Source organism: Salipaludibacillus sp. HK11, from assembly GCF_047795645.1.
GTDB lineage: Bacteria > Bacillota > Bacilli > Bacillales > Salisediminibacteriaceae > Salipaludibacillus.
In genome coordinates this window covers 1,903,161-2,018,503 of record NZ_CP181045.1, presented here as the reverse complement: position 1 = coordinate 2,018,503, position 115,343 = coordinate 1,903,161, and the positions used below count along the sequence as shown (strand labels likewise).

Annotated in this window: 112 protein-coding genes, 2 pseudogenes, 1 riboswitch and 1 other annotated feature (1 of these 116 only partly in view); of the genes and pseudogenes, 83 read left to right on the top strand and 31 right to left on the bottom strand. The window is 36.1% G+C overall.

Annotated features, from left to right (window positions below):
• From ACM26V_RS10010 to ACM26V_RS09995, 4 genes are all read left to right on the top strand, one after another.
• Positions 1-50 carry the end of a Rieske 2Fe-2S domain-containing protein gene (locus tag ACM26V_RS10010; protein WP_416151277.1) on the top strand. 484 nt of this gene lie to the left of the window's left edge, so the window shows 50 of its 534 coding nt (coding positions 485-534); its start codon lies off the left edge, out of view; the stop codon is at positions 48-50.
• Positions 43-249 carry a hypothetical protein gene (locus ACM26V_RS10005; protein WP_416151276.1) on the top strand — a complete coding sequence of 69 codons (207 nt, stop codon included), beginning with the start codon at positions 43-45 and terminating at the stop codon, positions 247-249. Before ACM26V_RS10010 ends, ACM26V_RS10005 begins: the two co-directional genes overlap by 8 nt.
• Positions 250-318: 69 nt before the next feature.
• Entirely contained in the window at positions 319-1,611 is a 1,293-nt protein-coding gene (locus ACM26V_RS10000) for an MFS transporter (protein WP_416151839.1), read from the top strand.
• Between the two features lie 876 nt (positions 1,612-2,487).
• Positions 2,488-3,198 carry a Crp/Fnr family transcriptional regulator gene (locus ACM26V_RS09995; RefSeq protein ID WP_416151275.1) on the top strand — a complete coding sequence of 237 codons (711 nt, stop codon included), beginning with the start codon at positions 2,488-2,490 and terminating at the stop codon, positions 3,196-3,198.
• A 78-nt stretch (positions 3,199-3,276) separates the two neighbouring features.
• Here ACM26V_RS09995 and ACM26V_RS09990 read toward each other — a convergent pair whose 3' ends face one another.
• Positions 3,277-3,822, bottom strand: a complete 546-nt coding sequence (locus ACM26V_RS09990) for a hypothetical protein (protein ID WP_416151274.1) — start codon at positions 3,820-3,822, stop codon at positions 3,277-3,279.
• A 209-nt stretch (positions 3,823-4,031) separates the two neighbouring features.
• Here ACM26V_RS09990 and ACM26V_RS09985 point away from each other — a divergent pair, with 209 nt between their 5' ends.
• The 11 genes from ACM26V_RS09985 (at position 4,032) to ACM26V_RS09935 (ending at position 13,102) form a co-directional block, all read left to right on the top strand.
• A complete protein-coding gene (locus ACM26V_RS09985; protein ID WP_416151272.1) occupies positions 4,032-4,757 on the top strand; it encodes a YwiC-like family protein in 726 nt (241 codons plus the stop codon).
• A 58-nt stretch (positions 4,758-4,815) separates the two neighbouring features.
• On the top strand, positions 4,816-4,995 hold the full coding sequence (locus ACM26V_RS09980) for a YjzC family protein (RefSeq protein ID WP_416151271.1): 180 nt from the start codon (positions 4,816-4,818) through the stop codon (positions 4,993-4,995).
• Positions 4,996-5,186: 191 nt separating this feature from the next.
• The gene (locus ACM26V_RS09975) at positions 5,187-5,354 is read left to right on the top strand and encodes a hypothetical protein (protein ID WP_416151270.1); all 168 of its coding nucleotides are present in this window, start codon (positions 5,187-5,189) and stop codon (positions 5,352-5,354) included.
• A 227-nt stretch (positions 5,355-5,581) separates the two neighbouring features.
• Entirely contained in the window at positions 5,582-6,538 is a 957-nt protein-coding gene (locus ACM26V_RS09970; protein ID WP_416151269.1) for a BMP family ABC transporter substrate-binding protein, read from the top strand.
• Positions 6,539-6,559: 21 nt separating this feature from the next.
• Complete coding sequence (locus ACM26V_RS09965; protein ID WP_416151268.1) at positions 6,560-7,102, top strand: DinB family protein; 543 nt, start codon at positions 6,560-6,562, stop codon at positions 7,100-7,102.
• Positions 7,103-7,172: 70 nt separating this feature from the next.
• On the top strand, positions 7,173-7,514 hold the full coding sequence (locus tag ACM26V_RS09960) for a hypothetical protein (protein ID WP_416151267.1): 342 nt from the start codon (positions 7,173-7,175) through the stop codon (positions 7,512-7,514).
• 193 nt (positions 7,515-7,707) lie between these two features.
• Positions 7,708-8,640, top strand: coding sequence for a beta-ketoacyl-ACP synthase III (locus ACM26V_RS09955; RefSeq protein WP_416151266.1), 933 nt, complete (start codon positions 7,708-7,710; stop codon positions 8,638-8,640).
• A 36-nt stretch (positions 8,641-8,676) separates the two neighbouring features.
• Entirely contained in the window at positions 8,677-9,918 is a 1,242-nt protein-coding gene (fabF, locus tag ACM26V_RS09950; protein ID WP_416151265.1) for a beta-ketoacyl-ACP synthase II, read from the top strand.
• A gap of 542 nt (positions 9,919-10,460) precedes the next feature.
• Positions 10,461-11,333, top strand: coding sequence for a cell wall-active antibiotics response protein LiaF (gene liaF, locus ACM26V_RS09945; RefSeq protein WP_416151264.1), 873 nt, complete (start codon positions 10,461-10,463; stop codon positions 11,331-11,333).
• Complete coding sequence (locus ACM26V_RS09940; protein WP_416151263.1) at positions 11,326-12,486, top strand: histidine kinase; 1,161 nt, start codon at positions 11,326-11,328, stop codon at positions 12,484-12,486. The genes liaF and ACM26V_RS09940 overlap by 8 nt, the downstream gene beginning before the upstream one ends.
• A complete protein-coding gene (locus tag ACM26V_RS09935; protein ID WP_416151262.1) occupies positions 12,479-13,102 on the top strand; it encodes a response regulator transcription factor in 624 nt (207 codons plus the stop codon). The genes ACM26V_RS09940 and ACM26V_RS09935 overlap by 8 nt, the downstream gene beginning before the upstream one ends.
• A gap of 7 nt (positions 13,103-13,109) precedes the next feature.
• Here the strand turns inward: ACM26V_RS09935 and ACM26V_RS09930 are convergent, their stop codons facing one another.
• Positions 13,110-13,832, bottom strand: coding sequence for a Crp/Fnr family transcriptional regulator (locus ACM26V_RS09930; protein WP_416151261.1), 723 nt, complete (start codon positions 13,830-13,832; stop codon positions 13,110-13,112).
• Positions 13,833-13,943: 111 nt separating this feature from the next.
• Here ACM26V_RS09930 and ACM26V_RS09925 point away from each other — a divergent pair, with 111 nt between their 5' ends.
• From ACM26V_RS09925 to ACM26V_RS09915, 3 genes are all read left to right on the top strand, one after another.
• The gene (locus tag ACM26V_RS09925) at positions 13,944-14,765 is read left to right on the top strand and encodes a DUF2268 domain-containing protein (protein ID WP_416151260.1); all 822 of its coding nucleotides are present in this window, start codon (positions 13,944-13,946) and stop codon (positions 14,763-14,765) included.
• Positions 14,766-14,853: 88 nt separating this feature from the next.
• Complete coding sequence (locus ACM26V_RS09920; RefSeq protein ID WP_416151259.1) at positions 14,854-15,081, top strand: hypothetical protein; 228 nt, start codon at positions 14,854-14,856, stop codon at positions 15,079-15,081.
• A 69-nt stretch (positions 15,082-15,150) separates the two neighbouring features.
• A complete protein-coding gene (locus tag ACM26V_RS09915) occupies positions 15,151-15,909 on the top strand; it encodes a DUF3603 family protein (RefSeq protein WP_416151258.1) in 759 nt (252 codons plus the stop codon).
• Positions 15,910-15,977: 68 nt separating this feature from the next.
• On the opposite strand, the gene trpS is transcribed toward ACM26V_RS09915, so the two are convergent.
• On the bottom strand, positions 15,978-16,967 hold the full coding sequence (trpS, locus tag ACM26V_RS09910; RefSeq protein WP_416151257.1) for a tryptophan--tRNA ligase: 990 nt from the start codon (positions 16,965-16,967) through the stop codon (positions 15,978-15,980).
• A gap of 77 nt (positions 16,968-17,044) precedes the next feature.
• Positions 17,045-17,294 (bottom strand) — a binding site (T-box leader).
• 181 nt (positions 17,295-17,475) lie between these two features.
• On the opposite strand from trpS, the gene ACM26V_RS09905 reads away from it, so the two are divergent.
• Positions 17,476-18,624, top strand: coding sequence for a dicarboxylate/amino acid:cation symporter (locus ACM26V_RS09905; protein ID WP_416151256.1), 1,149 nt, complete (start codon positions 17,476-17,478; stop codon positions 18,622-18,624).
• A 62-nt stretch (positions 18,625-18,686) separates the two neighbouring features.
• Complete coding sequence (locus tag ACM26V_RS09900; protein WP_416151255.1) at positions 18,687-19,232, top strand: peroxiredoxin family protein; 546 nt, start codon at positions 18,687-18,689, stop codon at positions 19,230-19,232.
• An 88-nt stretch (positions 19,233-19,320) separates the two neighbouring features.
• Here ACM26V_RS09900 and ACM26V_RS09895 read toward each other — a convergent pair whose 3' ends face one another.
• Together ACM26V_RS09895 and ACM26V_RS09890 are read right to left on the bottom strand one after the other, a co-directional pair.
• Positions 19,321-20,319, bottom strand: coding sequence for a sodium:calcium antiporter (locus ACM26V_RS09895; protein WP_416151254.1), 999 nt, complete (start codon positions 20,317-20,319; stop codon positions 19,321-19,323).
• 266 nt (positions 20,320-20,585) lie between these two features.
• On the bottom strand, positions 20,586-21,128 hold the full coding sequence (locus tag ACM26V_RS09890; RefSeq protein ID WP_416151253.1) for an HD domain-containing protein: 543 nt from the start codon (positions 21,126-21,128) through the stop codon (positions 20,586-20,588).
• Between the two features lie 480 nt (positions 21,129-21,608).
• On the opposite strand from ACM26V_RS09890, the gene ACM26V_RS09885 reads away from it, so the two are divergent.
• The 4 genes from ACM26V_RS09885 (at position 21,609) to spxA (ending at position 24,823) form a co-directional block, all read left to right on the top strand.
• Positions 21,609-22,832 (top strand): putative glycoside hydrolase, encoded by a 1,224-nt coding sequence (locus tag ACM26V_RS09885; protein ID WP_416151252.1) that lies wholly within the window; start codon positions 21,609-21,611, stop codon positions 22,830-22,832.
• Between the two features lie 311 nt (positions 22,833-23,143).
• Complete coding sequence (locus tag ACM26V_RS09880) at positions 23,144-23,710, top strand: GNAT family N-acetyltransferase (RefSeq protein WP_416151251.1); 567 nt, start codon at positions 23,144-23,146, stop codon at positions 23,708-23,710.
• Positions 23,711-23,790: 80 nt separating this feature from the next.
• A complete protein-coding gene (locus tag ACM26V_RS09875; RefSeq protein ID WP_416151250.1) occupies positions 23,791-23,919 on the top strand; it encodes a hypothetical protein in 129 nt (42 codons plus the stop codon).
• Positions 23,920-24,421: 502 nt separating this feature from the next.
• Complete coding sequence (spxA, locus tag ACM26V_RS09870; protein WP_416151249.1) at positions 24,422-24,823, top strand: transcriptional regulator SpxA; 402 nt, start codon at positions 24,422-24,424, stop codon at positions 24,821-24,823.
• 36 nt (positions 24,824-24,859) lie between these two features.
• Here spxA and ACM26V_RS09865 read toward each other — a convergent pair whose 3' ends face one another.
• A complete protein-coding gene (locus tag ACM26V_RS09865; RefSeq protein WP_416151248.1) occupies positions 24,860-25,552 on the bottom strand; it encodes a TerC family protein in 693 nt (230 codons plus the stop codon).
• Positions 25,553-25,842: 290 nt separating this feature from the next.
• On the opposite strand from ACM26V_RS09865, the gene mecA reads away from it, so the two are divergent.
• The 3 genes from mecA (at position 25,843) to pepF (ending at position 29,871) form a co-directional block, all read left to right on the top strand.
• Complete coding sequence (mecA, locus tag ACM26V_RS09860) at positions 25,843-26,502, top strand: adaptor protein MecA (protein ID WP_416151247.1); 660 nt, start codon at positions 25,843-25,845, stop codon at positions 26,500-26,502.
• 133 nt (positions 26,503-26,635) lie between these two features.
• Positions 26,636-27,880, top strand: coding sequence for a competence protein CoiA (locus ACM26V_RS09855; RefSeq protein ID WP_416151246.1), 1,245 nt, complete (start codon positions 26,636-26,638; stop codon positions 27,878-27,880).
• Between the two features lie 182 nt (positions 27,881-28,062).
• Positions 28,063-29,871 carry an oligoendopeptidase F gene (gene pepF, locus ACM26V_RS09850; protein ID WP_416151245.1) on the top strand — a complete coding sequence of 603 codons (1,809 nt, stop codon included), beginning with the start codon at positions 28,063-28,065 and terminating at the stop codon, positions 29,869-29,871.
• A gap of 101 nt (positions 29,872-29,972) precedes the next feature.
• On the opposite strand, the gene ACM26V_RS09845 is transcribed toward pepF, so the two are convergent.
• Entirely contained in the window at positions 29,973-30,140 is a 168-nt protein-coding gene (locus ACM26V_RS09845; protein WP_416151244.1) for a hypothetical protein, read from the bottom strand.
• 496 nt (positions 30,141-30,636) lie between these two features.
• Here ACM26V_RS09845 and ACM26V_RS09840 point away from each other — a divergent pair, with 496 nt between their 5' ends.
• On the top strand, positions 30,637-30,798 hold the full coding sequence (locus ACM26V_RS09840; protein ID WP_416151243.1) for a hypothetical protein: 162 nt from the start codon (positions 30,637-30,639) through the stop codon (positions 30,796-30,798).
• A 282-nt stretch (positions 30,799-31,080) separates the two neighbouring features.
• Positions 31,081-31,305 (top strand): annotated as a pseudogene (locus ACM26V_RS09835) (IS3 family transposase); the annotation flags it as partial.
• A gap of 101 nt (positions 31,306-31,406) precedes the next feature.
• Here ACM26V_RS09835 and ACM26V_RS09830 read toward each other — a convergent pair.
• The 4 genes from ACM26V_RS09830 to ACM26V_RS09815 form a co-directional block, all read right to left on the bottom strand.
• Complete coding sequence (locus ACM26V_RS09830) at positions 31,407-32,330, bottom strand: ClpXP adapter SpxH family protein (protein ID WP_416151242.1); 924 nt, start codon at positions 32,328-32,330, stop codon at positions 31,407-31,409.
• Positions 32,327-32,752 (bottom strand): globin, encoded by a 426-nt coding sequence (locus ACM26V_RS09825; protein ID WP_416151241.1) that lies wholly within the window; start codon positions 32,750-32,752, stop codon positions 32,327-32,329. Before ACM26V_RS09825 ends, ACM26V_RS09830 begins: the two co-directional genes overlap by 4 nt.
• 347 nt (positions 32,753-33,099) lie before the next feature.
• Positions 33,100-33,747: a lytic transglycosylase domain-containing protein gene (locus ACM26V_RS09820; protein ID WP_416151240.1), complete on the bottom strand. Its 648-nt coding sequence runs from the start codon at positions 33,745-33,747 to the stop codon at positions 33,100-33,102.
• Between the two features lie 48 nt (positions 33,748-33,795).
• A complete protein-coding gene (locus ACM26V_RS09815) occupies positions 33,796-34,386 on the bottom strand; it encodes a CYTH domain-containing protein (protein ID WP_416151239.1) in 591 nt (196 codons plus the stop codon).
• A gap of 204 nt (positions 34,387-34,590) precedes the next feature.
• On the opposite strand from ACM26V_RS09815, the gene ACM26V_RS09810 reads away from it, so the two are divergent.
• The 4 genes from ACM26V_RS09810 to ACM26V_RS09795 all read left to right on the top strand — a co-directional run bounded on the left by ACM26V_RS09810 (position 34,591) and on the right by ACM26V_RS09795 (position 37,380).
• Positions 34,591-34,974: a hypothetical protein gene (locus ACM26V_RS09810; RefSeq protein ID WP_416151238.1), complete on the top strand. Its 384-nt coding sequence runs from the start codon at positions 34,591-34,593 to the stop codon at positions 34,972-34,974.
• Positions 34,975-35,043: 69 nt separating this feature from the next.
• Complete coding sequence (locus ACM26V_RS09805; RefSeq protein WP_416151237.1) at positions 35,044-35,679, top strand: GTP pyrophosphokinase; 636 nt, start codon at positions 35,044-35,046, stop codon at positions 35,677-35,679.
• A 16-nt stretch (positions 35,680-35,695) separates the two neighbouring features.
• A complete protein-coding gene (locus ACM26V_RS09800) occupies positions 35,696-36,487 on the top strand; it encodes an NAD kinase (RefSeq protein ID WP_416151236.1) in 792 nt (263 codons plus the stop codon).
• Positions 36,484-37,380, top strand: coding sequence for an RluA family pseudouridine synthase (locus tag ACM26V_RS09795; protein WP_416151235.1), 897 nt, complete (start codon positions 36,484-36,486; stop codon positions 37,378-37,380). The genes ACM26V_RS09800 and ACM26V_RS09795 overlap by 4 nt, the downstream gene beginning before the upstream one ends.
• Positions 37,381-37,389: 9 nt before the next feature.
• On the opposite strand, the gene prpE is transcribed toward ACM26V_RS09795, so the two are convergent.
• Positions 37,390-38,130 carry a bis(5'-nucleosyl)-tetraphosphatase PrpE gene (gene prpE / locus ACM26V_RS09790; protein ID WP_416151234.1) on the bottom strand — a complete coding sequence of 247 codons (741 nt, stop codon included), beginning with the start codon at positions 38,128-38,130 and terminating at the stop codon, positions 37,390-37,392.
• Positions 38,131-38,268: 138 nt separating this feature from the next.
• On the opposite strand from prpE, the gene ACM26V_RS09785 reads away from it, so the two are divergent.
• The 3 genes from ACM26V_RS09785 to ACM26V_RS09775 all read left to right on the top strand — a co-directional run bounded on the left by ACM26V_RS09785 (position 38,269) and on the right by ACM26V_RS09775 (position 41,969).
• Positions 38,269-40,101 (top strand): monovalent cation:proton antiporter family protein, encoded by a 1,833-nt coding sequence (locus tag ACM26V_RS09785; protein ID WP_416151233.1) that lies wholly within the window; start codon positions 38,269-38,271, stop codon positions 40,099-40,101.
• A 217-nt stretch (positions 40,102-40,318) separates the two neighbouring features.
• Complete coding sequence (fabI, locus tag ACM26V_RS09780) at positions 40,319-41,098, top strand: enoyl-ACP reductase FabI (RefSeq protein WP_416151232.1); 780 nt, start codon at positions 40,319-40,321, stop codon at positions 41,096-41,098.
• Between the two features lie 181 nt (positions 41,099-41,279).
• Positions 41,280-41,969: a glycosyltransferase gene (locus ACM26V_RS09775; protein WP_416151231.1), complete on the top strand. Its 690-nt coding sequence runs from the start codon at positions 41,280-41,282 to the stop codon at positions 41,967-41,969.
• A 108-nt stretch (positions 41,970-42,077) separates the two neighbouring features.
• Here the strand turns inward: ACM26V_RS09775 and ACM26V_RS09770 are convergent, their stop codons facing one another.
• Positions 42,078-42,749 carry a hypothetical protein gene (locus ACM26V_RS09770; protein ID WP_416151230.1) on the bottom strand — a complete coding sequence of 224 codons (672 nt, stop codon included), beginning with the start codon at positions 42,747-42,749 and terminating at the stop codon, positions 42,078-42,080.
• Between the two features lie 153 nt (positions 42,750-42,902).
• Positions 42,903-43,646: a hypothetical protein gene (locus tag ACM26V_RS09765; RefSeq protein WP_416151229.1), complete on the bottom strand. Its 744-nt coding sequence runs from the start codon at positions 43,644-43,646 to the stop codon at positions 42,903-42,905.
• A 261-nt stretch (positions 43,647-43,907) separates the two neighbouring features.
• Here ACM26V_RS09765 and ACM26V_RS09760 point away from each other — a divergent pair, with 261 nt between their 5' ends.
• The 5 genes from ACM26V_RS09760 to ACM26V_RS09740 all read left to right on the top strand — a co-directional run bounded on the left by ACM26V_RS09760 (position 43,908) and on the right by ACM26V_RS09740 (position 47,035).
• On the top strand, positions 43,908-44,258 hold the full coding sequence (locus ACM26V_RS09760; protein ID WP_416151228.1) for a DUF1360 domain-containing protein: 351 nt from the start codon (positions 43,908-43,910) through the stop codon (positions 44,256-44,258).
• A gap of 126 nt (positions 44,259-44,384) precedes the next feature.
• On the top strand, positions 44,385-44,984 hold the full coding sequence (locus ACM26V_RS09755) for a hypothetical protein (RefSeq protein WP_416151227.1): 600 nt from the start codon (positions 44,385-44,387) through the stop codon (positions 44,982-44,984).
• 300 nt (positions 44,985-45,284) lie between these two features.
• Positions 45,285-45,533, top strand: a complete 249-nt coding sequence (locus tag ACM26V_RS09750) for a hypothetical protein (protein WP_416151226.1) — start codon at positions 45,285-45,287, stop codon at positions 45,531-45,533.
• 194 nt (positions 45,534-45,727) lie between these two features.
• Positions 45,728-46,300 carry an NADPH-dependent FMN reductase gene (locus tag ACM26V_RS09745; protein WP_416151225.1) on the top strand — a complete coding sequence of 191 codons (573 nt, stop codon included), beginning with the start codon at positions 45,728-45,730 and terminating at the stop codon, positions 46,298-46,300.
• 228 nt (positions 46,301-46,528) lie between these two features.
• Positions 46,529-47,035 (top strand): DoxX family protein, encoded by a 507-nt coding sequence (locus tag ACM26V_RS09740; protein WP_416151224.1) that lies wholly within the window; start codon positions 46,529-46,531, stop codon positions 47,033-47,035.
• Positions 47,036-47,133: 98 nt separating this feature from the next.
• Here the strand turns inward: ACM26V_RS09740 and ACM26V_RS09735 are convergent, their stop codons facing one another.
• On the bottom strand, positions 47,134-48,252 hold the full coding sequence (locus ACM26V_RS09735) for a TIGR04053 family radical SAM/SPASM domain-containing protein (RefSeq protein WP_416151838.1): 1,119 nt from the start codon (positions 48,250-48,252) through the stop codon (positions 47,134-47,136).
• 258 nt (positions 48,253-48,510) lie between these two features.
• Between ACM26V_RS09735 and ACM26V_RS09730 the strand changes: the two genes are divergently transcribed.
• The 10 genes from ACM26V_RS09730 to ACM26V_RS09685 all read left to right on the top strand — a co-directional run bounded on the left by ACM26V_RS09730 (position 48,511) and on the right by ACM26V_RS09685 (position 56,959).
• The gene (locus ACM26V_RS09730) at positions 48,511-48,816 is read left to right on the top strand and encodes a hypothetical protein (protein WP_416151223.1); all 306 of its coding nucleotides are present in this window, start codon (positions 48,511-48,513) and stop codon (positions 48,814-48,816) included.
• Between the two features lie 201 nt (positions 48,817-49,017).
• Positions 49,018-49,929 carry a phosphate/phosphite/phosphonate ABC transporter substrate-binding protein gene (phnD, locus tag ACM26V_RS09725; RefSeq protein ID WP_416151222.1) on the top strand — a complete coding sequence of 304 codons (912 nt, stop codon included), beginning with the start codon at positions 49,018-49,020 and terminating at the stop codon, positions 49,927-49,929.
• A 14-nt stretch (positions 49,930-49,943) separates the two neighbouring features.
• Positions 49,944-50,705 carry a phosphonate ABC transporter, permease protein PhnE gene (phnE, locus tag ACM26V_RS09720; RefSeq protein WP_416151221.1) on the top strand — a complete coding sequence of 254 codons (762 nt, stop codon included), beginning with the start codon at positions 49,944-49,946 and terminating at the stop codon, positions 50,703-50,705.
• Positions 50,706-50,723: 18 nt separating this feature from the next.
• Entirely contained in the window at positions 50,724-51,455 is a 732-nt protein-coding gene (gene phnC, locus ACM26V_RS09715) for a phosphonate ABC transporter ATP-binding protein (RefSeq protein WP_416151220.1), read from the top strand.
• 288 nt (positions 51,456-51,743) lie between these two features.
• Positions 51,744-53,231 (top strand): HD domain-containing phosphohydrolase, encoded by a 1,488-nt coding sequence (locus ACM26V_RS09710; RefSeq protein WP_416151219.1) that lies wholly within the window; start codon positions 51,744-51,746, stop codon positions 53,229-53,231.
• A 307-nt stretch (positions 53,232-53,538) separates the two neighbouring features.
• Entirely contained in the window at positions 53,539-53,736 is a 198-nt protein-coding gene (locus ACM26V_RS09705; protein WP_416151218.1) for a cold-shock protein, read from the top strand.
• Positions 53,737-53,843: 107 nt separating this feature from the next.
• Entirely contained in the window at positions 53,844-54,041 is a 198-nt protein-coding gene (locus tag ACM26V_RS09700; protein WP_416151217.1) for a cold-shock protein, read from the top strand.
• A gap of 138 nt (positions 54,042-54,179) precedes the next feature.
• Positions 54,180-54,986: a L,D-transpeptidase family protein gene (locus ACM26V_RS09695; RefSeq protein ID WP_416151216.1), complete on the top strand. Its 807-nt coding sequence runs from the start codon at positions 54,180-54,182 to the stop codon at positions 54,984-54,986.
• Between the two features lie 286 nt (positions 54,987-55,272).
• Positions 55,273-55,695, top strand: a complete 423-nt coding sequence (locus tag ACM26V_RS09690; RefSeq protein ID WP_416151215.1) for a hypothetical protein — start codon at positions 55,273-55,275, stop codon at positions 55,693-55,695.
• A 142-nt stretch (positions 55,696-55,837) separates the two neighbouring features.
• Positions 55,838-56,959 carry a TIGR04053 family radical SAM/SPASM domain-containing protein gene (locus ACM26V_RS09685; protein ID WP_416151214.1) on the top strand — a complete coding sequence of 374 codons (1,122 nt, stop codon included), beginning with the start codon at positions 55,838-55,840 and terminating at the stop codon, positions 56,957-56,959.
• Between the two features lie 55 nt (positions 56,960-57,014).
• On the opposite strand, the gene ACM26V_RS09680 is transcribed toward ACM26V_RS09685, so the two are convergent.
• On the bottom strand, positions 57,015-57,803 hold the full coding sequence (locus ACM26V_RS09680; RefSeq protein WP_416151213.1) for an alpha/beta hydrolase: 789 nt from the start codon (positions 57,801-57,803) through the stop codon (positions 57,015-57,017).
• A gap of 247 nt (positions 57,804-58,050) precedes the next feature.
• On the opposite strand from ACM26V_RS09680, the gene ACM26V_RS09675 reads away from it, so the two are divergent.
• Positions 58,051-60,411 (top strand): EAL domain-containing protein, encoded by a 2,361-nt coding sequence (locus tag ACM26V_RS09675; protein WP_416151212.1) that lies wholly within the window; start codon positions 58,051-58,053, stop codon positions 60,409-60,411.
• A gap of 78 nt (positions 60,412-60,489) precedes the next feature.
• On the opposite strand, the gene ACM26V_RS09670 is transcribed toward ACM26V_RS09675, so the two are convergent.
• From ACM26V_RS09670 to rarD, 3 genes are all read right to left on the bottom strand, one after another.
• Positions 60,490-61,212: an amino acid ABC transporter ATP-binding protein gene (locus ACM26V_RS09670; protein ID WP_416151211.1), complete on the bottom strand. Its 723-nt coding sequence runs from the start codon at positions 61,210-61,212 to the stop codon at positions 60,490-60,492.
• 590 nt (positions 61,213-61,802) lie between these two features.
• Positions 61,803-62,132, bottom strand: coding sequence for a hypothetical protein (locus ACM26V_RS09665; RefSeq protein WP_416151210.1), 330 nt, complete (start codon positions 62,130-62,132; stop codon positions 61,803-61,805).
• A 97-nt stretch (positions 62,133-62,229) separates the two neighbouring features.
• Positions 62,230-63,144: an EamA family transporter RarD gene (rarD, locus tag ACM26V_RS09660; protein WP_416151209.1), complete on the bottom strand. Its 915-nt coding sequence runs from the start codon at positions 63,142-63,144 to the stop codon at positions 62,230-62,232.
• Positions 63,145-63,484: 340 nt separating this feature from the next.
• On the opposite strand from rarD, the gene ACM26V_RS09655 reads away from it, so the two are divergent.
• The 4 genes and pseudogenes from ACM26V_RS09655 (at position 63,485) to ltrA (ending at position 68,645) form a co-directional block, all read left to right on the top strand.
• Positions 63,485-63,856: a YisL family protein gene (locus ACM26V_RS09655; RefSeq protein WP_416151208.1), complete on the top strand. Its 372-nt coding sequence runs from the start codon at positions 63,485-63,487 to the stop codon at positions 63,854-63,856.
• 266 nt (positions 63,857-64,122) lie between these two features.
• A complete protein-coding gene (locus ACM26V_RS09650) occupies positions 64,123-65,097 on the top strand; it encodes a rhodanese-related sulfurtransferase (protein WP_416151207.1) in 975 nt (324 codons plus the stop codon).
• A 389-nt stretch (positions 65,098-65,486) separates the two neighbouring features.
• Entirely contained in the window at positions 65,487-66,776 is a 1,290-nt protein-coding gene (locus tag ACM26V_RS09645; protein WP_416151206.1) for a coiled-coil domain-containing protein, read from the top strand.
• Positions 66,777-67,255: 479 nt separating this feature from the next.
• Positions 67,256-68,645, top strand: a pseudogene (gene ltrA, locus ACM26V_RS09640) (group II intron reverse transcriptase/maturase).
• Here ltrA and ACM26V_RS09635 read toward each other — a convergent pair.
• Together ACM26V_RS09635 and ACM26V_RS09630 are read right to left on the bottom strand one after the other, a co-directional pair.
• Complete coding sequence (locus ACM26V_RS09635; protein WP_416150301.1) at positions 68,634-70,178, bottom strand: IS1182 family transposase; 1,545 nt, start codon at positions 70,176-70,178, stop codon at positions 68,634-68,636. The pseudogene ltrA and the gene ACM26V_RS09635 overlap by 12 nt on opposite strands.
• Positions 70,179-70,423: 245 nt before the next feature.
• Positions 70,424-71,521, bottom strand: coding sequence for a polysaccharide deacetylase family protein (locus tag ACM26V_RS09630; protein ID WP_416151205.1), 1,098 nt, complete (start codon positions 71,519-71,521; stop codon positions 70,424-70,426).
• 212 nt (positions 71,522-71,733) lie between these two features.
• On the opposite strand from ACM26V_RS09630, the gene ACM26V_RS09625 reads away from it, so the two are divergent.
• Entirely contained in the window at positions 71,734-73,023 is a 1,290-nt protein-coding gene (locus ACM26V_RS09625) for a glycosyl hydrolase family 18 protein (RefSeq protein WP_416151204.1), read from the top strand.
• A gap of 448 nt (positions 73,024-73,471) precedes the next feature.
• The gene (locus ACM26V_RS09620) at positions 73,472-75,724 is read left to right on the top strand and encodes a chlorophyllase/cutinase-like alpha/beta fold protein (RefSeq protein WP_416151203.1); all 2,253 of its coding nucleotides are present in this window, start codon (positions 73,472-73,474) and stop codon (positions 75,722-75,724) included.
• Positions 75,725-75,815: 91 nt separating this feature from the next.
• On the opposite strand, the gene ACM26V_RS09615 is transcribed toward ACM26V_RS09620, so the two are convergent.
• Positions 75,816-76,268 (bottom strand): hypothetical protein, encoded by a 453-nt coding sequence (locus tag ACM26V_RS09615; RefSeq protein WP_416151202.1) that lies wholly within the window; start codon positions 76,266-76,268, stop codon positions 75,816-75,818.
• An 87-nt stretch (positions 76,269-76,355) separates the two neighbouring features.
• Positions 76,356-76,844, bottom strand: a complete 489-nt coding sequence (locus tag ACM26V_RS09610) for a DUF456 domain-containing protein (protein WP_416151201.1) — start codon at positions 76,842-76,844, stop codon at positions 76,356-76,358.
• A 338-nt stretch (positions 76,845-77,182) separates the two neighbouring features.
• On the opposite strand from ACM26V_RS09610, the gene gltB reads away from it, so the two are divergent.
• Both gltB and ACM26V_RS09600 read left to right on the top strand, forming a co-directional pair.
• On the top strand, positions 77,183-81,784 hold the full coding sequence (gene gltB / locus ACM26V_RS09605; RefSeq protein WP_416151200.1) for a glutamate synthase large subunit: 4,602 nt from the start codon (positions 77,183-77,185) through the stop codon (positions 81,782-81,784).
• 13 nt (positions 81,785-81,797) lie between these two features.
• A complete protein-coding gene (locus tag ACM26V_RS09600; RefSeq protein ID WP_416151199.1) occupies positions 81,798-83,285 on the top strand; it encodes a glutamate synthase subunit beta in 1,488 nt (495 codons plus the stop codon).
• Positions 83,286-83,406: 121 nt separating this feature from the next.
• On the opposite strand, the gene ACM26V_RS09595 is transcribed toward ACM26V_RS09600, so the two are convergent.
• The 3 genes from ACM26V_RS09595 to ACM26V_RS09585 all read right to left on the bottom strand — a co-directional run bounded on the left by ACM26V_RS09595 (position 83,407) and on the right by ACM26V_RS09585 (position 84,994).
• The gene (locus tag ACM26V_RS09595) at positions 83,407-84,162 is read right to left on the bottom strand and encodes a sulfite exporter TauE/SafE family protein (protein ID WP_416151198.1); all 756 of its coding nucleotides are present in this window, start codon (positions 84,160-84,162) and stop codon (positions 83,407-83,409) included.
• Between the two features lie 150 nt (positions 84,163-84,312).
• A complete protein-coding gene (locus ACM26V_RS09590; RefSeq protein WP_416151197.1) occupies positions 84,313-84,606 on the bottom strand; it encodes an MTH1187 family thiamine-binding protein in 294 nt (97 codons plus the stop codon).
• A 100-nt stretch (positions 84,607-84,706) separates the two neighbouring features.
• The gene (locus ACM26V_RS09585) at positions 84,707-84,994 is read right to left on the bottom strand and encodes a hypothetical protein (protein WP_416151196.1); all 288 of its coding nucleotides are present in this window, start codon (positions 84,992-84,994) and stop codon (positions 84,707-84,709) included.
• A gap of 113 nt (positions 84,995-85,107) precedes the next feature.
• Between ACM26V_RS09585 and ACM26V_RS09580 the strand changes: the two genes are divergently transcribed.
• Complete coding sequence (locus ACM26V_RS09580) at positions 85,108-86,103, top strand: zinc-binding dehydrogenase (RefSeq protein WP_416151195.1); 996 nt, start codon at positions 85,108-85,110, stop codon at positions 86,101-86,103.
• A gap of 57 nt (positions 86,104-86,160) precedes the next feature.
• On the opposite strand, the gene ACM26V_RS09575 is transcribed toward ACM26V_RS09580, so the two are convergent.
• Both ACM26V_RS09575 and ACM26V_RS09570 read right to left on the bottom strand, forming a co-directional pair.
• Positions 86,161-86,589 (bottom strand): hypothetical protein, encoded by a 429-nt coding sequence (locus ACM26V_RS09575; protein WP_416151193.1) that lies wholly within the window; start codon positions 86,587-86,589, stop codon positions 86,161-86,163.
• Between the two features lie 160 nt (positions 86,590-86,749).
• Entirely contained in the window at positions 86,750-88,144 is a 1,395-nt protein-coding gene (locus tag ACM26V_RS09570) for an MATE family efflux transporter (protein ID WP_416151192.1), read from the bottom strand.
• Between the two features lie 559 nt (positions 88,145-88,703).
• Here ACM26V_RS09570 and ACM26V_RS09565 point away from each other — a divergent pair.
• The 8 genes from ACM26V_RS09565 to ACM26V_RS09530 all read left to right on the top strand — a co-directional run bounded on the left by ACM26V_RS09565 (position 88,704) and on the right by ACM26V_RS09530 (position 95,314).
• A complete protein-coding gene (locus ACM26V_RS09565; RefSeq protein ID WP_416151191.1) occupies positions 88,704-88,907 on the top strand; it encodes a methionine aminopeptidase in 204 nt (67 codons plus the stop codon).
• A gap of 202 nt (positions 88,908-89,109) precedes the next feature.
• Positions 89,110-89,652 (top strand): sigma-70 family RNA polymerase sigma factor, encoded by a 543-nt coding sequence (locus ACM26V_RS09560; RefSeq protein WP_416151190.1) that lies wholly within the window; start codon positions 89,110-89,112, stop codon positions 89,650-89,652.
• A complete protein-coding gene (locus tag ACM26V_RS09555; RefSeq protein WP_416151189.1) occupies positions 89,645-90,406 on the top strand; it encodes a hypothetical protein in 762 nt (253 codons plus the stop codon). The genes ACM26V_RS09560 and ACM26V_RS09555 overlap by 8 nt, the downstream gene beginning before the upstream one ends.
• 118 nt (positions 90,407-90,524) lie before the next feature.
• Positions 90,525-90,625, top strand: a riboswitch (TPP riboswitch).
• A gap of 188 nt (positions 90,626-90,813) precedes the next feature.
• Positions 90,814-92,112, top strand: a complete 1,299-nt coding sequence (locus ACM26V_RS09550; RefSeq protein ID WP_416151188.1) for an acetylornithine deacetylase — start codon at positions 90,814-90,816, stop codon at positions 92,110-92,112.
• Positions 92,102-92,770: a thiaminase II gene (gene tenA / locus ACM26V_RS09545; protein WP_416151187.1), complete on the top strand. Its 669-nt coding sequence runs from the start codon at positions 92,102-92,104 to the stop codon at positions 92,768-92,770. Before ACM26V_RS09550 ends, tenA begins: the two co-directional genes overlap by 11 nt.
• Positions 92,755-93,567 (top strand): ABC transporter ATP-binding protein, encoded by an 813-nt coding sequence (locus ACM26V_RS09540; protein WP_416151186.1) that lies wholly within the window; start codon positions 92,755-92,757, stop codon positions 93,565-93,567. Before tenA ends, ACM26V_RS09540 begins: the two co-directional genes overlap by 16 nt.
• Positions 93,564-94,325, top strand: a complete 762-nt coding sequence (locus ACM26V_RS09535) for an ABC transporter permease (protein WP_416151185.1) — start codon at positions 93,564-93,566, stop codon at positions 94,323-94,325. Before ACM26V_RS09540 ends, ACM26V_RS09535 begins: the two co-directional genes overlap by 4 nt.
• On the top strand, positions 94,325-95,314 hold the full coding sequence (locus ACM26V_RS09530) for an ABC transporter substrate-binding protein (RefSeq protein WP_416151184.1): 990 nt from the start codon (positions 94,325-94,327) through the stop codon (positions 95,312-95,314). The genes ACM26V_RS09535 and ACM26V_RS09530 overlap by 1 nt, the downstream gene beginning before the upstream one ends.
• Positions 95,315-95,699: 385 nt before the next feature.
• Here the strand turns inward: ACM26V_RS09530 and ACM26V_RS09525 are convergent, their stop codons facing one another.
• Positions 95,700-96,491: an HAD family hydrolase gene (locus tag ACM26V_RS09525; protein ID WP_416151183.1), complete on the bottom strand. Its 792-nt coding sequence runs from the start codon at positions 96,489-96,491 to the stop codon at positions 95,700-95,702.
• 206 nt (positions 96,492-96,697) lie between these two features.
• Here ACM26V_RS09525 and ACM26V_RS09520 point away from each other — a divergent pair, with 206 nt between their 5' ends.
• From ACM26V_RS09520 to ACM26V_RS09495, 6 genes are all read left to right on the top strand, one after another.
• On the top strand, positions 96,698-97,873 hold the full coding sequence (locus tag ACM26V_RS09520; RefSeq protein WP_416151182.1) for a hypothetical protein: 1,176 nt from the start codon (positions 96,698-96,700) through the stop codon (positions 97,871-97,873).
• 286 nt (positions 97,874-98,159) lie between these two features.
• Entirely contained in the window at positions 98,160-98,600 is a 441-nt protein-coding gene (locus ACM26V_RS09515) for an RNA polymerase sigma factor (RefSeq protein WP_416151181.1), read from the top strand.
• Positions 98,597-99,040 carry an anti-sigma factor family protein gene (locus tag ACM26V_RS09510; protein WP_416151180.1) on the top strand — a complete coding sequence of 148 codons (444 nt, stop codon included), beginning with the start codon at positions 98,597-98,599 and terminating at the stop codon, positions 99,038-99,040. The genes ACM26V_RS09515 and ACM26V_RS09510 overlap by 4 nt, the downstream gene beginning before the upstream one ends.
• 13 nt (positions 99,041-99,053) lie before the next feature.
• Positions 99,054-100,148 (top strand): hypothetical protein, encoded by a 1,095-nt coding sequence (locus tag ACM26V_RS09505; RefSeq protein ID WP_416151179.1) that lies wholly within the window; start codon positions 99,054-99,056, stop codon positions 100,146-100,148.
• Complete coding sequence (locus ACM26V_RS09500) at positions 100,145-101,062, top strand: hypothetical protein (protein ID WP_416151178.1); 918 nt, start codon at positions 100,145-100,147, stop codon at positions 101,060-101,062. The genes ACM26V_RS09505 and ACM26V_RS09500 overlap by 4 nt, the downstream gene beginning before the upstream one ends.
• An 84-nt stretch (positions 101,063-101,146) precedes the next feature.
• A complete protein-coding gene (locus tag ACM26V_RS09495; RefSeq protein ID WP_416151177.1) occupies positions 101,147-101,563 on the top strand; it encodes a DUF1499 domain-containing protein in 417 nt (138 codons plus the stop codon).
• 52 nt (positions 101,564-101,615) lie between these two features.
• On the opposite strand, the gene yidC is transcribed toward ACM26V_RS09495, so the two are convergent.
• Positions 101,616-102,695 carry a membrane protein insertase YidC gene (yidC, locus tag ACM26V_RS09490; protein WP_416151176.1) on the bottom strand — a complete coding sequence of 360 codons (1,080 nt, stop codon included), beginning with the start codon at positions 102,693-102,695 and terminating at the stop codon, positions 101,616-101,618.
• A gap of 278 nt (positions 102,696-102,973) precedes the next feature.
• Between yidC and ACM26V_RS09485 the strand changes: the two genes are divergently transcribed.
• The 7 genes from ACM26V_RS09485 to ACM26V_RS09455 all read left to right on the top strand — a co-directional run bounded on the left by ACM26V_RS09485 (position 102,974) and on the right by ACM26V_RS09455 (position 111,515).
• Positions 102,974-103,606, top strand: coding sequence for a bifunctional 4-hydroxy-2-oxoglutarate aldolase/2-dehydro-3-deoxy-phosphogluconate aldolase (locus tag ACM26V_RS09485; protein ID WP_416151175.1), 633 nt, complete (start codon positions 102,974-102,976; stop codon positions 103,604-103,606).
• A gap of 2 nt (positions 103,607-103,608) precedes the next feature.
• A complete protein-coding gene (locus tag ACM26V_RS09480; protein ID WP_416151174.1) occupies positions 103,609-104,607 on the top strand; it encodes a sugar kinase in 999 nt (332 codons plus the stop codon).
• 125 nt (positions 104,608-104,732) lie between these two features.
• Complete coding sequence (gene uxaC / locus ACM26V_RS09475) at positions 104,733-106,148, top strand: glucuronate isomerase (protein ID WP_416151173.1); 1,416 nt, start codon at positions 104,733-104,735, stop codon at positions 106,146-106,148.
• 72 nt (positions 106,149-106,220) lie between these two features.
• Positions 106,221-106,910 (top strand): rhamnogalacturonan acetylesterase, encoded by a 690-nt coding sequence (locus ACM26V_RS09470; RefSeq protein ID WP_416151172.1) that lies wholly within the window; start codon positions 106,221-106,223, stop codon positions 106,908-106,910.
• 21 nt (positions 106,911-106,931) lie between these two features.
• A complete protein-coding gene (locus ACM26V_RS09465) occupies positions 106,932-108,368 on the top strand; it encodes a glycoside hydrolase family 28 protein (RefSeq protein WP_416151171.1) in 1,437 nt (478 codons plus the stop codon).
• Positions 108,369-108,457: 89 nt separating this feature from the next.
• Positions 108,458-109,957 carry a UxaA family hydrolase gene (locus ACM26V_RS09460; RefSeq protein WP_416151170.1) on the top strand — a complete coding sequence of 500 codons (1,500 nt, stop codon included), beginning with the start codon at positions 108,458-108,460 and terminating at the stop codon, positions 109,955-109,957.
• 43 nt (positions 109,958-110,000) lie between these two features.
• Positions 110,001-111,515, top strand: coding sequence for a tagaturonate reductase (locus ACM26V_RS09455; RefSeq protein WP_416151169.1), 1,515 nt, complete (start codon positions 110,001-110,003; stop codon positions 111,513-111,515).
• Between the two features lie 114 nt (positions 111,516-111,629).
• Here the strand turns inward: ACM26V_RS09455 and ACM26V_RS09450 are convergent, their stop codons facing one another.
• Positions 111,630-112,307 (bottom strand): YesL family protein, encoded by a 678-nt coding sequence (locus tag ACM26V_RS09450; protein ID WP_416151168.1) that lies wholly within the window; start codon positions 112,305-112,307, stop codon positions 111,630-111,632.
• 362 nt (positions 112,308-112,669) lie between these two features.
• Between ACM26V_RS09450 and ACM26V_RS09445 the strand changes: the two genes are divergently transcribed.
• Positions 112,670-114,970 (top strand): AraC family transcriptional regulator, encoded by a 2,301-nt coding sequence (locus ACM26V_RS09445; RefSeq protein WP_416151167.1) that lies wholly within the window; start codon positions 112,670-112,672, stop codon positions 114,968-114,970.
• Positions 114,971-115,343 lie beyond the last annotated feature (373 nt).

Below are 115,343 nucleotides of genomic sequence, written 5' to 3'. Positions count from 1 at the left end.
TGATAAAAGGAACGATTTTTGCGACCGGAAGGAAGTATCGTCATGGCTAATAAAAAGTATTGGGTGATTATCTTTTTAACAGTTGCCATAAATGTAGTTATGTTGCAATGGACTGTAGAATCTTATCTCGGCAGGGAATATGAGCAAGTTGTTCTATTTTCAGGAATTGCTATTATATCTGCGAGTATCGCCTTCATTGCTGCTGTGTATTGGAAAAAAGTAGAGTATGCGACAGACCATGATGAGTAAGATTTTTTGCATTCTGAAATATAAGGGATCGAATCCATAAAGAAATGAATGAAATGGGAGGAATAGATGATGGTCGCATTACAAAAGTGGGAGCCAGAAGATGAATTATTTTGGGAAGAAGAGGGGAAAAAACGTGCAAGTAGAAATTTATGGATTTCTATTTCCGCTTTATTTTTAGCTTTTGCAGTTTGGCAAATATGGTCAGTTATTGCCGCCAATTTAAATGATATAGGATTTGCTTATACTGAGAGTGAATTATTTCTATTAACTGCCTTGCCTGGATTAACTGGGGCAACATTAAGGATTTTATATACTTTTCTTGTGCCAATTTTCGGTGGGCGTAATTGGACAATTATTAGCACCGCTTCACTGTTACTTCCTGCGATCGGCATTGGGTTCGCTGTTCAAAATCCATCGACCCCATTTATTACTATGGCGATTTTAGCGGCTCTTTGTGGTTTTGGCGGTGGAAACTTTGCATCGAGTATGGCAAATATTAGCTTCTTCTATCCAAAGAAAGCAAAAGGAACAGCGCTAGGACTGAATGCAGGAATAGGAAACCTTGGCGTAAGTGCTGTTCAGCTTTTAGCCCCACTTGTAATCACAGTTGCTCTTTTTGGTACATTGACAGGAGCACCGCAAATATTAGGTGATGGCTCAGAAGTGTTTATGCAGAACGCTGCGTTCATCTGGGTGGTTCCGATCGTTTTAACAGTGGTTGCTGCTTTCTTCGGGATGGATAATTTACCAGGAATGAGAGCGTCCGTAAAAGAACAAGCAGTGATATTTAAGAATAAACATACGTGGATTATGACATGGTTATATACAATGTGTTTCGGATCTTTTATTGGATACGCAGCAGCATTTCCATTATTAACGCGAACAGAATTCCCAGAAATTAATGTCTTTCAAATTGCATTCATTGGTCCTTTGTTAGGAGCATTAGTTCGACCAGTTGGAGGATGGCTATCTGATAAACTTGGGGGGGCTTTTGTTACATTTTGGGATATCATTCTTCTTACAGTAGCAACTTTAGGCGTCATGTATTTCTACAATATTGGGAACTTTACAGGATTCTTAACAATGTTTATTATCGTATTTATTGCGACAGGAATAGCTAACGGGTCAACTTTCAGAATGATTCCATTTATTTTTGTACAAAAAGAAGCAGCTGTTGTGTTAGGTTTTACATCTGCAATTGCAGCATATGGAGCATTTTTAATTCCAATGTTGTTTGGTTGGTCGATTGATAAAACTGGTATGGCCAATCTAGCCTTAATTATCTTCATCGGTTATTATCTTGTTAGCTTGGCAATGCATTGGTATTTTTACTCAAGAAAAAATGCAGAAGTTAAATGCTAACTGAATCTAACTGAATAAAAAAAACACCCAATGCCTTCAAAGATCTGAATTTTCAGTAGACACTATTTAGCAGGAGGACTTCAAGTTTTTGGAGTCCTTATTGTTTTATTAGTTAATTATACCCGTATTATTCATAAAGTACTTAGAAGTACTATATAGGATAAAAAATAAATTTCTACACATTTATTTGAAACAGATGCCTCGTTTTTTGAACATGGATTCAGACTGATAGCGATTGGAATTTGGGAAAACTGTCAGAAAGAGAGAGGAATTCGGAGCGATAGACGATTGAAAATGGGAAAACGGTCTAAAAGAGAGAGGAATTCGGAGCGATAGACGATTGAAAATGGGAGAACGGTCTAAAAAAGAGAGGAATTCGGAGCGATAGACGATTGAAAATGGAAAAACGGTCTAAAAGAGAGAGGAATTCGGAGCGATAGACGATTGAAAATGGAAAAAAGGTCTAAAAGAGAGAGGAATTCGGAGCGATAGACGATTGAAAATGGAAAAACGGTCTAAAAGAAAGAGGAATTCGGAGCGATAGACGATTGAAAATGGAAAAACGGTCGCAATAAGAGAGTGAATCAACGTTCTTTCAACTCGGTAGGGATCGAATACAACAAGGTTTCATAATTGAGCTCCTTATTTGTGCCGTTACTTAATGCACTATCAAATATGCCCTCCTTTTTTTGATGGTGTATTACTTATAGGTGAAAACGTTAATAGGTCAATTTCAAACTGTTTTTATGAATAATCTTTATCCTACAGAAATTTCATTAAATAGTCATAACTTAGCAATTTCCACCTATTGTTATAGTGGTAATCTTAAATAAGAGAATCAGATGAACGAATGATCTTATTAGAGGGGGTATCTCTATGGAAAAACAAGATTTACAAATGAAACGGTTTTTCAATGAAATTTCACAAGAGAACCAGAATCTACTTTTGAAAAATGGCCTAGAGATACAGGTGAAGAGTGGTAGCTATTTATTTTATGAAGGGGATTTTCCTGAACACGTCTATTTAATCCGCTCAGGAAAAGTACGTTTAAGTAAAATGACATCCGAAGGAAAAGAGTTTTCTGTCCACTTAAAACAACGTGATGAGCTCGTTGGAGAAGTAGGTCTGTTTAATGAGATGTCGATTAGTGTCACAGCGGAAGTTACTGATGATGCGACGATGGTTCGATTCGACCGACATACATTAGAGGAGTTATTCCGTCAAAATGGTGAAATTGCCGTTGCTTTTATGAAGTGGTTTGCTCGCCACACACAATCAACGCAAGCCAAATTTCGTGACCTTATTTTATGTGGAAAAACAGGAGCTCTTTATTCAACATTAATTCGATTTAGCAATTCATATGGTATAAATAAAGACGAAGGAATCCTTATTAATGTCCATCTAACAAACCAAGATATTGCAAACTATATTGGTACTACGAGAGAAAGTGTCAATCGCATGTTGAATGACTTGAAGAAATCAAGTATTTTAACTATGGATCATGGATATATAACGATACAAGATATACAGTATTTAAAAAAATATTTGCACTGTGGTGATTGCCCAGTGGAAATTTGTACTATATAATGCTCAAATCATGAATAAACCACATTATTCATGATTTTTTTTGAGAAAATTTATTCGAAACGTGAGACTAGTTCTTCTTTAATCTGCAATAGGATTGATTTTCAATTGATCACCTAGAAACGTCTCTTCTCCTTCAGAAGTAATAATCGTACAGGAAGGGATCTTTGGTTTATCCAGGGCATCTTTTGTTGCAATATCAGATTTTAAGAAAAGCCCTCTGCCTAATAATACATTTCCATCAAAGCATTCAACTTTATGTCCCTCAAGAGATCGATGACCCGCCTGTTCAAGAAATTCGCACCAAGATTGGAAGCCATTTATGAGATATGCTGGAAGCCCTTGTGCATTGTAACCTAACATTGCTTCTTGATCGTCGATGTTTGCTGACAGTTTCTCTGCTACTTGTGTAATTGTATGATGTAACTCTTTGCATCCATCGAATGAAACTTCATCTTTGCAAGTAATCTCAATTGTTTTCGTGTCATTTGAATGAGTCACCTTAACAATAAATGAATCTGCATTTAGTTTTTTTATATAATGGTCTTCGTTTAATTTAAAACCATAGTTGGACAAAATGGGAAAAATGCCATCTTCTTTCTTATAATTCAATCTTACCTTAAGCATGAGAATTCCTCCTTGATCTCTTACGTTCAACTTCAATACATACATATACAGTTTTCCAGATAAAACGATAACTTATATGATTACTTTATCAGAACCTTAAGATTAATGCTGTGGAAAAAATCACACTTGAAATATACTTTAATGTGATAATGATCACATAGTTCTTGATTGGTGTTTAGTAAAATTAATGTATGAAGGATGTGATCTACATGAAATGGTACATCCCGAGAGAACATGGAGCATGGGCAATGTTAATCGTTCCGTATTGGATTGGGGCAGGAATCACAGGGCTAAATATTAGCCATGTTATCTTTTTTATTGGTTTATTTAGCTTATACTTTGCGCAAGCCCCATTACTTACATATATTAGGCAACCAAAGCATCGGGATGTATGGCCGTCATTTTGTGTTTATGTTGCATCCGGAGGTGTCGTTTTAGTTCCTTATTTTCTATCGGATTTCTCATTATTATATATTGCTTTACTCATTTTTCCTTTTTTCTGTGTAAATCTTGTATTTGCAAAAATAAAAAAAGAACGTTTGTTTATCAATGATTTGTCAGCAATTATTGCGTTATCAGGATTTTTATTGTTTGCTTACCAATTAGGAAATACATCGCTAGAGCACGAAGCTTTTTACTTTATGTTTATTGTTGTAGCATTTTATGTCGCAAGTGTTTTTCATGTGAAATCGTTACTTAGAGAAAAAGAAAACGGCGTTTTTCGCAGAGTATCGCTTGCTTATCACTTTGCTATCGTTGTTTTCATGTTTGTTTTTGTATCAAATGGAGCAGGGGTTGCATTTTTTTTGTCCTTAGCAAAAACATTAGCTGTTACAAAAAATAGTTTGAAAAAGCCTGTACAAATTGGTATTGTAGAGATTATAAATAGTATAGCATTTTTCATTCTAATCCTTTCTAGCTATTACTCTGGATAAACTCTAGCTTATTTGGTTACTTTACATAAGAAGTAAATGCCATAATAGAGGTGAGTGTATGGGACAAAGGAATCGCTTTAAATTTGGTGAAAAAGCACCAAACAATGGAATGTATATGGAGATAGGTGAGACAGGGAGCATGGTTAAGGATCCGCAACAAGTTCATCTAGACGCGGGGATGTCTTTCCCTGAAACGAAAAATGAAGACCGTGTTTGGACCTTTAAACCAAAACCTTAAAAATCGGAGGTAGTACCTCTGATTTTTTTGCGTTTAGGTGGAGAAATAAGTGGAGGTGCAAGGTACTGAAAAAAATCCTATCTAAATTGGACAACAACAATTTTTAGTGGCAAAGTTGACATGAATTTTATTAAAGGGTGATACTTGTGCCCTATTTTAGTCTTATAGATTTATCAGAAAGGGGGCACCATATGAGGCTCTTTATTGGAATCATTATCTTTTCAATTGTAACAATTACTGTTTTTCTATTATTATCGCAAAGTACAGATTGGCCAATGGAAGTCATTGTTATCTTCTCCCTCTTATTAGGTGGAGTGACAGAATGGCTATTTTATAAATTGAGACAGAGTGATCATTAAATTTGTAATCTATTTTTAACATTTTTGTAATAGGAAACGAACGAAAAGTGTCGAATAATATTAAGGGTCATAAAAAACATAGATAAAATGCTTCCTAATTACATTATTTCAAAAATTTAAATCGTAACGTTTTGATGCGATGACAACTTATTTAGTTTTTTACAAACATCGTCTGAGATGTACGAGAATACACTAATAGAAATGATTCATAGGGAGTGAGAGTCACAATGAAAAAAATGAGGTATTTAATTAGTTTTCCTTTTTTTCTCTTATTAATCAGTTGTACTCAAGGCGATGAACAGGAATTGGAAAAAATAGGATTGTTACTTCCTTATCCAATTGATGATCAAGCGTGGAACATGAAAGGATATCAAGGAATGTTAAAATTGCAATCTACTCTTGGAGTTGATGTTTTACTTAAAGAGGATATTCGATCTGAGCAACGAGTTGAAGATGCAATAGAAGAATTTAGTAAAGAAGATGTTTCACTAGTTTTTGGTCATAGTCATATATATGCTGATCTATTTATGCAATTCAAGGATGATTATCCAAATGTTCATTTTATTAGTTTTAATGGCGATGTCGAAGGAGATAATATCACTAGTCTTCATTTTGACGGATATGCGATGGGATACTTTGCAGGTATGCTTGCAGGAGAAATGTCTATGTCCAATTCTATTGGCGTGATAGCGGCTTTCCCATTTCAACCTGAAGTTCAAGGATTTAAGGATGGAGCAACGTTTCAATCCCCTGCTGTCACAGTGAATATTGAATTTGTTGAAAGCTGGATAGATGAAACTAAGGCGCTTGAAATTTTCGCTGATATGAAAAATGATAATGTCGATATTTTTTATCCAGCTGGTGATGGTTATCATATTGATGTGATTGAGGAAGTGAAAAAAGAAGGCTTATATGCAATTGGTTATGTAGGAGATCAACTAGATATGGGGGAATCTACTGTATTGACGAGTACAGTTCAAGAAGTTGAAAAACTATATGAATATGTAGGAACACAATACAAGCAAGGAAAACTTGAAAATGGGAATCTTCACTTCGATTTTCAAGATGGTGTCATCTCAATGGGAGAATTCGGTCAGGAAGTGCCAATAGATACGAAAGAGTGGTTAGAGGAACATATTATAACCTATACTGAAACAGGCCTTTTGCCAAGTGAAATTAATTAAAGACGGAGGGTGTTGAATCTCATGGTAGAACATACGTTAACCCCGGTTTCCTCAAGAGAGTCTAGTCATTTATTAGGTGGATTAATTTTAACTCGCGAACGGTTGCTCGGTTTATTAGATGAATTGGATGAGAGGGATATCCATCAATCTGTTCGAGGTCTACCTTCAATTGCAGGGTATGCGCTTCATTTAGCTCAAGTTGAATATTGGTGGAATAAAACGGTTTTGCGAGAAGAAGAACTTACTGTGGAAGAAAGAGAACACTATTTATTTGATGAAAAACAAGCTATTTTTGCACCAACAGAGTTGGAGAAAAGTTGGTTTTTATCTAGACTAGGTGAGGCACGTATGTTGACAAGAGAGCACTATATGAGCATATCAGATATTGAGTTTAGATCTGCAAACTTAACGGTGAAGGGGAAAGCTAAAGAAGATACCTATTCTCCAGAATGGATACTTCATCATTTAAATTTCCATGAAAGTTATCATTTAGGTCAAATGTATCTAGTGTTAAAATGGATGAATGGTTGTCTGGAAGAATGGGATCATTTTAGTGCACCATAACTGTATATTCCATTTAGATAAGAGATAATTGAAATGGATTATTAATTAAGTGAAGTTAGGAGTTTGATGTATGTCGGAAGAACAACCAAAAGCAATTAGAAAAATGGCGGATCGAATTGTAAAAGGGTATGAAGCAATTCACCAAAAAAACTATCAAGAAGCAAAAGAATTATTAGAACCACTAGTTCCATTGTTTCATCAAGAAGAGAAACCAAATGTCACACTTTTAAGTTATGTATCAATCGCTCAAATTGCGACAAAAGATATTGATTCTTTTTTATCCACTTACGAGGAATTGAAAAAATATAATCCAGTCACGGATAAAGAAATATCATTAGTCAAGCGAGTCGATGAGATGTTTCAAGAACTAATGGCTGCAATTGAGATTAATACATCGGATAATGATAAGTAGATATCTTGAACCTTGTCTTAAGCTGTGTTTCCCAAAAGAAGCACAGCTTTTTGCACGGAATTGTTGACCGTTCAAAAGGAAATGAATCTTATTTTAGATAGTTGCGATTTTCTTATGACTAGGTCATAATGTAGTTATTATTATGACTAGGTAATAATAATAACCATATAATTTTTTCAAGGGGGCAAGCGAGATGCGCGCAGGAATATGGGGAATGGGGAAATACATTCCAGAGCATGTCGTCACAAATAGAGATTTAGAAAAGAAAATTGATACGAATGACGAATGGATTCGCACAAGAACTGGTATAGAGGAGAGACGGATTGCATCAGATGAGATTGATACGTCACATATGAGTTATTATGCTGCACTTGATGCGATTGATAAAGCAGGTATTGAGCCTGAAGAGTTAGATATGATTATTGTTGCGACAGTGACACCAGATCAAGCGTTTCCGTCAGTATCATCTATGCTTCAAAACCAGCTTGGAGCAACAAAAGCTGCGGCAATGGATGTTAGTGCAGCATGTGCAGGATTTATTTATGGAATAGTAACAGGGAAACAATTTATTGAGTCGGAAACATATAAACACGTTTTAGTTGTAGGAACGGAAAAACTCTCAAAAATTACTGATTGGAATGATCGAAACACTGCTGTTTTATTCGGTGATGGTTCTGGTGCTGCAGTATTAGGTCCTGTAGACGACGATCACGGAATCCTTTCTTTTGAGTTAGGTTCTGATGGAAGTGGCGGCGATCACATTAAAATGGAAGACTATCTGCAGATGAATGGGCGTGAAGTGTTTAAATTTGCTGTTCGACAAATGGGAGAGTCTGCAATAAATGTTGTTCTTAAAGCAGGATTTACAAAAGAAGACGTAGATTTTCTCGTCCCACACCAAGCGAACATAAGGATTATGGAAGCAGCAAGACAAAGATTAGATCTCCCTATCGAAAAAATGTCTAAAACTGTTGATCGGTATGGGAACACTTCTTCGGCGTCTATACCACTTTCACTAGTTTATGATTTGGAAAATGGAAATATTAATGATGGAGATTTAGTTGTACTAGTAGGATTCGGAGCGGGACTCGTTTGGGGTGCTGTGGCTCTTAGATGGGGAAAATAAACATGATTTATAGATAACTAGAAAGGAGTCATTTTAATGAAGAAAAACAGGGTAGTTGTTACCGGTGTAGGAGCTGTTACACCATTAGGAAATGATGTTGAAACAACATGGGGAAAACTAATTAATGGAGAATCAGGCATAGAAGTTTTATCGAAATTTGAAGAAGGTGCATTCCCAGCAACTGTCGCTGCAGAAGCGACAGGGTTTGATCCAACAGACTTCATGGATATGAAAGATGCGCGTAAGATGGATCGTTTCACACAATTTGCAGTGGCTAGTGCGATGATGGCTGTCAAAAATGCAAATTTAACGATTGATGAAACGAATGCAAATCGGGTTGGTGTATGGATTGGTTCAGGTATTGGTGGAATGGAAACGTATGAAAAGCAATTCCGTCTATATGAAAAAAAAGGTTATCGACGCGTTTCTCCATTTTTCGTTCCGATGCTTATTCCTGACATGGCCGCGGGTCAAGTCTCTATAAAGCTGGGAGCTAAAGGAGTAAACTCATGTTCAGTTACTGCATGTGCCTCCGGAGCGAATTCGATTGGGGATGCATTTAAAGTAATCGAACGAGGAGATGCCGAAGCAATGATTACTGGAGGTGCTGAAGCACCAATAACAGAAATGTCATTTGCAGGATTTTGTTCATCCAGAGCTCTCTCAACGAATTCAGACCCGAAAACCGCGAGCCGTCCGTTTGATAAAAATCGAGATGGGTTTGTAATGGGAGAAGGAGCGGGAATTCTCATCCTTGAATCATTGGAATCGGCCGAAAAGCGAGGGGCAAACATTCTTGCTGAGATTGTTGGTTATGGTTCAACTGGAGATGCTTATCATGTTACTGCGCCAGCACCTGAAGGCGAAGGTGCCGTTAGAGCGATGCAAGAAGCTTTGAAAGATGCAGCGCTTAATCCATCTGAAGTAGCATACTTAAATGCACATGGGACAAGTACTGCATATAATGATAAATACGAAACAATGGCTGCAAAAACAGTCTTCGGTGAATATGCACGTAAACTTCCAATCAGTTCTACCAAATCGATGACAGGACACTTACTAGGAGCAGCAGGTGGTATTGAAGCGATCTTCGCTACACGTGTGATTCAGGAAGGGATTATTCCACCGACAATTAACTACCAAACGCCAGATGATGAGTGCGATTTGGATTATGTAGCTAATGAATCAAGACATGTTGATGTTCCAGTTGTTATGAGTAATTCCCTCGGGTTTGGCGGGCACAATGTGTCATTAATATTCAAACGCTTTGAAAACTAATTTATTTCTGATATAAAATGAAGATTTAAGAGGGTGTCGCAAATAGTTGTTGTCTAAAGGTATTTGATGTTTTAGGTCTCTTGTGAAATAAACGTTAAATGAAAAGGTAAAAAGGACCTCTACTTTGCTGTATTGAGGTCCTTTTTGGCTTTTTTTGATTTTCTCTTATTGTTCTTCTCGCATTTTATACAAGGCCTAGGCACTTGAACAGTAACTATTCAATTAAGTCTCAGGAACTGGACAAGTACCGCTCACTAGAGCAGTTTCATCTCAAATTCTGATCAGCTATCGCATAAGAGCATCCCTCTTGCTCATTCCCCTTCCAAAAAACTTCTCCGATCCCATTTTTGATAATATCAGACTTAAGGATGAGATAGAAACCGTCTTAAGGTCGTTCTCATGAGCTTATTTTAAAAGTAAACTGATTTTAGAGTTCCGTATCTTGTAATAAAAACTAATTGGCGAACCGTAAAGGAAACGATACAATATAGACAGGGAAAGACAGTCGATGACCTATTTTCCTAATTCAATTGAGGTGACAAATGATGAAAAATTTTATTGGGATTCTTATATTAAGTATTGGTATCGTATTATTGTTGACGAATACTGGACTGATTGATTCAGAAGTAACATCTTTATTTTCGACTTTTTGGCCAGCGATTCTCGTTTTATTTGGATTGAAAATTTTGTTCGAAGGTATTGTTTATTTCTTTCATGGCTTAAAAAGAGATCGGTGGCATATCGGTAAAGTCGTATGGGGACTAGTAGTGACAGCTATTGGCTTTGTCATACTTGGAAATAATGCAGAGTGGTTTCAATATGGGTTATCAGATTTGTGGAATTGGACATGGCCTCTGATTCTCGTTTATATAGGATTCAAAATACTATTCGATCGAGATGGGAATGTGGTAATTAACTATGGACCTGATGATGTAGAAAAAGTAAAAAAAAAATACACAGAAAAAACAACATTTGATACGTCGTCGTTTGATTTCAACCTTGGTGAATCAGAACCAGAGCAAAAATATAAGGGGGATAAAGAAAGAGAAAACCACCGCACGTTTATAGGCGATATTTCCCTCGGTAAACAACCATGGGAACCCGATGGCATGAATGTGAATATGGGTATTGGTAGCATCGAGCTTGACTTGACAAAGGCTATCTTGAAAAACGGTGACAATGTCATTGACGTTTCGTGTTGGATTGGATCGGTTGAAATCTTGGTTCCTAAGGAAATGGCAGTGCAAGCAAATGTTCATGTCAAAATGGGAGACGTAACATTATTTAATGATTATCATGCAGGAACAGGGAGGAGTGCTTCGTATACTAGTCCTGGATTCCATCATGCTGATAAGAAGTTGATTCTTGAAGTCGATTTGAGTATTGGTGATGTGGAGGTACTGACTGTTGACTAACCAAGAAACGAACCCCGATAAAAAAAAGCAATCAAGCTTACAAGGGATTGTTTGGGATCTCTTAAGGCTACAAATCAAGGTAAGTGTAACCGCAGGAATTGTATCTTTTGTGACCCTATATATCCTTCAAAATATTGTATCGATTCCAATCGATGCAAGTACTGAATCATTCTTTCATAGAATCCTTGTTTTAGTCTCAGATCCAGCAATCTATGCTGTTCTAACGCTATTTTTTACGATTGTTTTTTTAGTTACGGCTTGGATTTATGCTTATTCATATGGCATTTCACTGAAAAAAACAATTGCGCAGATTATTTATCAATTGAAGCAATTTCAACGAGGATCATTAAATCGCAAAATAACGATTCAAAGAAAAGATGAACTTAAAAAACTAGCAGACGAATTGAACTTACTTACCGATGATTTGGAGCAACAAATTGTTTCAATGCGGAGAGTGTTAAACGAAAATGCAACGTTGATTGATGAAGCGGAAAAAGGGGCGAGTTTGGAAGAACGTAGGAAACTAGCAAGAGACCTTCATGATGCTGTCAGTCAAGAGTTATTTGCTGTATCGATGGCTTTAGCGGCTATTCCTAAGGTTGTTCATAGTGATCCACAAAAAGCAGAGAAACTATTCAATCAAATAGAAAAAATGGTGCATCATGCCCAACAAGAATTAAGAGCTTTAATTATGCATTTACGTCCGGTTACCTTAGAAGGGAAATCATTAAAACAAGCGATGGTGAGTTTAATGGGAGAACTTAAGAATAAACATCCTAACCTTGAGTTCCAGTGTGATTTGAAGGCGATTCCGTTCATAGAAAAAGGAGTAGAAGAGCAATTATTTCGCGTGTTACAAGAGGGGTTGTCCAACGCTTTGCGTCACGCATCCCCGCAGTTAATTGGATTGCAGGCGCATTTGCGTGAAGAGCGTTTACTTGTCGTATTAGAAGATGATGGGATTGGCTTCGATTCAGCGAATATTGAGCAGAATAAAACAGGCAATTACGGTCTGACTTCTATGAAAGAACGAATGATGGAGTTAGGTGGTCATTTTACGATTATTTCTTATCCAGAAAAAGGCACACGCTTGGAATTTCGGATTCCATTAACGAACAATAACTTGAAAGCGGAGGGAGATATCAATGAGTAAGCGAATAAAAGTTTTGGTCGTTGATGATCATGATATGGTCCGGATGGGTTTAGTGACATTTTTAAGTGTTGAAGATGATATAGAGGTAGTTGGTGAAGCTTGTAATGGTGAAGAAGCAATTAGTAAAGCGGCGGAGGTGTTACCAGATGTCATCTTAATGGATTTGTTAATGGAAAAGATGAATGGTATTGAAGCTACGAAAGTGTTAGCTAAAACAAAAGCTAAAATCATTGTATTAACGAGTTACTTAGACAACGAAATGCTCTTTCCTGTTATGGATGCAGGCGCATTTAGTTACCTTCTAAAAACCTCAACTGCAGATGATATTGCACAAGCTATCCGTAAAGCTGTCAACGGTGAACCTACCTTTCAAGGACAGGTGACTCAAAAAATGTTTCGTCATATGAATGAAAAACCTAAGCACGAAGAATTAACAAAAAGAGAAAAAGAAGTCCTCTGTTTAATGGGGAAAGGAAAAACGAACAAGGAAATTTCTGAGGAACTCTATATAGGAATCAAAACAGTAAAAACACATGTGAGCCATATTTTAGCAAAATTAGAGTTAGAGGATCGTACACAAGTTGCGATTTATGCTAATAAAAACCATCTTGTATAATTAATATTTATGAAATTGTACATATTTCTAATGGGCACTTCTCACAATGTAGATGTTTTTTGAGTTGCTCAATCTGTTTAATAACAATATGCCCATCAACAAGATCGATGATTTTGTCTTTTTTTAAATCATTGAACATCCTGTTAACTGTTTCTCGACTCGTACCAATGAAGTAAGCAATTTCCTGATTGGTCAACTTTATATCAATCATAATTCCGTCTGGGTGAGCAATACCATAGGAATGAGCAAATCGAATCAGAATCGAATAAAAAGCCCCTGTTTTTCCATACAACAGTAAATCAGAAAACTTCGCCTGTGTTGATTGTGTGTTCCGAGCGAAAAGCTTGATAAATGCTGTTGCAATTTCCCCATTTTGTGAGAATAATCCCTCTAACAAATCACATTTAAATCGAATGAGTGTTGCTGAGTTCATGACTTCGGCAGTCATGCTTGCGCGCATATCGTTAAATAAACTAAATTCACCGACAATATCATTTTCTCTTTTAATGTGAAGAACAAATTTTTTTTTATCCATTGTCATTTTACTGAGACGGACTTGCCCTTGTTTAAGTAAATAAATATAATTTACACTTTCTCCTTCATAAAAAAGTATTTTTCCTATTGGAGCGGAGATTTCTTCGCCATGTAAAAGGAGCTGATTTTGATTTTCCTTTGATAATTGTTTAAAAAAAGAATTGTCATTTTTATAATTGAAAAGGCGCTTTGTCATAGTTTTCCCCACCTTTCGAGAATCGCAATATTGTCTTTTAGACATATCATAACATAAGTGATGACAATATGATTAATGAGACAATTATAAACACTTAAAGGTTGGGGTAAAGTGAATATTTATGATTCTTCGTCTTGGGTTATTCGATACTTTCACTATAAAATTCCTATTATTGAAGCATTCTCAACATTGTTTAGAGAAGATCGAACCAAATCAAAAGATGAGTGGTTGTATTTTTTAATCGACCAAGGAATGGTTCCAATTACTTCGGAAATGAAGCGCGAATGGATCAAGTGGCGACAGCAATTAGACATAGCTGAACTAACAGGTTTTATTAAAACAATAAAACATGAGTTTTCTGGACCGAATGCTAACTTATATTTATTTCCTTTAAATCGTTCACATAAAAAAATCATGGAAGATCTTGACGGTAAAAATGGGTGTACTTTTCCAAACTATGTTCTTTTGTTTTGGAAAGAACAATTAGTATTAAGTAAACAAAAAGCACTTTTGCTTCATGAATATCATCATGTTGCTAGACTCCATCATCGAAAAGAAACCGAACGAACAATATCATTATTAGAATCGATGGTAATGGAAGGGCTAGCAGAATGGGAAGTTAAAAATCGTCTAGGTGAGGATCACACGGCACCGTGGACAACTCTCTATTCAAAGCAAGAACTAATGAAGTGGTGGCATCGTTTATTTAAGGAGAATATTAACCTTAGTGGACGTACATTACATTATCCATTTTTGTTTGGTGGAATCGGTGGAAGTCCACCTTGGATTGGTTATCAATTAGGATATTATATCATTAATGAATTTATGAAATACAATCAAAAACTAGATTCAATATCACTATTGAAAATGCCAGCTAATCAATTTCTGATTGAGAATGAAATTTTTGATCTAGATTTGAAAACTAGATTTTAATGTCTTATAACCTTAATGAAATCATAGAATAGAGTGAGAATAGCTTGTTGTAAGTATATTGTACATTTCAGGAGGGGAGGAAGCGACAGTGCGTTTATTTCTACTATGTATTGGCTTTATCATGGCCGTAGCTGGAGGAATTAGTTTAGTAGCATATTTAAATTTGTTGACAGTCGGCTTTACCCTCCTGGAATATTCGATATTTTTACTACAACGCGTCGAAACTTACTTTTTTATTATTGGTGCAGCAATTGTAATTGCTATCGTTTATACACCTGTGAGTCGCAAGCGATTGACAAAGAGCGGAAAGAAATAAACATACGTGGAATAATATGGATGAGATTTGCGCATACTGATGGCAAAGAATGAGTCAGGAGGTATGTCCATGGTCCACATGAGAGATGTTTGGGTGAACTGGTTTGAGGGAGAAGAAAATAGCTACAATGTTTGTGAATTTTTTGAGTGGAAAAAAAGTGATCGAATTGAACTATTGGATCAAATTGCAGTAGTAAAAATTAACACCAATTTATTAGATTATATGGAAAATACGTTATTGGAGCTTCCCGAAGAACTATTAGCAGATATCTGTAGGCAAAGTTATATTCGTCAAAAAAATGAACGAATTGCATTGGAATATTGTTTTATCGCAACGAATGGACAAAGAGCTTTGGTCGTAGACACCCTTGGATATCATACACCTATTCGAAAAAGTAGGATGGTTCCTAGACAAGAAGAAAGACTACGTGAATTGGTAGAGAATGACCCCGTAAGCGATTATTATATGGATTATTTGGATTGTGAAAAACAATACCATATGCTTTCACCAAATCCAGAATTTATGAACGGCCTTGTGCGCCGGGAAAAACAATTAAAACAACTTCTATTTATGGCTTTGGATCAGTTATATGAGGATGCTGAGTTACCAGAATTAAGGTATTGGTATACTGAATGGGCACCTCACAAATATAGTTTCATCCAAGGAATGAGTTTTGATGATGTGTGGACCGGGTTATTTAATGATATTAAATATGGCTGGTCGAAATGTCACGAAGATTTTTGTTTTGAAATGATCAAAGGACAGCCCTTTTTCGAAAAAACATGGGAATTACAACATGAAGAGGAGATGAATAAGACAAACAAATAAACTGATCGCGTATTTGAAAAAGAAAAAATAGGACTACTTGAAGGAACACCTCCAAGTAGTCCTATTTATTATGAGCGTTTTCTACCTAATCCCATCGCTTTTTCTGCTTTTTTTAATGTTTTATAAGATGCCATATTTGCTTTTTCGGCACCTTTGTCAAGAATATCATTTAGTTCTTCAGAATCAATTAATTGATAATATCTGTCTTGGATTGGTTTCAATACGTTTACGACAGCTTCCGCTACATCTGTTTTAAATGGACCATAACCGCTCCCCTTATACTTTTCCTCTAATTCAGTTATTTTCAATCCTGAACACAAGGAATATATTGTTAATAAGTTTGAAACGCCTGGTTTGTTTTCCACGTCGAAACGAACTTCATTATCAGAGTCAGTGACGGCACTTTTTATCTTCTTTGTGATTTGTTTTTCATCATCCAACATCGAGACATAACTCTTAGGATTTGGATTTGATTTACTCATTTTTTTGGTAGGTTCACTTAGTGACATGATTCGTGCACCAACTTTTGCTATTTTTACTTCTGGAATTGTGAAAACATCATTGTATTTTCTATTAAAACGTTCGGCTAAATCTCGAGTTAGTTCCAAATGCTGTTTTTGATCTTCCCCAACAGGAACTATATCAGTTTTATAAAGTAATATATCTGCGGCCATTAATGGAGGATAAGTAAGCAAAGCAGATGAAACTGATTCTTTTCCATCTGATTTGTCCTTAAACTGCGTCATTCGCTCTAATTCACCGATGTAGCTGACGCATTGCATCATCCAGCCTAGCTGGGCATGAGCTGGAACTTCGGATTGAATAAAAAGAGTAGATTTATTTGGGTCGATTCCTGAGGCAATGTATAATGCAGAAAGACTTTTGATATTATTTCTTAACTCAAGACGATTCTGCGAAACGGTAATCGCATGCTGATCAACGACGCAAAAATAACACTCATGATCCTCCTGCACTTCGACAAAATTTTTCATAGCACCTAGATAGTTTCCAAGGGTTAACGTGCCACTTGGCTGAATACCGGAAAATATAGTTTTCATTTTTTTCATCCTTTCGGCGCGGTCGCCAAATTTTTAATTTTAAAAAAGTACAAAAAAGCCCATTCGTCTCCTATATACATAGGGACGAATGGACCGCGGTGCCACCCTGATTAGTTCCAAATAACAAATGGAAATCACTTTATTTCCTCGCATGATTACTTCTGCAAGGGGACTCGATGTAACGTTCGAGTACACGAATTTGCCTACTATGATTTCAGCATATTAGCTCAAAAGGCCATTCCTTTTCACCACATCTTCTGCTTACAGCAACCGCAGACTCTCTGAACATGCTTCCGGAAAAGTACTCTTCTTTATCATCGCCTGTAATCTTAATCTTTACGTCATTATACGATGAGTTAGATTAAAAAGCAATGAACAAGATAATTTAAAATTGCGACTTTTTGATTTCATCTTGCTATCTTTCGTGAAACAATGCAATATAAAGTGGACTTGTCTGTATATACAAATGTCCTTATATAAAGGACAGTCTTTGGAGGAGAGAAAGAATATGAAACTTATTTTGAAATTAATTTCAGGTATTGTAATTGGTGTAATTTTAGGGTTATTTGGATTTGAATGGATGATTAAATCTCTTCTTACGTTTAAAGATGTGTTTGGTGAATTTATTGGATTTATGATTCCCCTTATTATTCTATTTTTTATTGCATCAGGCGTTTCGAAATTAGGCAATGATTCCGGTAAATTAGTAGGAATGACAGTTGGTTCGGCTTATCTTTCAACGTTATTAGCAGGGATATTAGCTTTTTTCGTAGCGACAATTCTCATGCCATTTGTTGCTTCCGGGGGAGTTATCCCTGAAGAATCATCTGGATTAGCTGGATATTTTTCTTTTGAGATTGAACCGGTAATGGGTGTTATTACAGCTCTTGTTTTTGCATTTCTATTTGGAATTGGGATGGCGAAACTTCAGAGCGAGTATTTGATTCGTGTATTTGATGAAGGGAAAAATATTGTAGAATTAGTCATTAAAAAAATTATTATTCCTTTGTTACCTTTTTACATTGCAGGGATTTTTGCAGAACTGGCATCGGAAGGAACAGTTTTTGATACTTTACAAGTATTTGGGATTGTTTTAGTTGTTGCTATTGTGACTCATTGGATTTGGTTAACTATCCAGTATGTTGTTGCTGGGAGTCTTGTTGGAAGAAATCCAATTTCTTTGATAAAGACAATGTTACCCGCTTATTTCACCGCACTTGGAACTATGAGTAGTGCTGCAACCATTCCTGTTACGTTGAAACAAACAAAACAAAATGGTGTAAAAGAAGAAGTGGCGAATTTTAGTGTCCCGTTAAGTGCTACGATTCACTTATCTGGAAGTGTGATCACGATCGTAAGCTGCACAGTAGCAGTCATGACAGTGTTAGATGGTTATTCTGTACCGAACTTCTTCACGATGTTTCCAGTCATTGCGATGCTTGGAGTTATTATGATTGCAGCACCTGGTGTTCCTGGTGGAGCAATTATGGCGGCGATTGGTATTTTAACGTCAATGCTTGGGTTTAGTGAAGTTGCAGTAGGTCTTATGATTGCCTTGTACATGGCGCAAGATAGTTTTGGGACAGCTGCAAATGTGACTGGTGACGGTGCGATTGCTTTATTGGTTGATAAGTTTACATCTAAATTAAAAAGTTAATAAAGGTTGTACTTTGTCCCTTTTCTTTCACATAGATTGTGATTAGAGGAGGGATTTATTTAATGGTGGAGCGAGTGAAATGGGCTACATTGTTTTTGATCTTGTGTATTGGCGGAATATTTTATCTGTATTCATCAAATGATTGGGTGATTGTTGAAAAGACAATGTCTGAACAAGGCAATATGTCTTCTGAGTACTCCAAGGATGTTTCGCTTTTGACTTTAGAAGGTGATGAGATACATCTGAGCGAATTTAATGGCGAAAAAGTGTTTGTCTTCTTCTTTACTACTTGGTGTCACGTATGTGCAGAACAGTGGATTGAGATAAAGCTAGCATCAGGAGAGTTAGCAAACATGGATATAAATATTGTCGCAATAAACCTAACGAAAGAAGAGCGAAAGGACTCGGTGGTCGAAAGTTATATTGATAATATTAAGCCTGGAGATATCAAGATAACTTTAGATACAAAAGGTGAAGCACAGCGATATTTCCAAGTGATAGGGATACCGACTAGTTTTTTAATAAATGAACAAGGGGAAATTGAGAAACGAACAGATGGATTAATTCCTGCGGATAAGCTTATTGAGATTAGTCAAAGGGGGATGTAATCCTTTATTTAGGTATCTATAGAAAAATTGAAATAGACAAAAAACATAAGGAAATGTTTTTTGTCTAAGGTATGGATATGGATAAATGCTAACTTAATACAAAGATCATGTAGCTTAAAAGAAGATAAGTACTCACGACAATAGTCGATGGAATGGGATACATTTTGCCATTAAATCGATTCGATTGAGCTAAAATCATCCCACCAATGACCAAGATATTAAGCAAGATTACGGCTACAACAGATATTATGGTAATAGGGTGGACTGCTGATAGGATAGGGCCACTCCTATAGAATACATCTGCCAAAGCTAGAATTAGGATGTTAAATAAATTACTTCCAAGGATATTGCCAATTGCTAAATGGTAATTTGCCAATTGAATTGCAACAATAACAGTGACTGCTTCAGGTAACGATGTTGCACCTGCTATGAGAAAAGTGCCTACAAAGCTAGAACTTAATCCAGATGATGTGGCAATGGCATCACCTGAAATTGTTAAAAAAGAACCAGATATAAAAATAATAAAAGCAGATAAAGCAAAGCCGTATTTTGCTTTTTTCAAAGAGATCGCGCTAGTATCAAAAGTTGGTTCAACAGCAGAAGCAGCCTCTTGATGGATATCTCCGGTAGGTGCTGAAAATAACATTTTCATACCGACTAAATAAAAGGCGACAAGTACGTACATTTCAATACCAATATGCATAAAATGATATCCGGTGGGAAAACTTATAGCAATAAAGATAAATCCCGTTAATGCAAAGCTCATAAAACCTGTAGATAGATGACTTGTGCCAACTTGAGAGAAAAGTCTTTTTCTACGGTAATAAATGTCTAATACAGCAAGAATAAATAAATTGAATAAATTACTCCCTAAAACATTACTAACAGCGATATCTGGGTTATTAACAACGATGGCCGTTATGCTAGTCGTTACCTCAGGCAGTGACGTGGCACCAGCAAGAAGAAGGGTACCAACCATCATCCCGCCTAGAGAAGTTCTTTCTCCAATGATGTCAGCATAAGTGGAGAGTTTAACTGCAACAATAACTGTGATGATTGCTGCTAAGATAAAAATAAAATATGGCATTCAATATTCCCCTTTTTTGCACAAAAAAACAGACCTTTTTATGAAAAGGCCCCCCAAAGAAAACGGAGGTTTTTTCATAAAAAGGTCTTGCGTACTTTGGGTCTCCAAAGCTTCATGAACCGAGCCTTTGTTAGCACTGTATTGACGACTCATAAACCTATTTGGTCGCTACTCCCCTTTTTATTATTCAACTGTTTCATTGCTTAATTTAATTAAATTATAGCATGTGTCTAACAAAATAGCAATAAGAAAACCAGCACGTCTAATTAGGAGGCCGGCTGGTTTTCTTTAGCTTCCTTTTTTAATTGCGCGATTACCTTTTCATCCAGAATCTTGATCATATAGGCTGCCTTTTCATCTGATATGGTACGATAATGGTGTGCGCCGTCAGGTTCTTCATCTTTTTCATCTGCTAATGAAACTACTTGTTGAAGAGGTTCGAGTTGAATGCCCCTATCAGGTAAAAATGAGTCAGTATGAAATAAAATAGCTAGGGAAATTTCTTTTGCTGAAATAGGATTTTCATCTAACCGTATGAGAAGCTTATGGGCTCTTTCAGCCCCTTTTATTGCATGAATATCATTTTCCTTATATAGATTATAATCCCATTGTCCATTACGATACCAAGTATAATGACCGATGTCGTGTAAGAAAGCTGCTTTCACAGCAAGGTCAGGATTAACATTATAATCAATAGCAATTTGAAAAGCGTGATAGGCAGTGGAGATAGCATGTGCTAAACCTGCTCGTTTTACATACTTTTGAGCTATTGGGTGTTGATATATTTCTGTTAACGTTACACGCTTCATCTTGAACCGCCTCCTTTTCTAAATTATTTTTGAATTATATTTCATTGGATGAATTAAATATTCATTCAAAATCTAAATAAATTATACGCTTCTCTAAAAAAATATATTGATGAATATTATACCTTATTGAATTGATGATATCAAGAGAAAAAATATTATTAATTTTTGAAGTTATTACCTAGATCAATTATCACATTAAATTATAAATCGAATAGGTATAACTGCTCTTTTTTTATTATAGTTATTGTTAGAAGCTTCTAAAGTTAGATTAATTGCAGAATCCTCAAAATTATCCATTGGTAAAGTTGTAAATTCGATGTATAATTTAGCAAGGAAAGATATTAATTATCAAGTGATTTTAGATATAAAGAATTTAACGAAAGTGAAGAGACGGACTTAAAATACTTAATTTGTCAAAGGTGCGTCGTTAGTATGCAAAACAATCAAGATCTACATAATTTATAAAGGTAGGGAAGGTAAATGAAGAAACAACATTCTTTTTTAGGAAGATTTATGATTATTGCGACAGTGGTTTTGCTAACACCGTCTTTGGTTCATGCCGATGAAGACGAAGAAATGATTGTGACGATGCATGGGGAGAAACAAACTGCGTTAGAAGCAAGAGATTGGCCAGAGAGAGTTGCCCGTTATACCTTTGATTCTGGATACACTTTCAATTATCCTGATGCTGTGAGAGGAGTCTTTGTGACAGGTCATTCTGCTGGTGGAGAAAGGTTTAATAACTTATTAGAACTGATGGATACAACAGCTTTAAATGCAATGGTTATTGATATCAAAGATGATCATGGTAACTTAACATATAAACCCGACGAAGACGATCCTTTCTACGACATCTCACATAACATGATTAAAGATACAGAAGAGATGATGTCCACTCTGGAGGACAATGAAATCTATCCAATTGCACGTATTGTTGTTTTTAAGGATTCTTTATTAGCTGAAGAGCGACCAGATTTATCTTTTACAGAAAATGGACAAGTTTGGAAAAATCGCAGAGGTGAAGCTTTTGTTAACCCATTTTTAAAAGAAGTATGGGATTATAATATTGATATTGCGATCAAGGCAGCTGAAATGGGCTTTCAAGATATTCAGTTCGACTATGTTCGCTTTCCTGAAGGTTTTGAAACTAGAGATGACGTTTTAACTTATGACGGTGGTGATTATACAGATAGCCCTGAAGATAATGTTGGTAGACGGGTTACGGCAGTTACAGATTTCGTAGCATATGCTCGCGAAAAACTAGAACCCTATGATGTAGATGTTTCTGTCGATATTTTCGGATATGCTGCGACAATTTCTGAAGCACCAGGCATTGGGCAAAACTTCTCAAAGATTTCTGAAAATGTTGATGTTATTTCATCGATGATATATCCAAGTCATTGGACACCTTATTTTGGGATAGACAAACCAGATCTATATCCATATGAGCTTACAGATGAATACTCAAAAGTGGAAAATGAAGTACTTGGTGCGTTAGACGATCCTCCTACTTCAAGGCCATGGATTCAAGATTTTACTGCTTCATACTTAGGCGCCGGTAATTATTTAAATTATGGAAAAGAAGAAGTAGAAGCACAAATTCAAGCATTGTATGACAATGATATTCATGAATTTCTGTTATGGAATGCCGGTAATAGATATTCTGAAGGTGTCGATTATATGCTTGATTTAGAATTGGACTGAATAAAGATATAGTTACGAATAAATTAAAGAAATATAAAATTACCATTACTACAAACACCGCATCAGATTTATGATGCGGTGTTTGTTACATTTGGAAGTAAAAGCGAGAGATTGTAACCTTCTTCATGCATAATTCCATCCATACTACATAGTGAGGATAGAACTTCTTAAAAGGAATGACAAAAAGGTTTATGAAATAGCAAAAAAAGCATATAATAAGCTTAGGGTAACGAAAATAGAGAGGGAATTATTTTTCCAATATACAGTATAAAATGTAATGAACTTTAGGAATAATAATGGAGGTCAAGCAAATGAATTGGTATGAAAAACTAAGTCAATATTTCCCAATCGAAGAGATGAAATCTAAAAAGCATATAGACCTTCTCCTAAAAGAGAAGAAGGAAATTTACAAAAAAGATGAAAGTCCATTGCATGTGCTTATGTATGTAGAAATGGAGGACTTTACATTTATTGATTATTTGTTTGTTTCAAGAGATGCAAGAGGACAAGGATTAGGAAAAAAATTATTAGATAAATTAAAAGCGAAAGGTAAACCAATTATTCTCGAAGTAGAGCCAGTAGATTACAACGATACAGATACGGAGAAAAGGTTTCGTTTCTACGAGAGAGAAGGTTTTAAGCATGCTGAATCGATTGGATACCATAGGCGTTCTTTAAACACCGGTCAAGTCAATACGTTGGAGATTTTGTATTGGTCGCCGACGGATGAGTCAGAAGAGAGCATTTATCAGAAAATGTGTCAGACTTACGAGGTGATTCACACGTATAAAGACAAAGAAATTTATGGTGAATCATATGAAGCGGTTGATAAAGTGTTGAGCTATGATGAAGAAGTGAAGAAAGCTCCTACGCCTTAGGTTATCTAATTAATGAGGTGTGGAACTGATATATTTTCTGTGTCTTATCAAAGCACTATTAGGAAAGGAGTGTGTTTTGCATGAGTAACAGTATTAAAAAGAAAAACAAGAAAAAGGTTCTTTGGAGAGATTTGCTGAAAAAGAAATGGGATGAAGTGAATAAGATCCCTAAGAAACGACCATTATCACAGTTTAAATGGATTGCTTGACGAAATGTAGTCACCAGTTCTTGAGTGTTCAAGAACTGGTACTTTTACGTTATACCTCTACGTTCGTATGATCTGAACAAAATTAAAAAAGCTAATTGATAATATATATTTTTAATTGAAAATGTGATAAACTTAACATATTGACCACGAATCAAATTAATTACGTTTTCAATTTAATGATGTAATCTTATTTCACTAAGTTTATTGGAAAACGAATTTACAAATGTTATTTTAAACTTACTTTAAATAACGTCGATTAGTCCGTAATTAAATTGTATTTTATTTAGGTTTAGTTTATTCGAAAACGGGAATAACCATCTATGTAGATATTTTAGGTTGTACGAGTTGTTTAATAAATGCATAACTTATTAGTAATAGGGGCTATTCAATTTAAATTATTTATAGTATAATAATGATTGTAAACAAAATAAGAATTAGTCTTTAATGAAATGAAATATAAATTAAATATACACGTGATTTATTTTCGAAGGGAGAACTTTGAATGGTAACTTTATTTACATCTCCAAGTTGTACATCGTGTCGAAAAGCAAAAGCCTGGTTAGAGGAGCATAATATTGAATTTGTTGAAAGAAACCTTTTCTCAGATCCATTGTCAGTTGAAGAAGTTAAACAAGTAATTCGAATGACAGAAGATGGTACAGATGAAATTATTTCAACTCGCTCTAAAGTTTTTCAAGAATTGGACGTAGAAGTAGATGCAATGCCACTTCAACAACTGTTTCAATTAATCAGTGATCATCCTGGTTTATTGAGAAGACCAATTATACTTGATGAAAAGCGTATTCAAGTAGGTTATAACGAAGCTGAAATCAGACGTTTTCTTCCAAGGAAGGTTCGTACATTTCAACTTCAAGAAGCTACAAAACGACTTGTGAATGAATAAAACTAAACCTTCCGTTCTGTGATGACGGAAGGTTATTTATTTCTTCGTTGTTGTTTGGATGAAAAGCCAATGAAACCCTCTTATTTTACTATTTAACCAAAAAAATAGTAAGCAACTACCGATTAGTACTGGGATGAAAAAGTTAATAGAAATAATCCTATCATGGATAAATGTACTAATCACTTGTTCATGTAAGATCATTTTACCAGCAGTGTAAAGCAATACAGCTGCACCTAAATAAATAATCGCCGGGATTTTTTGCATCAAATAGAGTATTATCTTACTTCCCCAAATAATAATTGGTACAGATATGATTAATCCTAATACGACTAGCAGGTGGTTTCCGTCTGCTGCACCAGCAACTGCTATTACATTATCAAAACCCATGACAACATCGGCTATAACGATTGTCTTGATGACATCACTTACTTTTGTATGAGTATGAATGGAAGAGTGGTCGTCACTTGACTTTAATAATCGGAATGAAATCCAGATAAGAAATATTCCACCGATAGGCATTAAGAATGGTATACCAAGCAGTTGTACAGCAATAAGTGTTAAACTTGCTCTAGCTACTACAGCAAAGATGATGCCAAGAACCATCGCCTTATTCCGTAAGTGATCAGGTAAATTTCGGCATGCTAATGCGACGACTATAGCATTGTCTCCGCCTAAAATAATATCTATCCCAATAATTGTAAGGAACGTCCATACTAATTCTGAGCTCAATAGAATCCCTCCTTTTAGAGCTCTCTGATAAATGATATACTTAAGCACTTCATTTATGGACAAACAGTCTTTTACAATATATACACTTGCTTTCTTTTTAAGAACAAAATCAACCGGAATTATTTTCTGAAAGAAATTTGAGCATATATATTTCATTTGAGCGCTATTTCCCTTAGAATAAGATTAAGTTAAATTGATTGGTTTTTAAAAAAATTGGGAATACGTTTATTAAGGTATATGTGTCTGAATGAAAAATCAACAGATTTTATCTCTCGAAAGGGTGAGAGCACATGGAAATTGAAAGAGTAAATGATACAACGATTAAATTTTACATCACTTATCATGATATTGAGCGACGTGGATTTGAAAAAGAGGAAATTTGGTATAATCGCGAACGTGGTGAAGAGTTATTTTTTGAAATGATGAACGAAGTGAATGATGAAGAAACGTTTGAAATGAACGGTCCATTATGGGTTCAAGTTCATGCAATGGATAAAGGACTAGAAGTAATTGTTACACGTGGACAAATGAATGACGGCAGCGTTAAATTAGAAATTCCAGTAGGCGATGAAAAAGAAGAATCACCTGTTGATAAATCTATTGTTGATATGTTGGATCAACAGTTTATTCAAGATAAGGATAATAATCAGGTTGTGAAAGACCATTCCTTAAGTGTTGTCATAGGATTCAGTGATTTCGAAGAATTAATTTCACTTTCTCACAGCTTCCAAGAAGACATAAACAATAGTTTGCATTATTATGATAATAAGTACTTTATCTATGTAACATTAGACGAGTCATACACTGATGAGCAACAAGATAATTTATTGAGCCGTATGTTAGAGTTTGGTTATGAATCAGATATAACAATTCACAAAATGCTTGAATATGGTAAATCAATTATTGAAGTAGATGCCTTGAAAGTATTAAGAGAGAAATTTCACGCTTGAGAAACCGATCAATTGATCGGTTTTTCTTTTTTTATACTTTAAGAATGTTTAACTTCGCTAAAGGATTAAATTATGAGATAAACGGTATTTGTTATTTTATTGGATGTACGTCCGTTTTTCTGTATAATGATTAATGAAAGAGGTGGTTACTATGTATCGAGCCGACCGTTGTGACGGTCAAACGATTGTATTACGTAATAAGAAGTGGAGTCGACCGGTTTTAGAGAAGATGAGAGATGAATATTACTTTAAATGTCCTACCTGTTTAGAAAAAGTCGTATTAAAACTTGGTCACTATCAATCTTGGCATTTTGCTCATCGACCCGAATCAGATTGTCTGTCCGCCAGAACAAATGAATCAGCAGAGCATTTAAAAGCGAAGGGAGTAATTTACGATTGGTTACAAGCAAGTAATTTAAAACCAGAGTTAGAGTGTTATTTACCAGAATTGAGAAGAAGACCAGATATATGTGTGATGATTGGTCAAAAACATATAGTAATTGAATTGCAGCGTTCAAATATTCATCCTAACCAATTTTTCAAACGCCATTACGCATATGTTGATGCAGGGTATGACCCAGTATGGATTGGTCTCCAAACATTAGTACCGATTACTCCTCTTTCTTTTAAGACGTTTACTCAATTAGATTCTTTCTTAATAAGACCCCAACCAGTTCCTCACTCAATCTATTTTAACCTTTCTCATCATCAGTGGTTGATTTCTTCAGGGTTCTACTATTTGCAAGCACGAAAGACTTTGCAATGGACAACACATCTCCCATTGAATACTTCTCCAGAAAATATATTTATTCACCCCTCTAAATTCACAATTAACCAATCATCCGATTTGAAAAAACGAAATCAGTTCCTGCTTACTTATTGGAAAGCACAAACATTTGCAAAAAGAACGAAAGTATTTTTGTCATTAACCCCATCAGAAAAAAAGATGCTTGTTCAGTTTCAAACCCATCACCTAAATCTTAATTATTTCCCAGCGATTTGTAATTTGCCGGTAAATACGCAATATTTAATCGACACGCCTCCTCATTTATGGCAATCTTGGATTGTTCTCCAAATTATAAATAAATCCCCATTAAATAGCCAGATTCATCTATCGATGGTAAAAGATCGGTTTGACAATATCTTTAACTTTTACCACTTTACTATTCGTCCTTCGACGAAGCATCGTAACGAAATAATTAGACAATTAGTTGAAGATTATTTATCATTTTTATGTTATTTTGGCGTGTTAGATCACGTTTTCCCTGGTGTGTATGAAGTGATTCACCATGTCACTTTAAAGAAATCCCTGTCGACATTAATATGTGATGATGATTATATTTTAGGACAACTAAAAAAGTATTTAGTTAGTAAATAAAGGCAATATTATTAACAGATTTGAATCATTTCTGCTAGAATTGTATTTATTGGTCTAAATTGATTAAATCAATATTCTAAAGTGTTTCAACTGTTTTCCTTACTATCCAGAGAGGAAGATCGCAAAGATAAAATATATAATAGTATACTTAAAGAAATACGACTTTAACGGAGGTGCCTTTTATGGCAACGGAAACGAAATTACCCAAGCGCGATGAAATTCCTCAAGAAAAAACGTGGAATCTTGAAGACATTTTTAAAACGGATCAGGATTGGGAACAAGGTTTTAAAGAAATCAAACAGATGCTTCCAAAGCTTAGCGAGTTTCAAGGAACCTTAGCGAATTCGGGACAACAGTTATACGATGCTCTTCAGTATGAGGATGAAGTAGCGAAAAAACTAGGGAAAATTTATGCATACGCTCATATGCGTTATGATCAGGATACAACGAACTCTTTCTATCAAGGATTAAACGATCGAGCAGGTCAACTCTTATCGCAGGTAAGTCAAGCAGCATCATTTGTTACTCCTGAACTGTTGGCGATTCCAGAAAAAAAATTGGCTTCTTTCCAAAATGACACACCTAAGCTAAAACTTTATAAACATGCGATAGATAAGCTTAATCAGAAACGTCCCCATGTATTAAATGAAAAAGAGGAAGCCATTCTAGCTCAAGCAGGGGAAGTAATTGACGCGCCTTCGACAACGTTTGGGATGCTAAATAATGCGGACATGAAATTTCCATCGATTGAAGACGAAAATGGACATGAAGTAGAGGTGACACATGGGAGGTTGCTTAACTTTCTGCAAAGTGATGATCGTCGTGTAAGAGAAGATGCATTTAAGGCTGTTTATGCAACGTATAGAAAGTATAAAAACACGTTTGCAAGTACATTAAGTGGAAATGTGAAGAAAAATATCTTCCAAGCTAATGTTCGAAACTATGATTCGGCTAGGCAAGCTGCTTTAAGTAATAATCACATCCCAGAAGTAGTTTATGACCAACTTGTTACTACAGTCAACGATCATTTGCATTTGCTTCATCGTTACGTGGACATCCGTAAACGTGCGCTTCAAGTAGATGAGCTTCACATGTACGATTTGTATACTCCGATTGTTAAAGATGTCGATATGAAAGTCTCGTATGATGAGGCAAAAGGTTTAATGCTTGATGGGTTGGAATCGTTGGGGGATGAGTACAGAGCAATTGTACAAGAAGGTTTAACTGACCGTTGGGTCGATGTTGAAGAAAATGTGGGGAAACGAAGTGGTGCTTATTCGTCAGGGACATATGGAACAAAACCCTATGTGTTAATGAACTGGCAAAACGACGTCAATAATTTATTTACGTTAGCACATGAATTTGGTCATTCAGTTCATAGTTATTATACTAGAAAACATCAACCTTTCCCGTATGCCGACTACTCTATATTTGTGGCTGAAGTGGCATCAACAACGAACGAGGCATTGCTAAACCAAAATTTATTAAAGAAAGAAACGGATAAACAACGACGTTTATATTTACTTAATAATTTTCTTGAAGGTTTCCGTGGTACCGTCTTCCGTCAAACGATGTTTGCGGAGTTTGAGAAACTTATCCACGAAATGGCAGCAAATGGAGAGCCGCTCACGCCTGATACGTTAAGTGATACCTATTATAAATTAAATCAAAAATATTTTGGTGAAAATATTGTAATTGATGAAGAGATTGCACTTGAGTGGGCTCGTATCCCTCACTTTTACATGAATTTTTACGTATATCAATATGCAACTGGTTACAGTGCTGCTACTGCTTTATCTCAGCAGATTCTTCAAGAAGGAGAGCCTGCTGTTGAACGATTTATTAATTTCTTAAAAGCAGGGAACTCGGATTTACCAATTGAAGTTTTAAAGAAAGCTGGAGTAGATATGACATCAGCAGAACCAATTAAACAAGCTTTATTAGTGTTTGAAAGTAAATTGGATGAATTAGAAAAATTGCTGTTTGAGTAAGTGATATTCGCAACGTAAAAAGTCTCTCTTCCCTTTAATTTAGGATGGAGAGACGTTTTTTACTTAAAAACAGCACTTACTTACAATTCAGTACTTCTAAATTAGAACCCTTTAAATCGGTGTCGATTTGTGAAGCTTTGAACCGTTAAAACAATCGAAAAAAATAGAATAGGCATTGTTAGCCAGAGTGGATACAAATTCATAAAGCTCATCAAAGCAAAGAAAAAACTTAGCCCAATAAATAAGATACCAAACCAGACGTGTCCCACAAAACCCCTCCTTACCTCTAAATAGCATGAAATCATGACCAATTTGTGAAATAATTCACGTATTTATTGCTTTAAGTATTTGAGTTTGATATATTTTAGTTGTGAAAGGGGTCACATAACTCCCCCTTAGCTTATGTGACTTGTTAAAGCCCTTTTGAAATAATATATATCATCCGAAAAAATTGACAATGTTCCGAACGAAAAAAATTAGGTTACCCCACCTGATTTTTTTTGTTTGTTAATAACTTAAAATCTCAACAGGCTTTGTTTTTTTGTTAAATATATGCAGGACTTGGACAAAACTTTCAAATTATTTTCAAAGCATACATAACTACAACTGACCAGACTATAAAAGCACTGAAATCCAGGTTCTTCAGAAACGGACACAGCCCTGCAATTTTGGCTAACAAACCCTCCTATGATAGCTTTATGGAAGAAATTTTTTTAGAGGATGGTGCGGAGAAGCCCTGGATAGTCTGAAAGGAAGGCCACCTGTATGTCTGATAAAGCAAAGAATAAGAGAAACAAGCAATTTGTGAAAAGAAATAACGTGCGAACGGAAATAGGAGAGAGAAAACGATCTTCTCCGTCTAGAGGTAGAATACTTAAAAAAGTTGCGAGCTTTTCAGATGGACCGGAAGGCTATATCGTTTCTTAACATCCTTGATACCTACGACTTTTCGGGTGAACAGTGACTACCTCTAAAAAAGGAAAAATTCTTAAACAGAAAACACCTCTTCTACTAAATAAAGCAGAAGAGGATTTTTTGGTAACCACTATTACGACTTGACGGAGTAGCGGCTCTTAAAAGTTCATACTTATATTTTACCTAGAAGTCTAAATAGAGTAATTAATATCTTAATTAATAACAAAATAAACTGGTGAATGCACTGGTCTATTTTTTGTTGGATTTTTATTTATTATTATTTAATAAAATCAAATGTCACGGAAAGGTAACTGTATTGATAATTCGCCTATAGAGAACTTTTTTGGTTTATTAAAACAAGAAATGTATTATGGTCAGGCACGTTGTTCATTTGAAGACTTAAAAAAAAAGATTGAAGAGTATATCGACTATTATAATAATAAACGCATAAAGCAAAAATTGGCAGGCATGAGTTCGGTTTTTCAATACCGAAACCACACCAACCAATCAGCTGCTTAATATAAAACTCTAACATTGGGGGGGATCATGAATTCAGTGCTTTTTGATATACATCAAATAATTGTAATTAACTAAGATATATATTAGTAATAAATAAAAACTTAACCGATAAATCTCCATAAAGATCCTTGTTTCGTTTGTATTTCTTCTACGATCTGTTTAATCTGTAATTTTTTCATATCTCTGTGGACATCTTTCATGCTTTTATCAAATACAACAGAAATTTCTTTTTCTGCAACAAGAGAATAAAATCTAATAAACTGTTCAATGGACATAGGAGGACACTTTTCAGGTGCTTTTCCAATCATTTCTGTAATAATATCAACATAGACATCGTAACTATATAAGCCTTGAACTTTAAGACCTGGTTCGTTAACATCATCATTGAAAAAAACAAGAGTTGGGAGGCTCTCCACATCCATTTCTGATGTAGTTTTTGCGTCATCCTGCAATGATTTCGTTGCGACTTCTGAATGAAGATCTTTAGAAAACTCTTGAACATCCATTCCACTAACTTTCCTAGCACAAGACATAAGAACTTCTTCCTTAGCGATATTTAGTTTATGCAAGAATAGAGCTTCTCTCACCCTCCGTAAATATTTGGATCCAATGGCTTTCCCCTGAAGCTCAGCGGCTTTTATGGCAAGGATCGCTGAATATGGTGTAGTCATAATATTCTCAAGCCAAACATCCCCATCACAAGGCATTCCAGTTCGACATGCCGTTTCATTGTATGACTGCGCCATTTCTTGAACAAGTGATTTATGTTTTTTTCCACGAATTGAATTTAAGGTACGAATTTCATTGCCTATAAAAGTAGTAATTGTAAAATAGTTAGAATACTCCATTAATAATTTTTTAATTATTGGCTCTAAAGACCAACATTCGGGGCATAACGGATCGATAAAAACATAGATTTCTACAGGTTTTTTTTCTTGACTTGTAATATAAAAAGATTCTGGTTCTGCTGGACAACAGATTCCTAAATCGTCGTAGCAGACAAATGTGCCGTCTTTAGCCGTCATGAGTCATCCCCCTTTTGAGCATTGTTTGAGGATAAGTCTTTGTCCTCACTGTTAATCATGTGACGTGCTGTATAAGATAACCGCTCGAATAGGGCAGTTCTTAGCGGCTCTTCAATTCTAGTATCTACTAACGCTTGTGCCATACAAGATAACCAAGCTTCTCCCCGTTTAGGAGTGATCGAAAAAGGCATATGTCTAGCACGAAGCATCGGATGACCGTGTTCTTGTGTATATAACGAAGGTCCGCCAAAAAATTGAGTGAGAAATTGCTTTTGTTTACGAGCGGTTTCAGTTAAATCATCAGGGAAGATTTCTACTAAGTCGGGGTGCATAGGCACTAACTCATAAAATCTATCAACGAGCTCGTATAATTTTTCATCTCCTAGATTGTCGTAGGCGGTTAGTTTATTTTGCTCAGTCATGTCGATCTCCTTTGTTCTAGTTAATAAATAGTTTTATTTAAATCGTCTAGTTTTTATATTCGTCATATAAATAGTTAAATGTAGTAATAAAAAGAAGTGAATAATAGACTTTTATTATTTGTTTGTAACGTTATTGTAGCAAGGCACTGGTTATGTAGCAACAAATGTGTATTATCAATGTCTGGAAATACATTAGCTGGTAAAACTATAGTGATTTTGTAGGAATTGAAGCCGATCAGGGTAGAAAAAATTATTCCTTCTTTAGATATAATACGAAAAATCAGAAAAAAAGCGCATCTACTGTGCGGAATATTTCCGACAATAGAATGCGCTTAGTGTATTCGATTTCAGGCTAAGGTTTGTTTAGATACTTCATTATAAGTATTTAGAACTCGCGGGACGTAAGCCTGAGTTTCTTGAAAAGGAGGAATTCCACCATGTTTATCGACGTTTCCAGGACCGGCGTTATATGCAGCTAGAGCTAGAGAGACGTTCCCGTTATATTTATCGAGCATTGCTTTAATATAGCGAGTTCCTCCGTCAATATTTTCAGCAGGATCATAGCTGTTTTTAACCCCAAGACCTTTTGCAGTATTTGGCATAAGTTGCATGAGTCCTTGAGCACCAGCATGGCTTTTTGCATCGTGCTTAAAATTAGATTCGTGTTTTATAATGGAATAGATTAATTGTTCATCAACTCCATGCTTATTTGCCGCCTCTTTAATCATAGTTAAATATTGACTATCATTAGATGATTGACTAGTAAGAGTGTTAGGCTGAGACATTGACGATAAAGTCAAGCTAGGTTCAGAAGTTGGTCGATTTAAATTGAGTGTTGTCAGTCTTTGCTGAGCCATTCCCAATTGATCTTGTAATAGTTGGTTAAATTTCGTTTCCATCGGTCGCGCTGAGTTATCAAGTCGACTAGATTGACGATCTCCCCACGATTTTAAGATTTGCCATTGATAGTTGTCATTGATAAAGTTTGTATTCATATAATTTCTCCCTCGAAAAACGATTATTTAAGGTTGCTTAAATAAGATCTACCGGTTATCTGATTTTAATTTAGCATGATAAAAGCGCTGGATTTTATTCTCTGGCTCTTTCCAAGTGAGCCCCCAAGAGTCGATCAATTTGTTAAAAGCGCGCCTTCCACTTGAAGCTTCTTCACATTCAAATTCAATTTCGTAGTCAACTTGATCGAAATAAGAACTTTTATCCAGAACCAGTAATCCTTCATCTAATTGAATTTCTGTTCTAGTCGTTGTTAGATGTCCTAGATAAGCTAATTTAGGAACCGATTCACCTAATAATTCGCTTAATTGGGTGGAGATTTCACCATTAGGGATGGTACCGTGCTCTTTTAGTGTTGCAAATTCTACGTCATTGATTGGTTGATGGGTTTCTAATAAACCTTCAGGATGTGGCTGTTTTAAGGTTAATACATAGTAGTTACCTTTATATCGGACACGTAGGGCGGATCGTGAAGCTTTTATTAAAAATGATTCTGTGTCAAAATAATGGTTCACTTGTTCAAAAGTCGGTCCCTTCAATGAAGAATAAACGTTGAGAAGTGTCTGATATTGTTGATTATTTATTAAATTTTTAAATTCTATTTCGATTTCTTGGCTCACTATTTTCACCTACATATTGGAAGTTTATAGTTTATTTCAGTTGTGGACAAAAATTGATAATAAAGTTGACTTTATTATTCCATAACTCTAACCGTTTTACAATGAGCTATTTTTCTAGGATTAACTTGTAACTCTTCGTTTTTACTTACGCTTAAAAGATTGATTATGGTAAAATAAAACTAATGGTTCTAAGGAGGGTAATGCATGCACACATTTCATGTAAAGAGTATTGAGGAGAAAAGCAATCAGATCTGTTTTATTGTTGAAGATGACATTTCCATTAATGAGTGGGATACGCTTGAGCCGGTTGGGAGAATATTAGTCGACTCAGACGGAAAAGCGTTTGTTTATATGTTAGAGAATAGTAAGGGATACAACCATATTCGTATTTCACATGATAAATGGTCTGCGTTAGCAGCAGGCATGTCAACTAATAAAAAACCGCTTCTTTTATTAAACGGACAACCTAGTTCAGCAATAGAGTTGCTCCAACTGTGGGAAGAAATGACACTTCTTATAGAAAATATTAAGGGAAATCAAAATTATGGTACTTTGTTCGTTGAAGAGGTTGAGAAAATTTTTTGTTAAGGTCGTTAGCATTCAAAAGGATCAAAATAATACATATGGCAACGATTATAACATTGGTGGTGAGGCAGAATGATGGATTGGGATGTCATGCTTGCACCTTATAAGCAAGCAGTAGAAGAATTGAAAATCAAGCTTAAAGGAATTCGTGATCAATATCAACTTACATCCAAACACACGCCTATTGAATTTGTCACCGGTAGGGTGAAACCAGTTTCCAGTGTATTGGAGAAAGCCAAACGAAAAAGCATTCCACTAAATAAATTAGAGGATGAAATGCAGGATCTAGCAGGAGTTAGAGTGATGTGCCAATTTGTAGGTGATATAGATACTGTTGCTGAGATAATTCAAGCTCGAACAGACTTTGAAATAGAAGAAGAAAGAGATTATATTAAGCATAAGAAAAGAAGTGGCTATCGTTCTTACCATATGATTCTACGCTATCCTGTTCAAACGATAAATGGGGAAAAACCTATTTTAGTTGAACTTCAGATTCGTACTTTGGCGATGAATTTTTGGGCAACGATTGAACATTCACTTCAATATAAGTATTCTGGCCAAATCCCGCAAAAGATAGAGGAGAGATTGCAAAGAGCAGCAGAAGCCGCATTTCAATTAGATGAAGAAATGTCTCAAATTCGTGGAGAAGTTCAAGAAGCTCAGAAAATCATTTCGACGAAACGAGAGTCATTGAGGGAGAGAAATTGAAAGGAGGACGAAGACGATGAAATACAATATTCTATCACGCGGTGACGATAATTCAAATATGCTAGCTAATAAAATCAAATCATCTCTTCAAGAGTTTGATTTAATATTTGATGAAAGTGAACCTGAAATCGTTATATCAGTTGGTGGAGATGGGACATTGTTGGAAGCCTTTCATAAATATACTCATCGTCTGCAGGAAACGTCATTTGTTGGCGTGCATACTGGTCATCTAGGATTTTACGCTGATTGGAAACCAGATGAGGTAGAAAAATTAGTCATACATATCGCGAAAACCCCATTTAAAATAGTCGAATATCCTCTTCTAGAGGTAATGATTCGGCACCATGATGACCAAACAGAACGATATTTGGCATTAAATGAATGCTCAGTGAAGAGTATGGAAGGTTCCTTAGTAATGGATATTGAAATAAAAGGAGAACTATTTGAAACGTTTCGAGGTGATGGGTTATGCTTATCAACTCCTTCAGGCAGTACTGCTTATAATAAAGCGTTGGGTGGGGCAATTTTACATCCATCGTTATTATCGTTCCAATTGGCGGAGATGGCTTCTATTAATAACCGGGTGTACCGAACGGTCGGGTCACCTTTGGTGCTGCCTCAACACCATACGTGTATGTTAAAACCAAAAAGTGACGTTGATTTTCAAGTGACAGTTGATCATCTCAATTTAGTACAAAAACAGGTAAAATCGATCCAATGTCGCGTAGCTGAAGAGAAGATTCGATTTTCAAGATTTAGACCTTTCCCATTTTGGAAGCGAGTAAAGGAATCGTTCGTAGCTGAATGACTACCAGAAAAATAATATTGTCGTGGATTGTGACTCGTGCAAATGAAGGAATTTTGTTGAAACAATATTTAAGAAATATTCAAAGTATATCTCGTAAATCCTTAGCGGATGTAAAATTTAAAGGCGGGAACCTCCTTGTAAACGAAAAAGAACAGTCTGTTAGAACTGTCTTAAAACAAGGGGATAGAGTTAAAGTAATCTTTCCTAACGAAGCAGTTAGCCAAAAAATTAAACCGGTCTCGTTTCCATTAGATATTGTATACGAGGACGACCATCTATTAGTTTTAAATAAACCAGCTTCAATCGTGACGATCCCTACGAAGAATCATGAAGAAGTTTCGATTGCTGGAGCCGTTTTACATTATTACAGATCTATTGGATGGCCGGGAACTTTTCACGCCGTTAATCGATTAGATCGAGATACTTCTGGTCTCATGTTAGTTGCGAAACATAGATATATACATGATTTATGTGGGAAACTGCAGACAAACGGATTGCTCGAACGAACATATGAAGCATTAGTGATTGGACACGTTTCTTACAAATTTGGATCGATTCACGCTCCGATAGCTAGAAAGCCATCAAGCATTATTGAAAGACAAGTCAGTTGTGATGGTCAGAACGCAACTACTCATTTTGAGCGGGTCAATTATCAACGATTTTTTTCAGAAGTGCGCTTGGTACTGGAGACAGGAAGAACGCATCAAATAAGGGTTCATTTGGCTTCTATCGGACATCCACTTGTAGGGGATACGTTATACGGTGGAGAAATGTTACATATGACTAGGCAAGCACTTCACTCTTATCAGCTTGCTTTCCATCATCCGATAACTAAAGAAAAGATGAAACTAACCGCTAGTATTCCAAAAGAATTTCATAACCTCTCTACATAGAAGTTCCAGTCAATCAAATGACTGGAACTTTTCTTTGATATAGGGTTGTTTAGAGGGAACAGAGAATAAGGTTTTATCTGGCCAACGAAATGCTGTCAGTCGTCCTCCGAAGATGCATCCGGTATCAATATTTATCGTCTCACCGATTAGTCTAGGTTTCTTGACAGGGGTGTGCCCATAAGTAATAAAGGAATCGAAAGAATAATTTGAAGCCCAATCTTTACGAACTGGTCGTCCATCTTCATGCGTTTCTCCCGTGATATCTCCATAAAGAACAAAGGTCTTTACTTGCCTACTTACTTTACCGATCATATCTGGGCGAATTCCTGCATGCGTGACAACAAGGCGATCTTCGTCAAGTTGTAGATAAAGGGGAGCCTGTTCATACAGCTCAATAAATGAATCTGATACTCGCTTAAATTCATTAGAAGATAAGTGCTTCAATTCTTCCACAGTCGTTTCCAAACCATTCTTTATCATCACATTTCGCCCAATAAGATAGCGGTATAACTTATCACAATGATTTCCGGGGCAATACAAAGCATTATTTTGCTTGACCCATCGAGAGACATCACGAGCGACTTTAACTGAAAAAGGGCCACGATCTGTCAAGTCACCAAGAAAAACAGCGATCCTGTCATCAGGGTGAGAAAGTTGAGTACCGTCTTGTATATAACCTAACTCATTTAATAAATCATTCATTTCTTCGTAACAACCATGAATGTCACCGATTACATCATATTTTTCCATTTTAATCCTCCTGATAAATTATTGACAAACAGATGCTCATTTACTATCATAATTAAGGTTTGTCACTTTAGGTTTAAATTCTTTCCTTGTAATTAGTGATGGAAAAACAAGTATATGTAAAAGGGAAGGGGTTATAGAATGGAGGAACATGCGTCAGTTACCTCATTGGTCATCGTTGTCTCAATCGCATTTATTATACCTGTATTGTTACATAAATTAAGGTTGAATGTCATTCCAGTTGTTGTAGCAGAGATCATTGCTGGAATTATCATTGGTAGAAGTGGTTTTGATCTTGTGACACCTGATATTTGGTTGGAGACTTTATCATTATTAGGATTTATATTTTTGATGTTTTTAAGCGGATTAGAAATAGATTTTACTGCTTTTATGAATAAGAAGAAAAAAACAACTTTAAAAGAAGGAAATCCATTTCTGGTAGCATTGCTGGTTTTTGTCGGTATTTTCATTATTTCTTATGGCTTGTCGGTATTGCTTGTGTTCGCAGGGTTTATGGATAATGCTTTTTTAATGACGTTGATTATATCAACAATTTCTTTAGGTGTCGTTGTCCCGACATTAAAAGAAGCTAATATAATGAATAAGCCAATAGGACAGACAATATTACTTGTCGCGGTTATTGCAGATTTAGTGACGATGATTTTACTTGCCGTCTTCGTGTCAATTTATGGGGATAGTGGAGAAAATATGTGGTTACTACTTCTGTTGTTTGCAGCAGGAATCATTATTTATTGGGCGGCAAAGAAATATCGTCATCAATCATTTTTTGAAACGATGACAAAAGGGACTGTTCAAATAGATACAAGAGCGATTTTCGCACTAATTATTTTACTTGTTGGATTATCAGAAACTGTAGGAGCAGAAAATATTTTAGGTGCTTTTTTAGCTGGGGTTCTAGTATCATTGTTATCTCCGAACCTAGATATGATAAAAAAACTGGATTCGTTTGGATACGGCTTTGTTATCCCTATCTTCTTTGTTATGGTTGGAGTAGATTTAAACGTTTGGGGCTTATTCGAAAATACCGAAGTATTAATTTTAATTCCAATCTTACTAGTTGGATTATTTATTTCTAAATTCATTCCAGCACTATTATTATTGAAGTGGTACTCGTTTAATACAGTTATGGGATCAGCTTTTCTATTAACGTCTACATTGAGTTTAGTTATCGCTGCGGCATCGATAGGTGAAAGAATTGGTGTACTGGATGAATTATTGTCTTCAGCACTCATATTAGTTGCTGTTATCTCATGTATTATTACACCTATTGTTTTCAAAAAGGTATTCCCTAAACAAAAAACTGATAATGCTCAAAAAGTTATGTTTGTGGGAGCTAATCAATTAACAATGCCTTTGACTCTTAATCTTGATCTTTCAAGATTTGAAACGCACGTTTTTCATCGAAGACAAGATAAAGTAGAGGTGATAAGTGGAAACACAGAATTTGCTATCGAAGAAATGAATGACTTCACTTTAGAAACGTTGGAGAAACATCGCGTTTTCAAGGGAGAGATTGTTGTTGTTGCGACGGGAAATGAAGAGTTGAATTATCAAATAGCTAAATACGCGAAAGAACGAAATGTGCCAAAAGTTATTGCTAGAGTGGATATACCTGAATATAAAGAAGAATTATTCAGCTTGAATATTGACGTTTTCTCAGTGTTTTTCTCAACGCAACTCGTCTTGAAGATGATGATAGAATCGCCACACGTCGTTGATCTATTTAATAAAACAGATGGTGGCCTCCATGAAGTGGATCTTCAAAATCAAAGCATCGTTGGAATGAAATTAAGAGAAATGCCTTTCCTAGGCGATACAGTATTTGTTCGTATTTTTAGAGGGAATGAATCAATCGTGCCTCACGGAGATACCGTATTAAAAAAGGATGACCGAATTGTTGTGACCGGAAGTCAAAAGCACATCATTCAACTTCGGAATTTGTTTGATGTATAAGCAAGATTAGAGGGTTTAACCACCACTTAAGACCTTTGGATGATAAATCATCAAATACTTTCTACATGGCCATCTACATCAAGTTCAGATTTTGGGAAAATGACGAGGGAAGAAAACTGGCTTTCTTCCCTTACATATTGACGTTTTTAGATTGCTAGGGTAAACTTAGGACCAAGTACTAATTCCAAGTAGTATAAGTTATGAGGAGGAGTCTGTCATGGAAATTGATTTAAGCAAACGAACCTATGTGATTATGGGTGTTGCGAATAAAAGAAGTATTGCCTGGGGAATTGCTAGGTCTTTAGCGGATGCGGGAGCAAATCTAATTTTTACATATGCAGTTGATCGTTTAGAAAAAAGTGTTACTGATCTAGTGGAAACATTGGATTCTGATAAGCACATAGTCTTACCCTGTGATGTATCAAATGATGAGGAAATCGATAAAGCATTTAAGCAAATTAAAGAAAAAGTTGGAGTAATCCACGGTATTGCTCACTGTATTGCATTTGCAAATCGTGATGAGTTGGATGGCGAATACTTGAACACAACAAGAGAAGGGTTCCTTCTTGCACAAAACATTAGTGCATACTCTTTAACAGCTGTCGCTAAAGCTGCACGTCCACTTATGACAGATGGAGGAAGTATTGTTACATTAACGTATCTTGGCGGTGAGCGCATCGTTACGAATTATAACGTGATGGGAGTAGCGAAGGCAAGCCTTGATGCAAGTGTGAAGTATTTGGCGAATGATTTAGGAAAAGAAAGCATTCGTGTAAATTCAATTTCTGCCGGGCCAATTCGTACGTTGTCAGCAAAAGGAATTGGCAGCTTTAATGAAGTGCAAAAGAAGATGGAAGAACATGCACCATTAAAACGGGCTGTGACACAAGAAGAGGTAGGAGATACTGCACTGTTTTTGATGTGTGACTTATCCAAAGGAATCACAGGTGAAATGATTCATGTTGACGGCGGTTATCATGCGGTGGGGCTGAAGTAACAATCAATATAAAATAAACTAATTAAAAGGTATCTAGAGGGTCTGTTGACTACTTTAGGTACTTTTTTTTATTTTTTGGGACAGCAATTGAGTTAAGAAAATTTGTTGGTCATACATACTTCCATGTTGCACGCCATTTCATAGATTATATTAAGCCGAAGGAATAGAAAGGATCTGCCATATGGATGTATCAGTTATCACTTGTACGAATAGGGAACATTTTCAAAATAATATATTTGAAAACTTTTTAAGGCAAACGGTTGAGAGTAAAGAACTTATCATTGTTTTGAATAATGACAAGATGGACGTTGATATCTGGAAGAAAAAAGCAGATGAATATTCCAACATCTCTGTCATGAAACTGCCAGAATCAACATCACTTGGGGCTTGTCTAAATGAAGGTGTAAAAAGAACGCAATTTGATTATATTGCAAAATTTGATGACGATGATTTTTATGCTAAGTATTATTTAGAAGAGGCTTTGGGCGGATTTGAGAAGTCAAATGCTGATATTGTTGGAAAGCGGACAGTTTATACATTTTTTGAATCTAAGCAACTTTTAGGGGTGCATCGTCCTTTTTTCGAGAACCAAAGCGTAAACAATGTTAGGGGAGCGACGTTAATCTTTAGGAAAAAAATTATTCAATTAGTACCTTTCCCTTCTATAAATAAAGGGGAAGACGGCTCTTTTTTATGGAGGTGTGTGAGAAAGGGCTATAAGATATATTCCACTAGTAAAAGCAATTTTGTTTGTGTAAGGAGAGCAAATGTAGCAACTCACACAGAAAGAAATCAATTATTAATTAAAGGATGTCGAGACCTTATTCATACAGATGATTATAAAAATATAGCTACAGTACGAGCTAAGTGATCCACGAATGTAGATATTCCTTTGAAGTAAAAAAACGGATCTTCCTATCAAGGTCAATCCGTTCCATGCTTGTCGAGAGTTTATGTCAATTCATTATAGGAAACTCTTTTAATAAAATGAAATGTGATTTATAGCAGCTATTCCTTCCGTTAGTTCAGACGAAAAACAAACACCTTCTATTTTAACATTTTCGTCTAATTTACGTTTTTTTAGCCTAAGGTCAAAGTTTGTAAAAGACAAGGTTTCTCCTGGATTAAGCTTTTGACAATGCACAGGACTTAACCAATATTCTCCTTGTTTTCTTATTTTTTCTTTCCAGTTTGAATGCATATAGTGCCATTCTTCATTAGATGTGTGTAAGGCAGTGTCAGTATCGGGTGTTTCTTGTAACGATATTTTTCCGCTAATGGTCGCACGATTTGCTGGAGTAATTCTTAATCCAATAAAGGGTTCAGTTAGTTCGACATGACCAGTATTTATTATGTGAAAGTTCCCAACGATAAGTGTCTCTTGATCCGCTTCTTCCACTTCTGGAAGAAAGACAGAATAGTTAAAGTAAGCTGTTAAAGATGTAAGTGGTTCACTCTTAGTGGAATAATCAGTTTTTACAGTTTCTTTTTCTGAAGGATCGGTGTTTTCGTAGAACTCAATTTTTTTCTTATAAACTTCATTTAATCTTTTATATTTTGATAACTCAGATTTGTAATGAATTATCTTCTGTTGTAATTGGATGGAAAACTGTTTTTTTCTCACTTCTTCAACACTACGATCATTCATCATTTATTCCCTCCCTTTTTTATCACCTAATTAGATGTTTATTCTAAAATATTAAATGAATTCACTAAAAAAGAGAGATATATCTCTCTCTTTTGGAATAGTCGATATGAATGTTGTCTCGTTTAAACAGTTTTTATTCGGGTTTGTTTCGAAAAATTATCCCTTGACCGAACCATCGAGTAAATTCTTTTTATGTGGCCGCGGGAAAATTTCTGGGCACTGATCAGGGAATTCGAAATCCGGACATTCTCTACCTGGAATTGGGATGATGATTTCCGGTCTCGGTTTACATATTCTTCCTTCTACATCGAGTTTTACTTCTGTTTCGACTTGAATAGATTGACAAATCAGTAAGACAAGATCAATTGTCCATTCTGTTCCATCGCCATTGCAGATAAAGGATCCTTCGCAATCGAAGTCGTAAATATGACAAATGACTTCTGTGCCTTCTGGTGCACATAGCAAGAACTTTTCAATTTTAAAGAAATTAATTGGTTCTGAGAAAAGCGGTGGAATACCATTATTGAAATTATTATAGTTTTTAGCCTCTAACACAATTTGAAATTGGCCCTGCTTTTGAATCTTGACTAACTGTAAAACTGTATCGTACTCTTCGACATAGACATTTTTACGGTCGCCAACTTCTTGACATAACTCATCGTTGTTATCACCGTTCACCGGGGGTTCTGGTTCAAGTAGAATACAACTTACTTTAGCACCATTAGGTAAAAAGTAATCACAAACATCTTCGACTAAATTATCTGTCGTTTGGTCCTCGGGTTCTTCTTCTGTGAAAAAATCGATATCACCGACATTAAATTGAAATTCCTTCTCAGCTTGATGTGTAATCCAATCATAAACCTTTGGAACTTTTATACATAGTCGTTCTAATTTACTCATTATTTTCATCCTTTCGTGATATATGAAGTGTAATCGTAACTACTTCATCGTATGTAGGTACACATAATCTGTGTGGGGCGAATGACTAATTTAGATAGAAAAATTCTTTAATGTCTTAAAATAAATGTGTATTTATCTTCGTTTAAAGCTCAGAGAAAGATATACCTTTCATTTAAACTATGATTATTCTAATGCAATATTAATCCTTTCGTGAATATTATTTTATTAAGAAATATTTAGCTTTTTAATGGGAGGAAATTCATGATATTTACTTGGTTTGAGTTTATTTTAATTGGCCTAGCCGTTTTTCGCTTAACTCATTTATTTTTGTATGACAAAATTACAGAACCGCTAAGATTTTTATTTTTAAAAGAGGAAAAGATTATTAACGAAGAAGGATCAGACGAATGGATATATGTCGCTAAAGGACGAGGATTGCAGAAATTTATTGGTGAAATATTTAATTGTCATTGGTGTCTATCTGTTTGGATTTCAGGATTTATTTTAGTTGGTTTTCTTGTATTACCGCAGGTTACTATCTATGTTATTTATTTATTTGCAATTGCCGCAGTAGCGGTTGTGCTGGAAGAAATTGTATTGAAATTCTTGTGAGTTATGGCTTAGCTTAGGTAAAGTATACTTTCGTTTATTACCAGTTCTCATAAAATAAGCAAGATTCCTTTTTGCTTACATATAGATGTAAAAAGAACATCTATATGTAGGAGGTGTTGAGTAGAAATGGAGACCCAAAAACACGCGCAAAGGTTGACAGATGTCCAACTACAACAGAAAATGCTTCATTACAAAGCGGAAGCAAAGAAATACATGGGTCAAGTTAAAAGATTGGAAACGCAATATGATGTGAAAAAAATTAATGAAATTCTTGAAAAGTACGAAGAAATGAGGGGGAAAAAGAATAAGTTTGAGAAAAATTATAAAGAAATATATCAAAAACATGAAAAAATCAAGCTGGGATTTAATAAATTAGAAGAGAGGAATGAACATTTAGAAAGAACGTTGCGAGAAGTTGAGAAAATTAAAAATGAACTAGCTAATGAAAAAAAACAATGGGCTCAAGAAAAAAGGGATTTAATTGACGAAATAAACTTCCTTAAAGAAAAAAATATTCCAAAAGAAGATTCTCAAAATAGTGGAGATGAAGCAAACAGAGAAGAAGAACCTGAATTGAGTACTAAAATAAAATCAGACGTAATAAATGAAAAATTAGAATCTACGCAAACAGAAGAGTATGGGGATAAAAAAAATAGCTATGAGCAATTTTTTCAGACCTTTCAGACATCAAAAAAAAGTAATTCAAAAAAGAAAGATCAAAAATAATCATATCGCTGCACTTTTTTGTCCGTTGTTCATAATCTAATATGGATATGGAATGAAAAGAGGAGTGATCAATTATGAATAGATCTTCTAACCAGAATCAGAGAAGTGTTACAAACTATAGTAATAGAAAGAAAATGTACTCATCTAGACCAATCTTTAATCAAACACCAAGGAAAAGAGGAGGTTGTTCTTGTGGCAGAGCTCGCAGAATTACAAAAACATACTAAATATCTAAGCCTCAAGGTAAGGTGGTTTTGAATTCGGTATTAAGGGTATAGGTAAATTAAAGAGGTGATCAAAATGGGATACATTCCACCAGTGACAGATGCGCAAACGACGATTTATGGACAACGGCAAATTGAACGAAAGCCAATGATACCAGGGCCATCTCCGGCTGAGAGAATGGAGTTCTTTGATGCCTTGAAAGAACGAACGAAACAGGCTAATTATTTTGATAGAAATAAGTCAAAACAGAGTCTGCTATCAGCAGGAAAAACACAGGAGAAGGAACTTACTGGAAAAGGCGAAATGTTTGATCAATCTATTTAGATTATTCTTTTATATATCACTTAATGATAATAAAGACAGCCTAGATCATTCAGGCTGTCTTTATCTGGTCTTTTAAATTTATTTTTGCATTATTGAACATAACTGGTCTGAAGATCTATTCAGATGATAACCTTCTGATAGATGTTTTCTAAAAACTGAATAGGGGGAAATACGTAACAACGAGGTGGGATAATATGAAAAAAGAAATCCTTGGAATTGCTGGAAGTTTACGAGAGAAGTCATATAACAAAGGTGTGCTACAATCACTCACTGATATGAGCCATGAAAACCTAGAGGTGACTTCATATTCAATTAAAGATATTCCTCTTTTTAACGCAGATCAAGAAGTAGGGGGAGACCCTCAACCTGTTGCATTATTTAAACAAGCTATTAAAAATGCAGATGGGATTGTGATCGTATCCCCAGAATATTCACACGGAATTCCTGGTGTTTTGAAAAACGCTCTAGATTGGGCAGGTAGTATGACAAATGAAAATGTTCTTACTGAAAAGCCAGTTTTGCTAATAGGAGCCTCACCAAGCGTAATCGGAGGTGGATTTTCACAAATGCAATTGCGCCAGACCCTTGCTGCATGTAATGCATACGTACCTCCGCAACCAGAAATATTAATCGGTCAAGTACATGAAAAGCTAAATTCTGATGGAATACTTTATGACAAATCTACTATCACTTTTTTAAAGCAAAGTCTTGATGATTTCTCAAATTGGTTAGAAAAAATAACAAATCAACGAACAAAAAGCATGTGAAAGGTTCGCATGCTTTTTTATTCTTGTTCACATATTGGTCATCAATTTGCAACCAACTGTTCACAGGTCACCCACTCACGAATCCAAATTCCATATTATACTAAGGATATAGAAAGATAGTTAGTGACCACCCACATAATAACTTTAATTAGCACTCATCTCTTCGATATTTGTGGTTACGAAGCTTCCTTTATAATAAAACTTATCATTTCTGAGGAGGAATGGATCATGTTTATGGATTTCATAAGAAACAATAAGATTGCAGCTGGTATTTTAACGATTTTACGAGTGTACATTGGATGGCAGTGGCTTACTTCTGGGTGGGGGAAAGTTACAGGAGAAGGTTTCGATGCTAGCGGGTATTTAAATGGAGTGGTCAATAACGAAGCCGTAATTGAACAGTATCCAACATATCACGCATTTATTGAAAATTTTGCCTTACCAAACGCTGGTTTGTTTAGTATTATGGTCGCTTGGGGGGAAGTACTCGTTGGACTAGGTTTAATTGTAGGGATATTAACAACTGCCGCAGCATTCTTTGGACTTACAATGAACTTTGCTTTTATGTTTGCTGGAACGATATCTTCAAATCCTTGGATGATTTTATTAACAGTCTTTATTTTAGTAGCTGGTTACAACTCAGGTAAATTTGGTGGAGACAGATGGGTGATTCCATATATCCGGACTGTGATTTTCAAAGATAAATTTACCCCGTCGAATAAACAAATTGCATAAATTTTCCCGAATAAAAATAGAAACAGGCGCTCCCAACCTCCTAGTGGGAGCGTGTTTAATTTTGGCTACTTCTCATATATTTTGCTATTTCTAAGGTGCTATTCTTCAGATTTGTTATGTCGAATTGCTTTTGGAATATAGACGCAAAACGGTTCACTCGCCATATAATTACCGGTAACTGCATATGATCTCGATCTAGAACCGCCACAGACGTAGCGATACTCACATACGCCACATTTTCCTTTGTATAAGTCAGGATTTCTTAATTCTTTAAGAATTGGAGATTCTCGATAAATCATTTTGAGTGCTTTCTTTTTCACATTGCCAACGGTTATTGGCAAGAGACCACTAGGCATTACATCTCCAATGTGAGAAACAAAAATAAATCCGTTTCCATCATTTACTCCTTTTGGAGCCCGTTTTAAACCATCAAATTGGGAAGCTGTATCGGAAATCGCATCTTCATAGTTAATTATCCCTTTTTTCACCATCTTCTCTTTTGTTTTCTGTTGGATGACGACACGTCGATGGTGTTGAGCAGCGGTCGTTTTTATATCGAAAGGTGATGTTTTATTTAATTCATACAACCAGAGAAATACTTTTTCATGTTCTATTGGAGTTAAACAAGCATCCAATTGACCACGACCAGTTGGAACGAGAAAAAAGATGTACCACATGGCTACCTCTAATTCTTCGACTAATGCAGCCATTTGTTCTAACGCATCATAATTATATTTTGAAATAACCGTATTAATTTGTAGTGGCATAGCCAACTCGATTAAATACTTTATTTTATCCAATGTTAAATTAAAGGAACCAGGTGTACCTCTAAAATGGTCATGGATTTCTGGAGTTGGCCCGTCCAAACTAAATCCCCACCGTGATAAACCTACTTTCTTCGCCTCTAACATTCGCTCTTTCGTTACATTTTTTGTTGCGCTAGGAGTGATAGAGACTCGCATCCCTTTTTTTATCGCGTAATCTGCTAATTCAAACAAGTCATCTCGCATCATACAGTCTCCGCCTGTAAATACGAGCATAGGATTGTTCATTTCGAAAATATCATCAATCAGTTTTATACCTTCTTTGTTGGTTAGTTCGTGTGGGTGAGGTTCCATTTGAGCATCTGCTCGACAATGGACACAACGTAACTCACATGCTCTAGTCACTTCCCAAATTACAATAAAAGGATTCTTGTCATAATCTAAATGTCTCATTTGTAAATCATGAGGATGATGATTTGATGAGGGATATTTTTTTCTATTCACATAAATCTCCAATCTGTTTATATTTTGCTTAAAGGCTTATATACCTTTTATTGTAGGTGTTTAGCCATTCATTATAAGCTGAATTTGTTACAAAAAATAGACAATTTTAACTCTAAACTAAGTTACCCTAAATGATCTTTACTATGATTTAAGCAATGCATTCGTTATACTTATATCTGTAAAATGATTGAGAGGGGTATCTACATCATGGATTCAAAACAAGAGATGGAAGAACAAATGATTAAGAGCTATCAAAAAGATGAGCAAATGATGATTCTAATATTTGCACAGTGGTGTGTGAATCATGAATTAGATCCAGAAGAAATGTATTTGAAAGCATATCCAAATCAAGCTGGGAACCAATCGCTTAAACAAGCAATCGATTTAACCGTTTCTAAAGATGAAGCTGGGGATGTTCCAAATGATACACTTCTAGGTGTGTTATCCCTTTTTGGTAATGATGACCTTGCCTTTGTCGTAAGTGAAGAAATGGCTAAGCAAAATAATAAATGATGTTCATAACATATCTTTAAAAATACGAGGGGGAAATAAAAAGAAAAGCCTTCTTTTCAGCTAGGAACGTTAATTCTAGGTGGGGAGAATCCCCAAGTGCGACATAATTATTAAAAAATATTATACTTACGATAATATTAAGTTATAACGATAGTTTAAGTGAACTTATAATTAGTTTTTAATAGAAGGGTTGTTGGAAAAGTGAATAAAGGTAGTTTCTTAGTATCAGTACTTTTAATTAGTGGGTTACTGTTAAGTGCTTGTGGGGAAGAAAATGAATCAAATGGAAGCAGTGAAGATGACTTATTTGAAGTTGCCGTAATTCCGTCACAATCGATAGGTGAGATGGAAGAAGGGTTGTCTCGTCTCGAAAGTCATTTAAGTGAGTATATGGATATGCCTGTAGAAGTTACGCATTATCCAAATTACAATCCTGTTGTCGAAGCAATAAATTATGGTCACGTAGACTTAGCTTATTTTGGGCCAGTTACGTATTTGATGGCATATGAACAGAGTGGTGCAGAGGCAGTAGTTACGCAATTAATTGATGGGGAACCATATTATTACTCATATATCGTTACACAACCAGATGCACCTTGGGAGTCGTTGGATGAGTTGTTAGCTGATGTTGAAGAAATTGATTTTGCTTTTGGAAGTCAATCATCAACGTCAGGTTTTACAATCCCTGGATATGAATTAACTGAGCGGGGAGTATACGAAAATGAAGGTTCTTATGAGTTTGAAAGTGTTCGATTTACTGGTTCTCATGATATTACTGCCAATGTTGTAGCAAATGGAAACGTAGATGCTGGGGCGATTGACAGTGCAATCTTCCAGGCTTTAATAAACGATGAGACGATTGATGAGGATGATTTTAAAATTATTTGGGAGTCTCAACAATTGTATCAATACCCTTGGGCTGTCCCCCATGATACTGATCAAGCCAGAAAAGACCTAATACAAGAAGCTTTTTTAGCTATTGAAGATGAAGAGATTCTATCTATTTTTGGTGGAGCAGATGCTTTTGTAGAGGCGAGTCATGATGAATATGATGGTATTTTAGAAGCGGCTAGAGTGATGGGATTATTAGACCCTGAAGAAGATAATGAATAAGGTGGATACGTTGCATGATTTGGTTTCGTAAACGACTGATTGTTTATGGGTTACTTATTGCTGTGGGGATCTGGTTTAGTGCATGGCAAGCTGAATTTTCATTTGTTGGATTGTTTCAGTTAGAAAATACGTGGGATTTCATGCAACGCAATTTTTGGCCACTGCGATGGGAACTATTACCTTATCTACTTAAGCAATCACTTGTAACGTTAGGGGTTGCATTCTTAGGTACAATGGGAGCAATTGTTATTGCTTTACCAGTTAGTTTTTTTGCCGCTGAAAACACGTCAGCTTCTAAGTTTAGCTACTACATTATTCGATCTTTTCTTAGTCTTGTTCGCTCAATACCGGAAATTGTTTTTGGTCTTATTTTTGTCGTTTCATTAGGGTTAGGACCTTTTGCAGCGTTATTGGCTATCTTTTTGCATAATGTTGGAGTGCTGGGAAAATTAATTTCTGAACTTGTTGAGGCATCAGATTCGGGGCCTCATGAAGCGATGAAATCCGTCGGAGCATCGAGAAGAATCGGACAAATTTTTGCGATCATTCCGCAAATCTGGCCGAATATTTTATCTCACTACTTTTATCGTTTTGAAGTTGCCATTCGAACGTCGCTTGTCCTTGGGATGATCGGTGGCGGTGGTTTAGGTCAAAGCTTAATGAATTACTACAACAGTCTTGCCTATGAATCCATGGCGACTGCGATTATTCTTATTATGGGAATGGTCATTATCGTTGATTTAATGGGTGGATATGTTCGTAAACGAGTGATTTAAAGGAGAGGAGTGAGGGGGATGCTCTCGATTCAAAATGTATCAGTTACTTATCCAAATGAAACAGAGAAGGCTCTTTCTCAGCTTTCTTTTAATATCAAGCAAGGTGAGTTTGTCTGCATACTTGGACGAAGCGGTGCAGGAAAATCAACATTTATTAGAACATTAAACGGTTTGCAACCTGTTACGGAGGGATCGATTCACGTTAAAGGAGCAAATGTGCGACAGCTATCTGAAAAAGAGACAAGAAAATTACGTACAGGCGTAGGGATGATTTTTCAACATTTTAATTTAATACCACGATTATCAGTGAAGCAAAATGTTTTAACAGGTCGATTTGGACAAAAACCTGCGTATCAAAACTTTTTCGGATTATTTTCTAAACAAGAACTTTCATTAGCAGAATATTATTTAAAGGAAGTAGGGTTATTAAATTACGCGGAGAGAAGAGTAGAACATCTAAGTGGCGGGCAAAAACAGCGTGTTGGAATTGCTCGTGCGATGATGCAGGAACCATTTATTCTGTTAGGTGATGAACCAGTAGCAAGTCTAGATCCGAACACATCGAAAAATATTTTTAAATTGTTAACAACTCTCCATGAAGAGAGAGGCTTAACGACTGTAATTAACGTTCATGATGTGGATTTGGCAAAGAAATTTTCGAGTCGAATTCTTGGACTTAAAAAAGGGGAGCTTGTTTTTGATGGTCAACCTAACGAATTAACAGATGCAGTCTATAATGAAATTTACTAAGAAAACATCGAATTGTTCAAAATAGAATATCGGATCTCAAAAATAAAAAGTTAATGGGATATCCCCATTACTTTTTTTGTACTTTAAGAATGTTTAACTTTGCTAAAGGATTAAAACAACCAATCGTTAGTAAGCTTACTATGGATGAATATCTATAATCTACATCATTAAACTATGTATGAAAATTTCGGATGATGTATAATAATCCTTACGACAATTATTCCCCTTTTGGTCGAGATAAGTACTAACTATTAAATAATAGTGGGAATTAAGTTAGGAGTGTGTTGATTGGAAGATTTTAGAAAATTTCAAAAGCAATTATTATTAAATTACTTTATTGGATCACTGATTGCAGTGTTTGGTGTAGGTAGTGTGTTTATTTTTCATACATTGGATTTACCATTAACAGAAATTATTTATTTACTTCTGGTTATGTTAATTTCCATTTTGATTATGGTTCTGTTAGAAATAACATTGTTTAAAAAGCATATTAGACCTCTAAAATATTTCTTTGAAGCAAATAATCCAACTGATGATTATTTTAAAGAGGCATTAGGCACTGCGCATCGATTCCCTTTACTAACGGTTCAAAGAATTTTAGGGCCGCATTTATTCGGTTTATCGATTCCTGCTTCGCTGTTGACATTTATTTTAATTTTTCAAGGGCTCATTGATTTGGACTATTATTATATTGGGCTAGCTTGGGTTGGAGCAATTCTTATTGCAATCATGCATGCCTTAATTGAATTTTTTCTTACATACCAATCAAGTCTGAGAATTTCCCGCATCATTGTGCAACGGGCTAAGAAAGAGAAAAATATTTTTTTGACTTTAGAAGGTAATGAAGGGCTAAGTTTGAAAGTGAAACTATTAATTAGTTCGTTGTTTACTGCAATTTTCCCTGTAACCTTGTTTATTCTTGCTTCACAAATCCGATCGATTGAAAATCAGGGGGGTGAAAATTATTGGAGTTGGGCCTCACTAATTATTCTTGTTATCTTTGCTATGTCGATAACGACGGCTATTCTACTTTTTAAAAATATAGAAGAACCGATTCAGGCTCTAAAACATCGTTTTGATCGTGTTGCAGTTGGTGATTTTGAAATTATGGATAGTACATATTCAGATGAATTTGCTCATCTAGTTACTGGATTTAACTCGATGGTTAGGGGAATCCAAGACAGAGATCTTCGAAATGAGCAATTAATAATTAGCTTCTTTTCTGTTTTTGCAGCAACGCTAGATGCTCGTGATCCCTATACTGCGGGCCATTCTTCCCGAGTTGCGGATTATGTGGTGAAAATAGCAAAGAAAGCTCAATTTTCAGAGCGACAAGTTGATTTATTAAAAAAGTCTGCATTATTACATGATATAGGAAAAATTGGTATCCGAGATGATGTGTTGTTGAAGGAAAGTCGGCTAAATGATGATGAATTTGATCAAATAAAACAACATCCGGTTATCGGAGCTCATATTCTTAACCAAGTTGAATTACCCGATGAATTAAAACCTATTCTTCCAGGTGTGAAATATCATCATGAACGTTATGATGGTGGTGGTTATCCAGAAGGGTTAAAAGGAAATGAAATCCCACTATTCGGACGTATTTTAGGAGTAGCGGACGCTTTTGACGCGATGACATCTGATCGCCCTTATGTAAAGGGTATGTCATTTGATAAAGCTTTAAAGATTATCCGTGATGGGCGAGGTGCTCAGTTCGATCCTTACTATGCTAATCTTTTCTTGGAGTTAATGGAAGAGAGGTCGAATGATTAACGTGTTCATATAGGTTGAAATTAACCGTATAATCAGGTTAAGTCGTTTCCATATGATCTTGGTAGATGATTGTCCTTTTTAAACGCCATATTTTAATTAATCTGAGCTAATGAAACAATTATTTAAAAAAATTTAGATATATAGTTTTCTTTTTTTTGATTCTATGCTATACTAAGGTTAACTTATTGACGTTCGGATATGACTGAAAGAGAAAAGCTTATTGTAAGTGATTTTCATCTTGAACGAATAAATGAAGAGCTCAAATAGTAATATTATGTGGGTAACCCCCGCACAGGAGGAATTTTTAATGACTCAAGGTACAGTAAAATGGTTTAACGCAGAAAAAGGTTTTGGTTTCATCGAAGTAGAAGGGCAAGACGACGTTTTTGTTCACTTCTCCGCTATTCAAGGTGAAGGATTCAAAACACTTGAAGAAGGCCAAGCAGTAAACTTCGACATCGAAGAAGGACAACGCGGCCCACAAGCTGCTAACGTAACGAAGTAATAATAAAAAGATTCCCTTTTAGGGAATCTTTTTTTGTTTTTCTGAATATATTACACGAATCAGTTTATACTTATTAGAGAAATATTTAAATTTAGGAGGAACGATTAATGCCAGAAGGAACGGTTAAGTGGTTCAACGCAGAAAAAGGTTTCGGTTTCATTGAAGTAGAGGGTCAAGACGATGTATTCGTTCATTTTTCAGCCATTCAAGGAGAAGGTTTTAAATCCCTTGATGAAGGTCAAAGGGTTACATTTGACATTGAAGAGGGACAACGTGGTCCACAAGCAACTAATGTAGAAAAATAAGTGATTGTAAAGGCAAAGCTCCGATGATATCGGGGCTTTTTTTTCTTTGTCAGCAATAAATTATTTAGTTGTACCATGGAAACTGATTAAGCCCTTCTTCATATAGTTTAATATACTAGGAGAAAGAAGGTATGTATTTTGTTGAAAAAGGGCTTTATGAGCTTGTTAATTGGGCTGTTGTTTTGGGTATGGCTAATGCCTCATGTATCTGCATCAGGGAATCAACTTGTCATTATTAACAAATCGACCAATAACCTAATCTTTTATGAAAATGACAAAGCAATTGCACTTTTTAATGTAGCTACTGGGAGAAGTCAAAGTTTAACGCCAGAAGGGGAATTTCAGATTGTTAATAAGATTAAAAATCGTCCATATTACAAAGAAGAGATTCCTGGAGGGGATCCTAGCAATCCTCTAGGTGATCGATGGCTAGGTATCAATCCATACGGGACACAGGGAAATACCTATGCAATTCATGGCAACAGTAACCCTCATTCAATCGGAACTTATGCAAGTGCCGGATGTGTTCGTATGCATAATGAGCAAGTGCAATGGTTGTTTGAGAGAATTGAGGTTTCTGCACCTGTGTTAATTGTTTCTTCAGAAAGTTCATTTGATACGATAGCTGATGAGCATGGGTATACTGTGACAGGTGCAGACGAAGAAGCATTACCTATAGGTGGAAGTGGAAACCTTAGTTACGGCAATATAGGGGAGAAAGTTGAAGAAATCCAAGAACAGTTAGTCACATTAGGTTATCGTTCTGATGATACAAAAGGAAGTTTCAGATCAGGAACAGAAGAGTCTGTTAAAGAATTTCAGAAAGATAACCAATTAGCGATCGATGGAATTGTTGGTCCAGAGACACGATCAGCCATGGAAAGCAATGTTGAAGACAAATATACATTTTATATTCCTCCGCCTCCCCAGATTATGTCTTATTAAACCACGAAGTCTAAAAGTAGATAACTTATGAAAAAAACACAAGGTGAAAGACCCCCACGAACAACTAATGGGAGTCTTTCATTTTAATTTTAGAAATGATTAACGTCGCTAAAGGATTACAGTATAAGATAAACTAAGGCTTTCGCCATGAAGGACTTGGCGACAAACCAAGATTTTCTAATAATTTATATCGTTAATGTTGTTTTTATTTTCAATAAAAGAAAGGGAAATACCTTTTTTTGTCGAATGTATTCCTGTTACTTAATTTTTTTAAGGAGGAAATAGGTTGAAATATAAAAATATTGTGTCGAGGCTTCTTTTGGTTGTTGCTTTCATAATTTTTATCGTTACTGTTATAAGCGGATTTATTGTTCAAACAGATGATTTTGGCGAAGGTATATCTTTTGGTTGGGGGGTTATTATAGCATACTGGTTTTCTGGATTTGCAATAGGGATTTTTTTCTTAGCATTAGCTGAAATTATAGAACAATTGAATAGGCTGAACAAGAAAGCGAACTTTCAAATAGGTAGAAAGGAAAAAGCCTTCATAAGTGGGGAATCAGATGTTCAAGAGGAATCTAACTATGCTGACGATCATAAAGACAGCGATGCTACTACGTCGTCAGTTAAAGATCATGCTGTCTCATGGATTGTTTCTATAGGATTGTTGGTATTTGTATTTCTTCTTGTTATCATTGGTCAAATGTAAGATGGTAGAGACCCCTTAACTTCTTCTAGATAATGTGAACAAGAACGTTTTCTTGTTGATTTTGTGACCTTTATCACATCAGTGATGAGCTCTCATGAGTTAAGCTCATATTATGAGTAAGACAATACTGGGAGGGTTTAATATGTTTCCTCGAGATTATAAAGAAAATCCATTCATTGTTATTTGGGAATTAACGAGAGCTTGCGAATTAAAGTGCTTACACTGTCGAGCAGAAGCTCAATACCATCGACATCCATTAGAGCTTTCTTTTGATGAGGGTAAAAAATTGATTGATGAGATCCATTCGATGAATAATCCTATGCTTGTTTTCACAGGTGGAGATCCTTTGATGCGTGAAGATGTATTTGATATAGCTAAGTATGCCATTGATAAAGGTGTACGAGTTTCCATGACGCCTTCAGCAACACCGAATGTCACAAAAAAAGCAATGGAAAAGGCAAAGGAAGTTGGTTTATCGAGGTGGGCATTTAGTTTAGACGGGCACAATGCAGAAATTCATGATCACTTTAGAGGAACTAGAGGATCATTTGATTTAACGATGAATGCGATCAATTACTTACACGATTTGAATATGCCATTACAGATAAATACAGTTATATCTAAATATAATTACGATTATTTAGAGAAAATGGCTGAGATGATAGAAAAATTAGATTGTGTGTTATGGAGTGTGTTTTTTCTCGTTCCAACAGGCAGAGGGCAACAAGAAGATATGATTTCACCTGTAGAGCATGAAAAGGTATTTCAATGGCTTTATGATTTGTCAAAGCGCGTACCGTTTGATATCAAAACAACAGCAGCGCAACATCATCGTAGAGTTGTTATTCAAAACAAGATGCGTGAAAAAATCAGTGCCAGTGAAGGATCAGATATTCGGTACGAGGATGCGTTAAAAAGTGGTTCAACTGGCCAAATAGATGGCCTTGGCAGAGCTCCTAAAGGGGTGAATGACGGGAATGGTTTTGTGTTTATTTCTCACACAGGAGATGTCTTCCCAAGTGGACTGTTGCCGATTAAAGCTGGCAATGTGAGAGAGACGCCGCTAGCAAATATTTATCGGGAATCAGAAATCTTTAAATCTTTACGTAACCCAGACTTATACAAAGGGAAATGTGGTGTTTGTGAATTTAAACATGTCTGTGGCGGGTCGCGTTCTAGAGCGTATGCGATGACAGGTGACTATTTAGAAAGTGAGCCATACTGTGTATATATCCCAAAATCGATGAGAAAAAATGCGCAATAAATCAAAAAATCCCCCGTCTGCTATTACAGGAGGGGGATTTTTAAGTTATTCAAATTTATTCTATTTTTCGTGCTAAAAACTGATTTATATTCTCCAAATATTTAGCATCTGATTGCAAATTATTATGACCAACCCCATCGAGCCAGACTTCTTCTGTTTTCCCAGCCCATGATTGTATTGTCACTTCTGAATGATCAGGTGGAATAACACGATCTTCTGACGCAATAAAGGCTAATAAAGCAGAATCAATGTTAGGTGCTTTATCACTAAGCTCAAAAGGATGACGAATCAGCCAGTCAATAGGTAAGAAAGGATGACGATGTTTTGACAGCTCTGTTCGACTGTCATAAGGAGAAACAAGAATAGTACCTGACATGTCTCGTTTTTTAGATAAGTGTGTAGCAGGAGCCGTTCCCATACTTCGCCCCATTGCAACAACTGTATTTTCATCAATGCTTTCCTGATTTGTTATAACGTCATGTATTTTAGTGGCATCATGGAATAAATTTTCTTCACTTGGCGTTCCATCGCTTAAACCGTAACCTCGATAGTTCATTAATAAGACAGACCAATTATCAAGAGCTTCAAATTGAGTGATGATTCTTGAGAGCTCTTCACCATTCCCACCAAAGTAAATCAGTAGTGGCGAAGGAGAAATATTATCTTTTCTGTTATCAACGAGCCAGCCTCGTAAATTAACTTCATCTTCAACTTCTATCGTTATCTCTTGAACGTTATCATTTTCGACTGTTACTGCATGAGCACTTTCTTCTGTAAGTTGAGGCTGTAGGAACAGAGACTTTTCCTGATTGAAATAAAACAGTCCGAGATGTAACCCGTACAAAAGGGCAGTGCATAATCCCACGATTAAACTCCACTTTAGAATAAAATGAATGGACATATTATATCACCTTTTATTTTGCTTCCCTTTGAGAAAAAAATTAAAGCAGCTAATTATAGATTATCAAAATACAGTGAAATGATAATAGGATATTTAGCATAATTTAGTACTTCCCATCCTAGGTATAAAGATGTATAATAAGTTACAGAAAGTTTCAATTGGAAAATTTTACTGAGGGAGTTGTAACCTTTTGTATTTTCAAAATAATGAAATTATTAATTTGAATAATTTTGTCAAAGAAAGAATTCTAGACATAATGTCTTTATCGATAAGTATTCTAGGACTTATATTTTTAATAGCTAATCTGATAAATGAATTGGCAATGGACAGTATTACTCTGACCTATTACGCAATTCCTCTTTATTTGATTCTATTTTCTATGTATATATTTAGACGCTGGCTATCATACTCACTTCGTGCATACAGTATTTTATCGATGGTATTCTTAGCTGGAATGGGCAGTATGTATTTTTACGGAATGATTGGTCCTGGAATGTTGTTTTTCTTAACTGCAACTTATATGGGTACTATTTTACTAACAGAAAAACGAGCGCTCCTGTTCATGTTAGTGAATTTATTTACTTTTGTTTTCATAGGATTCCTATGGAATACTGAAAGTTTAACGTTTAATTTTCCATTAGAGGACTATGCTACTTCTAGTGAGACATTTTTTTTAAGAATTGCCGCGTATATTGCATTTCTCAGTTTAATTTTTTTAAGTCAATATGCTTTGAATAAATACCTCATTTCATCAATAGTTGGTTTAGAGGGAGCACAGCAAGAGATAATAGCGACAGAGGAAGAGTTAAAAAGTCAAAATGATGAAATTAAGAAAAAACGAGAAGCGATTCAGCTAAGTGATAAAAAATACCATGTATTAGTTGAGCATTCAAAAGATTTGATTTATAGCTTGGATGCACAAGGCAATCTTCTTTCGAGTAATTCAGCTTTTAATAAAATGTTTGGATTTGATGATTCACTAGTTGGAAAAGCGAATATCTTCGAGGGTCTTGGTGACCACGATGAGAATGTATTTTCAGAGTTTATTAGAATCTTTCAAAAGCACTTTAATGAAGTGTTAGGATTGGAGAAATCTGTTTATTTTGTCGGGCACCTTTGTGATCAAAATAACGATATGCGGACGCTTCATATTATTTTATCACCTGTTTATGATGATACTGGAAATCTTTATATGATCACAGGGCAAGGGCATGATGTAACAAATATTATAAAAAAAGAAGAGGAAATTAAACACCTTGCCTATTATGATCAATTAAGCGGATTACCTAATCGGATTCAATTCGAAGAAAAAGTGATTAAAGCGATAGAAATTTGCGAGAGGGATGGTAAGTCCATTGCAATGATGTTTTTTGACTTAGATAATTTCAAGAAAGTAAATGATACGTTAGGTCATCAATCCGGTGATTTGCTATTAAAAAAGATTAGTAAAAGAGTAAACAATGTATTGGAAGATGGGGAATTTCTTTCACGAATGGGCGGTGATGAGTTTGCAATTTTGGTTAAAAAGAATGATCAATACAATTGTTTCTACGATCAGTTACGGAATCTTTCAAGGCTGATTCTTCCTGTTCTTGAAAGGGCAGTAAGAATTCATGACGTAGATTTTTATTTAAGTGCAAGCATTGGAATAGTTGTTTATCCTGATCATGCATCTTCTTTTGAACAGCTTATGAAAAATGCAGACACAGCTATGTACGAAGCGAAATCTCTAGGGAAAAATCAATTTCAATTTTATCACTCAAGTATGAATCATAAAATTGATGAATATATTCGTTTAGAAGCGGCTTTACGGGAAGGTTTTGAAAGCGGAGAGATATTTATCCAATATCACCCACTTGTTAAGTCTCGTTCAAGAGAAGTCAGAGGGTTTGAGGCATTGATGAGGTGGAATTCGGTTACTTTTGGAGACGTTTCTCCAGCGAGATTCATCCCGATTTTGGAGCAGACAGGTATGATCATCGACTATGGTGAATGGATTATGCGAGAAGCTTGTGAACAAACAAAGAAATGGAATGAAGAGAACGGGAAAGATTTCATTATTTCAGTTAATGTGTCAGCTATTCAATTCAAGCATAATAAGTTTGCGGAAACGGTCAAGAATATACTGACGGATACTGGTTTACAACCAGAATTACTTGAAATCGAAATAACAGAAGGTATTTTAATTGATGACTTAAAGAGTGTTGTTGAAATTTTAATAGAGCTTAAAAAGATCGGTGTGCGGGTCGCATTGGACGATTTTGGAACGGGTTATTCATCTTTGAATTATTTGCGTCAACTGCCGATTGATACGTTGAAAATAGATAAATCATTTATAGATGATATTCGATTACAAAATCGTCCTAAAATGATTATTGGATCGATTATTTCACTCGCTCACGAGATGGGACTTGAAGTTGTTGCTGAGGGAATTGAATACAATGATCAAGCAGTTTATTTAGAAGAGAAAAATTGTGATTGGATGCAAGGATTTTATTTTTACTTCCCTCTCACTAAAAAAGGGATAGAGAAACAATTATTTGGAAATTGATGTAAAAGTATCAATTGTTTTAATTTGTATAAAAAGCCATTCTCATTTTAAAGAATGGCTTTTTATATAGGTTATTAATTATAATATTTTACTTAGAAATTCTTTCGTTCGAGGATGTTGAGGGTTGTCAAAGATATCTTCCGGAGGACCTTCTTCCATGATGACTCCTTCATCCATAAATAAGACTCGATCTCCCATTTCACGAGCAAATCCCATTTCGTGTGTGACTACAACCATTGTCATACCATCATTAGCAAGATCTTTCATCGCTCCTAGAACGTCGCCAACGAGTTCAGGGTCGAGAGCGGATGTGGGTTCATCAAACAAGATAACTTTTGGGCTCATTGCCAATGCCCTCGCGATTGCTACACGTTGTTTTTGACCACCAGATAACCTTCCTGGATAGACATTTGCTTTATCAGCTAATCCTACTTTCTCTAATAAATCGAGGGAAAGTTTGTCAGCTTCTTGTACTGAAAGGCCTCTAACTTTCAAAGGTCCGAGAGTAACATTTTTCAACACTGTCATATGAGGAAATAAATTAAAGTGTTGGAAAACCATACCAACTTGAGAGCGGAGCGCGTTAATGTCAATTTTAGGGTCCATTAGACTTTCACCATCAATCACGACATCACCAGCAGTGATTTCTTCCAGTAAGTTAATACAACGTAAAAATGTACTTTTACCTGAGCCTGATGGGCCAATTACGCAAAGGACTTCTTGTTCTTTCACTTCAGCATTAATACCTTTTAACACTAGCGTACTTCCGAAGGACTTGTGTAAGTCAGTAATTTTAATCATAAAACCTTCAATCTCCCTTCAATCCGACGTAAAAATATCATCGATGGTATAGTAATAATATGATAGGCAAGAGAGAGCATAACATAAAGGGACAAATGTTTCCGCCGTTGTACCTACATACTGTTTCATAAGTTACTTTTAGGTTTTTGTCACGATTAAACCTTTCTGAAGACATTTGGATATCCGCCACTCTAATCATATATGAACACCATCAGCATTATATTTCAATTTATACGGTAGAATGTTGTCATTAGCAACTAATGACTTTCGGTTAAGAAAATTTTTGATGGGGTAAGGCGACGCCATTTTAAGTTAAATAGCGAAAGTTGCAATTTTATCGTTCTCTCTTATAATATACTGTTACAATTACTTTTTTCAAAGAATAAAAGGATTTTTAAGAGTAGGTAGAAAATGATTATTTATTGAGAGAAAAGGGCTGTTTAAATGAATTCTTAAGAGAATATGTCTTCTAATGTAGATATCCAAAATGCTGAAGGGAACGTCATCATAAAAGGTTCATTCCCTTTTTTCTCAAGAAAGTGGAATGTCACGTAAACAACAAAATCATTAAATTAACTAAGCGAAAAAAGTTATTCTGAGTTTCGTGCTCGCGCGATTTCAGTCAACCCTGCTGGGAGAAGAAATAACATTGGAATCAGACCGAACGTACTAATAAACAGTGGTAAGCCAAGACCAGATAAAAACATAAGCCAACCACTCAATCTCGGTTTAGACTTAACAAGCGCGCCTCCAATTATTGCAGTTGAGCTTAAGATCATCGCAATCATACTTGTTCCCATGAAAAAAGATTCTCCAAACAGTGTCTCATCGATCGTTCCGTAAAATACTGCATAAAACGTATAAATAAACCCAATTATTCCACCAGTAAGCCCTAAAAAAAAACTTGTCGTTTGGTTCATAGTAACTAACTCCTCCTGAATGTTTACTTGTATGGTTTGCATTTAGGAAGAAGAGTATTCTACGAAAGAAAAGAAGAGTTTACATTAGTACCAGACGTTACTTGGGAGCAATTTGTCTCATGAATCTTGTCTTTGCAAAGGAATAGATAATTAAACCTCCCCATATACAACTAAAAGATATTGCATGTGCAGAAGTGAATGCTTCATCATAAAGAAGCACCCCTAACATGAGCATAATCGTTGGCGCAATGTATTGAAGAAATCCAATAAATGAGAAAGGAATTCTTTTTGCACCGATCCCAAACAATAACAATGGTATTGCAGTGATAATTCCCGAACCAATGAGTAGATAAGCGGTCCCAGGATCTTTCACATAAAAGACGGCACTTAAATCATCATGTACCCAAATCAAGAAACCTAAAGCAATAGGCATGAGTAAAAGCGTTTCAATCGTTAGTCCAGTCATGGCACCAATTTTTGTCTGCTTTTTGACTAAACCGTACATTCCGAAACTAAGGGCAAGAACAAGAGCGATATATGGAACTTGACCGAAAGAGAAAGTGAGTATACTAACGCCGATTAATGCGAGAAACACAGAAACCTTCTGCCAAAAAATTAATTTTTCTTTGAAAAATAAAACGCCAAGTAGAACATTAAACAAAGGGTTTATGTAATAACCGAGACTGACTTCGACAATACGTTCGTTTGCGACTGCCCAGATAAACAACACCCAATTTATGCTGATGAAAAAGGCAGATAAAGTAATGCCACCAATAATTTTTGGATGTGTTAATAGGTAGCGAATATCATATGTTAATTGATTAACCCTTCTCATCGCGATGAACATGATGATCATAAATAAAAGCGACCATACTATACGATGTGCAAGTACTTCCATAGCAGGAACACTATCAACAAGTTTCCAATAAATTGGAAGAACACCCCAAAGGAGATAAGCACCAGACCCAGCAGCGACTCCGACACTGATATCTTTCGTATCTATTTGATTCATGTATTTTTCCTCATTTCTAAACGGCAGTATGTTGATCGTAATGAACTATATTAACGCCTTTCATTCAAATAGCCGAGAAAATTCCAAATCTATGAAGTCTCATCACTTTCGAGCACCCCATAGTGCTAGTAATGGCGAGAGTTCAAAATAGTAACTTACCCTTTACATCTCTTGCTGTCAAGGAAAGTTTAGAATTAGTTTATCGAAAGCGTTATTAACTAACTTTATTTCATTTATAAAAGGGTTATTTCTTTATTTATTGTTTAATTCAGTTTAAAATTAAGACATACATGGAATAATTGTGTAACTTGCAAGATTTAAAAGAAAAGGAGGAATTCGCTTGTTTTATTCGACACATCCCCACATTTTTACATGGGTAGTAGCTGTCATACTATTTATTGTCGCTGTTGTATTATTTAAAAATGGAATGGCGAAACAAATGAAAATCGTACATATGGTATTACGACTTTTTTACATCTTGATTATCATTACAGGAGGTATTCTCTTTTTTGAATTCGCATCAATTGATCACATGATGTATGGATTGAAAACTGTTCTAGGCATTGTGCTTATTGGATTTTCTGAGATGGTATTAGTGAGAATGACAAAAGGAAAAAGTACCAAAGGGGTTCTCATTGGTTTAGTCGTCTCATTTATTGTGATACTCTACTTAGGCTTTAGTATGCCGATTGGTTTCGACTTTCTTTCGTAATCTTTAAGTTATCAAAAGAAGTGGTTTAGTTCTCAAAATAATGAGGGCTAAATCACTTTTTTGTGAAATTTATATGTATTTTGCTTCAAGTTAATTGGCGAAGATGGACAAATAGATAGTATTCGTGTTTGAGGCAATACGATTTGAAGAAACACATATTTCGGATATTTCATTTGTATAAATGTCTATTTATTTGGTATAATAATAAGCGGACTTTTTTAGAATTATATTTATAAAAGTTATATCAATTGATTTAGAGGTGATAAATGATGATTGCATCATTATATAAAGTGCTACTTTATTACAAATATGTTTATATTGAAAATCCGCAAGAATTAGCGGATACACATCTTGATTTTTGTCGTGAACTTGGTTTGAAAGGTCGTATTATTATTTCAGAAGAAGGTATTAATGGGACTGTTTCGGGCACGGTTCAACAAACGGATAGTTATATCGAAGAAATGAGAAAAGATTCTCGTTTCGAAGATTTAGTATTTAAAATAGATGAGGCAAATGAGCATGCCTTTAAAAAAATGCATGTCCGCCATCGCGAAGAGTTGGTCTCGTTTAACTTGCATGATGATGTTGATCCAAATCAATTAACAGGAAATTACCTTGAACCAAAGGAATTCTATCAGCAAATGAATGATCCAAATACGGTGATTTTAGATGCGAGAAATGATTATGAATTTGACGTAGGTCATTTCAAAGGAGCAATTAGACCTAACATCAGAAGTTTTCGAGAACTACCAGCGTGGATCAAGGAAAACAAACAGAAATTTGAAAATAAAAAAATATTGACGTATTGTACAGGCGGTGTCCGCTGTGAAAAATTCTCCGGTTGGCTTTTAAAAGAGGGATTTGACGATGTATCTCAGTTACATGGAGGCATAGTTACGTATGGTCAAGACCCTGAAGTGAAAGGAAAACTGTGGGACGGTCAATGTTATGTATTTGATGAAAGAATCACGGTCCCTATAAATCAAGTAGAACATCATGTCGTTGGTCGAGATCATTTTACAGACGAACCTTGTGAACGATATGTAAATTGTGCGAATCCCGAATGTAACAAACAAATATTAATCTCAGAAGAAAATGAGCACTTTTATATGAGAGGTTGTACCGATGAGTGTCGAATACATCCTCGTAATCGATATATTGCTGAGCATGATTTAACAGATAAAGAAGTCGAGCAAAAACTACGAGCGATTGAAAAATTTCGTGATGGTAGTTGGGAGTAAAATCTTTTAGATATTTTTTTGTGTAATATACCTATTTGAATAGAAAGATTTATAGCGTTTATATACTACAATTATAATAAAAACAGTGAGACGAATGTCATTACTGTTTTTATTTTTGGTGTAAAAAGGAGCAATATAGACATTATTTGCGAAATATAACCTTAGTATTATACAGAAAATTCTAATAATGGACACATTTTATTAAAAAAAGCACATTGAAATCTTTTTGTAATACTATTATTACATTCCTGTGATTTAGTAATGGTACTATTCTACTTAGTGAGTCATATTTAATAGTTTACTAGACAAGAATTGTAAATCAGTTTAAGAAAGAATACATAAGAAATCAACGAAAAATCTTAATTTTTGAAAATAAGGGTGGGAAAAGTATGAAAAGAAATTTTATGGGACTTATTGTTGTGGTGGGAATTAGTAGTTTATTAGTATTACCTTCAACAGTTGCACAGGCTACGAGTGAGTTAGAGGATATTCAATCTGAACGATCAGATGTTCAATCAAACCTATCTGAAGCCGAACAAGAACTTTCGGATATTTTAACAGAAATCGAAGAATTAAATGAACAAATTGATCGTATTGATCAGGGGATTGCTGATAATCAAGAAAAAATGGATGAAACTGAAGAAGACATCTCAATGAGAGAACAAGAGATTGAGATACTAGAGGAAGAAATAGTAGAATTAGAAGCAGATATTGAAAAGCGATTCAATTTATTAAAAGATCGTGCCAATGCTTATCAAAAACAAGGTGGTAACTCTCGATACTTAGAAGTTATTTTAGGATCTGAGGGATTTAGTGATTTTGTTACTCGTGTATTCACCATTTCAAAAATCGCTCAAGCGGATACAGACTTTATTGATACACTTGAAAAAAATCAATTAGAATTAGAAGAAAAGCAAGATGCAGTTCAAACTAAATTAGATGATCTTAATGACGTTTATACGGAAATGGAAGGAATGCTCCATCATTTGGAAGATCAAAAAGAACAAAATGATGAAGCGAAAGAAGAACTTCAAGCAAAAGAAAGTCAAACGGAAGACATGATGGCTGAATTGATAGAAGAAGATGAAAACTTGCAGTCTCAAGAAGCAGCTATTCAAGAGCGAATAGAAGCTGAGAGACAACGACAAGAAGAAGCGCGTCAAGCTGCTGAACAAACGAGTAACCAAGATAACAACAATACAGATGCGGTAGCAAGTAATAACAATAATAACAATAATAGTAATAGCAACTCAACCAACAGTACTTCCTCAGCCTCTTCGGCACCAGCACCGAGCAGTGGTGGCTCGTCAGTAACGACAGTGGGACGGAAGTATATTGGGAACTCAACGTATGTATTTGGTGGCGGACGAAGTGCGTACGATGTAGCAAATGGTAGATTTGATTGTTCTGGATTTGTAGGCTGGGCTTTCTCACAAGTTGGGAAAAGTGTACCTTACAGTACAGATGGATTAGTGAATATGGGTCAACGTATTTCATATAGTAACGCGCAAGCTGGAGATCTTGTATTCTTCAACACATACAAAACAAATGGCCATGTAGGTATCTATTTGGGCGGAGGACAATTTATTGGATCGCAAAGTTCAACAGGCGTAGCAGTAGCGAACATGAATAGCGGCTACTGGGCTGATAATTTCCATGGTGTAGTTGTGAGACCATAATATAAAAAATCCAGTGTACAGATTATTTGTACACTGGATTTTTTTAAGTGTGCCCGGCATGTCTAACAACTTGGTGGTGAAAGTCCACTACAGGCTTGGTAGTAGGAACTGTTAGCGGAAGGCAAGGGTGTCCATCGTGAGGTGGAATCTGAAGGAAGCCGGAAGCAAAATCCTGGGGTGACGAATAGAAATTGGATATAAGGCTGAATAGAGAAGGATAAGTTTGCTTAACAAAATGAAGTCCTATACTACCCGAATCTCTTACAGTAAATCCAGCACCTATATGGGAGGAAAGTGGTTAGACTTACCCGGGGAGGCCTTACAAGGGTTCCCGACAAGAGGGAAGGAATTTCCCACAGGAACAATTGTGTCAGTGATGGCATGATGAATTGTAAGGAGTCAGCCGAAGCCATAGTAGTCCGAAAAGAGGATGAAGGGCTGAACAATAGTAATCTTGGAAGCCGTGGAGGTGAGAAAAAATGCAAAAACCACAGACAACATCAAAAGATGGCTATCTACAAGAGAATAGGATGGAATCCGAAGGTACAGTAGAAGTGTATAGTATTTCTCATGGTGAAACGGAAAGAAGAGATGGTGTGAGTCGTCTGATCAATAATGTAGCCAGTCGCTCTAACTTGAGTCAAGCTTATAAAAAAAGTGAAGGCGAACAAGGGAGCTCCTGGGGTTGATGGAATGACTGTGAATGAATTGTTTGCTTATATTGTTCGAAACAAAGAAGAACTTATAGAACAGATAAAAACAGGTTCATATGAACCACAACCCGTTAGACGTGTGGAAATACCAAAACCGGATGGGTCAAAAAGAAAGCTTGGTGTACCAACGGTACGTGATCGACTTGTTCAACAAGCGATTCTTCAAGTTATCGAGAAGAAAATAGATCCGACGTTTTCGGATAGTAGTTTTGGTTTTAGACCTAACCGTAGTGCTCACGACGCAATGAATTGCGCGAGAGAATACTATAAACAAGGATATCGAACAGTAGTAGATATCGATATGAAACAATATTTTGATACGGTTAATCATGACAAACTCATGTTCCATTTGGAAGAGCACATTAAGGACAAAACAATCCTTACACTCATACGAAAATTCCTAAGCAGTGGTGTATCTATTAATGGAACAATTATCCCTACTGATATCGGTGTACCTCAGGGTGGAAACATTTCACCGATATTGAGCAATCTTTATCTTGATCAATTCGATAAAGAATTAGAGAAACGTGGACACAAATTCGTTCGGTATGCGGATGACTGTAATATCTACGTAAAAAGTAGAAAAGCAGGAGAGCGTGTCATGAAAAGCGCTACGACATTCCTTGAGGATAGACTAAAACTCACCGTTAATCGTGAAAAGAGTGAAATAGGAAGCCCCACGAAACGAAAGTTTCTAGGTTTTTGTCTACACACTACAAGACAAGGTGTAGGATTTCGCCCTCATCAAAAGTCTAAAAGAAACTTTGAGAAAAAGCTTAGGCAGCTCACCAAACGAAAGCGCCCAGGTAATATACGCCAGATTATCAAAGAAATTAATGAGGTAACAACTGGATGGATTAATTACTACGGGATTAGTTATATGAGAGGCTATATCAAGAGTATTGATCAATGGATCAGACGACGGATTAGACAAATCATATGGAAACGCTGGAAAAAAGTGAAGACGAAATATAAAAGTCTTATGAAACTCAAAGTACCAAAACAAAAGGCTTGGGAATGGGCAAACACACGAAAGGGTTACTGGAATATCTCGTGTAGCTTTATTCTACACCGAACCATTACAAACAAAATTCTCGAAGGAATTGGTTTAAAGAACTTAAACCATACCTTCGAGAAAACACACTCAAGCTATTGAACCGCCGTATACGGATCCGTACGTCAGTCTGTCTAACAATTGGTTATTTAAGCAATCTTTAAAGCGGGATTTATACAATTTTACTCGAATAAACCTTGTGCATAGAAATTTTCTGCGAGCTCGGTCTCTAAAGTGACGTATGAGCTTCTTCACTCCCTTTATTTTAATTATTCTCTTAAAATTATAGGCAAGACAAATTAAATTGGTCTCAGTGCTTACTGATTCCAACCCTCGTGTTAAAAAGTATGTATAGCCCCAGTGACGTTTCATCGTCCCAAAAGGATGCTCAACTATCGCACCTCTTTGCTTATAAATATCACTTTGACTACGCGTATTTTCCGTAATCTGTTCGATTACTTCCTCGTCTTTTAATCTAGTTATTGATCTTCCTCCTTTGGCAGAGGTGCAGGATTCTTTTTGTCCGCATGTATCGAAGTTTGTGCAAGTGTAACGCCTATACTCTTTCCCTTTCTGCTTGCCATTCCATTTAAAAGGTAACTCATAACCCAACGGACAAATATATCTATCGTTTATAGTATCATATGAAAAATTCGTTCTATCAAACCCGCTGGCTAGTTTGTTTTGTTTTCCCTTTTGCGACTTAATTAAGAGTTCGGTGCTCTCATCGACAACATCAATAATCTCAAGGTAGTTATAATAGCCTGTATCGGCCAGAACCGTAGTTTTTTGATCGTGAAAGATTTTCTTTGTTTCCTTCACCATATTGGACAATTGCCCTTGATCGTTGACATCATTGACAGTATCGCAGTCCACAATTAATTTATACTTGCTGTCCACGGTAGTTTGAACATTGAAACAAACTTCATGCTTCCCGTTATTTTTCATGGATTTGGCGTCTGGATCAGTAACACAAAGTTGTTTTTCACCTGTTTCCTTGAGTTCTTGTTTAAATACCTGCAGCTCGTGAATTCTTTCTTGATAGGACTCTAACCTTTCGGTGATTTCTTGCTTTTTTTGAAGATTGTCCTCTGTTAAAAAATCATGCAAATATGAATCGATTTTTTCATCGATATGCTCTAGCTTTTTACTGATAATATTCGCATTAAAGTGTTGTTTTTTAGAGCTGTTCGCCTTTAATTTTGTTCCGTCAATTGCGACCAGTTGACCATCGATTAACCCAAAACCTTTTAACATCAAGGTGAACTCTTTAAACAGATTTTTTATTGCAGTTTTGCTGTTCTTCATGAAAGCAGATAAAGTACCGTGGTCCGGCTGGAGCTTATTGATTAGCCACATTAGTTCAATGTTTCTTTTCGTTTCGGTTTCCATCTTGCGAGAGGAACGAATGCCATTCATATAACAGTAAAGATAGAGCTTGAGTAAGTCTTCTCGACGATAAGGCTTTTGCCCAGCTTTGATGCCCGAATATACTTGAAATCCCAATTCTTCTAAGTTCAAACTATCGATGTAAGCATCGATAACTCGGACAGGGTTTTCTTCATTTACAAAGTCGTCCAACGTATTTGGCAGTAAATAAATTTGATGTCTATCTTCACCTACGATATAAGGCATACTCACTCATCTCCTTTGATATAGAGGTTCGACAAAAGGCATCTATTTTCATGCAAAAAAACAAAATTTATTAATAATTGTTAGACAGACTGACGTACGGTGGTGTGAGAGGTCGGGGGTTAATACCTCCTCCTACTCGATTATACCAGTTAAACATTTCTGTGAATATTGAAAGGAATCACTTAAAATCCAGGCAATTGACTACCTGACTTTTATTAAGTGTTCCGTATAATGTTAAGTTAGAGTTAATCTAATAATGTTTGAACTGTAACAAATGTGTAACCTTGGTGTTGAAGTTCTTCGATGATTCTTGGTAAAGCTTCAACGGTCCCATTTAAATTATCTGGATTCCAATCAATATTATGTTGGAGAACAATTCCACCTGGTTCAATCTGATTAACGACAATCTGAAAGATTTTATCTCCAGAAAGTCCTGTCCAATCCAACGTATCAACGGACCACATAATCGTTTGAAATCCAACTTGATGAAGAAATTCTTCGTCTGCTCTCGTTAATGCTCCATAAGGTGGCCTAAATAAATCTGGTTTTCTGCCAATTGTTTTGGATAGCACTTCTTGAGTGTTAGAGATTTCATCACGAACTTCATTAGATTGAATTTTGGGGAATTCAGGGTGCGTAAAGCTATGATTGCCAATAGCATGACCCTCTTTGACAATCCGTTGCATTATTTCTGGGTGTTTTTTCACTTGTTCACCAATCGCAAAAAAAGTTGCTGGTACTCCTTTGTCTTTGAGAATGTCTAATATTTGTGGTGTATACAGTGGATCAGGCCCATCATCAAACGTTAAAGCAATATAATTTTTAGTTCCATCACCAGAACCAATCCTTCTTACATTTCGTACATTAGGATTTTTAACAAATGTTTTCTTTAGATATTCATTATAGGTCACCTCAAGGCCTAAATGTTTTGTGATGTCATTCAGCGGAACGAATGTTTGACCATCTACATGGATGGAAGGTGTTGATAATTCCTCGCGCTCCCATTTGTTGTTTGTATTAATATCTATCACACTAGAACCAGTAGGGTGTGCAAAAGAGATATTGTTTAGATGAAATTCAATCGAATCATACTCTTCATTCCAGTCAACGTAAGATCCCATCTCTTTAAAAAACAACGCTGGAACTAAAAAATATCCGTCTTTTAAGACATATTCTGTTGATATTGGGACATTATCTACGTATACATCTGCTTTTGATAATGAAGATTCTTGTGCATCAACTAATTCGGAGGAGATTATCAATAAGATGAAAATTAGTAGTAACCATATAAATTTTTTTGAAGCATACTTCTGAATTATTCCGGTAATATTGATTCTGTTCACGTTGGTTTTATCCTCCTTTAGTATTGAAAAAAAGATATTCAATAATTCTACTTCACTTAATTATTCTTACTTTGTCCAAAATTATTAAACTTACTATAATTTGAGATCTAAAACGTAAATCGTATTTTCTTGAAATAAAAACACTCATAATTGTGACATGACTGAATATCATCCTAGAAGATGAGGTCTTTCAGAAATAAGGGAGGGATTCTTTGCAAATTCATGTTGTGTCAGAAGGAGATTCATTGTGGACAATCGCACAAAATTATGCGATTCCTTATCAAGAAATTGCTGTTGCCAACCAATTAGCCGAAGATGATAATCTTGTGTTGGGTCAGTCTTTGGTAGTTCCTGTGTCAGGTCGATTTGATCAATTACAAAGAGGAGATAATATTAGGAAGGTTAGTGAGAGGAATGGAGTTTCTGTTGAATCATTGTTGAACATGAATTATTTAAATGGGGCACCTTATTTGCCATTAGGAAGTCGTTTGTTTATTCCAGATATGTTGAGGCAGAAACCATCGATTGATGTTGGTGCATATGTAGATTTACAAATAACTGGTGCAGAATCAGCAGATGAAGTTGATCGAGTAGGTGAATATTTAACATATTTACAAATATTCAGCTATGAATTAAACGAAGATGGGTCTCTTACTCCGTTAAATGATCAGGAAATTATTAATGTGGCATTTGAAAATCAAGTGGTACCATTGATGGTTATTACGAATATTAAAGACGGACAATTCAGTACAGAACTAGCAGAGACTGTTCTTCAGAGTGAAGAATTACAAAATAGATTATTAGATGAAGCTATAGCAATTATGGAGGGAAAGGGATACTTGGGATTAGACTTTGATTTAGAGTACCTAGGAGCGGGACTTCGAGACCGTTACAATGAACTGATGACAAAGGCTAGAATAATTTTGGATGAAAGAGGATATTTTTTGTCTAGTGCTTTAGCACCTCAAGTTGAACCTGGAATGCCAGGAATACTTTATGAAGGACATGATTACGCCTTTCATGGAGAAATAGCAGATTTTGTTTTTTTAATGACCTATGAGTGGGGGTGGACAGGAGGACCACCAAGAGCAGTAGCACCTGTTAACGAAGTAAGAAGAGTAATTGAATATGCACTGAGCGTGATGCCAAGCGATAAAGTGATGTTGGGAATTCCGTTATACGGGTATGATTGGACCCTTCCTTTTGTTGATGGGGAGACACGAGCGAGAGCAATTGATCACCAAGAAGCGATTGAGTTAGCAAGAAACTACAATGCAGCGATTGAATACGATGATGAAGCACAATCGCCTTTCTTCACCTATTTTGATGAAGAGGGATTAGAACACGAAGTTTGGTTCGAAGACGCACGAAGTGTTCAAGCTAAATTTGATCTTGTGAAAGAGTTAGACTTGAGAGGAGTGTATTATTGGGTGTTAGGTTGGGATTTCCCCCAAAATTGGCTGCTTCTTCAGGATAATTTTAATATTAATAAGAGAGTTTGATGAAAAATAGTAATAATTAACCACTTAATAAGTGGTTTTTTTATGTCGTTTTAACTATTATTGCATGTTAAATACTTCTGACTCCCAAGGGCTTTTTCGTTGTTAAGCTGTATTGACTAAGAAATAATCTTATATAGGAAGTGATTTTTGTCGAAATTTGTTATGTGTTGGAATAGCTTCTCTATACGTAGGAGTTAAGTTTTTATGTGTTGGAAGGCTTGATTTATATGTACGAATTGCCTGTCCATATGTAGCAATGTTCAGTTTATCTGTTGGAATCGAAAAATTACCAAAGAAACTATTTCAATGTTAACTCTGTTCCCGCCTAATCTTTAAAATTACACAATATTTGACGGCTATAATTGCAAATGGTCTGATATAATAAGGGTTCTTATATTATGAAGAAATTATACTAAAGATGATCTTAATTAGTGAGGAGTATCTTGAAATGATGAGATCGAAGTCATTCGTTATTAGTAAAAGTAAAATATTATTTGAATGGATAAAAATTAGAGCGACTAAGACATCTGAGCGTGATTTTAACGTAAAAATGGTGATTCTTTCGCTATGGTTAATGACTGTTGCTGCAGTAATTATTGTAGGTTTGGCAATGCCAACAGGGTTTGGTGTTTTTATAGATCTTCTTCTATTTATCATTGTAAATTCACTTTTGTTTATTATCTTCACATGGGTAATTGGGTTTCTACTATCTTTACTGTATATACCCTTACCACGCCTCTTGCTTGGGAGCATTGTTTACGCAACTTATCTTTCTCATTATATTTTATCAGAGGCAAATTTAGGTGAGGTATTTTCTTGGATTATGACGGGGATTTTTATATTGATCGGCTTATGTTTTGCGATTATATTGGTACTTATTCGCTCCAATCGAATGAGTTTGATGCGAAAAACGGTGTGGTCAAGTATTCCAGTTTTCTTCATTATATTTGTTTTTATGTGGTCTCCTAGCATTGATTACGATAAAGTCGAACCCTCTTTTAGTGGCAATGACTATATAACCCCTTTAGCGGTAAATAACCCTGCTGAAGAGGGAGATTATCAAATTGACACGTTTACTTATGGAAATGGTGCAGATAATCATCGTGATGAATTTAGGTATCACGTCGACTTACTATCTGATTCGATCGATGCTTCGGAGTACATCAATAATTGGGAGAGCTATCGTAAATTTTTCTGGGGATTTGATGAAACGGCATTACCATTAAACGGGCGTGTCTGGATGCCTGAAGGAGAAGGGCCATTTCCTTTGTTGATGATGGTTCATGGAAATCATCGAATGGAGAATTTCTCCGATGCTGGGTATGGATATTTAGGAGAGTTACTGGCAAGTAGAGGGTATATTGCCGTATCAATTGATCAGAACTTTTTGAACTATTCGAATTGGACAGGAATTCCTAATGACGATATGAAGCTGCGGGCATGGATGATGATTCACCATCTTTTACAGATAGCGGAATACAATGAAATCCCAGAAACGGCTTTTTATGAAAAGGTTGATATGCATCGTGTTGCGGTAATGGGGCACTCCCGTGGAGGGCAAGCTGCTGCAATGGTTGGTGATTACGAGCGATGGTTCGAAAATGACAATTCTATATCGGGGATGGAAGATATTCATGTTCAGTCTGTGATTGGGGTTGCACCTACGGATACACAAGTAGATGATATGAGAGCAGAGTTGAATAATGTGTCTTATTTAACGATTCATGGAGCGAGAGATGGTGATGTGCAAAACTATCACGGAGATCGGCAATATTCTAGAGTGTCTGTTGAAAATGATCCGGATCATTTTAAAGCAGGTGTTTATATTGCGGAGGCCAATCATAGCCAGTTTAATGAAGATTGGGGCAGAATGGATATGAGACTGCCAGGAGGTCTGTTTCTCAACAGGGACCAAATGATGAAGCCTGAAGAGCAACGGGAAACGGCTAAAGTGTACATATCTGCGTTTCTTGAAAGTACATTAGGTGGAAATGATCAATACACCCCGTTGTTTCGTGACGTTCGGTATGGCAGTGACTGGTTACCGAATACTCAGTATGTGACCCGGTTCGAAGATCATTCGCTTCACAAACTAGTTGATTTCAATAAGACGAATAACAAAACAGAATTTTCTGAAGGGATTAAAGCTGAGGGAGTTGGTTTTGATGTCTGGGAAATAGAATCCGCTAGAAATCGGTCAGGAAATACAAAACGAAAGCAAGGTATGGTATTTGAATGGGATGATGTGGCATCGTATTCGTTGCTTTTTCCTGGGAATTATGGAGAAGAAGAATTACCAAATATTTTTGAAAGTTTTTATGTGTCCATGGCAAATATGGATGGAGTATTAGATGATGAAAATGAAGTGGGACCTACAGATCCTAAACTAACAGTCGGATTGGAAACGAAACAGGGGGAATCCGTTGAAGTTCCTTTGGAACAGTTTCGAGATATTGTTCCATCGATTCATACGCAACATACGATAAATCGTTATTTTGAGGGAATAATGAGGGAAGGCAAGTATGAGGAGCCAACCGAAGCCGTATTTCAATCATACGAAATACCAATACTGGCTTTCAAAGAAAAGGACCCGGATTTAAACTTAGAAGATATCGAAAAAATCACGTTATATTTTACTAATGGCCCTGGAAAAATGATGGTTGATGATATTGGATTTATGAAAGCGGAAGAGAAAGAGTAATGTTCGAGTAGGTATTAAAACTAAAAAAAGACAACGAAACCCCCTTATCAAGTACGCTGAGGGGGTTTCGTTATACATTAAGAATCATAGCTTATATTTTTGTGAAACCTTCTTCATCAAGGAATTGGGCTGCTTCTTTATACGTTGTAAATGTTCCATCTAATTGGTCATCGGCATATACATTCCACATGTCTATCTCTTTAACCAACGTTAAAATCTGTGTGTTCTTGTTTATCCATGGTTCTTCCCTGATGTCTTCATCTTCGTCTTCGGTTAATGATAAAATCGCATTTTTTAAGACATTACGAAGGGCCTTCTCAGTGAAATTCCGGATGTTTACCATGCCTTTATCATCTGTTTCATAACCGGTTAATTCCCCAGCATAAACAAAGCCATTTCCATTAGGATGAAGGTGGTAAACGACATTTTTCTTATCAAGGGAGCTATTGTTGTAATGAAAGTTGATTCGTCCAAGCGAAACATCTTTTCGTTCAAGTTCAGAAAAAGATTCAATGATAGTTAGTTTTTCTTCAAATGTTAACATGGTGCCTCCAATAGTAAGTATATTAAATTTTATTGTATCATAAGAAAAATGAACATGGAAAGGATACAAAAAGTAGACATGCGTTATTTAATGAAGGATAAAGACATCACTAAGGAAAATAATAATCAAGACAAGCTGGATGAGTCCTTTTGCAAATGTACTCGTTAGAAAACCAAGTAACGTGCCGATAGCGATTTTGCAGGACCGTTTGAAAGGGTGCTGTTGGGAAAGTTCAGTCAATAACACGAGTATAAATGGGACGATAAATATTCCTATCGGTGGAATAACAAAGCTCCCAATTATCAGTCCAACTGTTGCGGCAGTCATTCCTTTTTTTGATGCACCATATTTCTTTATAAAATACATACTCGCCATGTAATCAGCAAGAAAGATTAGGATTGTCAAAACGAGTAGCGATCCCCATGTCCAGAAAGATAACGAATCGCCATCAATAAAGAAATAATAAAGTGCTATCGCCCCCCATAATAAAAGAACGGAAGGAATTATTGGATAAAGTAATCCGATAAAGCTGAATATAAATAGGGAAACGATGAGTATCCAAATAACTAAGTCCATTGTGCAGCACCTCAAGGTCATTTTACCTTACTATTTGTTGAAGTCAAAATTAAAAATAACAATGGGAGTCTAAAAAAAGTTGAAATTCAATCACGTTTTTTACATAGTTTTCGTCATATTAATGAGTGATTTAAGTTTTTTCTGATATAATCAAAATCTAAGAATTTTTTAGAGAAATTATTTTATTCGTAGCTATCTACAATAGCTATAATTAGAATTGTTTTTAAATTCATGGTACACTAGTCGACATATTTAATACTGTGGGTGTATTGGATTCTATTAATAGTTTATTGATTTTTAAACATTCACTATGACCGAGTTAAGGGAGGAACGTTGTTATGACTTATCCAAGAACGCCTTTACCACAAGGGTTATATGACCCAGAAAATGAACACGAAGCATGTGGGATTGGCATGATTGCACATATTGATGGGACAAAATCTCATGATATCGTTCAAAATGCGATCACGATATTGTGTAACTTAGAGCACCGCGGTGGCCAATCAGCTGATGTAAGCACTGGAGATGGTGCAGGGATATTGACACAAATACCACATCGATTTTTTGAGAAACAATTTCATAAAGAGGATTTAGAACTACCTGAAGAAGGCAAATACGGCCTTGGAATGGTTTTTTTTCCTCAGGATCAGCAAGAGAGAAAAGCTAGCAGAAAGATATTTGAAAAGATTATTGAAGAGGAAGGTCAGACTGTTCTTGGCTGGCGTACGGTGCCGGTAAACCCGTCATTTGTAGGTAATGATGCTAGGAAGACGAAACCGTTTATCAGGCAAGTTGTTATTCTTCCGTCTGAAAATATAAAAGATCAAGATGATTTTGAAAGAAGACTTTATATCATCCGGAAACGGACAGAAATTGAAATTGCAAAAACAACCGAAGCAGAAGATTTTTATATAAGCAGTTTATCAACTAGAACTGTTGTTTATAAAGGAATGCTAATTCCTGAACAACTGGATTCTTTTTATATTGATTTGAATCACCGAGATTTCAAATCGGCTATGGCTTTCGTCCATTCACGATTTAGTACAAATACATTTCCGAGTTGGAAGAGATCTCATCCAAACCGATACACGATTCACAATGGTGAATTCAATACGATACGGGGAAACGTAAATTGGATGAAGGCGCGTGAGCAACTGTGTCAGTCTGCTCAATTTAGTGATGAAGATTTGCAGAAGATTCTTCCGGTGATTGATAAAAATGGTAGTGATTCTTCGATGTTTGATAATGCCTTTGAATTTTTGCATTTATCAGGGCGATCATTAGCTCACACAGCGATGATGATGATCCCAGAACCTTGGGCGAATGATGATACGATTCATCCTGATAAACGTGATTTCTACGAATATCACAGTACGCTGATGGAACCATGGGATGGTCCAGCTGCTGTTGCATTTACTGATGGAAAACAAATTGGCGCCTGTTTAGATCGAAATGGTTTAAGGCCTGCTAGGTACTATGTGACGAAAGACGGCATGATTGTACTTGGTTCAGAGGTAGGGGCATTGGATATTTTTTCTGATGATATCCTTTATAAAGATCGATTGAAACCAGGTAAGATGCTTCTCGTTGATTTAGAACAAGGAAAAATTATTCCTGATGAAGAAATCAAATTAAAAATAGCCAATGAACATCCTTATGGTGAATGGTTAACTGAAAATTTAATAAAATTAGATGAATTACCAGCGAAAAGTCCAAATAAAGATAACATTATCAAAGAGAAAGAACTAGTCGATTACCAATTAGCTTTTGGTTACACATCAGAAGATTTGCAGAAAATCATTAAGCCATTGGTATTAGGTGGGAAAGACCCAGTAGGATCGATGGGATACGACTCACCACTGGCCGTATTATCCAAAAAGCCTCAGCTTTTATACAATTACTTTAAGCAACTGTTTGCGCAAGTAACGAATCCACCGATTGATGCAATTAGGGAAGCGATAATTACCCAAGTGGGTACGACAATAGGTGCGGAAGGAAGTCTTGTTAATCCTCGACCAGAGAGCTGTAAACACATTTGGCTCGATACACCTATATTGAAAAATGAACAACTTGAAACCCTTAGAAACCAAAAGATAGATGGATTTAAACCTGCTGAATTATCGATATTGTTTGATGCAAAAACCGCTGGTGGAATGGAAGAAGCGTTAGACAATATTTTCGAGGAAGCGAATAAAAAAATTGAATCTGGAGCGACGTTATTGATTCTTTCAGATCGAGGTATCAGTGAGAATCATGTAGCGATTCCATCACTTTTAGCTGTATCTGGTTTACACCAATACCTGATTCGTCAAGGGACGAGGACAAAAGTTAGTCTATTAATTGAGTCAGGTGAAACAAGGGAAGTTCATCATTTTGCTGCTTTGTTAGGTTATGGAGCAGAAGCGATTAATCCGTATTTAGCTTTTGATACGGTGCGTCATTTAATTGGTATCAATGAAATTGAAAGTGAATCTTTTGAAATGTCAGTAGATAAATATATTAAATCTGTCACGGAGGGTGTTGTTAAAATCCTTTCTAAAATGGGGATTTCAACCATTCAAAGTTATCGAGGAGCGCAAATTTTTGAGGCAGTAGGTATCCACCAAGACGTGATCGATAAATACTTTACGAGAACATCCTCTACGCTTGGCGGAATAAAGCTTGATATGATTGAAAAAGAGACGTTAATGCGTCATGAGGTAGCTTTCGGTGACGATCGAGGAGCTCAGAAAACGTTGGAGCCTGGTGATGAATTCCAATATCGGCAAAATGGAGAAGATCACCAGTATAACCCTGGAACGATTCACCTTCTTCAAGCGGCATGTCGATCAAAAGACTATGATAAATTCAAGCAATATTCTAAGCTTCTAACAGATGAGAAAAATAATTTGCAGTCACTTAGAGGATTACTCAAGTTCAAGAAAAGTAATGCAATACCGATTGAAGAAGTGGAGTCTGTTGAAGAAATTTGCAAAAGATTTAAAACGGGCGCTATGTCTTACGGATCGATCAGTCAAGAGGCCCATGAGGCCCTGGCTATTGCGATGAACAGAATTGGTGCGAAAAGTAACAGTGGTGAAGGCGGAGAGGATATCAAACGCTTTACACCAGATGAAAACGGCGACTCAAGAAGAAGCTCCATTAAACAAGTAGCATCAGGACGTTTTGGAGTGAACAGTAACTACCTTGTCAATGCTGATGAGATTCAAATTAAAATTGCCCAAGGGGCAAAGCCAGGTGAAGGTGGACATCTTCCAGGGAAGAAAGTGTACCCGTGGGTTGCTGAAGTTCGCGGTTCAACCCCAGGAGTGGAATTGATTTCACCACCGCCGCATCACGATATTTATTCGATTGAGGATCTGGCAGAGTTGATCCATAACTTGAAAAATGCTAATCCAAAGGCAAGAGTCAGTGTAAAGCTTGTTTCCGCTAGTGGAGTGGGTACGATTGCTGCTGGTGTAGCAAAAGGACGCGCCGATCACGTGTTAATTAGTGGCTATGATGGAGGAACAGGAGCGGCACCAAGGACGAGTTTAAAGCACACAGGACTCCCTTGGGAAATTGGTCTAGCCGAAACCCATCAAACACTACTTTTAAATAAATTAAGAGACCGTATTTCTGTTGAAACCGACGGAAAAATGATGACAGGACGGGATGTCGTAGTAGCTACTTTACTAGGTGCCGAAGAATATGGATTTTCAACTGCACCATTAGTCGTTTTGGGCTGTGTGATGATGCGAGTATGTCATTTAAATACGTGCCCTGTCGGAGTGGCTACACAAGATCCTGAATTAAGAAAGAAATTTCCAGGTCAAGCGGACCATGTAGAAAACTTCATGTTATTTATTGCGCAAGAAGTGAGAGAGCTCATGGCTGAACTTGGATTTAAATCGATAAATGACATGGTGGGACGAACGGATATTTTAGAAGTAAATGATGCGATTGATCATTGGAAAGCGAAAGATATTGATTTATCTGCATTGCTTTATCAACCTGAGTTGGATTCAAACTCTTCACTTGTTAAGACGACTGATCAGGATCATGGGTTAGAAAGTTCACTTGATGTTGAAGAACTAATTCCGTTTTGTGAAGATGCTTTAGAAGACCAAATTCCAGTGAAGGGAACGTTCTCCATCCGCAATATTAACCGTGTTGCAGGAACGATACTCGGTAGTGAAGTAACGAGAAGATATGGTTTGGAGGGACTTCCAGAAGATACAATTCGATTGACATTTAAAGGGTCTGCAGGACAAAGTTTTGGTGCTTTTATTCCTAATGGAATGTCACTGAAGCTTGTTGGTGACGCAAATGATTACGTTGGGAAAGGATTGTCCGGTGGAAAAATCATCGTTCGTCCGTCTCGAAAACGAACGTATAAGTCAGAAGAAAATATCGTTGTCGGAAATGTGTGTTTTTACGGAGCTTCTAGTGGTGAAGCCTATATTAATGGGATAGCTGGAGAACGTTTCTGTGTACGTAATAGCGGAGCGGATGTACTTGTTGAAGGAGTAGGAGACCACGCATGTGAGTACATGACAGGTGGTAAAGTAGTTATTCTAGGAGAAACTGGTCGAAACTTTGCTGCTGGTATGTCCGGTGGAGTTGCCTATGTTCTCCATGAGTCAGACGAGTCGTTTGATTTAAAATGTAACAAGGAGTTAGTCCATATAGAATCATTAGAGGATCAAGAAGAGATCGATGAGTTATACGAAAAGATTAAAGCTCATATTGAGCATACGTATAGTGATAATGGGAAACGTATCCTGAAAAATTGGGATGAATTGGTGCCGAAATTCATCAAAGTAATTCCAAAGGATTACCGTATGATTCAAAACCGAATCAAACAGTATCTGGATGAAGGGTTATCGAAGTATGATGCTGACATGAAAGCCTTTGAAGAAAGCAAAATAAGTGTAAAAGATATGAAAAAACAAGAATAGGAGGGGATCTAGCATGGGAAAAATGACTGGTTTTATGGAGTATGAACGTCAGTCACAACTTGAACGTGACCCTTCTGAAAGAACGAAGGATTGGGAAGATTATACAAAGCCAATGTCTGAAGAAGAATTACAAAAGCAAGGTGCTCGCTGTATGGACTGTGGTGTTCCTACCTGCCATACAGGAATGGAAATTGATGGTGTGACGACTGGTTGCCCAGTTTACCACTTGATACCGGAATGGAATGATATGGTCTATCGTGGACAATGGAAAGAAGCATTGAAGAAAGAGCACGAGATGAATAACTTTCCCGAATTCACGGGCATGGCCTGTCCAGCTCCTTGTGAAGGGGCTTGTGTTCTTGGAATCAATGAACCTCCTGTTGCGATCCGTACAGTAGAGAGATCAATTATTGAAAAAGGTTTTGAAGAAGGTTGGGTTGTTCCTGAACCACCTAAAATTCGTACAGGTAAAAAAGTTGCTGTCGTAGGCTCAGGTCCGGCGGGACTTGCCGCAGCTGCTCAATTAAATAAAGCTGGTCATTCTGTGACGGTTTATGAACGTCATGACCGTATTGGTGGACTATTAACATATGGAATTCCAGAAATGAAGCTGCCATACCATGTTGTAGAGAGACGCGTAAAAATTCTTGAAGCAGAAGGGATCGAGTTTGTTACTAATACGGAAGTAGGAAAAGATATATCCGCGATTGAATTAGATGAAAACTTTGATGCCACAATCCTTTGTGGCGGAGCGACAGTCCATCGAAACATTCCTGCTGATGGTCGAGCACTTAAAGGGATTCATTATGCAATGGATTTTCTCCATTCTAATACGAAAAGCTTATTAGATTCTGGTCATGACGATGGGGATTTCCTTTCGGCTAAAGATAAAAACGTCGTTGTCATTGGTGGAGGCGATACAGGTACCGATTGTTTATCAACATCATTGAGACATGGATGTAAAAGCTTAACTCAGTTTGATATTTATACGAAAAAAGGATCGGAGCGAGATGACCAAAACAATCCATGGCCACAATGGCCGATTATCCACCGTGTAGAATACGGTCAAAAAGAAGCGACGGCGGTGTTCGGACAAGATCCTCGTGCTTATGCTGTGATGACTACAAAATTTGTCGGTGATGATAATGGTCATGTTAAGGAAGTTCATACGATTGATGTAGAAACAACGCTTGCTGCCGATGGTCAGCGAATCCGTAAAGAAATACCTGGTTCAGAAAAAGTATGGCCAGCAGATCTCGTGTTATTAGCAATTGGTTTTGCGGGACCTGAACAAGGATTAATTGAAGATTTAGGTGTTGAAACAGAAGTAACATCAACTGTTAAAGCAGAGTTCGAGAAATATACGACAAATGTTGAAGGTGTATTTGCTGCAGGTGACATGAGACGTGGACAAAGCCTAATTGTCTGGGCCATAAATGAAGGTAGAGGCGCTGCACGAGAATGTGATCGGTTCTTGATGGGGGCAACGAAATTACCTTAAGATATATAGTTTTTGCAATGAAAAGCAGTCGCAAATGCGACTGCTTTTTTTGGATGAAGGGATGTGAATAAGTGAGAATGTATTAACAGTTAGCGGCGAATATCTAGAAAGAGGGTTGGGATCAGGACAGTCCAATAAGTAGTGACATACCTCCCAAAAAGGATAACAACAAAATAATCCAATTAAACTTTTGTTGTGGAATCAAAGGTAAAAATGTTATACCAATATATGTCCCTATTAAAATAGCAGGAATCATCCACGCGTTAAATGTGAGAGTATCAAGTGTGATCAAACCTAAACTTCCGTACATAGGGACTTTAAGTAAATTAACAGATATAAAGAACCAGGCACCTGTGCCAATGAAATGTTTTTTAGGTAACGCAATGGCGAGTAAGAATAATGCCATAATAGGACCTGCGGCATTTCCAACCATTGTTGTGAATCCTGCTAGTGTTCCCATAACGACAATAAACCACTTAGAATGAGGAATTGCTTTAATCCAAGCAGCCCCCCATCGTTCGCGAGAAAATTGTAGAGCAATCATAACGAGGATAATTGCACCCAAAATTATTTCAATAGGACGACTAGAAGTCATAAAAAATAGTAGTGAGAATCCTATTGCTAAACCGCCTAAAACCCATGGAATTAAAGAAATTAGAATCTTCCAATTTACATTCCTACGATAATAAGTAACGGCAATAAGATCTCCAATAATAAGCATAGGTAAAACAAGTCCAATAGATTCTCTAGCTGGAAAAATAGAAGCCATAATTGCGACAACAAAAATACCTAGAGTGGGTATTCCAGTCTTGGAAATTCCAATTAATAAAGCACATAAAATGACAACAGTGATCTGAGTTATTTCAAGATCTAACATAGGAACCCTCTCCAACAATTAAAATTCGTCGTACATATGTAGTTTATCTTACTAGAAATGAAAATGGAAACTTTAAAGAGAAAATAAAAACTGTTTATCATTAGACATTTACGTCTATGATAAACAGTTTAGTTTGACTAATTCAGCATTTTACGAATTGGAAACTTTCATCGCTTGATCTTTTAAACGAATTGGTTTGTCTACCCGATCATCAATCTTAATAGTTGTCACGACCCTTTTCGCTTTGTTTTCAAGTTCGTTCATGTGGATGACTTGAGCGACATCCATTAATTTGTCTATATCTCCTTCAATAATCGTTGATGTAGCTGTTACTTGATAATTCAAGCCGTTCTGCTCAATTAGAGATACAGCCTTTTCCACATCACCGCTAAAACTTTCTGAATCTGTTCCTACCGGTATAACACTAATTTCCATTAATGGCATAGATAAAGCCTCCTTTATATTATGAAAAACTTCTAATAGTATTTAGGATACGTACATACTATTACCGAATGGGATCTAAGGTAAACATTCCTTTTGGGATTTAGTCATTTTGCCCTAAAACTTGCAATTTTTTCATTAGAAACGGACTTCGCCTTAGGATAAAAAGGCTTGTCTTCGTCCTACTTTTATAAGTGTTATTTATCGAGACTAGTTGTTTATTAATTAATGTATGAATGCTAGGAGTGAGGTGATCGACGAGACAAATGTGGTCTTTATTTGATAGACGAATCAGTTTCCAAAGTACACGCTTTTCAAGTATGGGAAGGTTTTGGATCACATAATAAATCTCGCGTTCCTTTTCTGGCAAATCATCCACCGTTAGTTTCAATTGTCTCACCTCTGTCCTTTGGAAGTTAGCTATACATCAAGTATAATGGATAAAGAGGATAAAAATCATCTGAAAGAAACATCAATGATATCATTTAATTGGAGGTAAATATAGTGAAAGCATTTGTTCATAAAGGTAAAAAGGGAATGAGTGGAACCTCTTATCAGGAAATCGATGAGAAACAACCTAAGAATAGAGAAATTTTAGTTAAACTAAAAACTGCAGGTGTGAACCACCGCGACCTACTTGTATTAGAAAGACATAAAGAAACAGACCCAGAACTAATTATTGGATCAGATGGGGCAGGAGTAGTAGAAAGTGTCGGAGAAGGAGTAACAAAAGTGTCGGTTGGTGATGAGGTGGTTATTAATCCGAGCCTCGGTTGGTTAAATAAAACGGATGCACCGCCAGAAAACTTCGGAATTGTTGGTTTACCAGGTCATGGAACTTTTGCAGAAAAGATTGTAATTCCAGAAGACAATGTGGAAATGAAACCTCCGCATCTAACTTGGGAAGAAGCGGGAGTCTTCTCTTTAGTAGCATTAACCGCATATCGGGCTCTATTTACAAGAGCTAAAGTAAAGCGAGAAGATACGGTTTTACTTCCTGGAGTTGGTGGTGGTGCAGTTACGTTTCTTTTGCTGTACGCTAAGGCGATAGGGGCGAGAGTGATTGTTACGTCACGATCTGAAGAAAAACGTCAGATGGCATTGAATTTAGGAGCGGACAAAGCAATTGATAGTGAAGCAAATTGGGATGAGGAACTTGAAGGGGAGAAAGCCGATATCGTTATTGAATCGGTAGGTGCGGCTACATTCCAAAAATCTTTGGATCAACTTCGCAAAGGTGGAACGATGGTAACATTCGGTGCATCAGCAGGAGATGAAATTAACCTAGATCTCCGAAGCTTTTTTTATGGTCAGTACAATTTGTTGGGGAGTACAATGGGAAGTCAAGATGAATATCAAGAGATGCTCAAGTTTATCAGTACTCACAATATCAAACCTGTGATGGATATGAGTTATTCACTAGAAAATGCAAAACAAGCATTGGAAAGAATAAGCGAAGCAAAACAGTTTGGTAAAATTGCGGTGTTAATAGAAGACTAGTCTATAGTGAAAGGCTGCTCAGTATGTGTAAGTACTGAGCAGCCTTTTCCAAGTTAACTAGATAAAAAATGGGAACAACAGTGTGTTAATTCCATAAAATGGGTACCTTCTTCTTCTAAAACGTCGAAATCTTCTAGGAATTCTAGGGCGACCTATACCATAGCCAGGACCATAACCAGGTCCAAAACCTGGTGCAGGATAACCAGAACCACCATAACCATAGCCAAAATGACCCGGTTGATTATTCATTTGATACCCTTGTTGTTCATTGTATGGTTGCTGTGCATCATCATCTTCAGGCATTAATAAAGTGACACCTTCGTTATCACTATCTTCAATAATGCCATCGTGAATACTTCCGTCTATCATCTGTATTTGAATGAAATGCAAATGATACTGAGTACATGCGTCGTGCATGTCTTTCAAATGCTGCTCGTTATTGGGTTGACCTTCTACTGGCATGCCTTGATAAGGCTGTTGATACATATTTATCATTCCTCCCTTTACACGAGTCAATATATGCAAAGGCCTATGAGAATGTTCAAAAAGGATTTAAATAAATTAAAAAAATTTAAAGGGAATATTCAAAAATATTAACTAATTGATTTTTTACTTTCCTACAATGGAAGACTTTTTAACCAAGAGCTTAGCTTATTTCACTACTCTCTTTTTTTGCAACTTTCACCTCTTCAACGAGTACCTTTTCTTTCCATTTTTTACTGCGCCATCGGAGGAACATCAATGAACCTCGGAACCATTCATCAATAATAATTGCAATTGTAATACCGATTAACCCATAGCTGAGTGAGATCCCCAAAAAATACGCTAATGGCACACTAAGCCCCCACATCGAAAGAATTCCTATCGTAACTGGAAACTTTGCATCTCCTGCTGCTCGAAGAGAACTAATAATAACTAGATTGAAAGTTCTTCCTGGCTCTAAAATAACACCTAATAACAGGAGTGTAGAGCCTAATGCGATAATTTCTGCATCGTTGGTAAAGAATCCAAGTAGAAGATTCCCGGAAAAAGCAATAATCGTTCCAACGGTTAGGGCCACCAAGAGTGCTATTCTTAATCCTTTATACATCTGTTTATATGCTTCATCAAGTTTTCCTGCCCCAACGAGCTGTCCGATGTAAATTTGCATTCCCTTTGCAATGGACAGCGAAAATACTGTCATGAAATTCATTAAGTTTTGTGTGTAAATTCTAGTTGCTAATGCATTTGCACCTAACATAGTAATAAACACAGTAATCGTCAGTTGACTCAAATTATGAGATAAATGTTCTCCAGCTGCTGGAACACCTATTCCAAGAATTTTTTTCATATAGTATTTTTTTGGTTTGAAATAATCTTGTAACTGTATTTTTATTTCTGTGCGTTTATAAAGCAACACAAATAATACAATTACTGCTAAGCCACGACAAACAGCTGTTGCAATAGCTACACCTGTGACACCTAATTGGGGTACACCAAAAGCACCGAAAATAAACAAATAGTTACCTAAAATATTAAGGAGATTCATACCTAAAGCAACATACATTACATCTTTCGTTAACCCTTGTGCTTGAAGCGCGGAAAAGATCGTCAGAACCATCGCTTGAGTAAATAATGTCCCCCCGACAATTATCATATAAATGTTTGCGTAAGCGAGAAGTTCAGGTGATAAATTAAATAAATTTAAGAATTGATGGCGAAACAGCACAACGATACCACTAATAAAAATACCGAATAATAGGTTAATTGAAATTGAGTTAGCGACTGTTATACTAACTTCTTTAGACTTATTGGCACCGACGAACTGTGCGATAACAACTCCTGCGCCCATCGCTGTAAAATTAAATAAAATAAAAGTAAACATCATAATTTGGTTTACTACTCCGATAGCGGCCACTGCTTCATCGGATATAAAACTTAGCATAAATATATCAGAGATATGTAAAAACGTTTGCAAAAACACCTCAATAAAAATTGGCCATGTTATCGCAAGCAAAGTCACTTTTTTAAAATTGGAATTTTTCTTATTACTATTTACCATTATGTAACCACATTAATATCATTGATTGAGTAAATAATTTTCTATTTTTCATATTGACTCTCCTCTTTTACGAGAAAACTAAATAAAGCAAAAAGAAAATTTGGCAAATATAATAGCCACTCACTTGTATAGATACAATATTTCTACCTTATTTTAGACTCTCGACTCTTTAATTACATATTTTAGAGATACCTGATAAAATTGGCTCAAGTATTTGAACTACCTGGCAATTAGTACCCTTAATTTAAGAGTTTATATATTTTAATTACACCAAGATCAGCAAGTCTTCATTATTCAAAAAAAGGAGTTACCGTATAATTTAAAGGCTTTATTCTTTTTACGATGAGGCCTCCTTTCAACGTGTATTCTACCATACAATTTAATTATACCTTATAATGAAGAGAAATGAGTAGGTAATATGTCTGGTAAAGAACTAGACGAATTACGGATACCGAAGTCTATTATGAAAAAAAGCAGACAAGTTCAAACGACTAAATTTTAAATAAAATGTATAATTCCCTTCATTTCCCAAATAATAAGTGTAAATGGAGGTGTATATATGGGCCTGTTTCAAGCTGTTTCTGATTGGAATACTGCCAGGCAAGAAAAAAGATTAGATTTAATGAAAGAAAAAGACCTTTGTCCAGAGTGTCATGGGAGAGGCTTCAATATTCCAATAAGTGAATTCTATCTTTCATCTGATTATTATGAATGCCCTGGTTGTAGCGGAAGTGGGAGATATTTTGACCGGACTGGAAAATAACACATAAAAAAGGATGTGATTTCAAAATCACAGTCCTTTTTTTCGTGTTGAATTTATTTTTAATTTTAAGAAGCGAGTTGTTTAAGAATTTTTTTCCAAAACATTACTAGCAAAAAAATTAAACAATCGAACATAGTAGAATCATAAGTAAATGGAACTTATACTTATGTGAGTCGTCAATACTAGTGAAGGGGGGGCGAGTATGAAAAAAGAAGATGAAAATCAAAACTTTACTGAAGACGAGAAGGACCTTTTAGAGGATCTTCTTGATGAGTATGGTACTGAGTTAAAACATATCGCTTTTTTTTATCTTAAAGATCGAGAACTTGCAGAAGATATCATTCAGGAAGTATTTATATCATGCTTCAAAAATCTACATACCTTTCGTTATGAGAGTAGCTATAAAACATGGCTAATCAAAATAACAGTTAATAAGTGTAAAGATTCTTTGAAGAAATGGAGTTTCAAGAATATTTTTTATAGAGAAAAAATAAAAGATCCAATCGAAAATTGCACGCCTGAAAAGAAGGTAATCGAAAAAACAGTTAACGAAAATCTGGCAACGGAAGTTTTACAGTTGCCTTTGAAATTTCGTGAAGTTATTATTTTATTTTATTATGAAGAATTGAGTTTGATAGAAATAAGCCTAGTTTTAAAAATAAATGTTAATACGATTAAATCACGATTATCAAGAGCGAAAGAAAATTTAAGAAAATCTATTGAAAGGAGTGATTTTGATGGATGAATTTGATAAAAAGATGGAAGAAAGTTTGCAGCAATCCGTTAGCGACATACATTTTACGAATCGTGAAAAGAACAAAATTTTACTTAGTATAGAAACTGCTAAGAATAGTAACAGTTATTTAAAATATTACGCTTCTTTGATAACTGTGGCATTACTAATTATCATAATATTTGTTCCAACCATTCTTGAACAATTTGATTTTAAATTTTCGGATCATCCTTTAGAATTAATCGATGATAGATTTGATTATCATTCATTCGACCTCCCAAGTGACTGGGATACTGTCTGGATTTTAGAAAAATTAAAAATAAAAGAATCAGATGTATTGAATCCCGAGAACAATGTATATGAAGATATTCCACTATCCTATATTATTGAATTTGCGAATAAAACGGAAGTAAATAAACATGAACAAGAGGAGTACAAAGAAATGTTGGAGGAACAAAATGAATCAACTGCTCATATGGGGGAGAGTGTTTTGTACAGTCATTCTTTTACTGGAGAAAGCAATGCATCATATGGAATGAGTCGTGAAGAATTTACAAGACCTGTGATAACTGATGAAAGCGAAAAATTGTTAACAGAAGAGTTTATTATTAATCACGTTGACGTTGACTATTATTTTGATGGTGTGAACCATGTTTTTCAATGGGAACGCGATGATTTATTTTATGATTTATATATAGTTGATAATGATCATGAATTTGACCTAGATGATCTTCTTGAAATTGTTGAAGGATTTATTATAATTTGAAAATAATATTTTATTCTTACAAAAAGTGATCGACAATTATCTTTATGTACAAATTTACCACATGAATGTTTGCAAATTCAGAAATTTGTGTTACCTTGTGTATATTGACAACTTTATGAACTACCACTAGGGGCGCTTGATTTGCTGAGAGAGACGTTTGTCTTAACCCTAACACCTGAACTAGATAATACTAGCGGAGGGAAGTGGTGTGAGCAATCAATTGCTATTAGGCGATTTTATTTTTCAATTTGAGCAATTGTCATTGTTTTACATACACGTCCACTCTTTGCCAGAGTGGATTTTTTTGGTGAGAAGTGAGATCTAGAATGAGAAGATTTATTCCAATGATTCAATTAACAAACAAACGCTAAAATCTTCCGAGAAAAAATATCAAAGGGGGAATTAAGATGAATAAACTGCAAAACGAACTGTTAAATGACATCGATGACAGACAAGAAGAGTTGATCGAATTAGTGAAGAAATTAGTTCGATTTCAAACACCTAGTCCTCCAGCTCGTAACACGAAAGAAGCGCAAGATTTTATGGCAGAGCAATTAATGAACTTAGGAGCTGACGTTGATCAATGGGAAGTTTATCCTGGAGATCCCAATGTGGTGGGCACATTTAAGGGAACAAATCCAAACAAACATAAGAGTTTGATTGTAAATGGTCATATCGATGTTGCAGAAGTCGATGAGGAGGAGCAAGGTTGGAATACAGATCCGTTCACGCCAAGTGTTAAGAATGATAGGTTATATGGACGAGGGACTGCCGACATGAAAGCAGGTCTTGCAGGAGCTTTGTTTGTAATTAAACTATTGAAGGAAAAAGGGATTGAATTACCTGGGGACTTGATTTTTCAGTCAGTTGTTGGTGAAGAAGTTGGCGAAGCTGGAACGTTGGAATGCTGTGAAAGAGGGTATACGGCTGACGGTGCGGTTGTCGTAGATACGAGTGATCTACATATTCAGGGTCAAGGTGGCGTCATTACTGGATGGGTAACGGTTAAAAGTCCGAAAACCTATCATGATGCAGTCCGGCGAGACATGGTTCATGCAGGTGGTGGTCTGCACGCAGCGAGTGCAATCGAAAAAATGGTTAAAATGATCGAAGGCCTTAAGGAATTGGAACAATATTGGGCAGTGACGAAATCTTTTCCTGGGTTTCCTGCTGGCATGAACACGATTAATCCAGCAGTAATTGAAGGTGGAAGACATGCTGCGTTTGTTGCAGATGAGTGCAAGCTATGGATTACGGTTCACTTTTATCCTGATGAAAATCATGATGATATTGCCAAGGAAGTCGAAGACCATTTATTAAAAGTAGCGGACGGTGATCCGTGGTTGAGAGATCATCCTCCGATTTTTACATGGGGTGGTAAGTCGATGATTGAAGACAAAGGAGAAATATTTCCGTCCCTGGCACTCGATGAAGAGGGACAGATCGTTCAAACATTAAAGTCTGCTCATACGAACGTATTAAAAACAGGTCCTCAAGTAAGTATGTCACCGACGGTAACGGATGGTGGGTGGCTTGGAAATGCAGGTATTCCAACGATAATATATGGTCCAGGAGATTTACATAATGCTCACGGAATCAATGAATCAGTGTCGATTCCACAGCTTATTGACTTTACAAAAGTGATGATGACCTTCATTTATGAGTGGTGTCATGAAAAAAGAAAGGATGATAAAGATGAAATTTAGTGAACGTTTATATGAAAATGTTAAACCGATTTGGAGAAAAAATCATGACCATCCGTTTGTGCAAGGTATTGGAGACGGAACATTAGCGGAGGATAAATTCCGATTTTTTATGATTCAAGATTATTTATACTTAATCGAATATGCGAAACTATTTGCAATGGGAGCAGTGAAGGCGAAAGATGTAAAGACGATGGGGGAGTTTGCTAAGCTTCTCGATTCAACTTTGAATACAGAAATGCAACTTCATCGTAACTTCGCCAAGCAATTCGATATTTCTGAAGAAGAACTTGAGACGGCGAATCCTGCACCGACGACATTGGCGTATAGTCATTACATGCTCAGTGTCGGCAATAATGGCGGTTTAGCAGAACTAGTGGCAAGTTTGCTTCCATGTATGTGGAGTTATGCTGAAATTGGTAAAGCGCTTGATGAAGTACCTGGTGCACGTGAAGGAAAATATGGGGAATGGGTTGCCATGTATGCGGATGAAGAGTTTCAAGCGTTGGCTGATTGGACGATCAAACTATTGGATGAGTTGGCAGAGGGAAAGCCTGAGCATGAATTAGAAAATCTAGAAGAAATTTTCTTGAATACGACACGATTTGAATACATGTTTTGGGATATGTCCTACAACAAAGCAATGTGGCCGATGGACTGATGGGAGATAAAGCGACAATTCAAGTTCAATCTCATTTGCAGTTTGAAAACGTCTCGTTTACGTATTCACATGCTAATAAACCAACTTCTGTTTTTGAAAAAACGAATCTATCGATCTACGAAAAAGAATTCGTCACTATTCTAGGGCCAAGCGGAGCTGGAAAATCAACTTTTTTTCGGCTTGCTGCCGGTCTTGAACAACCAAAATCAGGTCGTATTATGATTCAAGGTAAGGAAGAAGCTAATCGGCTTGGGAAAATAGGTTACATGCCTCAGCAAGATTTACTGCTTCCATGGAGAACCGTATTAGAAAATGGGCTTCTTCCGTTGGAGATTAAAGGTATGGACAAAAAAGAAGCAAGTGATTTAGTAAAACAACACATGAAGAAATTTGGGTTAGAAGGAACAGAGAATAACTATGCCCATCAACTTTCAGGAGGAATGAGACAGCGTGTTTCCTTTTTACGAGCGATACTTGGAGGAAACGATATCTTACTTCTGGATGAACCATTCAGTGCGTTGGATTCAATGACTCGATTTATGATGCAAGAATGGCTATTAGAACAATGGCATGAGTGGGAAAAGACAATTATTTTTATCACTCATGATGTAGAGGAAGCGATATTTCTTTCTGATCGAATATTCATGTTAACTCATCCACCGATAGAAGGAAACATCGATGAAGTGAATGTTCCATTGAGCAGGCCTAGAAATGAGGAGCACCGTAGTGAAGCGGACTTTATGGAGCTTAAACAAAATCTCTTTAAAAAGATGAGAGCGAAGGAACAGTTCTTATGAAAAAATTGATAAATTTTAGTTTTTATTATGGTAGCTCAGTCATAGTTGTACTTTTCCTTCTGTTTGCCTGGGAAATCGGAGCACGACTTTATAATAAAGCTTTTATTTTGCCATCACCCACGGGGATTACAGTCAAGCTATGGGAATTACGAGAAGTCTTATTAATTGTTCATTTACCTGCGACATTTCAAATAGTAGTTGTTGGTCTCATGGTATCAATGATTGTTGGAGGAGCTTTAGCGATATTCATGAACCGTTATGCATTTGCTGAACGAACTTTTTTTCCTTTAGTAATTGCCTCTCAGACGATTCCGATTATTGCCTTAGCACCGATCTTTGTGCTTTGGTTTGGTTATTCGATTTGGAGCAAGGTTGCTGTCACGGTTCTGATTACATTTTTTCCGATTACGGTTAGTACGTTCGATGGGTTACGTTCGACAAGTAAAGAATTAATCGATTTAATGCGGACGATGGGAGCAAGTAAGACCCAGATTTTTTTCAAATTACAAGTCCCTTCGGCCTTACCTTACTTTTATTCTGGTTTGAAAGTAGCGGTAACGTTGAGCGTGATTGGGGCGGCTATTGGTGAATGGCTAGGAGCAAGTAAAGGTTTAGGCTATTTTAGTAGAAGGATGATGACACAAATGGATGGGGCGGGCGTATTTGCACCAATTGTATTGCTATCAATCATGGGTATTTTGTTATTTTTACTTGTGAAAATGTGTGAAAAGATATCAACAAAATGGAGGGAACAATAATGAAATTTGCATTAATTCTTATGCTTGTGATGTTGGCAGGGTGTGGTAATAATGATGGTGATGTAGCTCAAGGGGAGAATGTAGAATTAGAGAAAGTCGAAATTATGCTCGATTGGTACCCAAATGCGGTTCATAGTTATTTATATGTCGCCGATGAAATGGGCTACTTTGAAGAAGAAGGACTTGACGTTGAGATTGTATTTCCAACAAATCCGACAGATCCAATTAATTTGGCAGCAACAGGTGAAGTGACATTAGGAATTACATATCAACCAGATGTGATTACTGCTCGAAATGAAGATATTCCAGTTGTCTCAGTTGCGGCGATTGTTCGCTCACCTTTAAATCATATCGTTTATTTAGATGAAGAAATTCAGTCGCCGAAAGATTTAGAGGGGAAAACAGTAGGGTATCCTGGAATTCCTGTCAATGAACCGTTGTTAGAAACGATGGTCACTGCAGACGGTGGTGATTTCGGTCAAGTGGAGATGATTGATGTAGGATTTGAGCTTGGCTCATCGATTGTCACTGGAAATGTGGATGCTGTGATTGGTGCATATATCAATCACGAAGTACCCGTACTTGAACACCAAGGACATGATGTTCATTTCTTTAATCCAATTGATTATGGTGTACCTAGTTTCTATGAGTTAGTAATGGTTACGAATGAAGATCAGTTAGAAGAAAACCAACCTACGATTCAGTCTTTCTGGAATGCGGCTGAAAAGGGATATGAATACATGAAAGACAATCCAGATGATAGCATGGATATACTTTTCAGTCATGAGGATCAAGAAAACTTCCCGCTTATTCGTGAAGTGGAAGAGGAAAGCCTAGATATTTTATTGACGAAAATGGAAACAGAAGACGAGGCGTTTGGTAGTCAATATGAAGCTTCTTGGCAAGAGACGATCGACTGGTTATATGATAGTGGCTATATTGAAGAAAAACCAGAACAAGAAGATATCTTTATAAATTTAGTTGATTAAGGCTAAGAAAGGGAATAAGTAAGACCAATAGTTGTTTAAAAGTTTCATTTTGCTGGAAGGCTCCTTTTTAATACAAATGGAGCCTTTTTTACGGTAGGGTGAGGTGAGATTGGATTTAAAGTGTAGAAGAGAAGCATCTTGAACAGTAGTGAGGATGAGATTGGATTTAAAGTGCAGAAGAGAAAGCATCATGAGCAGTATGCAAGGCGGTTTAGAAAAAATACAACAATGAACAATTTCAAGAAAAATCCAAACAGGATCTCACTACAGCAAAATGAGGTCCTATTTAGCTTTTCCAAAAAGAGAAAAATAAAGGCTACAAACAAGATTTTGGAGTCCTTTTAATCTCAGCGACATTTCTAGGAAATTCATGGTGCACAAAATTTCACTCAACTAATCCTAGTTTCTTCAATCCATTAAAGACACCTGAATTTAAAACCTCTGTTGTTTGGTGTTTTGCGTATTTGATGAGTTCTGGCTGCGCGTTGCCCATTGCAAATCCTTCACCGACAGTCGTCAACATTTCTTTATCGTTCATCCCATCACCAAAAGCAATCGCATTTTCATTTTTCAATCCGAGTACTTTCAACACTTGTTGAATTGCGAAGCCTTTATTTACTTTTGTACGAATCACATCATAAGCGTGCTCCTTTAAACCCTCAACATTTATTGGTGATAAGTGGATGTTTCCTGCACTTTCATATAGAGGGACATCTTTTTTACTGATGTTCATGAGTGATACGCCCAGTATATCTTTGCTATGTTTAGGATGGTAAGGTTCAGTTTGTTTTAGGTGGAAATAATCTCTAAATTGATTTATTGAAGCGGCATTCTCTGATGTTACTAAATTCAATCCGTTCGTATAGAGAACCGCTTCGTGATCGTTGTCTTTGATGATAGTTATAAAGCCCTCAATTGTTTCTTTATCCATCGGTTCCCTTAATACATCGGTTCCTTTATGTACGGCATAGGCACCATTATAGCCAATGAAAGAATCAATTTGTAATTCTTCACCGATATCTAGAATTTCATGGAGAGGACGACCGGTTGCTAGAAAAACGATGATCCCTTTTTGTTGTACTTGTTTAATGGCATTCTTTGTAGAGTCTTGAATTTCGTTATCTGGAGTTAAAATTGTTCCGTCAATATCAAGAAATAAAATTTTGTAATTAGACATTTCATTCTCCTTTGGTATTAAAAATTTATACAATATTATAACACGAATTTTATCTTTTATTTTTGGTATAAGGACAAACAGTTAAATACTAGATTGTTGTGACAAGTTGAAACCTGATTAAGTAGTAATCCGTATAATAGTATAGAAAGCATTGTTTGGAAAATTGTACCGTAGCGTTTAATTTATTTTTTGGGGTGTGAAAAACGATGTTACAAGGAGAAACGCATGATTTAATGGAGAAAAAAGGGGATATTCGATTTTATTATGCTGGCAGTATTTTTTTCGCAGTGGCTGGAGTGATTTTATTCATTGTGACATTTACAATGGACGAAGTGCTTGCTTTGATAGCGATGGGGAGTTTATCTTGTGTCATTTTATTTCTTTCTTATACAATCTACAAAAATATCCAAAAACTTGACAAATATATTGTATATGGAATTGATGATAATCGTGAAGTTCTTTGGCAAGCATTAATGCAAAAAGATAATGATCGTCCTCTAGAAACATTTGAAATTCCTTTTTCATCGATAACAACAGTTCTATTGGCCCCTTTTCAAAGTGATTATATGCCACAAGTAGGACCTGAACCAAGAACTAGAGTGTATTTTGATATACCTCATGTTGTAATTGTATTTAAGGCAGGGTCAGAGAAGAAGTGGTATTTGGTCCATTTCAAAGAGGATGATGGTGCGAACAGTTGGATTGACCGTGCAATTAATGTCGGATTGCGTGTTGAAGTGACAGACGAAGCCATAAACAAGGTTTTAAGAGATCCTCAAGGACCTGAATTGATCGAGGATGGCATATATAAGCAGAAACTTGATTTTAATGGGGATGTTTCTAGCTATATAAATCGAAAGAATAAAAGAGATCATTCTGGACCTGTTTATTCAAAAGAGAAAACAAAGAAAACAGATGAATTTTATGATAGTATTCGTACGTTTCCCCTGAAAATCTGGCATATTTTCGCCTTGCAATGTCTGATGTTATTTATGTTTTTGTCTCTCGACATGTGGTGGAATGTAACGAACGTTTCGATGGCAACAACGGAAATGTCTATTTTAGGTGTAGTTGCAATTAGTATTGTTCTCATTGTTGGCCAATTGTTATTTGGGTACGCCGTCAAGAATGAAAGGGTGGAAAAATATTTTTTGTATGGGTTTCTCAGTGGTATGTCTTGGTTACTCATACTCGCTCTTTCAGGTGAATTATTCAATCTAAATTATTTTGAACGTATCTTCACTGAACTGATTGTTTACGCTATTGCATTTTTACCAGTGATGCTTATGATGCATCAAATTCGAAAATGGTTGCCAGCAGATCATCAAGATAGTACGGAGATGAAAAAGAAACGGATGAGGTACCGACAAGATTCGATGTAGGTAACTTTAAGTATGTAATTTCAATTAAGACGAAGTGCCAACGTTTACGTAGGTATCTTCGTTTTTTTTATATGGTAATATTTAGATTGAATAAATGTATTAAATTTATTTCAAATAACTGTAGTCAATACATAGATTAGCTTCGTCTAATTTAGTGATAGGTTGAGAGGAGGGGAGAGAGATTCGTGATTCTGCGTTAGTAAATCAAATATTACAAGGCAATGAGCACGCTTTTCGGGTTCTGATTGAAAAGTATCGAAGTGTCATTTTTCAAACGACGTATGGTGTGCTACGAAATGAAAAAGATGCCGAAGATGCTGCGCAAGAAGTATTTATCAAGATTTACTCCTCTCTCCCAAAGTATGAAGGAAAAGGATTAAAAACCTGGATGGTACGGATTGCAGTCAATCATGCAATCGATGTGAAGAGAAAGCAACAGAGGCGGCGGGAAGATGTAAAGGAGGATGTTGGGTTACAACTTGTTAAACCATCTTCAGACTCGGTTGAAGGGAAGTACATACAGAAAGAATTGCAACATCATGTACGCCGTAGGATTGATGAACTTCCTAAAAACTATCGGCGTGTCGTATATGGCTATTATATAGAAGAAAAAAGTTTTAAATTATTAGCGAATGAACAAGGAATTAATGAAAAATCGATACGTGTTAAATTACACCGAGCAAGAAATTGGATGAGAGAGCACTGGAAGGAGGATGATTTTTCATGAACCATCAAACAAAGGAAGACTGGCTCGATTATGTAAACGATGAATTGCCATGGGAAACAAGAGCGGTCTATGAGGAACACTTATATACTTGCGAAAAATGTATGGAGACTTATTTGCATGTGATCGAAGAATCTAGTCACCTACTGCCAGATGTAGAAAATGAAGAATCATTTGTTGAAGGTGTCTTGAGTCAGATTGAAGTACCGATCTATTTTAAAACAACAAAGCCAGGAAAAACGAAACGAGTATTCTATAAACAAACGGCATTTCATTATGTATTAGCAGCTTCGTTAACAGTTCTATTCATGTCATCTGGCGTATTTCAGTCGATAACAACGTATGTAGACGAAGTTCAAAAGACGACAATTTCCGAAGAATCACCATCGATAACGCAACAAATAATGAATCGTGCGGTTATACGATCAAATGAGGATGACTAAGGAGGAAAAGACAATGAATACAAATCAAAAACATCCGTTGGTAGGATTTTTGCTATCGTTTTTTCCTGGCGGCGGCCAGTTTTATTACAATAATATCTTTAGAGGGATGTTTTATTTCTTTATGACTGTCCTTCCCTTGGTAGGGGGATTAGGTTTAGCATTTATTAGTGCTATCTCGATGTTTTTATTGGTGGGTGGATTCGTAGGCGTATTTTTCTATCTAGTCAGTTTCATCGATACGATCATCGTGATGAGTCGAGCATCTGGGCGAAGAGACTCTCAAAACAAGGTAGGAGAGTTAACTTCGGAAGAGGTCCAGCGTCCTGAATCTGAGCGTTTCTTTACTATCGTATTATCATTTATTCCAGGTGTCGGTCATTTTCAGTTAGGGTTAATGAACCGAGGATTTACATTTCTCACTGCGTTTATTGGAGCTGCGATTATGATTGTGTTTATCTCGTTTGCGATGCGCCAAGATGCATTTTTACTTTTCATGGCCTTTCTTCCTGTCGTTTGGGTGTATAGTTTTTTTGATGCTGTTCATCACTTAAATAAAAAACAGCGCGGGGAAATACTCGAGGATCGGTCAATATTAGATGATATTGAAAGTCGGCGTGCTGATGGTCAAAAAAGCAAAGTGATTGCAACATTGTTAGCGATTTTCCCTGGTGCAGGTCACCTTTATCTAGGCTATCAGAGAAGAGGGATCCAACTGATGGCGGCGTTCTTGTTATCTATTTATGTATTAGATTTGCTTCGACTTGGCGTGTTCATCTTCCTTATTCCAATCATATGGTTTTATAGTTTTTTTGATGGCTTACAAAAGGCAAGTCGGCAAGAAGAAGCGATTGATGATCAGCCTGTCTTCCCATATTTAGTCAATCATCAGCGATGGATTGGTATTGGGTTTATCTTACTCGGGGCTTATTTTATATTGGATCGTGTGTTTATCCCCGCTGTAGCTCCACAAATCGCGGAGTTCATGCAAATAGAAGTTAGCATGTGGTATTATGAGTATTTTCAAATTTTCGTAGTAAGTATTATCCTTATTGCTGGCGGAATTAAACTGATATCTGGAAGTAAGAAGAAAAGGAGTGAGATAGAATGAAGACCTTTCGTGTAGGTACAGTTTCTATGGGGAGTGCTCTTTTATTACTGGGGGTATTTCTACTTATTTCAACATTCACGGGGATGGACTTGTATCCAGTTTTAATGTCATGGTGGCCAATCATCTTAATCATTCTTGGCATAGAAATTCTTCTATTTCTTTTCTTTCGGGGAAAACAAGAGTTAAGCCTTAAATATGATGTTTTCAGCATTGTTTTTATTGGCTTTCTCGGAACAGTCGCAGTCGTTTTTGCTATTATTAGCTCCATGGGAATCACGGAAAAGGTTTCAGCGTCCTTGTTCAGTGAAGAAGTGTCTACTGATTTTCCGGCTTTTGATCAAGTCGTCGATAGTGAAATTGAAAGAATTGTGTTTGAGACAACTCAAGGTGACGTCTCTATTGAAGGAATGAACAATCAAGAGTTAACTATTTTTGGTACTTTTAATGAACGTATTTTGCCTGAGGCCTCTTCACGTGTTAGTGAAACAGATGATTATATGAGCGTTAATCAACGAGGAGACACACTATTTGTTACGTTTAAAGATTTACCTATACAAGATCATTGGAACAATTATTATTCTATGAAATCTTTTCAAATTCTAGTACCAAATGATGTTGCTGTTGAAGTTCGTTCTAGAGGAACCAATCTTTCCTTAAGACCTCGTGAGGTTTTGTCAAATTGGACGGTGGATGGTGGGGATTCTGTAAGTCTTTATGCTCCGAAGAATAGTGATCTTCTAATCGAGGCAATCGGAGTTAACCAACTCAGTTCTGATAACAATTCAGAGTGGGACCTTACCACGGACGAAGAAGAATCATCAGATGAACGCCAATCAGGTAAGATGATATTAGGTGATGAGACGAATCACTTTAGGCTGACGGATGCTTATAATGTAGCCGTCTATATCGAATGAGATGCGCCTAAAAAACAATGACTACATGTTTATATTGTAGATTCCTTCTTTTGTTGCTATTCTAGTATCAGGAGGTGGAAGACGATGGGATTCATGCAATCAGTTAAAAAAGTATTCAGTACAGGAACGGAAACAAGAGATGATCATCATGATGAAAGATTTAAGACACACTATTATAAATCTATGAAAGACAAAGCAATGAAAGACGTCGAAGAAATGTTTAGAAGGAAAAACAATTATACAGTTGCCTCCGTCTCAGAAGAACACGGAGAAATTATTATTCATGTGAAAGATAAGAAAAAAGTGTTTTTAGTAGCAACCGTAATTATGGTTCGTCCGATGAGGACGGCTGTTGATTTCTCCGCTTCAACAGAGACGATTCTTTTTACTGACTTCGGTCACAGTCGTAGACTAATAGTTGAGCTTTACAAAGAGTTAGATAAAAGGTTACCCTTTGCTGGTATTGGTTTGGGTGACAATCTTTCAAAAAAAATATTTTAGACAATCATTTTAAGCCACGCAAAACTATAGGGAAGATTGAACGTGTATGACGTTAGGAGCCATCAGATTCTGATTTCTTACGTTTTGACTGATTTTTTTCTAGACACTCTGGAAAAAATAAGAAGCGTTCATCTTCTTCTTCATTCAACTCCTCTTTGTCGGAATTCTCATGCGAACTTTCAATAATTTTTTTTTCTTCATGATTGGTATTTTCAGCTTTTTCTTCCCCCGAAGCTAGTTCTGCTACGACGTCATCACTAATTGTTCCACCTTCAGGTTGTGGATCATTCAATTCTGAGATTGGATGAAGGATTGGATTTTTTGGTCGATAGAGTTTTTTGCCTAATTGTGACTGAAAAATTAAAAACAGGCCACCCACGGTCCAGTAAAGAGGAAGGGCTGCTGCTACTGCAAAAGAGAAAACTCCCATCATAATAGGTAAAAGGTAGCCAATTACTTTCATTTGTTTTTGCATGTCAATGCCTTGTCCAGCTATCGCTGATTGCTGCATAGTCCGTTGTGACAGTTGAAATTGGAGGGAATATACCCCCGCTGCGATGAGAGGTAAAATGACATCACGTTCTCCAAGGTTAAACCAAAGGAAGCTACTGTTAGCTATTTCTGGTGTCCGCATGATTGCATAGTAAAAACCAATTAAAAAAGGAAATTGAATTAATACAGGCAAGCAACCAATCGAGTTAATTGGGTTATATTGGTGCTTTTGATATAGTGCAAGAATTTCTTTTTGCATCGATTGTTGATCTTCTTTCGATTTTTTATCTTTATATTGATTTTTAAGTGATTCCATTTCAGGCTGAATAACACTCATCTTCTCTCGCATAAACATCTGGTTTTTAGTCTGTTTTAGCATTAATGGCATCAGTACAGTTCGTAATAAAATTGTCATAATTATTATCGAAACTCCGAAGCTGTCATTAAATATGCTAGCGAAATATTTTATAAGAAATGAAAAAGGATAGACAATATAGTGATTGAAAAACCCAGGAGTATTTACATCAATAGGTTCCGTATTAATACCGCAACCAGCTAATAAAAAGGTAATAAGGATTAAAAGAAACGGAAGCCGTAACCTTATAAAAAGTAACCGCGTATTTGTGGGTGAATTTGTCATATTATATGCTCCTATTATTAAAATTTCCGGAAAAGAAAACGTTGTTATTTTTTAGTTATACGTTTATTATGAAAGAGAAATATCAAATCTACAAGTATTATTTTGAAATTTCTGGCTATAAAAATAGTTGAACGTCCAGTTCTGCTTTCAATAAATGAAACTTAAAGATTATGATTTTGTTAACTGTCGCAAGTTGTTGGAAAAATAGATTAATGATATAATCAAACAATAATGAACAAAAACGAACTAGACTTAAAATACGGAAGAGGATGTGTACAATGCATAGTCATGTTGAACAATTACAAAAAGAAAAATTAGTTGCGATTATTCGTGGAATTGCTTATGAAGATGGCGAGAAGACAGCTAAAGCTCTCTTAGATGGCGGAATTTCATTTTTAGAAATTACGTTAAATACAGAAGGTGCTTTGAAAATGATTGAAAAGATTAAAGAAAAACATGGGGAAGAGATGGTCATTGGAGCCGGAACAGTTTTAAATTTACAAATGGCCAAAGATGCTGTGGCAGCAGGTTCGCAATATTTGGTTTCACCAAATTTAGATGAAAAAGTTATCGATTTTGGCGTTAGTAAAGGAATTGATGTGTGGCCTGGAACATTAACTCCGACAGAGATTGTTCGAGCATATGAAACTGGCGCAACTGCAGTGAAAGTATTTCCAATAGGTTCGTTTGGGGTGCAATATTTAAAAGATATTCGAGGTCCTTTAAATCACATTCCAATGATGGTTACTGGGGGGATTAACCTGGATAATGTCAATGATTTTCTAAATCAAGGGGCTTTTTCAGTTGGGCTTGGAGGAAATCTAGTAAATAATAAACTGATTGCAGAGGGGAATTTCTCTGAAATTACTAATAAGGCTAAAGCTTATATATGTAAAGTAAAGGGGGAATAATCATGTCCAAACATAAAGATGTCGATGTGGTGACAATCGGTGAAAGCATGATTCTTTTTCAACCATCCCCAGAAGGAACGATTTCATACGCTCCTTTTTTTACAAGTTCCGTGGGTGGAGCTGAATCAAATCTAGTTACGGCTCTGTCGAGATTAGGGTTAAAAACAAGATGGATCAGTCACCTCGGGCAAGACCCTTTTGCTAAATTGGTTATATCAGCTCTTTCAGGTGAAGGTGTGGATGTATCTGAAGTGAAACAAGTGGGAAATGCTCCTACAGCTGTATTCTTTAAAGAATCGAAAGGCTACGGGGATCCAAACGTTTATTATTACCGAAAACATTCTGCAGCAAGTCAAATGACAAAGGATGATATTAAAGATAGCTGGTTTAATGGGGCGCGGCACCTCCATGTTACAGGGATAACACCAGCGATAGGCGAGGGTACAACAGAAATGATCCGTTCAGCTATGATTCAAGCTCGAGAACAAGGGCTTACTATTTCTTTCGATCCAAACTTAAGGAGAAAATTGTGGGACGAGGAAACAGCTCGTAAAACATTGCTTTCCTTAATTCCTTTATGTGATATTTTCCTGCCTGGTATTGATGAAGCGGAGTTTTTAGTTGGGGATGGAATGAAGACGGAAGAATACACACAATTCTTTCGTGAAATGGGACCAACGGTCGTTGTTTTAAAACTTGGAACAGAAGGGTCTTACACACAATATCTTAATGACTTTATAGAGGAGCCAGTTTATAAAATTGATCAAGTCATTGACACAGTGGGGGCAGGAGATGCATTTGCGGCAGGACTGTTATCCGTGCTATTAAGCGAATCGAATCCACTTGAAGAAGCATCTTTAAAATCGACTGTACCTACTGCAGTTAAACGTGCAAATTTATTAGGGGCACTTGCAACTCAATTTAAAGGCGATTGGGAAGGGAACCCTACACTTGATGAAGTGAATCATATAATCGAAGGCAAACAATCGACAACAAGATAGTGCATCAGTATAAGCGAAATGGAGCATTAAATATTTGCAGTAAGGATGGTCTTTCTAAATTTTTTTAAAAGGTCCATCCTTTCTTATAAATCACAAATAACAACGTTATTATTAGGAGGGGAAATATGAATAAATCATTTATTCATGAAGATTTTATGTTACAAAGTAAGGCAGCGAAAAAACTATATCACGAGTATGCATCTGACATGCCGATTTTTGATTTCCACTGTCATTTAAGTCCTAAAGAGATTAGTGAGGATAAACAGTTTACTAATTTATCTGAAATCTGGCTGCATGGCGATCATTATAAATGGAGAGCGATGCGGACGTTAGGGATCGAAGAATCAATCGTGACTGGTGATGCATCAGATTATCAGAAGTTCTCCGCTTGGTCTAAAACTGTCCCACATACAATAGGTAACCCGCTTTATCATTGGACGCATTTAGAATTGAAACGCTATTTCGATACAGATCGGCTATTGAATGAAGATACCTGTGACAAGATTTGGAATGAAGCGAATGAAAAACTTCAAGGTGGTAGTCTCTCGACACAAAATATTATTAAAAAATCGAATGTGAGAGGCATATGTACGACAGACGATCCGATTGATTCATTGGAATATCATCGTTCTATCGCAAAAAATAGCAAAATTGCTGCAAAGGTTCTACCTACCTTTAGACCAGATAAAGCGATTGAAATCCAGAAGGAAGGTTTTCAAGATTACATTGGTCAGCTAGGGGAAGCTGCAAATATATTTATTCGAAACTATGACGATGTTTTACTTGCTCTAGAAAATAGAATCGACTTTTTTGCTCAAAATGGATGTGTTGTATCAGATCATGGCATTCAGACGTTACCATTCGAGCAGGCGACAAAAGAAGAAGTTGTTGGGATATTTGATAAGAGAATGAATGGTGAGAAGTTGACTGAAAAGGAAGTCGAGCAATACCGCACTTATACAATGGTATCTTTGGGGCAGCAATACCATGAAAAAGGATGGGTGATGCAACTTCATCTTGGGGCTATTCGAAATAACAATCAGCGTCTGTTCAAAAAGCTTGGGCCAGATACAGGATTTGATTCGATGTACGACTTTAATATGGCGTACTCGTTAAATGGCTTTTTTAATGAGCTCGATCAAACAGATCAGTTGCCTAAAACGATTGTTTATAATTTAAACCCGATTCATAACGAAGTCATTGCAACGGCGATTGGTAATTTTCAATCCGGTGGTGTAAAGGGAAAATTACAGTTCGGTTCTGGTTGGTGGTTTAATGATCAAAAAACAGGCATGGAAAAACAAATGACTGATTTAGCAAATCACGGATTGTTAAGTACATTTGTAGGTATGTTGACAGATTCAAGAAGTTTTCTATCATACACACGTCATGAATATTTCCGAAGAATATTATGCAATGTGATTGGCCAGTGGGTTGAGCAGGGAGAAGTTCCAGAAGATTATCAACTGTTAGGTAAAATGGTTCAAGATATTTCTTACAATAATGCCAATGAATTTTTTGCGGTAGGGTTATCGAAATAGCAGCACTTAGAAATTGCTGATGTAGTAATCAATGAAACTAATAATAAATAGAAGTTAGAAATGAGGTTATCAATGGCAGCTTCAATTTTTATGATAGGAGATTCGACAATGTGTGATTACGAAAAGGACAGAACTCCAAGAATGGGATGGGGCCAAGCATTAAAAGAGCATGTACCTCTATCCACCCCTGTATATAATCATGCATTGTCAGGGCGTAGTTCAAAAAGTTTTATAGAAGAAGGCCATCTCGGATTAATTGAAAAGAACCTTAAAGTGGGAGATTATTTGCTGATTCAGTTCGGACATAATGATCAAAAAGAGGATTCTGAGCGCTTCACATCTCCTTTTTCGAGCTTTCAAGCTTATTTAAACCAGTACATTGATTTAGCTTCACAACAGAAAGCAATACCTATCATGCTGACGTCAATCGAGCGAAGATCATTTAATGATGCTGGAGAACTCTTAAAAACTCATGGGGATTATCCGAAAGCAATGATTGAACTTGGTAGAAAGAGGAATGTTCCGGTCATTGATCTAACATCGTTAACCCGCCTGTGGTTAGAGAAATTTGAAGTAGAGGAATCAAAGGAAATGTATATGTGGGTAAAGCCAGGGGAATTTCCTGGATATCCAGACGGGGAAAAGGATAATACACATCTCTCCGAAAAAGGAGCCAATAACATCGCAGAAATGGTCATTAACGAATTGTTAGTAAGAAAATTAATGCCAGCTGAAATGTTTGTTTTATCACACAATCGATAGTTCTGAAAGGGTGACATGAATGTGAGTTCAATCACAGGAAAACTTAAACATGATGAGTTTAGTGTTGATTTGCCTAGCATCCCTTCGTTACAGGTATTTGTTTCTGATTTTGGTGGCAGAGGAGATGGTGAATTTGATAATTCCGAGGTTTTCCAGGCAGCGATAAACGAATGTTCCATAAATGGTGGAGGAACGATCATTGTCACGTCAGGAATTTGGAGAACGGATGCGATAATATTTAAGAGCCATATAAATCTTCACCTTGAAAGAGGAGCGACGATTAAGTTCAGTGATGATTATAGTGATTACCCGTTGATTACCTCTTCATTTGAAGGAGTAGAAGCGATACGTTGTCAGTCACCGTTAGACGCAGAAGGTTTGACAGATATTTCAATTTCTGGTGAAGGAGTGATTGATGGATCTGGAGACGCATGGAGATACGTGAAAAAATTTAAGCTGACGGATATCGAATGGAAGAATTTAATAGCTTCCGGTGGAGTAGTTGATCCATCTGGAGAGATGTGGTGGCCAACCGAACGAGGAATGAACGGAGAAGCGATCGTATCTGAGCTAAAGAAACAAGGCATAACAGACCCTAGTCAGTATGAAGAGGCTAGAGACTACCTTCGCCCAAATTTACTGAGTTTCAGAAATTGTAAACGAGTGAAGTTGGAAGGGGTCACCTTTCAAAATTCACCTGCTTGGAACATTCACCTTCTAAATTGTGAAGACGTTCATATTCAAGGGGTAACGATTCGAAACCCATGGTATTCTCAGAATGGAGATGGACTTGACTTAGAGTCATGTCACCGTGTCATCGTGACAGAATCAGTGTTCGATGTAGGAGATGATGCCGTTTGTTTGAAGTCAGGAAAAGGAAAACAGGCTCGGATCTCTAGCTTACCAACGCGTTTTGTTGAGATTAGTCATTGCCATGTATACAGTGGACACGGGGCATTTGTTATTGGAAGTGAGATGTCAGGGGGAGTTAGTGATGTCTATCTTCATGATTGCAGTTTTTATGGTACAGATACAGGACTAAGATTTAAAAGTACGAGAGGGCGCGGTGGCGTTATTGAAAAGATTGATATTGATAGGATAAACATGATGAAAGTGAAAAAGGAAGCAATTATTTTTGATATGTTTTATGAGAAGACAGACGGTAAGACTCTTGAAAAAGCTTCGGTTAGTGAAGAGACACCTATTTTTCGGTCGATTAAGATAACTAATGTGACGAGCATAGATTCAGAGAGGGCAATCGTTTTATATGGATTGCCGGAAATGCCGTTAGAAGATCTAACCTTTGAAAATATCAAAATAAAAAGTAAAAAAGGGCTCATTGCTAATTCATGTAAAAAACTAATCTTTAAAAACTGTCAAATAAATTCAAGAGAAACAAAAGAAGCAGATTTTATCGATTGCTTCGATCTAGTCATTGATTCCTCGGTGATTGAATAGCATAAATTCGAGCAATGATGTTGACTCAACCACTGAAAACGCTTATAATAAAAATAACAACGTTGTTATTTTAGAGGAGGAATGTATTTATGCCAGCTACAGCAGATTTTCTAACTGTCCATTCGGCTGATAATGTACTAATTACGTTAAAGGAATATCAAAAGGGTGACAAAGTTACTGTTGAGAATGCCGAGGTAACAATCGGTGAAGAAGTTGCTACAGGGCACAAAATCGCTTTACAACCGATAGAAAAAGGTGAGAACATCATTAAGTATGGCTATCCGATTGGGCAAGCGACACAAGATATCGCTCCAGGGGATTGGGTGCACACGCATAATGTTAAAACAAATTTAAAAGGAACATTGGATTATACGTACACTCCGAAACCGCCACAAGCCACAGAAAAAGTAGAACCCCGAACATTTCAAGGATATGTAAGGGAAAATGGAGACGTCGGGATTCGAAACGAAATATGGGTCATTAATACTGTTGGCTGTATTAATAAAACGTGTGAAATAGTAGCGAAAACAGCCAATGATATGTACAAAGGTAAGGATATTGATGGTGTTTTTCATTATCCCCATTTATTCGGTTGTTCCCAATTAGGAGATGACTTGCATAACACGCAGAAGATTCTTAGTAACCTTATCCATCACCCTAATGCTGCAGCAGTTCTCGTATTAGGATTAGGATGTGAAAATAATTATATTGATGTTTTTAAAGAGGTTATTGGAGAATATGATGAAAAGCGAGTGAAATTTATTGAAGTTCAGGAAGTTGACGATGAATTTGATGTAGCGCACACAGCTATGGAAGAGCTAGTAGATTATGCAAAATCTTTTAAAAGAGAAGCGGTACCTCTTTCAAAGCTTAAAGTCGGCTTGAAATGTGGCGGTTCTGATGGATTTTCTGGAATTACAGGAAACCCATTATTAGGGTCATTCTCCGATAAACTGATTGCTCATGGTGGGTCCACTGTTCTCACAGAAACTCCAGAATTATTTGGAGCAGAGCAAATTCTAATGGAGCGTGCAAAAAATAAAGAAGTCTTTGGGAAAGTCGTTGACTTGGTCAATGATTTTAAACAATATTTTATTAAACATGAGCAAAACGTTTATGAAAATCCATCCCCAGGTAATAAAAAGGGAGGAATTACGACCTTAGAAGAAAAATCACTAGGAAATGTTCAGAAAGGTGGATTTTCACCTGTCGTAGATGTGTTAGATTATGGTGGAAGAATGAAAGAAGACGGTCTAACGTTATTGCAAGGACCTGGAAACGATTTAGTTTCGGTTACTGCCCTTGCTGCTTCTGGAGCCCACATTGTCTTATTTACAACAGGTCGAGGGACGCCTTTTGGTGGACCAGTACCTACGGTGAAAATATCGACGAATACGGCGCTTAACCTTAAAAAGAAAAACTGGATTGACTTTAATGCAGGAGAACTAGTCGAAGGAAAAGACAAAGAGGAATTAACGGAAGAGTTTTTTGAGTATATTTTACAATTAGCATCTGGAGAAGTTCAGGCTCGCAACGAAAAATTTGGTTTCAAAGAGATTTCCATTTTTAAAGATGGTGTAATTCTATAAATCTATTTAACTAGCTATAAAATTAACTAAGGAGCGTAAAACTATGAAAACATTATCTCCACAATTAATCAAAGAAAAAGGAATAGGTGGAACAGAATATCACGAGTTAGGGGATCTCCCTGAGAGAGTTTTGCAATTTGGTGAAGGGAATTTTCTACGAGCTTTTGTTGATTGGCAAATTCACCAGTTAAATAAACAAGGTTTATTCAATGGTAAGGTAGTTATTTATCAGCCCGCTCCGTTTGGACATTTAACTGATCTCCTTAATGACCAATCTAATTTATATACAGTTGTCCTTCGAGGAATGCAAAACGGAGATAAAGTTGATAAAAGTGAGATTGTCTCTTCTGTTTCAAGGTCGCTTGCTTACGGTGAGTGGAAGAAAGTATTGGAATTGGCTTCTTCTCAAGACTTAGAGTTTATTTTTTCTAACACAACGGAGGCAGGAATTACGTATGTGAAAGAAGATCGGCCAGGGGAAAATGACATACCAGAATCTTTCCCAGCAAAAATAACAACGTTTTTATTGGAGAGGTTCGATAAACTCGGTGCTGACAGTGATGGTTTGACAATAATAACTTGTGAGTTAATCGAGGATAATGGAACAAAGCTAAAAGAGTACGTATTAAAGAAGGCAGAAGACTGGGAGCTATCAGCTGAATTTATTGCTTGGGTTCATGAGAAGAACAATTTCTGTAGTACTCTTGTTGATCGGATTGTCACAGGGTATCCTCGAGATTCTATTGAGGAATATCGGGAACAACTCGGTTATATTGATAACGGCTTAACGGTAGGTGAACCATACCATATGTTTGCAATTGATGGGGATCAAAGTGTCCAAGAAAAATTACCATTTGTGCAAGGAGGCTTAAATGTAAAGTGGGGCGATATTACGCCACATCGGGAAATTAAAGTTCGCCTTTTAAATGGACCGCACACGATGATGTTTTCGGTTGGACACCTTTATGGTGTTGATACCGTTCAAGAGGTAATGGAAACAGTTAGTACCAGAAAATTTATTGAAAGAGCGTTTGCAGAGATTAAACCTACAGTCCATAGTGAAGAACACGAGAAAGAGGCTTTTGTAAACAGCGTTATCGAGCGGTTTCTTAATCCGTATAATAAGCATTACTTGTTGGATATTGGATTGAATGCGGTCTATAAATTTAAATCACGACTTTTGCCGTCGATTCAACGGTATACTTCAAGTGAGGGAGAGACACCTCAAGCGATTGCATTTTCATTAGCCTCGTTATTCCTATTTTATAAACCTGTCCGCCAAGAAGGCGATCATCTAGTCGGTATTCGAGATGGTAAAGAATATCAGATGAAAGAGAATGAAGAAGTTCTCCAGCTTATGACAGAAGTTTGGGGAAATTACGAAAGTGGTTCTTCCATCTCTGATACAACTTCAACGTTTTTAGCAGCAGAAAGTGTCTGGGGGGAGGACTTGAATAAACTTTCAGGTCTTCATGTGACGGTGACTAGCTATATGACAAGTATTTTGGAAAATGGAATGGTAAAAGCGCTTGATAAGTTTGTTTCTGAACTAAAATAGCATACTAAAAAACTGTGGTTGAAGCCCACAGTTTTTTTAATACTTTAAGAATGTTTAACTTCGCTAAAGTATAAGATTGTGAGTATGGTGTAGATGACCTAATAAACATAGCCATTAATGCGAAGTTTGTTCCTGATGATTGACTAGTTTTTCGTCTTGTTTCATTTCTAACTTTTTTTGTTTCCATTCTATGTGCTTCAGTGAGAGTTGTACCATCGCCATCATAAAGAAAGCGGGGACACTTATAGAAAAAAACGGTAATAGTCCAGGAACCGACATGAAAAGAAAGTATAATCCAACTAAACCTACAATCATAACGATGAAAATATGAAGGTTTAATAATGCAAGGATGATTGTTCTTTTAAAATACTGGCTGAATTTTAAATCGAAATGGACATATACTGGAAAGAAATAAACAGAAAACATGATAAATAGAATCGAAGTTACCGTGAAAGCAAAAAACATAATACTGTGATATACCCCGGATAATATGGACAAGTATTGCAAATTGATATAAAGAATATAAACGAAGATACCTATTATGAAACCAAATCCATTCGCTTTCAAAAACTCTTGTCTGTACGTTTGCCAAAACGTCTTGATAACTGGGAATTCATATTCTTTTCTAAACCATTTACGAATCAGTGTGAACATTGCGATGGTTGCAGGCATAACACCAAAAATACCCAACCCTGCAAGAGTGAAAAAAATCCACAACAGATTCACCGAAACGATTCTCAAAACCCATTCTGATATGCGATAAAATCCTTCTGCCCAACCATTCATTTGCATTAATAAACACACCCTTTTGTTATCAATTACATCTATAGAAGCTACTTTAAGTGTATCATGGAAAGCGTTATCAAACTGTTAGCCTTTTACAAATGCGGTAATGTTATGAGCAAATGATTATTGTGATGAGGAATATGTGATGAATATTTGAAATAGAACAAGTGTGAAATTTTTACATATTTTTTGCGTATAAGGTGTTTCTTCCATGGAATATTTAATATAATGGAAATAACAACGTTTTAATATAGTGGAAAACTTACAAATAATAGAGTACTAATAGTTTATGCTGTTATTCGAAATAAAACACTCCATTTGAGAATAATTTTCGAAAGTAGCGTTTAAAGAGAAAAGGAGTGATCAAATTGAAAAAAATAAGTTACTTTAAAAAACTATTAATATTCGGAACAGTAATATCTATTATTCCAATGGTTTTCGTCGGAAGTTTTGCATATATGCAATCAACACAACTTGTCCAAGAAAGAGTAAGTAAGGAAAAGATGATCTCAGTAAATCAAGTTCGTACGAATGTGGAACAGCAGTTATCTACGATTGACCAACTCGTAAATGTCTTGGTGGAGTCAGCGACAATGAACAATACAATCAATTCGTCATTGGCAGCAGAAGATTTTATTCTTCACAGAGAACTACGAAAAGAAATTGCGAATGTACAATCAATTCAAACAAATATTGAGGATTTTGTGATTGTTGACTTTGATAATAACTGGCTATTGAATAACCGCGGAATGGATCGCATCGTTGATGAACATCCAGACTATGATATATTTACCGAATTATTGGCCTCTCCTAAACACACGTCATGGCAGCTTTTAAGTGTAGCAGACTTCGAACAGCCATTAACGACAACAAATTGTGAATATACGATTAGTTTGGTTAAGAAACTCCCAACCATGCGTTCTCATAAAAGGACACTAATTTTAGTGACAATTCCTGCCTGTGATCTCATTAAACCATCATCGGAAGAGGAGCCATACGAAGATTTTATGATTCTTGATACAAATGAAAAAATCATTTTCCATTCTGATATTGGAAAAATAGGCCAATCTGCAGTTGAAACAGGAGTAATTGATTCCGTTACAGAATTAGAAAATTCTTCAGGTCAATTTGATATTAATTACAATCAAGAAGATCATACAGTTTCATTTACGCAATCGGATATGAACCAGTGGTCGTTTTTAATGCTTCATTCGATCGAGGAACTGAGGGAAGAGTCAAGGTCAATAGGTTTCGTGACGATTGTTCTTACGATTTCATTAATTATTTTATCGTTACTTATTATATTAATTGCCAGTAAACGATTTTATTCACCTATTCAACGACTTTTGAAATATATTGAAGGACAAACAAAAGGTGAGAAAAAGAGTGAGATTATCCGCGGTGATTTTCAAGTGATAGAAGATCAAGTTAAATCGTTATTTTCATCAAGAAAAAATATAGAAAATGAATTAAATGAACATACGAAACAAGTTCGTACACTTTTTTTAAACCGAATGTTTTTAGGAAATATAAAAATTAGCGAATATGAAGAGCAATTTAATTACTTTAAATTACAAACGAATCACTGGAAAACACATATGGTGATTACACTTGAAATAGACTCACTTGAATCTTCTAATTACGACCAAATGGATTGGGAATTAGTAACTTTTTCGGCAAAGAATATAGTGGAAGAAACTTTCGCAGAAGATGCTCACTTACCGGCAATTTGGATTGAGAACACACTAGTTTGTTTAGTCGGTTTCACAAGCGAAGATCATAGACAAGTTGAAAGAGAAATCAATGAACTTGCTGTGTATTTGAAAAATAATATCGATAAATGGTTAAAAATTAAAGTGAGTATTGGAATGAGTTTGCCCTATAGTGATATTAGAAAGTCTGACCGAGCTTATATAGAAGGAATGAAAGCATTAAAAAACAGGATTCGCCTTGGTCAGGGAGTTATCGTATCCTATAGTGATATTAATTTTGGGAAGCATTCGATTATGTACGATTACCCATGCAAGGTAGAAGAGGATTTATTGATGGCTATAAAAATAGTTGATGAAGAAAAAGTGATAAAATCATTTGATCTGTGGATGGAAAAAGTGTTTAAAACAAATCACTCTATTCGTGAGCATCAAATTTCAATGATGAGGTTACTGAATAATCTATTAATGATTAACCAAGAAAATAATATTCAACTTGAAAATACCCAGCACAGTCAGCATTCCTACTACGAGGAAATCTTAGCTCTATCAACAAAAGAAAATATTTATCGTTGGTTTGTAGATAAATTAATCCAGCCTTTATTGAAAGAATTTGCTAAAAGAAGAGAATCTCAATTTAAAAACCTTTCAGAGAAAATGATAGACCTTATCCATCGAAATTATGATCAGGATCTTACATTAGATGAATGTGCGCTAACGCTTCATTATAACGCAAATTATTTAAGTAGTGTTTTTAAACAGGAGACGAATCATACTTTTAGCGAATATTTAACGATGTACCGTTTTAAAAAAGCGAAGCAGTGGTTAACAGATTCTGATATGACCGTCAAGGAAATCGCCGATAAGCTTCAATATAATAATTCGCAAAATTTTATTCGATCATTTAAAAAATATGAGGATATCACACCTGGACAATTTAGAAAAGATAATCGTAACTAATCGTGTTACAACTTTATAATAGAAATGGAAATCGTAAATGATTTCCATTTCTATTGAAAATAATCATTATCTCATGTTGTGTACGAAGGAGATTTTGGAAGCGCTTACTAATTGCTTGTATGGAAAAATGATTATATACGGAATGAACAATAAAGCGATACACTGAATTTGTAAAACAACGTTGTTATTAAAATTTATATGAGGGGGATTGTCTAGATTATTTCTTTATTTTTCATCAGACTGTTTCCACCTAAGAAGCTTTATACGCACCTAAGATTCTTGTAATTTAAGTTATGATTTGAAACCGTTATCATGATATTTTTGTATTACATTTTGTTTTGGTACATGAGTTTTATTTCAAATTAAATGAATT

Coding starts and splice junctions, on each gene's coding strand:
- ACM26V_RS09505 (WP_416151179.1), top strand. CDS start 99,054: ATGAATACAAATCAAAAACATCCGTTGGTAGGATTTTTGCTATCGTTT.
- pepF (WP_416151245.1), top strand. CDS start 28,063: ATGGCAACGGAAACGAAATTACCCAAGCGCGATGAAATTCCTCAAGAA.
- ACM26V_RS09525 (WP_416151183.1), bottom strand. CDS start 96,491: ATGTCTAATTACAAAATTTTATTTCTTGATATTGACGGAACAATTTTA.
- ACM26V_RS09810 (WP_416151238.1), top strand. CDS start 34,591: ATGCACACATTTCATGTAAAGAGTATTGAGGAGAAAAGCAATCAGATC.
- tenA (WP_416151187.1), top strand. CDS start 92,102: ATGAAATTTAGTGAACGTTTATATGAAAATGTTAAACCGATTTGGAGA.
- ACM26V_RS09785 (WP_416151233.1), top strand. CDS start 38,269: ATGGAGGAACATGCGTCAGTTACCTCATTGGTCATCGTTGTCTCAATC.
- ACM26V_RS09760 (WP_416151228.1), top strand. CDS start 43,908: ATGATATTTACTTGGTTTGAGTTTATTTTAATTGGCCTAGCCGTTTTT.
- spxA (WP_416151249.1), top strand. CDS start 24,422: ATGGTAACTTTATTTACATCTCCAAGTTGTACATCGTGTCGAAAAGCA.
- ACM26V_RS09535 (WP_416151185.1), top strand. CDS start 93,564: ATGAAAAAATTGATAAATTTTAGTTTTTATTATGGTAGCTCAGTCATA.
- ACM26V_RS09560 (WP_416151190.1), top strand. CDS start 89,110: ATGAAAAAAGAAGATGAAAATCAAAACTTTACTGAAGACGAGAAGGAC.
- ACM26V_RS09990 (WP_416151274.1), bottom strand. CDS start 3,822: ATGCTTAAGGTAAGATTGAATTATAAGAAAGAAGATGGCATTTTTCCC.
- ACM26V_RS09955 (WP_416151266.1), top strand. CDS start 7,708: ATGCGCGCAGGAATATGGGGAATGGGGAAATACATTCCAGAGCATGTC.
- rarD (WP_416151209.1), bottom strand. CDS start 63,144: ATGAATCAAATAGATACGAAAGATATCAGTGTCGGAGTCGCTGCTGGG.
- ACM26V_RS09450 (WP_416151168.1), bottom strand. CDS start 112,307: ATGCAAATGAATGGTTGGGCAGAAGGATTTTATCGCATATCAGAATGG.
- ACM26V_RS10005 (WP_416151276.1), top strand. CDS start 43: ATGGCTAATAAAAAGTATTGGGTGATTATCTTTTTAACAGTTGCCATA.
- ACM26V_RS09595 (WP_416151198.1), bottom strand. CDS start 84,162: ATGTTAGATCTTGAAATAACTCAGATCACTGTTGTCATTTTATGTGCT.
- ACM26V_RS09895 (WP_416151254.1), bottom strand. CDS start 20,319: ATGCCATATTTTATTTTTATCTTAGCAGCAATCATCACAGTTATTGTT.
- ACM26V_RS09915 (WP_416151258.1), top strand. CDS start 15,151: ATGGTCCACATGAGAGATGTTTGGGTGAACTGGTTTGAGGGAGAAGAA.
- ACM26V_RS09890 (WP_416151253.1), bottom strand. CDS start 21,128: ATGAAGCGTGTAACGTTAACAGAAATATATCAACACCCAATAGCTCAA.
- ACM26V_RS10000 (WP_416151839.1), top strand. CDS start 319: ATGGTCGCATTACAAAAGTGGGAGCCAGAAGATGAATTATTTTGGGAA.
- gltB (WP_416151200.1), top strand. CDS start 77,183: ATGACTTATCCAAGAACGCCTTTACCACAAGGGTTATATGACCCAGAA.
- ACM26V_RS09750 (WP_416151226.1), top strand. CDS start 45,285: ATGGGATACATTCCACCAGTGACAGATGCGCAAACGACGATTTATGGA.
- ACM26V_RS09740 (WP_416151224.1), top strand. CDS start 46,529: ATGTTTATGGATTTCATAAGAAACAATAAGATTGCAGCTGGTATTTTA.
- uxaC (WP_416151173.1), top strand. CDS start 104,733: ATGAATAAATCATTTATTCATGAAGATTTTATGTTACAAAGTAAGGCA.
- ACM26V_RS09885 (WP_416151252.1), top strand. CDS start 21,609: ATGAAGAAACAACATTCTTTTTTAGGAAGATTTATGATTATTGCGACA.
- ACM26V_RS09610 (WP_416151201.1), bottom strand. CDS start 76,844: ATGGACTTAGTTATTTGGATACTCATCGTTTCCCTATTTATATTCAGC.
- ACM26V_RS09670 (WP_416151211.1), bottom strand. CDS start 61,212: ATGATTAAAATTACTGACTTACACAAGTCCTTCGGAAGTACGCTAGTG.
- ACM26V_RS09485 (WP_416151175.1), top strand. CDS start 102,974: ATGCATAGTCATGTTGAACAATTACAAAAAGAAAAATTAGTTGCGATT.
- ACM26V_RS09855 (WP_416151246.1), top strand. CDS start 26,636: ATGAAAGAGGTGGTTACTATGTATCGAGCCGACCGTTGTGACGGTCAA.
- ACM26V_RS09635 (WP_416150301.1), bottom strand. CDS start 70,178: ATGCCTTATATCGTAGGTGAAGATAGACATCAAATTTATTTACTGCCA.
- prpE (WP_416151234.1), bottom strand. CDS start 38,130: ATGGAAAAATATGATGTAATCGGTGACATTCATGGTTGTTACGAAGAA.
- ACM26V_RS09530 (WP_416151184.1), top strand. CDS start 94,325: ATGAAATTTGCATTAATTCTTATGCTTGTGATGTTGGCAGGGTGTGGT.
- ACM26V_RS09770 (WP_416151230.1), bottom strand. CDS start 42,749: ATGATGAATGATCGTAGTGTTGAAGAAGTGAGAAAAAAACAGTTTTCC.
- ACM26V_RS09495 (WP_416151177.1), top strand. CDS start 101,147: ATGGGATTCATGCAATCAGTTAAAAAAGTATTCAGTACAGGAACGGAA.
- ACM26V_RS09650 (WP_416151207.1), top strand. CDS start 64,123: ATGATGATTGCATCATTATATAAAGTGCTACTTTATTACAAATATGTT.
- ACM26V_RS09775 (WP_416151231.1), top strand. CDS start 41,280: ATGGATGTATCAGTTATCACTTGTACGAATAGGGAACATTTTCAAAAT.
- ACM26V_RS09825 (WP_416151241.1), bottom strand. CDS start 32,752: ATGACTGAGCAAAATAAACTAACCGCCTACGACAATCTAGGAGATGAA.
- ACM26V_RS09500 (WP_416151178.1), top strand. CDS start 100,145: ATGAAGACCTTTCGTGTAGGTACAGTTTCTATGGGGAGTGCTCTTTTA.
- ACM26V_RS09935 (WP_416151262.1), top strand. CDS start 12,479: ATGAGTAAGCGAATAAAAGTTTTGGTCGTTGATGATCATGATATGGTC.
- ACM26V_RS09960 (WP_416151267.1), top strand. CDS start 7,173: ATGTCGGAAGAACAACCAAAAGCAATTAGAAAAATGGCGGATCGAATT.
- ACM26V_RS09470 (WP_416151172.1), top strand. CDS start 106,221: ATGGCAGCTTCAATTTTTATGATAGGAGATTCGACAATGTGTGATTAC.
- ACM26V_RS09755 (WP_416151227.1), top strand. CDS start 44,385: ATGGAGACCCAAAAACACGCGCAAAGGTTGACAGATGTCCAACTACAA.
- fabF (WP_416151265.1), top strand. CDS start 8,677: ATGAAGAAAAACAGGGTAGTTGTTACCGGTGTAGGAGCTGTTACACCA.
- ACM26V_RS09700 (WP_416151217.1), top strand. CDS start 53,844: ATGCCAGAAGGAACGGTTAAGTGGTTCAACGCAGAAAAAGGTTTCGGT.
- ACM26V_RS09800 (WP_416151236.1), top strand. CDS start 35,696: ATGAAATACAATATTCTATCACGCGGTGACGATAATTCAAATATGCTA.
- ACM26V_RS09930 (WP_416151261.1), bottom strand. CDS start 13,832: ATGACAAAGCGCCTTTTCAATTATAAAAATGACAATTCTTTTTTTAAA.
- ACM26V_RS09510 (WP_416151180.1), top strand. CDS start 98,597: ATGAACCATCAAACAAAGGAAGACTGGCTCGATTATGTAAACGATGAA.
- ACM26V_RS09645 (WP_416151206.1), top strand. CDS start 65,487: ATGAAAAGAAATTTTATGGGACTTATTGTTGTGGTGGGAATTAGTAGT.
- ACM26V_RS09735 (WP_416151838.1), bottom strand. CDS start 48,252: ATGAGACATTTAGATTATGACAAGAATCCTTTTATTGTAATTTGGGAA.
- ACM26V_RS09575 (WP_416151193.1), bottom strand. CDS start 86,589: ATGTATCAACAGCCTTATCAAGGCATGCCAGTAGAAGGTCAACCCAAT.
- ACM26V_RS09765 (WP_416151229.1), bottom strand. CDS start 43,646: ATGAGTAAATTAGAACGACTATGTATAAAAGTTCCAAAGGTTTATGAT.
- ACM26V_RS09805 (WP_416151237.1), top strand. CDS start 35,044: ATGATGGATTGGGATGTCATGCTTGCACCTTATAAGCAAGCAGTAGAA.
- ACM26V_RS09980 (WP_416151271.1), top strand. CDS start 4,816: ATGGGACAAAGGAATCGCTTTAAATTTGGTGAAAAAGCACCAAACAAT.
- ACM26V_RS09730 (WP_416151223.1), top strand. CDS start 48,511: ATGGATTCAAAACAAGAGATGGAAGAACAAATGATTAAGAGCTATCAA.
- ACM26V_RS09880 (WP_416151251.1), top strand. CDS start 23,144: ATGAATTGGTATGAAAAACTAAGTCAATATTTCCCAATCGAAGAGATG.
- ACM26V_RS09905 (WP_416151256.1), top strand. CDS start 17,476: ATGAAACTTATTTTGAAATTAATTTCAGGTATTGTAATTGGTGTAATT.
- ACM26V_RS09985 (WP_416151272.1), top strand. CDS start 4,032: ATGAAATGGTACATCCCGAGAGAACATGGAGCATGGGCAATGTTAATC.
- ACM26V_RS09455 (WP_416151169.1), top strand. CDS start 110,001: ATGAAAACATTATCTCCACAATTAATCAAAGAAAAAGGAATAGGTGGA.
- ACM26V_RS09460 (WP_416151170.1), top strand. CDS start 108,458: ATGCCAGCTACAGCAGATTTTCTAACTGTCCATTCGGCTGATAATGTA.
- ACM26V_RS09570 (WP_416151192.1), bottom strand. CDS start 88,144: ATGGTAAATAGTAATAAGAAAAATTCCAATTTTAAAAAAGTGACTTTG.
- ACM26V_RS09665 (WP_416151210.1), bottom strand. CDS start 62,132: ATGAACCAAACGACAAGTTTTTTTTTAGGGCTTACTGGTGGAATAATT.
- phnC (WP_416151220.1), top strand. CDS start 50,724: ATGCTCTCGATTCAAAATGTATCAGTTACTTATCCAAATGAAACAGAG.
- liaF (WP_416151264.1), top strand. CDS start 10,461: ATGATGAAAAATTTTATTGGGATTCTTATATTAAGTATTGGTATCGTA.
- ACM26V_RS09840 (WP_416151243.1), top strand. CDS start 30,637: ATGTCTGATAAAGCAAAGAATAAGAGAAACAAGCAATTTGTGAAAAGA.
- ACM26V_RS09555 (WP_416151189.1), top strand. CDS start 89,645: ATGGATGAATTTGATAAAAAGATGGAAGAAAGTTTGCAGCAATCCGTT.
- ACM26V_RS09970 (WP_416151269.1), top strand. CDS start 5,582: ATGAAAAAAATGAGGTATTTAATTAGTTTTCCTTTTTTTCTCTTATTA.
- ACM26V_RS09830 (WP_416151242.1), bottom strand. CDS start 32,330: ATGACGGCTAAAGACGGCACATTTGTCTGCTACGACGATTTAGGAATC.
- fabI (WP_416151232.1), top strand. CDS start 40,319: ATGGAAATTGATTTAAGCAAACGAACCTATGTGATTATGGGTGTTGCG.
- ACM26V_RS09820 (WP_416151240.1), bottom strand. CDS start 33,747: ATGAATACAAACTTTATCAATGACAACTATCAATGGCAAATCTTAAAA.
- ACM26V_RS09615 (WP_416151202.1), bottom strand. CDS start 76,268: ATGTTAACATTTGAAGAAAAACTAACTATCATTGAATCTTTTTCTGAA.
- phnE (WP_416151221.1), top strand. CDS start 49,944: ATGATTTGGTTTCGTAAACGACTGATTGTTTATGGGTTACTTATTGCT.
- ACM26V_RS09565 (WP_416151191.1), top strand. CDS start 88,704: ATGGGCCTGTTTCAAGCTGTTTCTGATTGGAATACTGCCAGGCAAGAA.
- ACM26V_RS09590 (WP_416151197.1), bottom strand. CDS start 84,606: ATGCCATTAATGGAAATTAGTGTTATACCGGTAGGAACAGATTCAGAA.
- ACM26V_RS09875 (WP_416151250.1), top strand. CDS start 23,791: ATGAGTAACAGTATTAAAAAGAAAAACAAGAAAAAGGTTCTTTGGAGA.
- mecA (WP_416151247.1), top strand. CDS start 25,843: ATGGAAATTGAAAGAGTAAATGATACAACGATTAAATTTTACATCACT.
- ACM26V_RS09900 (WP_416151255.1), top strand. CDS start 18,687: ATGGTGGAGCGAGTGAAATGGGCTACATTGTTTTTGATCTTGTGTATT.
- ACM26V_RS09795 (WP_416151235.1), top strand. CDS start 36,484: ATGACTACCAGAAAAATAATATTGTCGTGGATTGTGACTCGTGCAAAT.
- trpS (WP_416151257.1), bottom strand. CDS start 16,967: ATGAAAACTATATTTTCCGGTATTCAGCCAAGTGGCACGTTAACCCTT.
- yidC (WP_416151176.1), bottom strand. CDS start 102,695: ATGACAAATTCACCCACAAATACGCGGTTACTTTTTATAAGGTTACGG.
- ACM26V_RS09685 (WP_416151214.1), top strand. CDS start 55,838: ATGTTTCCTCGAGATTATAAAGAAAATCCATTCATTGTTATTTGGGAA.
- ACM26V_RS09520 (WP_416151182.1), top strand. CDS start 96,698: ATGTTACAAGGAGAAACGCATGATTTAATGGAGAAAAAAGGGGATATT.
- ACM26V_RS09550 (WP_416151188.1), top strand. CDS start 90,814: ATGAATAAACTGCAAAACGAACTGTTAAATGACATCGATGACAGACAA.
- ACM26V_RS09705 (WP_416151218.1), top strand. CDS start 53,539: ATGACTCAAGGTACAGTAAAATGGTTTAACGCAGAAAAAGGTTTTGGT.
- ACM26V_RS09975 (WP_416151270.1), top strand. CDS start 5,187: ATGAGGCTCTTTATTGGAATCATTATCTTTTCAATTGTAACAATTACT.
- ACM26V_RS09745 (WP_416151225.1), top strand. CDS start 45,728: ATGAAAAAAGAAATCCTTGGAATTGCTGGAAGTTTACGAGAGAAGTCA.
- ACM26V_RS09965 (WP_416151268.1), top strand. CDS start 6,560: ATGGTAGAACATACGTTAACCCCGGTTTCCTCAAGAGAGTCTAGTCAT.
- ACM26V_RS09600 (WP_416151199.1), top strand. CDS start 81,798: ATGGGAAAAATGACTGGTTTTATGGAGTATGAACGTCAGTCACAACTT.
- ACM26V_RS09995 (WP_416151275.1), top strand. CDS start 2,488: ATGGAAAAACAAGATTTACAAATGAAACGGTTTTTCAATGAAATTTCA.
- ACM26V_RS09620 (WP_416151203.1), top strand. CDS start 73,472: ATGATGAGATCGAAGTCATTCGTTATTAGTAAAAGTAAAATATTATTT.
- ACM26V_RS09480 (WP_416151174.1), top strand. CDS start 103,609: ATGTCCAAACATAAAGATGTCGATGTGGTGACAATCGGTGAAAGCATG.